The sequence below is a fragment of the Thermoprotei archaeon genome (genome assembly GCA_038881895.1).
Classification (GTDB): domain Archaea; phylum Thermoproteota; class Thermoprotei; order Gearchaeales; family WAQG01; genus JAVZOV01.
The window spans coordinates 115,344-230,686 of record JAVZOV010000003.1; the positions used below are offsets into that span (position 1 = coordinate 115,344).

At 35.7% G+C, this 115,343-nt stretch carries 127 protein-coding genes and 5 tRNA genes (2 of these 132 cut by a window edge); 66 read left to right on the forward strand and 66 right to left on the reverse strand.

The annotated features are described in order from the left end of the window. Window positions 1–726, reverse strand: partial view of a hypothetical protein gene (locus tag QW128_05960; GenBank protein ID MEM3833121.1) — the 5' end (the start) only. 2,361 nt of this gene lie to the left of the window's left edge; the window shows 726 of its 3,087 coding nt (coding positions 1–726); it begins with the start codon at window positions 724–726; its stop codon lies beyond the left edge, outside the window. An 83-nt stretch (window positions 727–809) separates the two neighbouring features. Then, window positions 810–886: transfer RNA gene (locus tag QW128_05965), tRNA-Thr, on the reverse strand. 529 nt (window positions 887–1,415) lie between these two features. On the opposite strand from QW128_05965, the gene speD reads away from it, so the two are divergent. Further along, window positions 1,416–1,814 carry an adenosylmethionine decarboxylase gene (gene speD, locus QW128_05970; protein ID MEM3833122.1) on the forward strand — a complete coding sequence of 133 codons (399 nt, stop codon included), beginning with the start codon at window positions 1,416–1,418 and terminating at the stop codon, window positions 1,812–1,814. A 59-nt stretch (window positions 1,815–1,873) separates the two neighbouring features. Here the strand turns inward: speD and QW128_05975 are convergent, their stop codons facing one another. Next, window positions 1,874–3,136 carry a transglutaminase-like domain-containing protein gene (locus QW128_05975; GenBank protein MEM3833123.1) on the reverse strand — a complete coding sequence of 421 codons (1,263 nt, stop codon included), beginning with the start codon at window positions 3,134–3,136 and terminating at the stop codon, window positions 1,874–1,876. A gap of 72 nt (window positions 3,137–3,208) precedes the next feature. On the opposite strand from QW128_05975, the gene hxlA reads away from it, so the two are divergent. The 4 genes from hxlA to rgy are packed head-to-tail and all read left to right on the forward strand — an operon-like array spanning window position 3,209 to window position 8,752. Continuing rightward, window positions 3,209–3,877, forward strand: coding sequence for a 3-hexulose-6-phosphate synthase (gene hxlA / locus QW128_05980; GenBank protein ID MEM3833124.1), 669 nt, complete (start codon window positions 3,209–3,211; stop codon window positions 3,875–3,877). Between the two features lie 39 nt (window positions 3,878–3,916). Continuing rightward, window positions 3,917–4,681: a DUF72 domain-containing protein gene (locus tag QW128_05985; protein MEM3833125.1), complete on the forward strand. Its 765-nt coding sequence runs from the start codon at window positions 3,917–3,919 to the stop codon at window positions 4,679–4,681. 30 nt (window positions 4,682–4,711) lie between these two features. Then, window positions 4,712–5,317, forward strand: a complete 606-nt coding sequence (locus QW128_05990) for a DedA family protein (GenBank protein ID MEM3833126.1) — start codon at window positions 4,712–4,714, stop codon at window positions 5,315–5,317. A gap of 51 nt (window positions 5,318–5,368) precedes the next feature. Continuing rightward, a complete protein-coding gene (gene rgy, locus QW128_05995; GenBank protein ID MEM3833127.1) occupies window positions 5,369–8,752 on the forward strand; it encodes a reverse gyrase in 3,384 nt (1,127 codons plus the stop codon). A 624-nt stretch (window positions 8,753–9,376) separates the two neighbouring features. Here rgy and QW128_06000 read toward each other — a convergent pair. Beyond that, window positions 9,377–10,606, reverse strand: a complete 1,230-nt coding sequence (locus tag QW128_06000) for an aminotransferase class I/II-fold pyridoxal phosphate-dependent enzyme (GenBank protein ID MEM3833128.1) — start codon at window positions 10,604–10,606, stop codon at window positions 9,377–9,379. A gap of 402 nt (window positions 10,607–11,008) precedes the next feature. Beyond that, on the reverse strand, window positions 11,009–11,848 hold the full coding sequence (locus QW128_06005) for a helix-turn-helix domain-containing protein (GenBank protein ID MEM3833129.1): 840 nt from the start codon (window positions 11,846–11,848) through the stop codon (window positions 11,009–11,011). 417 nt (window positions 11,849–12,265) lie between these two features. Between QW128_06005 and QW128_06010 the strand changes: the two genes are divergently transcribed. Beyond that, window positions 12,266–12,949: an NAD(P)-dependent oxidoreductase gene (locus QW128_06010; GenBank protein ID MEM3833130.1), complete on the forward strand. Its 684-nt coding sequence runs from the start codon at window positions 12,266–12,268 to the stop codon at window positions 12,947–12,949. After that, complete coding sequence (hemA, locus tag QW128_06015) at window positions 12,919–14,157, forward strand: glutamyl-tRNA reductase (GenBank protein MEM3833131.1); 1,239 nt, start codon at window positions 12,919–12,921, stop codon at window positions 14,155–14,157. The genes QW128_06010 and hemA overlap by 31 nt, the downstream gene beginning before the upstream one ends. Here hemA and QW128_06020 read toward each other — a convergent pair. From QW128_06020 to QW128_06035, 4 genes are all read right to left on the reverse strand, one after another. Further along, the gene (locus QW128_06020; protein MEM3833132.1) at window positions 14,147–14,941 is read right to left on the reverse strand and encodes a geranylgeranylglyceryl/heptaprenylglyceryl phosphate synthase; all 795 of its coding nucleotides are present in this window, start codon (window positions 14,939–14,941) and stop codon (window positions 14,147–14,149) included. The two genes, hemA and QW128_06020, sit on opposite strands and share 11 nt — an antisense overlap. After that, window positions 14,916–15,182 (reverse strand): hypothetical protein, encoded by a 267-nt coding sequence (locus QW128_06025; protein MEM3833133.1) that lies wholly within the window; start codon window positions 15,180–15,182, stop codon window positions 14,916–14,918. The genes QW128_06020 and QW128_06025 overlap by 26 nt, the downstream gene beginning before the upstream one ends. Beyond that, on the reverse strand, window positions 15,106–16,695 hold the full coding sequence (locus tag QW128_06030; GenBank protein MEM3833134.1) for a DUF2240 family protein: 1,590 nt from the start codon (window positions 16,693–16,695) through the stop codon (window positions 15,106–15,108). The genes QW128_06025 and QW128_06030 overlap by 77 nt, the downstream gene beginning before the upstream one ends. Window positions 16,696–16,992: 297 nt before the next feature. Further along, window positions 16,993–17,124, reverse strand: coding sequence for a hypothetical protein (locus tag QW128_06035; protein MEM3833135.1), 132 nt, complete (start codon window positions 17,122–17,124; stop codon window positions 16,993–16,995). A 139-nt stretch (window positions 17,125–17,263) separates the two neighbouring features. Here QW128_06035 and QW128_06040 point away from each other — a divergent pair, with 139 nt between their 5' ends. Genes QW128_06040 through QW128_06050 form a run of 3 tightly spaced genes read left to right on the forward strand, consistent with a single transcriptional unit; the run spans window position 17,264 to window position 19,736 of the window. Then, window positions 17,264–17,896: a hypothetical protein gene (locus QW128_06040; protein MEM3833136.1), complete on the forward strand. Its 633-nt coding sequence runs from the start codon at window positions 17,264–17,266 to the stop codon at window positions 17,894–17,896. 39 nt (window positions 17,897–17,935) lie between these two features. After that, window positions 17,936–19,012 carry an inositol-3-phosphate synthase gene (locus QW128_06045; GenBank protein MEM3833137.1) on the forward strand — a complete coding sequence of 359 codons (1,077 nt, stop codon included), beginning with the start codon at window positions 17,936–17,938 and terminating at the stop codon, window positions 19,010–19,012. 31 nt (window positions 19,013–19,043) lie between these two features. Then, on the forward strand, window positions 19,044–19,736 hold the full coding sequence (locus tag QW128_06050) for a phenylalanine--tRNA ligase beta subunit-related protein (protein MEM3833138.1): 693 nt from the start codon (window positions 19,044–19,046) through the stop codon (window positions 19,734–19,736). A gap of 436 nt (window positions 19,737–20,172) precedes the next feature. Here the strand turns inward: QW128_06050 and QW128_06055 are convergent, their stop codons facing one another. Then, window positions 20,173–20,346, reverse strand: a complete 174-nt coding sequence (locus tag QW128_06055) for a ribbon-helix-helix domain-containing protein (protein ID MEM3833139.1) — start codon at window positions 20,344–20,346, stop codon at window positions 20,173–20,175. 108 nt (window positions 20,347–20,454) lie between these two features. On the opposite strand from QW128_06055, the gene QW128_06060 reads away from it, so the two are divergent. Continuing rightward, window positions 20,455–21,249: an RAD55 family ATPase gene (locus QW128_06060; GenBank protein ID MEM3833140.1), complete on the forward strand. Its 795-nt coding sequence runs from the start codon at window positions 20,455–20,457 to the stop codon at window positions 21,247–21,249. Between the two features lie 424 nt (window positions 21,250–21,673). Further along, window positions 21,674–22,084: a hypothetical protein gene (locus QW128_06065; protein ID MEM3833141.1), complete on the forward strand. Its 411-nt coding sequence runs from the start codon at window positions 21,674–21,676 to the stop codon at window positions 22,082–22,084. On the opposite strand, the gene QW128_06070 is transcribed toward QW128_06065, so the two are convergent. Continuing rightward, complete coding sequence (locus QW128_06070; GenBank protein MEM3833142.1) at window positions 22,081–22,428, reverse strand: cren protein; 348 nt, start codon at window positions 22,426–22,428, stop codon at window positions 22,081–22,083. The two genes, QW128_06065 and QW128_06070, sit on opposite strands and share 4 nt — an antisense overlap. Window positions 22,429–22,432: 4 nt before the next feature. Next, window positions 22,433–23,536 (reverse strand): DegT/DnrJ/EryC1/StrS family aminotransferase, encoded by a 1,104-nt coding sequence (locus tag QW128_06075; protein ID MEM3833143.1) that lies wholly within the window; start codon window positions 23,534–23,536, stop codon window positions 22,433–22,435. Between the two features lie 258 nt (window positions 23,537–23,794). Between QW128_06075 and gatD the strand changes: the two genes are divergently transcribed. Genes gatD through QW128_06095 form a run of 4 tightly spaced genes read left to right on the forward strand, consistent with a single transcriptional unit; the run spans window position 23,795 to window position 28,431 of the window. Next, window positions 23,795–25,123 carry a Glu-tRNA(Gln) amidotransferase subunit GatD gene (gene gatD, locus QW128_06080; protein ID MEM3833144.1) on the forward strand — a complete coding sequence of 443 codons (1,329 nt, stop codon included), beginning with the start codon at window positions 23,795–23,797 and terminating at the stop codon, window positions 25,121–25,123. Continuing rightward, window positions 25,120–27,012: a Glu-tRNA(Gln) amidotransferase subunit GatE gene (gene gatE / locus QW128_06085; protein ID MEM3833145.1), complete on the forward strand. Its 1,893-nt coding sequence runs from the start codon at window positions 25,120–25,122 to the stop codon at window positions 27,010–27,012. Before gatD ends, gatE begins: the two co-directional genes overlap by 4 nt. A gap of 54 nt (window positions 27,013–27,066) precedes the next feature. Then, window positions 27,067–27,345 carry an acylphosphatase gene (locus QW128_06090; GenBank protein ID MEM3833146.1) on the forward strand — a complete coding sequence of 93 codons (279 nt, stop codon included), beginning with the start codon at window positions 27,067–27,069 and terminating at the stop codon, window positions 27,343–27,345. 9 nt (window positions 27,346–27,354) lie between these two features. After that, the gene (locus QW128_06095) at window positions 27,355–28,431 is read left to right on the forward strand and encodes a restriction endonuclease (protein ID MEM3833147.1); all 1,077 of its coding nucleotides are present in this window, start codon (window positions 27,355–27,357) and stop codon (window positions 28,429–28,431) included. Between the two features lie 67 nt (window positions 28,432–28,498). Here the strand turns inward: QW128_06095 and QW128_06100 are convergent, their stop codons facing one another. Genes QW128_06100 through psmA form a run of 11 tightly spaced genes read right to left on the reverse strand, consistent with a single transcriptional unit; the run spans window position 28,499 to window position 34,985 of the window. Then, entirely contained in the window at window positions 28,499–29,497 is a 999-nt protein-coding gene (locus QW128_06100; GenBank protein MEM3833148.1) for a DHH family phosphoesterase, read from the reverse strand. Beyond that, a complete protein-coding gene (locus tag QW128_06105) occupies window positions 29,491–29,754 on the reverse strand; it encodes a hypothetical protein (GenBank protein MEM3833149.1) in 264 nt (87 codons plus the stop codon). The genes QW128_06100 and QW128_06105 overlap by 7 nt, the downstream gene beginning before the upstream one ends. A 9-nt stretch (window positions 29,755–29,763) precedes the next feature. Continuing rightward, window positions 29,764–30,153, reverse strand: a complete 390-nt coding sequence (locus QW128_06110; GenBank protein ID MEM3833150.1) for a prefoldin subunit beta — start codon at window positions 30,151–30,153, stop codon at window positions 29,764–29,766. A 2-nt stretch (window positions 30,154–30,155) separates the two neighbouring features. After that, window positions 30,156–30,467: a KEOPS complex subunit Pcc1 gene (locus QW128_06115; GenBank protein MEM3833151.1), complete on the reverse strand. Its 312-nt coding sequence runs from the start codon at window positions 30,465–30,467 to the stop codon at window positions 30,156–30,158. Beyond that, window positions 30,457–31,122: a hypothetical protein gene (locus tag QW128_06120; protein ID MEM3833152.1), complete on the reverse strand. Its 666-nt coding sequence runs from the start codon at window positions 31,120–31,122 to the stop codon at window positions 30,457–30,459. Before QW128_06120 ends, QW128_06115 begins: the two co-directional genes overlap by 11 nt. After that, window positions 31,011–31,298, reverse strand: coding sequence for a 50S ribosomal protein L37ae (locus QW128_06125; protein MEM3833153.1), 288 nt, complete (start codon window positions 31,296–31,298; stop codon window positions 31,011–31,013). The genes QW128_06120 and QW128_06125 overlap by 112 nt, the downstream gene beginning before the upstream one ends. A 7-nt stretch (window positions 31,299–31,305) precedes the next feature. Continuing rightward, window positions 31,306–32,121 (reverse strand): exosome complex protein Rrp42, encoded by an 816-nt coding sequence (gene rrp42 / locus QW128_06130; protein ID MEM3833154.1) that lies wholly within the window; start codon window positions 32,119–32,121, stop codon window positions 31,306–31,308. A gap of 1 nt (window position 32,122) precedes the next feature. Beyond that, window positions 32,123–32,854 (reverse strand): exosome complex exonuclease Rrp41, encoded by a 732-nt coding sequence (gene rrp41, locus QW128_06135; GenBank protein MEM3833155.1) that lies wholly within the window; start codon window positions 32,852–32,854, stop codon window positions 32,123–32,125. After that, window positions 32,847–33,536 (reverse strand): exosome complex RNA-binding protein Rrp4, encoded by a 690-nt coding sequence (rrp4, locus tag QW128_06140; protein ID MEM3833156.1) that lies wholly within the window; start codon window positions 33,534–33,536, stop codon window positions 32,847–32,849. The genes rrp41 and rrp4 overlap by 8 nt, the downstream gene beginning before the upstream one ends. 2 nt (window positions 33,537–33,538) lie before the next feature. Next, window positions 33,539–34,237 carry a ribosome assembly factor SBDS gene (locus QW128_06145; GenBank protein ID MEM3833157.1) on the reverse strand — a complete coding sequence of 233 codons (699 nt, stop codon included), beginning with the start codon at window positions 34,235–34,237 and terminating at the stop codon, window positions 33,539–33,541. Between the two features lie 16 nt (window positions 34,238–34,253). Further along, entirely contained in the window at window positions 34,254–34,985 is a 732-nt protein-coding gene (psmA, locus tag QW128_06150) for an archaeal proteasome endopeptidase complex subunit alpha (protein ID MEM3833158.1), read from the reverse strand. Window positions 34,986–35,264: 279 nt separating this feature from the next. Between psmA and QW128_06155 the strand changes: the two genes are divergently transcribed. The 4 genes from QW128_06155 (at window position 35,265) to QW128_06170 (ending at window position 38,331) form a co-directional block, all read left to right on the forward strand. Continuing rightward, the gene (locus tag QW128_06155) at window positions 35,265–35,726 is read left to right on the forward strand and encodes an RNA-binding domain-containing protein (protein MEM3833159.1); all 462 of its coding nucleotides are present in this window, start codon (window positions 35,265–35,267) and stop codon (window positions 35,724–35,726) included. Window positions 35,727–35,731: 5 nt separating this feature from the next. Next, complete coding sequence (locus QW128_06160; protein ID MEM3833160.1) at window positions 35,732–36,370, forward strand: RNase P subunit p30 family protein; 639 nt, start codon at window positions 35,732–35,734, stop codon at window positions 36,368–36,370. Continuing rightward, on the forward strand, window positions 36,367–36,681 hold the full coding sequence (locus QW128_06165) for an Rpp14/Pop5 family protein (GenBank protein ID MEM3833161.1): 315 nt from the start codon (window positions 36,367–36,369) through the stop codon (window positions 36,679–36,681). Before QW128_06160 ends, QW128_06165 begins: the two co-directional genes overlap by 4 nt. Before the next feature lie 279 nt (window positions 36,682–36,960). Further along, window positions 36,961–38,331, forward strand: coding sequence for a glycosyltransferase (locus QW128_06170; protein MEM3833162.1), 1,371 nt, complete (start codon window positions 36,961–36,963; stop codon window positions 38,329–38,331). Between the two features lie 37 nt (window positions 38,332–38,368). Here the strand turns inward: QW128_06170 and trxB are convergent, their stop codons facing one another. The 3 genes from trxB to prs are packed head-to-tail and all read right to left on the reverse strand — an operon-like array spanning window position 38,369 to window position 41,208. After that, on the reverse strand, window positions 38,369–39,355 hold the full coding sequence (gene trxB / locus QW128_06175; protein ID MEM3833163.1) for a thioredoxin-disulfide reductase: 987 nt from the start codon (window positions 39,353–39,355) through the stop codon (window positions 38,369–38,371). Between the two features lie 5 nt (window positions 39,356–39,360). Further along, window positions 39,361–40,299, reverse strand: a complete 939-nt coding sequence (locus QW128_06180) for a hypothetical protein (protein MEM3833164.1) — start codon at window positions 40,297–40,299, stop codon at window positions 39,361–39,363. 12 nt (window positions 40,300–40,311) lie between these two features. Beyond that, the gene (prs, locus tag QW128_06185; protein ID MEM3833165.1) at window positions 40,312–41,208 is read right to left on the reverse strand and encodes a ribose-phosphate diphosphokinase; all 897 of its coding nucleotides are present in this window, start codon (window positions 41,206–41,208) and stop codon (window positions 40,312–40,314) included. Between the two features lie 98 nt (window positions 41,209–41,306). On the opposite strand from prs, the gene QW128_06190 reads away from it, so the two are divergent. Beyond that, window positions 41,307–41,669: a hypothetical protein gene (locus QW128_06190; protein ID MEM3833166.1), complete on the forward strand. Its 363-nt coding sequence runs from the start codon at window positions 41,307–41,309 to the stop codon at window positions 41,667–41,669. 4 nt (window positions 41,670–41,673) lie between these two features. On the opposite strand, the gene QW128_06195 is transcribed toward QW128_06190, so the two are convergent. From QW128_06195 to QW128_06215, 5 genes are all read right to left on the reverse strand, one after another. Continuing rightward, window positions 41,674–42,075, reverse strand: coding sequence for a hypothetical protein (locus tag QW128_06195; protein ID MEM3833167.1), 402 nt, complete (start codon window positions 42,073–42,075; stop codon window positions 41,674–41,676). Window positions 42,076–42,273: 198 nt separating this feature from the next. Continuing rightward, window positions 42,274–43,257 (reverse strand): DNA repair and recombination protein RadA, encoded by a 984-nt coding sequence (gene radA / locus QW128_06200; protein MEM3833168.1) that lies wholly within the window; start codon window positions 43,255–43,257, stop codon window positions 42,274–42,276. Continuing rightward, window positions 43,250–43,588 (reverse strand): hypothetical protein, encoded by a 339-nt coding sequence (locus QW128_06205; protein MEM3833169.1) that lies wholly within the window; start codon window positions 43,586–43,588, stop codon window positions 43,250–43,252. The genes radA and QW128_06205 overlap by 8 nt, the downstream gene beginning before the upstream one ends. Next, window positions 43,585–44,934: a hypothetical protein gene (locus QW128_06210; GenBank protein MEM3833170.1), complete on the reverse strand. Its 1,350-nt coding sequence runs from the start codon at window positions 44,932–44,934 to the stop codon at window positions 43,585–43,587. The genes QW128_06205 and QW128_06210 overlap by 4 nt, the downstream gene beginning before the upstream one ends. Continuing rightward, window positions 44,924–45,526 carry a hypothetical protein gene (locus tag QW128_06215; GenBank protein MEM3833171.1) on the reverse strand — a complete coding sequence of 201 codons (603 nt, stop codon included), beginning with the start codon at window positions 45,524–45,526 and terminating at the stop codon, window positions 44,924–44,926. Before QW128_06215 ends, QW128_06210 begins: the two co-directional genes overlap by 11 nt. A gap of 191 nt (window positions 45,527–45,717) precedes the next feature. Between QW128_06215 and QW128_06220 the strand changes: the two genes are divergently transcribed. The 3 genes from QW128_06220 (at window position 45,718) to QW128_06230 (ending at window position 47,518) form a co-directional block, all read left to right on the forward strand. Further along, window positions 45,718–46,245, forward strand: a complete 528-nt coding sequence (locus QW128_06220; protein ID MEM3833172.1) for a winged helix-turn-helix domain-containing protein — start codon at window positions 45,718–45,720, stop codon at window positions 46,243–46,245. Further along, a complete protein-coding gene (locus tag QW128_06225; protein ID MEM3833173.1) occupies window positions 46,233–46,766 on the forward strand; it encodes a signal peptidase I in 534 nt (177 codons plus the stop codon). Before QW128_06220 ends, QW128_06225 begins: the two co-directional genes overlap by 13 nt. Before the next feature lie 167 nt (window positions 46,767–46,933). Then, entirely contained in the window at window positions 46,934–47,518 is a 585-nt protein-coding gene (locus QW128_06230; protein MEM3833174.1) for a TATA-box-binding protein, read from the forward strand. 30 nt (window positions 47,519–47,548) lie between these two features. On the opposite strand, the gene QW128_06235 is transcribed toward QW128_06230, so the two are convergent. After that, the gene (locus QW128_06235; protein MEM3833175.1) at window positions 47,549–48,559 is read right to left on the reverse strand and encodes a site-2 protease family protein; all 1,011 of its coding nucleotides are present in this window, start codon (window positions 48,557–48,559) and stop codon (window positions 47,549–47,551) included. A 72-nt stretch (window positions 48,560–48,631) separates the two neighbouring features. Between QW128_06235 and rimI the strand changes: the two genes are divergently transcribed. The 3 genes from rimI (at window position 48,632) to QW128_06250 (ending at window position 50,551) form a co-directional block, all read left to right on the forward strand. Beyond that, window positions 48,632–49,135 carry a ribosomal protein S18-alanine N-acetyltransferase gene (gene rimI / locus QW128_06240; protein ID MEM3833176.1) on the forward strand — a complete coding sequence of 168 codons (504 nt, stop codon included), beginning with the start codon at window positions 48,632–48,634 and terminating at the stop codon, window positions 49,133–49,135. A 100-nt stretch (window positions 49,136–49,235) separates the two neighbouring features. After that, the gene (locus QW128_06245) at window positions 49,236–49,430 is read left to right on the forward strand and encodes a helix-turn-helix domain-containing protein (GenBank protein MEM3833177.1); all 195 of its coding nucleotides are present in this window, start codon (window positions 49,236–49,238) and stop codon (window positions 49,428–49,430) included. Continuing rightward, window positions 49,397–50,551 (forward strand): transposase, encoded by a 1,155-nt coding sequence (locus QW128_06250; protein ID MEM3833178.1) that lies wholly within the window; start codon window positions 49,397–49,399, stop codon window positions 50,549–50,551. Before QW128_06245 ends, QW128_06250 begins: the two co-directional genes overlap by 34 nt. Window positions 50,552–50,787: 236 nt before the next feature. Here QW128_06250 and QW128_06255 read toward each other — a convergent pair whose 3' ends face one another. Further along, on the reverse strand, window positions 50,788–51,000 hold the full coding sequence (locus QW128_06255; GenBank protein MEM3833179.1) for a hypothetical protein: 213 nt from the start codon (window positions 50,998–51,000) through the stop codon (window positions 50,788–50,790). A 72-nt stretch (window positions 51,001–51,072) separates the two neighbouring features. Here QW128_06255 and thsA point away from each other — a divergent pair, with 72 nt between their 5' ends. The 4 genes from thsA (at window position 51,073) to QW128_06275 (ending at window position 56,267) form a co-directional block, all read left to right on the forward strand. Further along, a complete protein-coding gene (gene thsA, locus QW128_06260) occupies window positions 51,073–52,740 on the forward strand; it encodes a thermosome subunit alpha (protein ID MEM3833180.1) in 1,668 nt (555 codons plus the stop codon). Between the two features lie 13 nt (window positions 52,741–52,753). After that, window positions 52,754–53,128 carry a DNA-directed RNA polymerase subunit K gene (locus QW128_06265; protein ID MEM3833181.1) on the forward strand — a complete coding sequence of 125 codons (375 nt, stop codon included), beginning with the start codon at window positions 52,754–52,756 and terminating at the stop codon, window positions 53,126–53,128. A gap of 368 nt (window positions 53,129–53,496) precedes the next feature. After that, window positions 53,497–54,936: a TldD/PmbA family protein gene (locus tag QW128_06270; GenBank protein ID MEM3833182.1), complete on the forward strand. Its 1,440-nt coding sequence runs from the start codon at window positions 53,497–53,499 to the stop codon at window positions 54,934–54,936. Further along, window positions 54,933–56,267: a TldD/PmbA family protein gene (locus QW128_06275; protein ID MEM3833183.1), complete on the forward strand. Its 1,335-nt coding sequence runs from the start codon at window positions 54,933–54,935 to the stop codon at window positions 56,265–56,267. Before QW128_06270 ends, QW128_06275 begins: the two co-directional genes overlap by 4 nt. A 305-nt stretch (window positions 56,268–56,572) precedes the next feature. On the opposite strand, the gene QW128_06280 is transcribed toward QW128_06275, so the two are convergent. Together QW128_06280 and QW128_06285 are read right to left on the reverse strand one after the other, a co-directional pair. Continuing rightward, complete coding sequence (locus QW128_06280; GenBank protein MEM3833184.1) at window positions 56,573–57,727, reverse strand: transposase; 1,155 nt, start codon at window positions 57,725–57,727, stop codon at window positions 56,573–56,575. A gap of 28 nt (window positions 57,728–57,755) precedes the next feature. After that, the gene (locus QW128_06285; protein ID MEM3833185.1) at window positions 57,756–57,887 is read right to left on the reverse strand and encodes a hypothetical protein; all 132 of its coding nucleotides are present in this window, start codon (window positions 57,885–57,887) and stop codon (window positions 57,756–57,758) included. A gap of 180 nt (window positions 57,888–58,067) precedes the next feature. Between QW128_06285 and QW128_06290 the strand changes: the two genes are divergently transcribed. Then, entirely contained in the window at window positions 58,068–58,586 is a 519-nt protein-coding gene (locus tag QW128_06290; GenBank protein MEM3833186.1) for a hypothetical protein, read from the forward strand. Between the two features lie 119 nt (window positions 58,587–58,705). Here QW128_06290 and QW128_06295 read toward each other — a convergent pair whose 3' ends face one another. Beyond that, a complete protein-coding gene (locus tag QW128_06295) occupies window positions 58,706–59,704 on the reverse strand; it encodes an Lrp/AsnC family transcriptional regulator (protein MEM3833187.1) in 999 nt (332 codons plus the stop codon). Window positions 59,705–59,915: 211 nt separating this feature from the next. Here QW128_06295 and QW128_06300 point away from each other — a divergent pair, with 211 nt between their 5' ends. Further along, the gene (locus QW128_06300; GenBank protein MEM3833188.1) at window positions 59,916–60,929 is read left to right on the forward strand and encodes an alcohol dehydrogenase catalytic domain-containing protein; all 1,014 of its coding nucleotides are present in this window, start codon (window positions 59,916–59,918) and stop codon (window positions 60,927–60,929) included. Between the two features lie 141 nt (window positions 60,930–61,070). On the opposite strand, the gene QW128_06305 is transcribed toward QW128_06300, so the two are convergent. Both QW128_06305 and QW128_06310 read right to left on the reverse strand, forming a co-directional pair. Then, window positions 61,071–61,823: a flavin reductase family protein gene (locus tag QW128_06305; protein MEM3833189.1), complete on the reverse strand. Its 753-nt coding sequence runs from the start codon at window positions 61,821–61,823 to the stop codon at window positions 61,071–61,073. Window positions 61,824–61,839: 16 nt separating this feature from the next. Then, window positions 61,840–62,304, reverse strand: a complete 465-nt coding sequence (locus QW128_06310) for a hypothetical protein (GenBank protein MEM3833190.1) — start codon at window positions 62,302–62,304, stop codon at window positions 61,840–61,842. A 95-nt stretch (window positions 62,305–62,399) separates the two neighbouring features. On the opposite strand from QW128_06310, the gene QW128_06315 reads away from it, so the two are divergent. The 3 genes from QW128_06315 to QW128_06325 all read left to right on the forward strand — a co-directional run bounded on the left by QW128_06315 (window position 62,400) and on the right by QW128_06325 (window position 63,558). After that, window positions 62,400–62,487 (forward strand) — tRNA-Leu (locus tag QW128_06315). Between the two features lie 41 nt (window positions 62,488–62,528). After that, window positions 62,529–62,696 (forward strand): hypothetical protein, encoded by a 168-nt coding sequence (locus QW128_06320; protein ID MEM3833191.1) that lies wholly within the window; start codon window positions 62,529–62,531, stop codon window positions 62,694–62,696. A gap of 25 nt (window positions 62,697–62,721) precedes the next feature. Further along, on the forward strand, window positions 62,722–63,558 hold the full coding sequence (locus QW128_06325) for an HAD-IIB family hydrolase (GenBank protein ID MEM3833192.1): 837 nt from the start codon (window positions 62,722–62,724) through the stop codon (window positions 63,556–63,558). Between the two features lie 182 nt (window positions 63,559–63,740). Here QW128_06325 and QW128_06330 read toward each other — a convergent pair whose 3' ends face one another. Continuing rightward, window positions 63,741–63,926: a hypothetical protein gene (locus tag QW128_06330; GenBank protein MEM3833193.1), complete on the reverse strand. Its 186-nt coding sequence runs from the start codon at window positions 63,924–63,926 to the stop codon at window positions 63,741–63,743. Between the two features lie 279 nt (window positions 63,927–64,205). Continuing rightward, window positions 64,206–64,763, reverse strand: coding sequence for a mechanosensitive ion channel family protein (locus QW128_06335; GenBank protein MEM3833194.1), 558 nt, complete (start codon window positions 64,761–64,763; stop codon window positions 64,206–64,208). 39 nt (window positions 64,764–64,802) lie between these two features. Here QW128_06335 and QW128_06340 point away from each other — a divergent pair, with 39 nt between their 5' ends. The 7 genes from QW128_06340 (at window position 64,803) to QW128_06370 (ending at window position 70,289) form a co-directional block, all read left to right on the forward strand. Next, the gene (locus tag QW128_06340) at window positions 64,803–65,327 is read left to right on the forward strand and encodes a hypothetical protein (protein ID MEM3833195.1); all 525 of its coding nucleotides are present in this window, start codon (window positions 64,803–64,805) and stop codon (window positions 65,325–65,327) included. Continuing rightward, window positions 65,254–65,943 (forward strand): transposase, encoded by a 690-nt coding sequence (locus QW128_06345; protein MEM3833196.1) that lies wholly within the window; start codon window positions 65,254–65,256, stop codon window positions 65,941–65,943. Before QW128_06340 ends, QW128_06345 begins: the two co-directional genes overlap by 74 nt. Before the next feature lie 127 nt (window positions 65,944–66,070). Then, window positions 66,071–67,858: a glycosyltransferase gene (locus QW128_06350; protein ID MEM3833197.1), complete on the forward strand. Its 1,788-nt coding sequence runs from the start codon at window positions 66,071–66,073 to the stop codon at window positions 67,856–67,858. 548 nt (window positions 67,859–68,406) lie between these two features. Next, entirely contained in the window at window positions 68,407–68,589 is a 183-nt protein-coding gene (locus QW128_06355; protein ID MEM3833198.1) for a hypothetical protein, read from the forward strand. Continuing rightward, a complete protein-coding gene (locus QW128_06360; GenBank protein MEM3833199.1) occupies window positions 68,589–68,795 on the forward strand; it encodes a DUF1922 domain-containing protein in 207 nt (68 codons plus the stop codon). Before QW128_06355 ends, QW128_06360 begins: the two co-directional genes overlap by 1 nt. Window positions 68,796–69,046: 251 nt before the next feature. Beyond that, window positions 69,047–69,844: a tRNA (adenine-N1)-methyltransferase gene (locus QW128_06365; protein ID MEM3833200.1), complete on the forward strand. Its 798-nt coding sequence runs from the start codon at window positions 69,047–69,049 to the stop codon at window positions 69,842–69,844. A gap of 13 nt (window positions 69,845–69,857) precedes the next feature. Then, window positions 69,858–70,289 (forward strand): NUDIX domain-containing protein, encoded by a 432-nt coding sequence (locus QW128_06370; GenBank protein MEM3833201.1) that lies wholly within the window; start codon window positions 69,858–69,860, stop codon window positions 70,287–70,289. A 40-nt stretch (window positions 70,290–70,329) separates the two neighbouring features. Here QW128_06370 and QW128_06375 read toward each other — a convergent pair whose 3' ends face one another. Then, entirely contained in the window at window positions 70,330–70,704 is a 375-nt protein-coding gene (locus QW128_06375; GenBank protein ID MEM3833202.1) for an iron-sulfur cluster assembly protein, read from the reverse strand. A 232-nt stretch (window positions 70,705–70,936) separates the two neighbouring features. Between QW128_06375 and QW128_06380 the strand changes: the two genes are divergently transcribed. Next, a complete protein-coding gene (locus QW128_06380; GenBank protein MEM3833203.1) occupies window positions 70,937–71,287 on the forward strand; it encodes a DUF5752 family protein in 351 nt (116 codons plus the stop codon). Here QW128_06380 and QW128_06385 read toward each other — a convergent pair. Further along, complete coding sequence (locus tag QW128_06385) at window positions 71,282–72,085, reverse strand: inositol monophosphatase (protein ID MEM3833204.1); 804 nt, start codon at window positions 72,083–72,085, stop codon at window positions 71,282–71,284. The genes QW128_06380 and QW128_06385 overlap by 6 nt on opposite strands. 176 nt (window positions 72,086–72,261) lie before the next feature. Between QW128_06385 and QW128_06390 the strand changes: the two genes are divergently transcribed. The 3 genes from QW128_06390 to QW128_06400 all read left to right on the forward strand — a co-directional run bounded on the left by QW128_06390 (window position 72,262) and on the right by QW128_06400 (window position 75,214). Then, a complete protein-coding gene (locus tag QW128_06390) occupies window positions 72,262–72,660 on the forward strand; it encodes a hypothetical protein (GenBank protein MEM3833205.1) in 399 nt (132 codons plus the stop codon). Window positions 72,661–72,739: 79 nt separating this feature from the next. After that, window positions 72,740–73,921, forward strand: coding sequence for a transposase (locus tag QW128_06395; protein MEM3833206.1), 1,182 nt, complete (start codon window positions 72,740–72,742; stop codon window positions 73,919–73,921). 177 nt (window positions 73,922–74,098) lie between these two features. Then, window positions 74,099–75,214, forward strand: coding sequence for a radical SAM protein (locus tag QW128_06400; protein MEM3833207.1), 1,116 nt, complete (start codon window positions 74,099–74,101; stop codon window positions 75,212–75,214). Here the strand turns inward: QW128_06400 and QW128_06405 are convergent. Continuing rightward, complete coding sequence (locus tag QW128_06405; protein MEM3833208.1) at window positions 75,209–76,231, reverse strand: SPFH domain-containing protein; 1,023 nt, start codon at window positions 76,229–76,231, stop codon at window positions 75,209–75,211. The two genes, QW128_06400 and QW128_06405, sit on opposite strands and share 6 nt — an antisense overlap. Before the next feature lie 11 nt (window positions 76,232–76,242). Then, on the reverse strand, window positions 76,243–76,752 hold the full coding sequence (locus QW128_06410) for a hypothetical protein (protein ID MEM3833209.1): 510 nt from the start codon (window positions 76,750–76,752) through the stop codon (window positions 76,243–76,245). Window positions 76,753–77,714: 962 nt separating this feature from the next. Between QW128_06410 and QW128_06415 the strand changes: the two genes are divergently transcribed. Continuing rightward, window positions 77,715–78,761, forward strand: a complete 1,047-nt coding sequence (locus tag QW128_06415; GenBank protein MEM3833210.1) for a phosphate uptake regulator PhoU — start codon at window positions 77,715–77,717, stop codon at window positions 78,759–78,761. 6 nt (window positions 78,762–78,767) lie between these two features. Here QW128_06415 and metG read toward each other — a convergent pair whose 3' ends face one another. Continuing rightward, entirely contained in the window at window positions 78,768–79,091 is a 324-nt protein-coding gene (gene metG / locus QW128_06420; protein MEM3833211.1) for a methionine--tRNA ligase subunit beta, read from the reverse strand. Between the two features lie 342 nt (window positions 79,092–79,433). Between metG and QW128_06425 the strand changes: the two genes are divergently transcribed. Both QW128_06425 and QW128_06430 read left to right on the forward strand, forming a co-directional pair. Next, a complete protein-coding gene (locus QW128_06425) occupies window positions 79,434–80,774 on the forward strand; it encodes an NADP-dependent malic enzyme (protein MEM3833212.1) in 1,341 nt (446 codons plus the stop codon). Between the two features lie 35 nt (window positions 80,775–80,809). Next, the gene (locus QW128_06430; GenBank protein ID MEM3833213.1) at window positions 80,810–81,289 is read left to right on the forward strand and encodes a GNAT family N-acetyltransferase; all 480 of its coding nucleotides are present in this window, start codon (window positions 80,810–80,812) and stop codon (window positions 81,287–81,289) included. 53 nt (window positions 81,290–81,342) lie between these two features. Here the strand turns inward: QW128_06430 and QW128_06435 are convergent, their stop codons facing one another. Continuing rightward, a complete protein-coding gene (locus tag QW128_06435) occupies window positions 81,343–81,912 on the reverse strand; it encodes a hypothetical protein (protein ID MEM3833214.1) in 570 nt (189 codons plus the stop codon). A gap of 420 nt (window positions 81,913–82,332) precedes the next feature. Here QW128_06435 and QW128_06440 point away from each other — a divergent pair, with 420 nt between their 5' ends. Then, on the forward strand, window positions 82,333–82,689 hold the full coding sequence (locus tag QW128_06440) for a hypothetical protein (GenBank protein ID MEM3833215.1): 357 nt from the start codon (window positions 82,333–82,335) through the stop codon (window positions 82,687–82,689). Window positions 82,690–82,705: 16 nt separating this feature from the next. On the opposite strand, the gene QW128_06445 is transcribed toward QW128_06440, so the two are convergent. The 7 genes from QW128_06445 to QW128_06475 form a co-directional block, all read right to left on the reverse strand. Further along, window positions 82,706–82,972, reverse strand: coding sequence for a hypothetical protein (locus QW128_06445; GenBank protein ID MEM3833216.1), 267 nt, complete (start codon window positions 82,970–82,972; stop codon window positions 82,706–82,708). A 107-nt stretch (window positions 82,973–83,079) separates the two neighbouring features. Then, a complete protein-coding gene (locus QW128_06450) occupies window positions 83,080–84,264 on the reverse strand; it encodes a transposase (GenBank protein MEM3833217.1) in 1,185 nt (394 codons plus the stop codon). A 396-nt stretch (window positions 84,265–84,660) separates the two neighbouring features. Then, window positions 84,661–87,276, reverse strand: coding sequence for a glycosyltransferase family 39 protein (locus QW128_06455; protein MEM3833218.1), 2,616 nt, complete (start codon window positions 87,274–87,276; stop codon window positions 84,661–84,663). Window positions 87,277–87,538: 262 nt separating this feature from the next. Then, window positions 87,539–88,435 (reverse strand): ABC transporter permease, encoded by an 897-nt coding sequence (locus QW128_06460; GenBank protein MEM3833219.1) that lies wholly within the window; start codon window positions 88,433–88,435, stop codon window positions 87,539–87,541. 3 nt (window positions 88,436–88,438) lie between these two features. Next, window positions 88,439–89,539 (reverse strand): ABC transporter permease, encoded by a 1,101-nt coding sequence (locus QW128_06465; protein MEM3833220.1) that lies wholly within the window; start codon window positions 89,537–89,539, stop codon window positions 88,439–88,441. Further along, complete coding sequence (locus tag QW128_06470; protein MEM3833221.1) at window positions 89,536–91,056, reverse strand: ABC transporter ATP-binding protein; 1,521 nt, start codon at window positions 91,054–91,056, stop codon at window positions 89,536–89,538. Before QW128_06470 ends, QW128_06465 begins: the two co-directional genes overlap by 4 nt. Window positions 91,057–91,089: 33 nt before the next feature. After that, window positions 91,090–92,307, reverse strand: a complete 1,218-nt coding sequence (locus QW128_06475; GenBank protein MEM3833222.1) for a BMP family ABC transporter substrate-binding protein — start codon at window positions 92,305–92,307, stop codon at window positions 91,090–91,092. A gap of 135 nt (window positions 92,308–92,442) precedes the next feature. Between QW128_06475 and QW128_06480 the strand changes: the two genes are divergently transcribed. The 6 genes from QW128_06480 (at window position 92,443) to meaB (ending at window position 98,146) form a co-directional block, all read left to right on the forward strand. Then, window positions 92,443–92,573: transfer RNA gene (locus tag QW128_06480), tRNA-Met, on the forward strand. Window positions 92,574–92,697: 124 nt separating this feature from the next. Continuing rightward, window positions 92,698–93,936, forward strand: a complete 1,239-nt coding sequence (locus QW128_06485; protein MEM3833223.1) for an MFS transporter — start codon at window positions 92,698–92,700, stop codon at window positions 93,934–93,936. 267 nt (window positions 93,937–94,203) lie between these two features. Then, the gene (locus QW128_06490; GenBank protein ID MEM3833224.1) at window positions 94,204–94,887 is read left to right on the forward strand and encodes a 7-cyano-7-deazaguanine synthase; all 684 of its coding nucleotides are present in this window, start codon (window positions 94,204–94,206) and stop codon (window positions 94,885–94,887) included. A gap of 126 nt (window positions 94,888–95,013) precedes the next feature. Then, window positions 95,014–96,702 carry a methylmalonyl-CoA mutase family protein gene (locus tag QW128_06495; protein ID MEM3833225.1) on the forward strand — a complete coding sequence of 563 codons (1,689 nt, stop codon included), beginning with the start codon at window positions 95,014–95,016 and terminating at the stop codon, window positions 96,700–96,702. Next, window positions 96,678–97,124 carry a cobalamin B12-binding domain-containing protein gene (locus QW128_06500; protein MEM3833226.1) on the forward strand — a complete coding sequence of 149 codons (447 nt, stop codon included), beginning with the start codon at window positions 96,678–96,680 and terminating at the stop codon, window positions 97,122–97,124. Before QW128_06495 ends, QW128_06500 begins: the two co-directional genes overlap by 25 nt. A gap of 92 nt (window positions 97,125–97,216) precedes the next feature. Next, window positions 97,217–98,146: a methylmalonyl Co-A mutase-associated GTPase MeaB gene (gene meaB, locus QW128_06505; GenBank protein MEM3833227.1), complete on the forward strand. Its 930-nt coding sequence runs from the start codon at window positions 97,217–97,219 to the stop codon at window positions 98,144–98,146. Window positions 98,147–98,555: 409 nt separating this feature from the next. Here the strand turns inward: meaB and QW128_06510 are convergent, their stop codons facing one another. Genes QW128_06510 through QW128_06520 form a run of 3 tightly spaced genes read right to left on the reverse strand, consistent with a single transcriptional unit; the run spans window position 98,556 to window position 99,912 of the window. Continuing rightward, window positions 98,556–99,341, reverse strand: coding sequence for a transposase (locus QW128_06510; GenBank protein MEM3833228.1), 786 nt, complete (start codon window positions 99,339–99,341; stop codon window positions 98,556–98,558). After that, window positions 99,299–99,748: a hypothetical protein gene (locus QW128_06515; GenBank protein ID MEM3833229.1), complete on the reverse strand. Its 450-nt coding sequence runs from the start codon at window positions 99,746–99,748 to the stop codon at window positions 99,299–99,301. Before QW128_06515 ends, QW128_06510 begins: the two co-directional genes overlap by 43 nt. Then, window positions 99,715–99,912 (reverse strand): helix-turn-helix domain-containing protein, encoded by a 198-nt coding sequence (locus QW128_06520; GenBank protein ID MEM3833230.1) that lies wholly within the window; start codon window positions 99,910–99,912, stop codon window positions 99,715–99,717. Before QW128_06520 ends, QW128_06515 begins: the two co-directional genes overlap by 34 nt. A 157-nt stretch (window positions 99,913–100,069) precedes the next feature. Here QW128_06520 and QW128_06525 point away from each other — a divergent pair, with 157 nt between their 5' ends. Then, window positions 100,070–101,350 carry an alkaline phosphatase family protein gene (locus tag QW128_06525; protein MEM3833231.1) on the forward strand — a complete coding sequence of 427 codons (1,281 nt, stop codon included), beginning with the start codon at window positions 100,070–100,072 and terminating at the stop codon, window positions 101,348–101,350. 31 nt (window positions 101,351–101,381) lie between these two features. On the opposite strand, the gene QW128_06530 is transcribed toward QW128_06525, so the two are convergent. The 8 genes from QW128_06530 to QW128_06565 form a co-directional block, all read right to left on the reverse strand. Continuing rightward, window positions 101,382–101,561: a 30S ribosomal protein S30e gene (locus tag QW128_06530; GenBank protein ID MEM3833232.1), complete on the reverse strand. Its 180-nt coding sequence runs from the start codon at window positions 101,559–101,561 to the stop codon at window positions 101,382–101,384. A 267-nt stretch (window positions 101,562–101,828) separates the two neighbouring features. Continuing rightward, window positions 101,829–102,569, reverse strand: a complete 741-nt coding sequence (locus QW128_06535; protein MEM3833233.1) for an amino acid ABC transporter ATP-binding protein — start codon at window positions 102,567–102,569, stop codon at window positions 101,829–101,831. Continuing rightward, entirely contained in the window at window positions 102,569–103,240 is a 672-nt protein-coding gene (locus QW128_06540) for an amino acid ABC transporter permease (GenBank protein MEM3833234.1), read from the reverse strand. The genes QW128_06535 and QW128_06540 overlap by 1 nt, the downstream gene beginning before the upstream one ends. Window positions 103,241–103,271: 31 nt before the next feature. Then, window positions 103,272–104,099, reverse strand: coding sequence for an ABC transporter substrate-binding protein (locus tag QW128_06545; GenBank protein ID MEM3833235.1), 828 nt, complete (start codon window positions 104,097–104,099; stop codon window positions 103,272–103,274). Between the two features lie 92 nt (window positions 104,100–104,191). Further along, on the reverse strand, window positions 104,192–105,073 hold the full coding sequence (locus QW128_06550) for a succinate dehydrogenase iron-sulfur subunit (GenBank protein MEM3833236.1): 882 nt from the start codon (window positions 105,071–105,073) through the stop codon (window positions 104,192–104,194). Between the two features lie 3 nt (window positions 105,074–105,076). Then, window positions 105,077–105,433, reverse strand: a complete 357-nt coding sequence (locus tag QW128_06555; GenBank protein MEM3833237.1) for a hypothetical protein — start codon at window positions 105,431–105,433, stop codon at window positions 105,077–105,079. Between the two features lie 5 nt (window positions 105,434–105,438). Beyond that, on the reverse strand, window positions 105,439–105,921 hold the full coding sequence (locus QW128_06560; GenBank protein ID MEM3833238.1) for a succinate dehydrogenase: 483 nt from the start codon (window positions 105,919–105,921) through the stop codon (window positions 105,439–105,441). Between the two features lie 12 nt (window positions 105,922–105,933). Continuing rightward, a complete protein-coding gene (locus QW128_06565; protein MEM3833239.1) occupies window positions 105,934–107,682 on the reverse strand; it encodes a succinate dehydrogenase/fumarate reductase flavoprotein subunit in 1,749 nt (582 codons plus the stop codon). Between the two features lie 558 nt (window positions 107,683–108,240). On the opposite strand from QW128_06565, the gene QW128_06570 reads away from it, so the two are divergent. The 7 genes from QW128_06570 (at window position 108,241) to QW128_06600 (ending at window position 112,327) form a co-directional block, all read left to right on the forward strand. Continuing rightward, window positions 108,241–108,933 carry a 16S rRNA methyltransferase gene (locus QW128_06570; GenBank protein MEM3833240.1) on the forward strand — a complete coding sequence of 231 codons (693 nt, stop codon included), beginning with the start codon at window positions 108,241–108,243 and terminating at the stop codon, window positions 108,931–108,933. 12 nt (window positions 108,934–108,945) lie between these two features. Continuing rightward, window positions 108,946–109,021 (forward strand) — tRNA-His (locus tag QW128_06575). Window positions 109,022–109,073: 52 nt separating this feature from the next. Then, a complete protein-coding gene (locus QW128_06580) occupies window positions 109,074–109,259 on the forward strand; it encodes a hypothetical protein (GenBank protein ID MEM3833241.1) in 186 nt (61 codons plus the stop codon). 59 nt (window positions 109,260–109,318) lie between these two features. Then, on the forward strand, window positions 109,319–110,359 hold the full coding sequence (locus tag QW128_06585; GenBank protein ID MEM3833242.1) for a transposase: 1,041 nt from the start codon (window positions 109,319–109,321) through the stop codon (window positions 110,357–110,359). A gap of 184 nt (window positions 110,360–110,543) precedes the next feature. After that, window positions 110,544–111,608 carry a M42 family metallopeptidase gene (locus QW128_06590; protein ID MEM3833243.1) on the forward strand — a complete coding sequence of 355 codons (1,065 nt, stop codon included), beginning with the start codon at window positions 110,544–110,546 and terminating at the stop codon, window positions 111,606–111,608. A gap of 434 nt (window positions 111,609–112,042) precedes the next feature. Continuing rightward, window positions 112,043–112,165: a hypothetical protein gene (locus QW128_06595; GenBank protein MEM3833244.1), complete on the forward strand. Its 123-nt coding sequence runs from the start codon at window positions 112,043–112,045 to the stop codon at window positions 112,163–112,165. Window positions 112,166–112,191: 26 nt separating this feature from the next. Continuing rightward, window positions 112,192–112,327 (forward strand) — tRNA-Tyr (locus tag QW128_06600). Between the two features lie 145 nt (window positions 112,328–112,472). Here the strand turns inward: QW128_06600 and QW128_06605 are convergent. Both QW128_06605 and QW128_06610 read right to left on the reverse strand, forming a co-directional pair. Then, window positions 112,473–113,015 carry a helix-turn-helix domain-containing protein gene (locus QW128_06605; GenBank protein MEM3833245.1) on the reverse strand — a complete coding sequence of 181 codons (543 nt, stop codon included), beginning with the start codon at window positions 113,013–113,015 and terminating at the stop codon, window positions 112,473–112,475. Window positions 113,016–113,440: 425 nt separating this feature from the next. Beyond that, window positions 113,441–114,802, reverse strand: a complete 1,362-nt coding sequence (locus QW128_06610) for an acetyl ornithine aminotransferase family protein (GenBank protein MEM3833246.1) — start codon at window positions 114,800–114,802, stop codon at window positions 113,441–113,443. Between the two features lie 250 nt (window positions 114,803–115,052). On the opposite strand from QW128_06610, the gene QW128_06615 reads away from it, so the two are divergent. After that, window positions 115,053–115,343, forward strand: the 5' portion of a protein-coding gene (locus QW128_06615) for an adenosine-specific kinase (protein ID MEM3833247.1). It continues 201 nt past the right edge of the window; the window shows 291 of its 492 coding nt (coding positions 1–291); the start codon lies at window positions 115,053–115,055; the stop codon falls past the right edge of the window.

The window sequence follows — 115,343 nt, forward strand, 5'->3', positions numbered from 1 at the left end:
AGGCCTTTTAAAGCTTAAATTTTCAAGCCATGACCATCCTTCAAGATTCAGCATTCTTGATAATCGAATTAGACTATTTTTATGCGCAGCAATACTTAACAAAACTCGAGAAACAACACCAAATCCTTCATCACTAGAAACACCTACTTGAAGATGAGAAATTATCTCCCTTATCACATGAAACGAACTTCTATCCTTCTCCCTCTCATTATAAAAGCTGTTAAATTCCTCAACATTAAATCTGTATTCATTTAAATGCGCACTACGACGGACATAGTCTGCTATCATCACCGAAAAAGCCAAATTAGAGGATTTAACTCTAAAAACAGCAGAATTATAATTAAGTAGTAAAGATTTTTGAGGTTGAAAAACAATTTTTACATCGGAAATAGAGTAAATACCTCCATCATCATGACCCTGGTTTATAGTAACAAGACCTGCACGGATAGCCAAGAGTATTGATTTATCATCAGGAAAACTACCAAACTTACCTAACATTGTTTCTTCAGCAACTTTAAAAGCTGCAACCTCTGGACCTAAAGATGAAATAAGTTCATCAGCTTGCAATCCAAAATTCTTAAGTTCTGGCATCATCTCCTGCATTAATTCAGCACGATTATGAACCGTAATCACTTCTGGCTTTGTTTCAGGATCAACTCCCTTCATCCTAGCATGTCTTCCCATCTCTAATACATTCATGAGGCTCTCTTCAATAATTTTATGCAATAGACTCACCTTTTACTGAAATACAAAAGTATTAATTATCTAATTAAAGTTTCGAATTATTATCTTAAATTTCGCTGTAAAAATGGAGCCTCGGCCGGGCTTTGAACCCGGGTCCTCCGCATTACCAGTGCGGCGCTCCACCAGGCTGAGCTACCGAGGCTCCTAATGATAAAAGAAATTTAGATAAATTTTAAGTTTTCGTTTAAAAAGAACATGATAAAGAAGATGTACCATAGGATGTATCCTACCCAGAGTGAGAGTATTAGTGTGTAGATTGTAAGTCCTAGTAAGACACTTGTGCTTCTTAATTTATAAATTATGTAGCGACTGAAGATAGTGCAGCAATATGCAAACTGACTGTGAGACTGTCTTCATACCAGGAGTGCATTGACATAGCTCAAATCTCGGTAGGATGAAATTCTAAGAGGGGCTGAAAACTGAGAAACTTCTGGTTTTAGCTGTAGAGAATATTAATGGTATTCTTATGATATTTTATAAACAAAAATTCAACAAAATCACTATATTATAAAATAAAAATGGGTACTGAAGATGCGTGGATAGTTTTCCTAAAAATTTTGAACCTGTATATTTTAAAAATAGTTTTATCAATTTGAAATATTTTTGTTGGTACTTATTTTTTTGTAGAGTTATACTTATATTTTGCTTTAAGATATTTGCTTTTCGTAGAAATGGTGGGGCTAGAGATACTTGACGTCAGAGAACAAGAAAACATAAAAAGTACGGTCGGGAGGCACCTCATAGCCGAGCTATTTAACTGTGATGAACAAATTCTTACGGACGTCGATAGAATTAGAGAAATATTCGTAAAAGCAGCGAAGGAAGCAAAAATGCATGTTGTAAAAGCATACTTTCACAGATTTAACCCACATGGTGTTAGTGGTATGGTAATTGTGGCTGAATCGCATTTATCAATCCATACATGGCCAGAGCACGGTTATGCAGCAGTTGACATATATGTTTGCGGTAATGATGCAGATCCATGGAACGCATACAGGATCATAGTAACGGAACTGAAGGCTAAACAAGTGACCGCCTTAGAACTTAAACGTGGAATAATAATAAAATAGATTTTACGGCTCGGCTAATGGGGTGTCCTCCGTTATTCATCTATTTGTAACTATTAAGATCATTTTCTCATATGCATATAAAATCTTTTTCTGATATAAATGAAAATAGAAACGAATACAACAAGGAATGTTAATGACAAGACTGTAATCATATTTAAATTTCGTGCAGAAATCATCTGTGAATTGAGAGTTTCATTGTTTTCCGTGATAGATGATTGTGATTCATATTTACTTAATACTTGATATGTCTCATCTTTTTCTCTCCATTCGATATTGTTGTTCAGGATTGTCTTAAACCATTCGTAGCTAGGTTTTACATAATCTGAAATAATTATTGAACTGGTCACGAATACTGTATTAGTTAATAATGCTGAACCTATGATGTGATTTAATGGGTTTTTTGTTGTAATTTTTAAGTATGTAGAATTATTAATCTTCACATAATTCACTGAAGCATCTTTAAAATATGTTAAATCTACTGGTAAAAATCCCCATGGTGGTATATATACCATGGCCCAACCATGCCAACCAGTGTTAATCAGTTCATAATACAGGCTATTAAAATTCTCAGTACTGTTATTGCCATTCATGTATATAGAACCTATCTGCAAATAAGCTGGAATGCCTACAGATCTTAACATGCTAATGAGAAGGATTGATCTATCATCACAATCTCCTTCTTTATATTTTAAAACTGATGCAGAATTCCATGGTTCCAAGTGCGGTGGACTAACAGGATAAAGTATGTTTTCATCAATCCATGATGAGTACTTAAGGACTGTATCTAATACATTACTTTTGTTTAGCATAGAAAGAGCTAACATTTTCACATTACTATCATTCAACCAAGCATCGTTAGATCCCAAGTAAACACTGTTTATTAATTGTTTAGGAATATCCTCTAAACCTCCAGCTTCAGACATGCTTAGATCAGGAACCTTCTTATGTGTAATAAAGATAAGATAAGAAACATTGAATACCATGTACACTGTTGAATTTATTTTTTCTGGTATCTGATTCACACTAATTAGTGTATTGTTATCTTTATCACTGGTTAAAATATAATCGTTAAACGTCTTTCCATTAATGTTGAGAACAAACCAATCAATATAAACAGATTGAGAAAAATATTCATTAGAGATATTCTGAAAAGATATTATAGGGTTTATTAACCAAGATTGGAAAGAATTACTTGGAAAGATAGCATAAACATTAATGTTGACTCTATAATATTTTAATGGTGATGTATTGAGTAATGATGTATAAGATAGTACTATTAACATGATAAGAATTATTCCACATATTCTCTCCAGGACCTGCATACATGGTGTATTTATTTTTTCTTTTAGATAACGTTATCTAAAAGAACATAAATAATTATAGTGGTGAGAGATATGGCGTTCTTAATTTTAAAACCAAAGCTTCAAGTTGCTTTAGATTTCACTAATCTAGATGATGCGATTAGAATTAGTGAGATGGTTGTTGAGGGTGGTTGTGATATACTTGAAGTTGGTACTCCACTTATTAAAAGTGTTGGTATTGAGAGCATTAGACGATTACGTCATGCATTCCCACGGACACAGATAGCAGCGGATATGAAAATCATTGATGCTGGACGCGTAGAAGCTAGACTAGCAGCAGAATCTGGAGCTGACATTGTTACAGTTCTAGGTGTTGCAGACGACTCAACCATAAGAGATGTAATTTCTGAAGCAAAAATGCGTGGTATAAGTGTAAGTGCAGATCTGATTGCTATAAAAGATCCAGTAAAACGTGCTATAGAGCTTGAATCACTAGGTGTGGATATGGTATGTGTTCATACAGGTGTAGATGTTCAAAAAGCTAGAGGAATTACTGTTAAAGAATTAATAAACGAAATAAGATTAATATCACGCAGCGTTTCAATACCTTTATGCGTAGCAGGTGGTATAAAACCTGACATGGTTAAAGATCTTATAGAGGCTGGAGCAAAAATTATAATAGTAGGTTCAGCAATAACTAATGCTCCTGATCCTAAAAAAGTTACACAAGAAATAAAAAATATAATAACAAGCTTTACATAACTTTCTTAATATAGAAGTAGTCAATAAATTGTGTTTCTTATGACATCTATAATAAAAATTGGATGCTGTGGATATGGAAAAGGAGGTTTAAAGAAGTATGCATTAACGTTTAATGTCGTAGAAGTACAATCTACATTCTATAACCTACCGAAAATTGAAACCGTAAAAAAGTGGTCAAATGAGGCATTATCTATTAATGCTAATTTTGAATTCACGATAAAGGCATGGCAAGGTATTTCACACTCACCTAATAGCCCTACATGGAGACGTTCAAGAGTTAAACCAGATTCAACTATGGGATCATTAAAACCTACAGAAAAGAACTTTAGTTCATGGAAAGAAATTACGAATATAGCTAAAGCTTTAAAATCTAAGTTTATAATAATACAAACACCACCATCATTTAGTCCAAGTGAGATCAACATAAAAAACATGAAAGATTTCTTTTCTTCAATAAATAGAGATGACATAATTATAGGATGGGAGCCTAGAGGTGAGTGGAGAACTCAACCAACCACTATAATGAAACTTTGTGAAGAACTAAATTTAGTTCATGTTGTTGACCCATTTAGAATGATGCCACTTTCGAATTTACCTTACGTTTACTTTAGATTACATGGAATAGGTGGAACAGAATATAATTATAGATACAAGTATTCAGATGATGATTTAGTAAGACTAATCATGATCATAAATGAACAAATTAGCAGGAACAAATCTGAGATATATGTAATGTTTAATAATTTTGAAATGGTAAATGATGCTCAGAGACTTTTATTAATGATAGAGAAGCAAAAACTTTAATATATAAAATAACAAAATTAGAAGAGAGAAATGTCGCTAGTGTTATGGCTTGCAAGTATAATAATATCATTCATTGAAACTTACGGTTTACTAGGAATAATGATAACCATGACTTTAGAGAGCGCTCTTGTACCATTACCCAGTGAAGTAATAATGCCCTTTGCTGGATTTGTATCTTGGAGCAAAGGTTCATGGTTATTTTTTTGGCAATCTGTAATTGTGGCAACATTTGGTAATTTATTAGGATCAACAATTCTTTATTATATAGGAGCACTTGGTGGTAGACCTTTAATAATAAAATATAGTAAATATTTATTAATAAGTGAAAGAGAATTACGTAATGCCGAAGAATGGTTTCAGAAGAAAGGAGAAATAACAATTTTGATTGGAAGAATGCTGCCTGCTGTACGAACAGTAATCTCATTACCTGCTGGGATTTTTAGAATGGATATTATTAAGTTTGTAGCATTTACAGTAATTGGTTCTATACCCTGGAATATTATTTTAACATATTTTGGATACATTCTAGGTGTACATTGGATGACGATACTCAATTATTCAGTTTATATTGACATCATGGGAATATTAGCTTTAATTGTACTGATAACTATTATGTTCATTAGAAACAAACATTGATAATTATTATAAACTACGTTTAATTTATATTTTAGTCAGATAATAAAAATTATGGCTAGGATTATGCAAAGCCTCGTCGGCCTGCAAGTGATCTACAAGAATTCCTGTCCAGAAATTGGATGCAACAATGATGTTAGTATGTATAATCTACTGATGGGAAGAGGTTGCATGTTACATCAAAGCATAAAAGGTAGAATTGATGTAAATGAAGTATTCTCTCCATGGAACGTGACGCCATGGGGCGCGCAACGAATGTGGATCAGAAGATTCCTTAGAGGTGAGAGTTTTGCTATGATATCACCAACAGGTAGCGGTAAAACAACAACAGCCATGCTATTAGCATTATACAGTAATAAAAAATATAATAAAAAATCACTAATATTGGTGCCAACAGCTACTTTGGCATACCAAATAGAAACAAAGTTAAAATCTATGAACATTTATAATAGCAGTATCGTAGGTTTTCATACACTTTCAAACAAACCGACACTAGATGATTTACAAAGTGCTGACATAATTGTCACAACATCAGCATCATTAGTTAGAAATCGCAATTTATTTAATAATGTTAAAGTTGACATAATATTCGTTGATGATGTGGATGGTTTTCTAAGAAAATCAAAAGCTATTGATGTAGCGTTTAATATGCTTGATGTCGATTCTTATAAGATCAAAACAGCCGAAGAAATTATTAGACTAAGATCAAAAGCTAAAAGAAATCACTATGAAGAAATACTTCAACTGCAAAAAAGTGTCAGACTTGAAGGAAAACAAATCATAGTATCAGGAGCAACACAGTCAGTAAGAAGAACTAAAAGAGTCAAACTATTAAGCGAACTAGTAGGATTCGACATCGGCATGAAAGTAATAGGTACGAGAAATGTAGAAGATGTGTACGTGATACCAGAGAAATCCATGTATGATACACTACTCGCCTTAGTTAAAAAACTTGGAAAAGGGGCATTAATTTTTGCACAAGGTTCAGAGAACGTAATAAAAATATCAGAATTTTTAAGTAATAATGGTATAAGATCGGCTGCCTACGTGAAGGCATCAAAAAAGCTCTTTAGAATGTTTGAGGGGGGTGAACTAGACACTTTAGTAGGTACCGCGACACTAAGATCTTCACTAGTTAGGGGTATTGACTTGCCAGAAGCAGTAAGATATGTTATATTTTTTGGTGTACCAAAATATACTATCAAAGTAAGTTTGGAAGAATTCACACCAGCCAGAATGCTAGTAGTACTTGGTACAATAGCAAAATACTTGGAAAATAGTGATAAGATAAAATGTGGACAAATCATGGATAAATTAAGAAAAATAATTAATATCTCCCGCACAGAACTTGATAAAATAAAAAAAGAGGAAGAAAAAGAGAAAAGTAGCTTTTTAAATTATGCCAAAAACGTAATGACAGAAGCACTAAGATTTTATAATGAAGTAACAGCTAATCCTGAGGTCCGACAAAAAGCCGGCATAGTAAATAACCAATTAGTTTTTCCTGATTCCTTAACTTATGTTCAAGCATCAGGTAGAAGTAGCAGATTAACCATAAAAGGAATGACAAAAGGCTTATCAATATTAATCATTGATGAGAAAAGAAGCTTTGAATTACTACGAGAACAGTTAGACATCCTAGATATACACTTCAAATCAATAGATGAGACTGACCTTCAACAAATAATCAAAGAAATAGATGAAACAAGAGTGCTTAAAGCCGGTGCAAGAATAGAAATGGAGTCAATATTATTAGTTGTCGAATCGCCCACAAAATCGAAAACAATCTCACACTTCTTTGGAAAACCTATGAAAAGAACGGTAAATTCACTAATAACTTATGAAGTAATGACACCAGATAAACTTATCATAGTAACTGCAACAAGAGGGCACTTCTTTGATCTTAACATTGAAGAAAAAAGCTTTGGAGCGATTTATGACAACGGAAATCTTACAGTATATTTCAAACAAACGAAAGAAGGTGTTTCTGAAGCATTACGAAAATTAGCTCAAGATGTTGATAAAGTACTGGTAGCAACTGATCCTGATGCCGAAGGAGAAAAAATCGCATGGGATATCAGATCCATGATAACACCATATAATAGCAATGTAAAACGAATAAAGTATCATGAAATAACACGTAGGGCAATCGAAGAAGCATTAAATAACCCCGAAGATTTTGATATAAACCTCTTACAAGCACAGATACTAAGACGCATAGAGGATGCATGGATTGGACTACCACTTTCACTGATAGTGCAAAGAGAATTTAAGAAACGATGGCTCAGCGCAGGCAGAGTACAAACACCCGTACTTGGTTGGATAGTGGAACGTACAGAAGATAATAAAAAACATAAAGTAGAACTCCTCACACTTAAACTCGAAAACAATCTTACATTACCATCTATAAGAATGTCTAGAGGATCAGCCAAAAAATTGAAGGATAAAGGAAAAATTAAAGTCATATCAATAAAAGTTGAGGATAAAGAAATTAACCCACCACCACCATATACTACAGATTCAATGTTAACAGATGCCACACGAGAACTAAAAACCACCTCAGAAGAAATTATGAGACTAGCTCAAGACTTATTTGAAGTCGGTTTCATAACATACCATAGAACAGAAGCGACAACAGTAAGCGCTGTAGGAATGAACATAGCAAAACAATACCTTACGAAAATTAACAAAGCAGAACTTTACGTCGGCAGACCTTGGAGTTCCGAAGGAGCTCACGAATGCATCAGACCAACCAGACCATTAAGCGCTGATGAACTTGAGCTCATGGTTAAAAGCAAATTAATACCTGTACAAATACCTATAAGCAAACGACACATAGACCTTTATAATTTAATCTTCCGCAGATTCATAGCAAGCCAAGCATTATCAGCATTAGTAAGATACATCACATTAGTCATAGAAATCCTTGACACAATGCATGAATTCAAATTCGCTATAAACGTAGTAAAACATGGTTTTGACTTAATAAACCCAATACGTCTGAGCGATATGAACTTTATACAACTTAGAGAAAACACAGAATACTTAATAGTAGATATTAAAAAGAGAATAGTCGGTGAAAAAAGCTTATACAACGAAGCAGATTTAATTCGATTAATGAAAGAAAAAAGAATAGGACGTCCAAGCACTTACGCCATTACAATAGAAAAGTTAAAAGAAAGAGGATATATATACAAAGTAAAAACAGGACAACTGATAAGCCTAAAACTCGGAGAGCGAGTCTTCAAATTCCTCATTGAGAAATTCCGCACATTAGTTGATGAAGACAGAACACGAAAAGTACTAGAAGCAATGGACATGGTAGAAAATGGCACGCTACCATTCCTAGATGTCGTCAGCACATTCTACCAAGAAATTCAAACCATAGTAGAAAAAGAGGACATACTAAGACATGAAAAAATAGAATTCGCACAATAAACAATTCCGGTATAGAATGAGAATAAATCATGAACATTAACTGTTCCACTCTTAACTTTTGTGATTCCACTTTACAGATCAAAAACTAAAATTGTACAAAGAATTTTCACTTATAATGCTTATTATTTTATTTTATCACAACTTGCAAGAAGACCCCATCCGCAAGGGTGGGGATGAATTGCGTTAAACCTAAATAACTCAGAGTAGCACTTAAGTTTAGGAATGTTTCCTAACCGAGATTTGAACAGGGCTATAAGCATAGCCCATGCCTTAATGAGAGGCATGGGATGGCGGAGCTGTGAGCCCCGCAAACCAGCAGATGCGACTGGAAGCGTAAAGCTCCAGGCAAACGCTGGAAGCCCCTTGCAATAGCGAGGGGTAGTTCACATTTAGGATATGCTTCATGCTAATTCTCTCATTTGTTGGTTTGCGTAGCTCACAGCTCTACCATCCCATAGAGCTCATTAACCTATGGGCTATGTTTTTCGCTCTGTTAGTTCACTAAATTTTGGATGTTCCCGGTGCGGATGGAATTACATCTGAATTGTCATGTTTAAACTTTGCTCACTCATCCCAGCAAAGACTCTAGGTCTTCTGGACACCCATCTATATAAATATCAATCGTTACTTGGTAGATACTACTAGCGACCTTTCTAGTCTGTTGATTACGTTACTTATTATTTCAACGCCTTTGTTAATACGTTCAACACTTTCAGTAACGAAAGTCATTCTAAGATGCCCTGAACCGTATTTCCCGAATCCACTGCCGGGTATCAATGCGACTTTACCTAAGTTTAATAGATTTTCTGCAAATTGCTCATCGCTCATGTTAAGTCTCTTAAGATATACTCTAATATCAACAAAGAGGTACATAGCGCCTGGAGATTTTATTGTCTTAGCCTCTGGCAAGAACTTTCTTACTGCATCATACATGGTATCCCTACGTTCTTTATACAGTGGTATAGTTTTTCTTAATACACGTTCTTTTACTTCCGGTTGAAGATACTTCATAGCAGCTATCTGTGCTATTGTACTTGAACAAAGTGTTGTATATTGCTTAAACTTTATTATAGCAGAAATCGCCTCCTTAGGACCGTAAGCATAACCTAATCTCCAACCAGTCATGGCGGGATCTTTTGAAAACGTATTAAGAACTATGGTCCTCTCCCACGCGTTAGGTAATCGAGCAACCCATACATGTTGACCTTCATATATTAAGTGTTTGTAAGCATCATCAACTATTAACCATAAGTCATGATCAACGGCCAAATCAACGATTGCTCTCATTCTTTTCTCATCGATAATCCGTCCAGTTGGATTATCAGGAGAGGTTATCATGATAGCCTTAGTTTTAGGATTAATTAATTCATTAAGCTTATCAACATCAGGTTGATAATCATCTTCCACGTATAACGGTAAGTAGACAGGTTTAGCACCAACCATTATAGCAGCATTAGGATAACTTACATAGGTGGGATCAAACAATATTATCTCATCACCTTGTTGAAGAGTGGCCATATACGCCAACAAAATACCTTCAGACCCGCCATCAGTTACTGTTATTTCTGTTTCAGGATCAACATCCAAATTGCCATATCTTTTTAAATCATCAGAAATCATTCTTCTTAACTCATAAATACCAGAAGTTGGTGTATATTCACTAGCCCTCTGTGGATTCTTCAACATAAATTCTGCCACATATTCTAGAATTTCACGATCAGGCGGTAAACTTGGTTGCCCAGCAGAAAATTGTATGAGATCAATTCCAGCAGCTCTCGCATCAGCAATAATCTTAAGAACCTTACGTATTGGTGAAGGCTGTATCCTATCAGTAAGTGTTGATAAAATAGGCATAACATAACACCATACAAGATAAAAAATAACATAGTATTAAATCTGTTCTTCATTCCTTATCTAAGGAGATGAATAAGAATTGACACTTTCCACATCTAGATACAGGGGATCCCCTGTTCTCCAGTTCTTGGTTCATTGTAATGAGTTCTGGGCTGTGTCAAGACCAGAGCATATAACTCTACTAGCTCTCCCTACTATAGAGACAAACTTATAGCTCGCTACATATTCATTGCATTATCTTCAGTCTAGAAGTCTTCTAGATCACCAGCGATTCGCTTAAAATTAAATTTTAGTATTTAGACTTTTTAGCGATTCATACCAGAACTAAAGTTCTAGACTTCTTTGTTGAGTTTTCTTGTAATGTTTTTGTGTTTGGAGTAGAATTTTTATTATTGGTCTATCTTAATGTACTTCCCATAAAAGTTCATAATATGTTTTCATGTACTTGCCGAAACGTTCATCGTTAAATCTTAGGGAAAATAGTATTTCATTTTTTTGTGGTTCAGTAAAGAAGATATAGCCAATTTTTTCATCAATGATTGCAAATGCCTGATGAACGCGTGATGAACGTCTCAGTTGTACTCTACCTTCTTTCAACCAATTTTCTACTTTATCTTTTAAACTACTTGGCAGCATTCCCATTATAAGTTCAACATTTTTTGAAAAGAATTCTGAATAAGGCATAATGTATTTAAAGTGCGCACCTTTTGATATAGCTTTAATAGTATCTTCAAATATTAACGTCCAGTTAAAGCTTATTGGGGTATTACTTATTGCTATTAGTATTTCATTAGATGCTAATGCTATATCGGCTTTTAAGTTTTTAATTATATTATCGTTCCCTTCTATAATGGTTAATATAGGTTTCATTCTTAATGTGCCTATTTCACTTTCTGATGTAATTCTTGTAAGTACCTCACCTAATGTTTTAAGGTTATTAATTTTTTGAGAAATTTCATTTTCAGTAACATGGATCATCATGTTTATCACGCTTTTAGGATCTAAGGGTTGACATTTCATCGGTTTGCTTGGCACGATATTGCATATACCTTTAGATGCGAGACTGCGTATAACACTATAACATTTTGGTCTTGGTATATTACTTCGTTTGCTTAGCTCTCCAATTGTGAGCGCCCCATGCTGCAATAGTGTTAAGTATGCTTTAGCTTCATACTCTGTAAGATTTAATAAGCTCATTAACTGATTTTTTGTTTCATCTAATCTGATTTTTGTAACATTCATCGTATTTAAATAATATACTGGTATATTAAAGGTTTTTGCTATAATAAAATTACTTTATAACAAAATTTAAACAATCTTTTGTGAAGCTTCCTATTTAACATTTGATCCCTTCTTGCATGAACGGTAATATCTTTGATTCTGATACACTTCTTGATTAGGATTAGGAGAATTTTCAGTTCCTCTACCTTAGGTTTCATTGTACCGAGTTTGGGCACTGTCAAAACAGTTCCTATTATGGCCATACAGTCCGCTTGATAGTGACTGCTAATAAATTATGTCTAAACCTATTAATACCATTCATTTTTCAGCCAGAGCTCAGACTTCTGACGGTATTTATTATGTAACTAGTGTTGGTAACAATGTGTTTCAAAACAAATAAATTATCAACTTCTTAAATTACAGTTAGGCGTAAGAATTATGAGAATACCACTCTTTGTGGAGATGGAGAATTTAAGAGTTCTCATTGTTGGTGGTGGTGAGGAAGGTACAAAAAAGGCGCATAGGCTTCTTTCAGCTGGAGCTACAGTTACCGTTCTTGCTCTTGAACATTCTGAGTCTCTTAAAAAAATGGCAAGTGAGGGGGCCCGCTTAAGATTAATACATGGTGATGCTCGTGATATAGAGTTATTGGAAAAATTAATATCGGAAAATGATTTTATAATATCTGCCCTTAATGATCAACGGAGCATTGATGATATAATAATCGAATTATGCCATGAGTATAGAAAACTCTATGACCTTGCTAGTGATGCTGAAAGAACTCAAGTGGCTATGGGAATAGAAACTAATGTTGATTCTTTTAGAATAGCTATGATTTCTGGTGGATTAAGTTCTTTAGCAGTAATGGAAGCTTTAGAAAGAATAAAAGACTTTCTATCACAGCAAAAAGATCTCATAGCATTAATGCATTTAATGGGAGACTTAAAAATATTCATGAGAAGAAAAAACATACCATGGAGAGTAAGAAGAGAAATTTATCATACAATTTATAATCATCCTGAGATCAGAAAACTTGTCTCTGATGGTAATATTGAAAAAGCAAAGAAATTTGCAGAGGAGATGATATTAGAATGGACCCAGAAAAATATCAAAGTCCATTAATTAATATCATACTTAATAGGATTTACTGCTATAGTATTAATCATAAGACCGCCCCATTATCATTAATAGGGAAACTTCAACTAACTAATATTAAGGAAGAAATTCGTTTTCTCAAAAAGGAATTGAATGCTAAGGAGTTAATAATATTACAAACATGTAATAGATTCGAAATCTATTGTTATACAAATGAAAAATGCGATTCCGAATATATAACAAATTATCTGTCACGCCTAGCAGAATATGATGTGAGAAAATATGTAAATATTATGGTCGGTTATGAAGCGATAGAACATATATTCAGAGTTGCATCTGGTTTAGAATCGTTGATGATTGGTGAATGGGAAATTGTGGACCAGGTAAAGGAATCCTTGAAGGTTGCTGGACAATCAGGTTCTTTAGGTAAAGTATTAAATACTATCTTTAAAAAAGCAGTGGAACTTGGTATTGATGTTAGAAAAGGTGAGAAAAACATAATAGGTATACCAGATTTAGCAGTAGATTTCGCAAATAAATATCTTAAAGGATTGAATAATAGAAAAGTTTTGGTTATTGGTACAGGTAAGGCTGCTAGAGGAATCTTAAAAGCTATTAGTAATTTTAAAACAGAAACTCTGATCATTGCTGGCAGGTCAATCGAGAAGGTTAACGCACTAGCATCTGAATTTAATGGACGTGGGATATTATTACCTAATGTATCACATTTATTAGAGACTGTTGATGTTGTTTTCATTGCAATCTCAGGTAAGAATTTTTCTATACAATTAAATGAGAGTAGTTCTATTCCTTTAATCATTGACATCTCTGTACCAAGCGTTGTACAACAAATAAATAATGAAAAGGTAATAACATTAAAAATGCTAGAAACCCAAATACAACAAAATATTGAGAAAAATTGGATACATGAGACTGAGTCTTCTATTAAGAAAAGTATTATGCTATTAGATAAATTTCTAATAAGAGTTATAGTTAATGAATATTTATCTAAACTGATGAATTATATTGAAAGTACAAGAAGAGATGCGATTTCTTATGCTCTTAGAAAGTTAAAAAATGGAAATGAAACAGAGACTGTAATAGATTTAATGAGTAAATCGTTAATAAAACACTCAATACAACCTATTATAGAAAGTATTTTATTGCTAGCGTATAAGGGGGATGATAATGCATTACGTTTACTAGAGTATATCAATAATAATATTAAAAGTTAGCGTGAGATTTCATATTTCTTAATTTTACGCCTTCCTTTACACCGTTAATTATCTCTTTTAATCTATTTTCAAGTTCTGTATTATCGATGCCCTCAGTTATGGTTCCAGTGACTATTATATCAGCTCCAGCGGCAACAATATCCTTAGCAGTTTCTTTATTTCTAATGCCACCACCTACTATAATTTTAATATTAGCAAACTTTTTTACATAAGAAATCACCGATCGCGGAACTGGTGTTGTCGTTCCTGAGCCCCCTTCCAAATATGCATATCTCATACCCATCATTTGAGCTGCTAGCACATAGGCAGCAGCAATTTGAGGACGTGTATAGGGAATCGGTTTTGCATCACCTATAAAACCAGCAGCCCCTCCTTCGCCCATTATTAAATATGCAGTAGGTATTGTTTCAAGTTTATATTTCCATATTATTGGTGCTGCAGAAATTTGAGCTCCCACTATGAAATATGTATTATGTGAGTTTAGTAATGAAATATAAAGCACAGCATCAGCATAAGGTGTTAAATTGCTAATACTTCCTGGGAATATTATTATAGGTAGCTTGATAACTTTCTTTAATGATCTTACGGTTTTATCGGCTTCATGAGAAGTAACGCCGATGGATCCCCCTACAAGTATTGCGGAACTACCAATTTTTTCGGCTATTTTTGCAGCATTTACTGCATCTTCAACTAGCATTTTATCAGGATCTATTAGTGTTAAATGTATAGCACCCTGTTCCTTTATAAGTCTATTAATCTTAAGTTCTACCGACCCTAGCTTCACTAATTTTACCTCCATAATAATCATCGACAAACATACTGTACGCATCAACAGCCTCATGAATTTTTTTCACTTGAACGTGGCCACTTAAATTACAATATGCACACTTGACGTATGCTTCAGTGTGATTATTATTAAATTCAACACTCACTGACTGTCTACCGCATCTAGGGCACGTGAATATTTTGGGAATCTTCTTTATTACTCTTTTCACTAGCTTCTTTCTTCTCTTCCTCCCTCCCACGCTTACTCTCCCCTGCTATCTTATCATGTTCATTACTTTTAAGCTTATATACTTCTCTCGCGATAATGAGTGGTTTGACGTCTTTTACTGAACCACCTATTATTAGTTCAGAACCTTTAATAGAGTCTTCAATTAGTTCTTTTAAGTAATTGATAATGCCTAACTCTACAGCATCAATGATAGCTTGTTCATCATAACCTATTAAAATGCATGAATCCTTACCATGAAATACTACTTCTATAGATCCTAGATTATTCGTGAGTACAAATGAGAGTTCTGGTATAGAGTTAAATGGACCTTTATAACCGCATTTACTACAAAAATTCTCCCAAGAATTAAGCTTGAATCCACATACAGGACATGTTCTAATTAACTCAATATATTTAATGTTACTTAGTTTTCCATGTATATAATAATATCTATTAATCTCAAATTGAATATTTCTGCTAGCATCTTTTTTTACCTCGCTCTGTTCTTGTATTATTTTAGAAAACTTATCAACGATTAAAATTGGTTTATTTAAATTTCCAAACAGTATGCCTTTAAGGGTAAACACTCCATCATTCAGATATTGAGTACTTTTTACAGGTATACAAAAATTTGCTCCTAGCATGAAAATTTTATCATTAACATTTCTAATTAGCCCAGTTATATTTATGTATGATGATGTTTTTAGATTATAAACAGAATCAACGTCTAAAATTTCAACGATTTGTGGTGCCTCTTTTTCATAAGTATCTATAATACCGTCCACGCTCATCATCGAATCTACAACATTCTCACTTAAAGACCTTATAAAACATCCTTTTAATATCACATAGGCTTTGCTATACAATTTCTTTGCTTGTTCATTAGTAAACAATACTCTGTGTTGTAAGTTATCTGATCTAATTAATACAGCCACTGGATAGCCATCATCACCCGTATCATAAAGATCAACAACGTGACCGCTAATAACAGTAGCTGATGCATGTTCCGCGATAATATCTCTAAATTCTGGTTCTCCCTGGTTTAGAATTTTTATTGAACCTCTACTTACATTAATCTTAGCCTCAGGTGTAAGCTCCTTCACCGTACCTCCATAAATTTCCACAGTATAACCCATGCGAAGCTTTAAAGCACTCTGTACCATAGAGCCCCAGAATGTTACTTCAATGTTATTTCCACTATCATCATTCAGAATCACAGTTACAAAAGACTTCTTTTCATCATTAACATTAATTGTCCTCAAAGGACTTACATACATTACTTTGCCTATTATTGTTATACCTCTAAGTCCAGATGCTAATATGTGTGATTTGTATTCCTTTCTGTAAGGACCAACCAAATTTGTCACATCAAGACCTAAACTTTGGGCAACAAGGAGAGCTGCTACATCTCTATTGATCATACCACCTAGACTATTAATCTTTTCATTAATCATCCTTACGAGCTCATCCTTACTTATTTTAGGATACTTACTAACTATACTTTCCAGTATTTTTTCGAACTGCTCCTTCTCCTCCTCTTTCACTCTCAGCTCACACTAGCAATTTAATTAAGTATAAACAAACATTTAACTCTAAACGTATTCAAATTAATAATTTTATAAAGATGAGTACTCAGAAAGCCTAGAGATTTAACTTTGGAATGTGCAAAAGTTTAAGCATAATGTTAATTCATTAAATTTGTTCCAGTAAACATAGGTCCATAGGGTAATGAGCTCTATGAGATAGTGGAGCTGCGAGCACCTCAAACCAACAAATGAGGGAACGAGCATAAAACCTTATCCTAAACGCTGGAAACTCCCAACTTTAAGCCGTGGAGAGGTTCACTTCTTCTCAGATGCATGCGAATGTGTAGTAGCATAATAGTAGTATGCTATCAGCAAGAAGATTGCAATAACAACCAATACTCGATATAAATAATTAAAGTATCCAATTATGTCAGCTATGCCTGCCATCTCTCCTCAAAAATGATTACAACTACGTATTAATTAATTTAACGATACTCTAATTCCCTTAGTTAATTTAGTTTTACATTTCGAAAGGTATTAGTTTTCATTAAATCTTAAATTCTTTATCTTAGAAATAAGAGATGAGATGCAACAAAACTCAAAAATATTAGAACGTGCTAAAGAAGATTTTGGATTGATGATTTATCTTGAACCATTTTTTACAAAAAATGCATTCGAGAAGAGTAAAAAGTTAGTGAAGTATGTTAGTCGATCGATAAACGGTGTTATCATTGAAACACAAAATATAGTTACGTTTGGATTAGAGTACATTTCTAAAAACTTGCTACCTTATATTTATGGTAATGATCTACTCTCTGCGGCCGATTATTCTACTGTGCCGTACATCAATATTGATCCAAGTATTTTTAAAGAATATGGGTTTGATATATTAATTACTGATCCGTTATACGTCAATTCTCATTTTGAGAAATTTGCAGCTGTACGTGATGATACATTTGCGATCATAATAAATTCATACAGAAATCACAAAAAACAATTAATTAAGCAAGCTAGTAAAGTAGGTATATTTGATGGATTTTACGTGGAAGGATCGTCTAAAAAAGTTGCTCATATAAGAAAAATGCTTAATGGGTTCATAATAGCAAAAGAAGGGCCTGGTGGAGATGTTAATGTTATTACTGTATCGTTAAATGACGACATTCACACGATAATTAGGAAAATCGAAAATCGATTGTGTAAGCAAAAGGTTAAGCAATAATTATATATACATCTACATTTGTAGATATACTGGGTGTGAATGTTGGGTAAAGTGAAAGTTGCTATTGCAGGTGTAGGAAATTGCGCATCGGCGCTTGTTCAGGGAGTGTACTATTATAGGAAAGCTGATGAAAATAGTTTTGTGCCTGGATTACTTCATGTAAAATTTGGACCCTATCATGTAAGTGATATAGAATTTGTTGCAGCATTCGATGTAGATGAGAGAAAAATAGGAAAGGATCTTTCAGAAGCTATATTTACTCCTCCTAACAATACACGACACTTTAGTGAGGTGCCAAAGCTCGGAGTAGAGGTGATGAGAGCACCAGTACTAGATGGTATTGGTAAATATCTTAAAGATGTGATAAAAATAAATCCTCATTCAAAGTATGTAGATGTAGCAGATGTATTAAAAAGTGTAGGAGCTGATGTGCTGATTAATTATGTTCCTGTTGGATCAGAAAATGCAGCTAGGTGGTATGCTCAACAGAGTCTTGATGCAAGTGTTGCGTTTGCTAATGCTATGCCAGTCTTTATTGCATCAGATCCAAAATGGCAAAGAAAATTCAGAAAAAAAGGTTTACCAGTTGCTGGTGATGACGTACAAAGTCAAATAGGATCTACTGTGCTTCATAAAACTCTAGTTAGGTTATTAGTAAACAGAGGTGTTAAGATATTACGAACATATCAATTAAACTTTGGTGGTGACACGGATTTCCTTAACATGCTTGAGAGGGAACGTCTTAAATCGAAAGAGATCAGCAAAACCTCGGCAGTAACATCAATGGTCCCCTACAGTTTTGATGTAAAGATTGGACCATCCGATTACGTCCCATTTCTAAAAAATAAAAAAATTGCACATATAATGATCGAAGGAGTATACTTTGGAGATACGCCTGTCACCATTGATGTAAAGCTTGACGTCTGGGATGCACCAAACTCTGCAGGAGTTATGATAGATGTGGTACGAGCAATAAAAATAGCTAGAGATCGGGGAATCGGTGGACCGTTAATCTCAATCTCCTCATACGCATTTAAACATCCACCAGTTCATGCACCTGCTGATCAAGCAGTAAAATGGGTAGAGGATTTCATTAAGGGAAAAAGAAAAAGATAACTTAAATAAACTTTTAAAACATAGTAAAAACATGGTTTGGAACGGTAAACTACTAATAGATGATCAAACATGTAGTTTCTTAAAAAATTCATGGATTGGATTAGGATTTATAATAAATGCCACAGTACAAAAATCTAATTATGAACAAATTAATGAACTTAAAAACGTTGAGAACAATATTAAATCCAAACTCACTATAGAGAATATAATTAAACATCCAATAATTAGAACTTACCGCGATTTTTATTGGAGAATCAGAATAGACCCAACAAAACAAAGGCCGAGCAGCGAAGCATTAATTAGGAGAGTACTTCAAAATAAGAGCATACCAACAATAAATAATGTAGTTGATGCAGGAAACATCGCATCATTGCTAACATTCATACCAATAGGACTTTACGATGCTGACAATATTGAAGGAACAATAACACTTCGTCTATCAAAAAGCAATGAATACTTTGTGCCAATTGGTGGTGAAAAGGAGGTTGTGAAAGAAGGACAACCTATATTAGCCGATAACAAGCGAATAATACATTTATATCCACATAGAGATTCGAGCGAAACAATGATAACACATAAAACAAAAAACATACTAGTGTTGTCACTAGGAGTACCAAGCATCAGCAAAGATTTAATAAATGAAGCACTTGAAGAAACATTAAAATTAATAACTAAGTACTCAGGAGGACAAACAGCCGAAACCCGAATAATCAAAATTTGTTAAACATGATACAAAAAATTCATTATTCATCTCAAATAATATATGTTGTGGAAAGTGTTAAAAAAAGCGTTTAAAGAGTAGCGAGTATCCTTTTTGTGTGGGAATTTTAATTATTTTATTCATTTTTGGTTTTGCACCTAAGAAAAACTAGAAATTTAGTGCCTCTTATTCTAAGGTGCGTGTGATTTTATATGTGAGCTGCTCCTCGACTAAAGTCGGGAGTTTCCAGCGTTTAGGATAAGGTTTTATGCTCGTTCCCTCATTTGTTGGTTTGAGGTGCTCGCAGTTCCACTATCTCATAGAGCTCATTACCCTATGGACCCATGTTTACTGGAAAAAATTTAATGAATTAACATTATGCTTAAACTTTTGCACATTCCAAAGTTAAATCTCTAGGCTTTCTGAGTACTCATCTTTATAAAAAGTTAAGAGATGCAACTTATAGTCCAGTAATTTTATAGATGCGTTTTTTGTTTATGATTTTTTCTTTTCTGATTAATTCTCTTAGTGCGAATCTCACTGCTTCGCTTCTGGATGTGAAGATGCCCTGTTTTACTAGTTCATCTAGTTCTTTTATGTATCGTTCTGGTATTTTTAGTGTAAGCGTCATCATGTATTATCACCGTATTACTTTATACACACTATAGTATTAAAATGATTTTGGCTAGCAGAAGGATAATTGATTGTTTTGTTAATTTATTAAATGTAGCGGTGAGGATACATGGAACGTTTTAAGATACCTTTTGTAAAAACTGGTATTTCATTATTGGATACTGTACTTTATAAAGGTTTTCCTCTAAATAGTTTTATTACAATTTCTGGTGAGGGAGGTATAGGTAAAACTTTTATGCTTCAACAGCTGGCGATAAATTTTTTGAGACGAGGATTTTCAGTAATATATTTAGTAAGTGATGACACGCCACGTTCAGTTATTCAGAATATGAGTATTACGGGATGGAATATTAATAAGTACATTAAAGCTAAGAGAGTCATTTTTATTGATTGTATAACTTTAAAGATAAGGAAGCCCATAGAGGAAGAAACGTCACACATAGTTTATGTTGAGAATCCTAAAAATCTACCATTGGTTACAAGCACGCTTTTCAGTGTTGTTGAGAATCTTTCGTCACCAAAAGCTATAGTTCTCATAGATTCTTTAACAGAATTAATGTCGTCAGCGGAACCATTAATGATACTCGATGCTGTAAAATCGATTAGAGAAAATATTGCTAAAGCAAAGAAAATACCTCTTTTTGCCTCAGTACACTTTGGGATAAAAGGTTTTGATGAGATAGAGCAGATAATAGATTATCTAGTGGATGGGATCATAGATTTGCGTTACGATCCATATCTAATGCAACAAGGAATTTTAGTGAGACAGATAAGAGTGAGAAAAATAAAAGGCGCACCACATAAAAATCAATGGATACACTATAAAATAGAAAGATCTGGAATTAGTGCATTATCTAAAGATGAGTTAACGAAGTTAATGAAGGATTTAAATATGATTGTATAATAAAGTTATATAATCACAAAATAATAATTTTTCGGACGTGTGTGTAATATCTTTTTATACTCTTTTTATGCTAACTGAGATGTGAGAGAGATGCCCGAATATGTGCACTTAAACATGGACTGTTTTCAAACGCAAGATATTAAAAAACTTCAAAATATAGTAGTCGAGCTTATAAACCAAACTATGAACAAATTAAGTGTTACAAGAATAGGAAAAGATTTTCTAATGTGCTATTATGGCTTGTCATCTAAAGAAGCATATATGATTGTTAAATTATTAGAAGGATATAAAGTTCCAGAGTTAAAAGTTGTGAGAATTCTCATGAAGATTCTATACGAGGATATGTTGAATTCCATGTTGCAGCATTATTCTGAGACTACGTTAATTATATATTCTAATGAGTATAAAATAGACATGAATTACCATGTCACTGGAAACTGTACCAATTATAGTAAATACAAGAATAGGAACGTTCGAGATAACATTAGAGAGATCAAAACATCCCGTTCTTGTAGAAAGAATTGAGAGACTTGTAGCATTAAAAACACTTAAAGTAGAGGTCATTTTTTCAAATTTAGGAACTTATGCAGTACTTCAAGTAAGTATTTCCTCGCCTCCAGCACGTGAGGAAAAGACCTTTAAACCAGGCGATGTGGTTTATGATCCAATTCACAGAGCATTAATGATATTTTTAGAGAACAGCAAAGGCAAATTCATAGAATTAGGAAAAGTGACAGCTAACATGGAAATAATAGAAAAAATTCCATCACCATCTTTTGTAACACTAGAAATAAAGGGTGGTCCTCCTAAAACCACTGAGGTGCCATCACATTAAATTTGTATGAAACTAGGCTTTTCAGTAAGTGTCATTATAGGTATAGGAGTCCAACCGGTCATTATCTTATCTGAAAATCTCACATACTCTCCAGAATCATCAACCTTCACAAGCAAATATTTTCCCATGTCACTCTCGGAAATAAAGTAGTAGAAAATAGGTATTCCATTAAACCCATAATAATCGTGAAATATTGCTAACATTCCGTAAACGTGCTTTTCATCATGCTTAAAATGTATTAAATACATAGGTTGTCCCATAACTATGATTGCTGCTGCAACTCTAGCTATATCAGCCGGACCTTCAGTTCTCAATGATATAACCTTCTCAATCTCACCCTTCATTTTCTTACACCACTAACATTTTCTTTATACTCTCATATATAAATACCATATCATTCTCGCCTAATCCTGGATGAATAGGAAGTGATAAGACATGCTGAGAAGCGTATTCAGCCACAGGATACATTCCCTTTCTAAAACCCATTTTATAAAACAGCGGTGTTAAATGAACTGGTGTTTCATAATATACTGCAGCATTAATGCCTAACTTATTTAAGCCATTCCGAAGAGCATCCCTATCATTATTAACACCAATAGTATAAAGATACCATGAGTGCCTAATTCCTGTAGGTTCATAAGGTAATTTCAAACTCTTGAACTCACTAAGTAAATCGTTAAGTATCATGGCATTTCTTCTTCTAGCCTCAAGAAAACGTGGAAGCTTAGAAAGCTGAACGAGACCTATTGCAGCCTCAATTTCAGGCATTCTATAATTGTATCCAAGCACGTGCGGATCATAACCTTTAACCTGACCATGCGTTCTTAACATTTTTAAACGCTCCCAATACTCTTTATTATCAGTAGTTATCATGCCACCTTCACCAGTGGTCATGTTCTTTGTTGCATAAAAACTAAAGCACCCCATATCCCCAATAGAGCCAGCTATGCGACCTTTATAAGATGCACCGTGTGCTTGCGCCGCATCCTCTATCACAACAATATTATGCTCTCTAGCAATCTCTATTAAGGCGTCCATTTCAGCAGGCAATCCATAAAGATGAACAGGTATTATAGCCTTAGTCTTCGGAGATATCAACCTCCTAACTTTCTCAGGATCAATATTATATGTTTCAGGATCAATGTCAACAAAAACAGGCCTAGCACCAACCAAAAGCACCACAGTAGCAGTAGCAACAAAAGTGAACGGTGGTACTATAACTTCATCACCAGGACCAACTCCAGCGGCCAACAAGGCTAGATGTAAAGCTGCAGTACCACTATTCACGGCAACACCATATCTAGAACCAACAAAACTAGCAAACTTTGATTCAAACTCACGAACTTTAGGACCACCATCAACAGAGGCGCTCGTGAGTACACCAGAATTAATCACATCATAAATTGCCTCTATTTCCTCCTTCCCAATCAACGGTTTATTAATTGGTATCATAACAATATTAATAGGTAACCAAGATAAATACTTTCTAATAATTTACATAAAAGATTTGGTGAGAAAGTCTTAAAAGATCTATTCTGGAATTGATTGTCTTGAAGTAGGTATTAGAACTTTCTTGAGGTTAGTTGATTATGCTAGGGGCACTTTATTATTGAGTTTTATAAATATAATTGGTTTGAATGAAGTTTCATGTATAGTATGTGAGAGAGTATTTATTTGAATGCGATTTATTATGATACTTGGTGTTAAGTGTTGGATCCTCTTTATGGATATAGAGGTCACGTAAGAAGGATTTTAGAGAGTGTAAATGCTAGTATAGGTGATGTGATTATAATTAAATCAAGAGGCCTGACTTATACTGGAATATTAATGCCACGTTATGAAACTGCAGATTCTGATCACATAACGATAAAGTTGGAGAATGGATATAATATAGGAGTGTTTGTTGATGAGAGTACTATAGTTGAAGTAAAGAAACGTGGTAAGCAAAGTCAGATGCCTATTCAAGCCCCTCAGTTTAAGGGTCTTCCCTTCATGACTTTAATAGGTGCTGGAGGAACTATAATGAGCCGAATAGATTATGAGACCGGTGGTGTGAAGCCATCTTTTACTGTAGCTGATCTTGTAGAGATTGTTCCGGGAATTAATGAGAGGTATGATGTAAGGCTGATAGAGCTTTTAAAAATTTTTAGTGAGGATATGAAGCCAGAATATTGGTCGAGAATGGCTGAAGTAGTAGCTAATGAGATAATAAGTGGGAGTGAGGGTGTAATAATAGCGCATGGTACAGACACTATGGGCTATTCTGCGGCGGCGTTAAGTTTTGCTCTGAGAAATCTTCCTGTACCGGTTGTTTTTGTTGGTGCTCAGAGGAGTTCGGATAGACCTTCTAGTGACGCTGCTGTTAATTTAAGGTCTGCTGTGACTTATGCTACGAGAGGTCCTTATTCTGGTGTGGTTGTTGTGATGCATGGTGGTCTTAATGACGATGTTTGTCATGTACATAGAGGTACTAAGGTTAGGAAGTTACATACAAGTAGGAGAGATGCGTTTCGGACTGTGAATTCCAACATTGTTGCTGAGATTCATGGTGAAGTCATTAAAATTGTTGATAGTAGATATTTATTACCCCGTGATAAATCTCGACGTGTTGAGCTATATTCTAAGTTTGAATCTAGAGTGGCTTTGATAAAAACGTATCCTGGGATTAGTGCTGAGTTAGTTGATTATCTGTTAGATAGGAATTATAGAGGTATTGTTATTGAAGGAACAGGGTTAGGGCATGTTCCTATGGAGTTTGTGAAATCGATTCAGCGTGCTAGTGAGTTGGGCGTTGTTGTGGTTATAGCATCTCAGTGCATTTGGGGAAGGGTGAACATGAATGTTTATTCTAGAGGAAGAGAACTGCTTGCGGCTGGCGCGATAGGAGCCGAAGATATGTTACCTGAGACAGCTTTGATTAAATTGATGTGGGTTTTGGGTCAGGGTTATGATTATAAAGATGCTAAAAAGGTTATGTTACAGAATATAGCAGGTGAGATAGAGGAAAGATCACTTGAGAACTGGAGGTGCGTACAGTGATTGATTATAATTCGATTGGCTTGAAAGTTGGGCTTGAGGTCCATCAACAGCTTGATACAAGACATAAACTTTTTTGTTCTTGTCCTACTGAACTAAGTGAAAGAGAGAGTACTAGATTTCATAGATATCTTAGGGCTGTTAGAAGTGAATTGGGTGAAGTAGATCCCGCAGCGTTATTTGAGATGAAAAGAGGGCGAAGTTATATATATTTATGTGATAACAATAATACGTGTCTTGTAGAGATGGATGAGGAACCCCCTCATTCGATTAACGAGGAAGCATTACAGATTGCGTTAACTTTTGCTTTAATGGTTAACAGTATACCAGTTGATGAGGTTCATGTGATGAGGAAGGAAGTTATTGATGGTTCTAATACTTCTGGTTTTCAGAGAACCGCTGTAATAGCATTAGGAGGTTTTGTAAGGGATGGAAATGAGATTATTTCAATACAAACAATCTCTTTAGAGGAGGATGCTGCACGAAAAACTGATGAGAAGAGCTCATTGGTGTATTACAGGTTAGACAGGATGGGTATTCCACTTATAGAGGTTTCTACAGGTCCTGATATCCATTCACCTGAACAAGCTGAACGTGTGGCCCTTAAAATTGGGAGACTATTAAGGTCTACAGGTAAAGTGAAGAGAGGCTTAGGGACGATACGTCAAGATCTCAACATTTCGATTAGAAATGGTGCAAAGACTGAGATAAAGGGTATTCAGGAGTTAGAGCTTATAGGTAAGGTAGTTGAGTATGAGGTCTTAAGGCAGTTAAATCTTCTTAAGCTAAAGGATGAGCTTAATAAAAGGGTTAGAAAAGATTCACTGGCTTTTGAGCCCGTTGATGTGACTAAAGTTTTTGAAAGTACAAACAGTAAAGTTTTGCGAAAATATATTGATAACAATGAAAAAATCTATGCACTGAAGCTTAAGAATTTCTCTGGTTTTCTTGGATTTGAATTGCAGACTAATAGGAGGTTTGGTACAGAGCTTTCTGATTATGCAAAGTTTTGGGGAGGTGTTACTGGTATTATACACACTGATGAACTACCTAGTTATGGTATAACTCTAGATGAAGTGAAGAGGCTTAGGGAATTTATGAAAGCTGAAGAGGGTGACGCAATAATTATAACTGGAGGACCAGAGGAGAATTGTATTGAAGGCTTGAAAGCTGTGTATCAGCGTATATTGCAAGCTTTTGTAATGATACCAGAGGAAACTAGGGTTGCTAGACCTGATGGAACAACTAGTTATGCAAGACCAAGACCAGGATCTGCTAGAATGTATCCTGAAACCGATGTTCCACCAATTGTTATTACAAAAGAATTATTAGATGTTTTGCAAATTTCACTACCTAAAACTTTAGAAGAGAAGGTGAAAGAATTAATGGAGTTGCATAAACTTAACAAAGAGTTAGCGATAAGTATTGCTGATTCAGATTATTATGAGCTTTATATGGAGGCAGTCAAACTGGGAGTACCTTCAACAATAGCTGCGTCCATGCTGACCCAAACATTAAAAAGTCTGAAACGCGAGGGTGTGCCTATTGAAAATCTTACAGAGAGGGTTTTAAGAGAAGTGTTCAAAAAGTTATCAAAAGGAGAATTAGTAAAAGAGGCTTTGCCTGATATATTAGCATGGCTTGCCAGAAATCCGTCCTCTTCGATTGAAGATTCACTTAAAGTTCTTAATTTAACACCGTTGACTGAGGTGGATGTAGGGCGTCTCATAGATTCTCTTATTGAAAAGTATAGGGGTACAGTAAAAATTGAGTTTTTGAGTAATGTGGTGATGAAAGAGTTGATGAAGCAGATAAGAGGACGTTTTGATGGGGGTATAGCTAAAAAAATTATTGATGAAAAAATTAGGAGAATGAGAGAGAACAATTTTTAATATGATTTTTTGAGTGTTAGTTTTATATTTCTTATCTGTGTATTTTGTAATGCAATGGGTATTAAGCGTGCGCATGTAAGAGTGTATGGCATTGTTCAAGGAGTGTTTTTTAGATCCACTACAAGAAGTGTTGCAAGGAGGCTTGGATTAAAAGGTTATGTTAAGAACTTACCTGATGGCAGTGTTGAAGCGATTTTTGAAGGCGATGAAGAGGCGGTTGAAGAAGCTATTGAATGGTGTAGACGTGGACCTCCCGCTGCTGTTGTTGAGAGAGTTGATGTAAAGTATGAAGAGCCTAAGGATGATTATGATGACTTCTACATTGAATATTAGTGAGCTACTTTGAGCTGGTCTCAATTAGAAGAAAGAATAGCTCAATATTTTTCGTCATTAGGATACAGCGTAACAAGAAATTTGAGAATTAAAGGTAAGAGCGGAGCTTTACATGAAATAGATGTGTATGCTGAGAAAGAGGGTCCCGAAGGTAAAATACGTGTAATCGTTGAGGCAAAGGACTATTCTGAACCTGTGACTAAAGAATGGGTTATGAAGTTAGCAGAAGTTAAAGAGGATGTTGGTGCAGATAAGGCCATTCTTGTAGCTTCATCACGTTTCACACCTTCAGCAATAGCCATAGCACAAAGTAAAGGAGTAGATCTTTGGGATAATGAGATACTAGTTGAAAAATTGAAAAGAATGAAAATCGATGAAAAGGAAGTAAATGTTAAGGCCTTGTCCGTATCCTTAACAAAAAATGAAGCATTAAGGATAGTATTCAAAAACCTGAGACGGATACTATTTTTCAAATCAGAACGTATCAAAAATTTCTCATTAGTTTTTCATCCAACATATTTATTTGAAGTTCGTGTAGTAGAATTCATCAGTCATTTTATAAGTAAACCCACGAAAAGATACATAAAGCGTTATTTAATGGTAGACTCGGTAAACGGAAACGTTTTAGGTTTTTATAAAGTGAGTGGAGAATCTTACGTTAACGTTAATGATCCACTGATGAGAATATTAGCTGTTTTATCTTTAAAAGGTGAAATTTTGCTGAATGAGGCAGAGAAAATGATCAGCAAAGAATTGATAAGGGATATGATTAATCAGCATGTTTTCTCTCATGATACAAAAAAGAATACTTTACGTTTAAATCAAAGAAAATCTCACATTCTAGTAGATCCTAATATCATTGAGAGAAAGTTAGTTACTTTGCGCGAAAAAGAACTGCTTATTGAAAAATCAGTAATGAGCATTAACGATTTATTTGATAAACTTTCTGGAAATTTCACATTTGATGTTTTATCGACAACAACAATATTTTATCCATTTTATAAGGCGATTGTAGTTGATAAGGATGGAGGAGAACGTTATATATATATTGATGGAGTTACTAAGCGCGCATGGTCGGAACCTTAAATATATTTGTATTCTTGACACCAGCATATCGAAATAGCACAATAAGCTTGTAATGAGACTAAAAACACTATATTAGTCTTTTGAGTTTTCCCATTTTTGTTTCTAATTCTTTTAGTATTTCTCTTGTGATTAGTTCGCTTTCTCCTTTTAGATGCGCTCCTGCTGCGTTCTTGTGTCCTCCACCTATGCCGCTGAATTTCCTAGCGATTTTTATCATTATTTCGCTTAGATCGATCTCTATGTTTGACTTTGATCTGGCAGATATTCTGGAAACTACATTATCATCTGTGTTAAGAACAAATACTACGTCAGCTCCCAGATCAATCAATGATTTAGCGACTGAAGCTTCAAAGGCTCCAATCCACGTTATTGCTATAATTTTTTTATCTACAGAATATACTCTAATTCTGCTAGCTGCTTTTAGCCTGGCTATTTTTTCGGAATAATCCATTTCAAGCTTAATTAGATCTTGAGCTAGGTTATAGTCTGCGCCTGCTTGTATTAAATCTATAACAGTTTTGAACGTTAATGTGCGGGCGAACGTGAAGCGTCTGGTTTCATATATTATTGCAGTAAGTAAAAGTTGGGCAATTTTTTGTGAGGGTATAAGGAGAAATTCTCTGAAAAGGTCATAAACTAGTTCAGTGCTTGATGGGGAGTTTTCATCAGCATACACGATAGTTATTTTATCTGATGGTAATATTTTATGATGGTCTATTATGATTATAGGTTTTTTACTTTCCAATATTTTTTTACCTAGTTCGCCTAGTTGTTCAGGTGTTGATGTATCAACTAATATGTAGCAGTCATGGTTAGGTTCTACAGATGTTATCGCATCGAGAAAGTTCAATGATTCTAGTACACGTGATGAGGATTCGCTTATGCCTTCAGGAAATGTTATATCTATTATTATTGTACTACTTTTTATTTTAGTTATCAATTCTTTTAAGCCCAATGCGCTGGCTACAGCATCAGGATCAGCGTTAGCATGGCCTGTAATGAGTATTCTATGCGCATCAGTGTTAATGATCCAGTTGATTAATGCAGTCTTATTATTTATTAGCAATCTTCATTCACCATTCTATCGATATCTATGAAGACTTTTTCTACTACATCGTCAACGATCTTCTGAACATTTATATTAAAAACTTTAGGCGTGATGACCTCTATATCTACTTCAAAGGATTCAAGTTCTGGATTATAGGAGATAATTATGAAAAAATCTGGAGTATGTCCTTTTCCGAGTTTTGCTACTAAGAGTTCTCTAGCATGTGCCTCAGCTTTTATGCAGATTTTTTCGGCTTTTTCAGGGTTTATCCTCATTTCTATTTCCTAACTTCCGCTACTAGTTGCTGTTCCTCCACTTTTTATTAGTCCATATTTAATGAGTAATGCATTGAGATCGGCGACAGCTTGTTCCCATTGTTTTCTCATGCTGGTTTCTTGTTTTCCTAGTGTCATTTCTTGTAATTCTAATGTTTCTTTATGTTCTTTTAACTCGCTGATTAATTCGTCGCGTGATGATTTTACTAAAATATTTCCTATCGATTTGTAAACAACAGCATCGGAGCTCATTTTTTCTAGCTCGGCTAGTGCACTTTCGACGTCAATTAGTTCAGCTTTTACTTGTTGTCTTCGTGCTACAACTAGCTTTAATTGATCTTCTAGCTGTTTCACGCGGTTTGTTTGGTTCTGGATCTCGGGGGGTAATGTTGCTGACACTATTATTCAACCTCCTTAACCACACTAATTATTTTATGAATCACACTTATTAACCTTCCATATGAATTTATAACAGCCCTCATCTTTGGTAATTGAGAACTTTGCACAGATATAAAGACTTGCCTTCCCTCTAACTTAATAGATGAGCTCACGTCTTTAGAAATTTTTGTTCTAACTTCAGGGTTTAATACTGAATAAACTATCTTGGCATCGTTTTCATCTTTAAAATTTAACTCTAATGTTAATGTTATCATCTTTATTTTTTTACTATTTTTTACAACGTTAGTGGGTTGTTCTCTGTATCTATTGTTCATTTTTTTCATCTCTAATGATAAATGGTGGACTAAACACTCGTTCCTCTCCTTTTATAATACCTCTTATTCTTATTATTGGACCGAAATCTTTTAATGTTTTTACATGAATAAATCTTAATGTGATTAAATCTTTACCTATTATTAAACTCAATGCACCAAAACCTTGTGGGACTTCTCTGACTTGTCTTACCATTGTCATGTTTAACATATCTGATATTATGGATTCTAGTGGGTCTCCCTCTGAGATCATGACTACCCCTTTGGGTCTGAAACGTATCCTGTTTTGTAATTCTCTCCAAAGAGTGATACTTTTTATTAATATGAAACCTAATAATTTTGTATTGGTTGCATCGTATATACGTAATCTGCTTGGATTTCCATGTAACCCATCTACAAATATTACCCTTTTTATATTACTTTCTCTGGATAATATGAGGAATTCTTCTATTGAGGCTTTTCCTCTGTTTATCCTAGTTGCGTTAAGTGAGAAAGCTAATTCCTTTGCAAATGTTTTTATACGTGCGGAGGCTCGTCTTGACGTAGTTATTGCTGTGTTTGTTGAGTTTCTTTTGTACTCATTGTCATTTTTGTTACTGACATTTTTCCTATTGGTGTGATTGTTACGTAAGCTCCGCCAGCGAATAGATTTCCGCATTTATGACACACCCATAACCCAGATTTTATACGTTTTATCTGTCCTAAGGTACCGCATTTCGGGCAAATTTTTGGTTTTCTGTATTCTGTTATTACTTCTATCCAACGTTTTCTTAAAGAAGTACCATATCTCGATCCAAAACTCCCTGCAGGACCTGTAACTTTTAATTTTCCCATCTTTCATTCACCCTAATGCCAATTTCAGCATACGTTCTCTAATTATAGGGGACAACTTTATAGAGTTATCTATTATAGTCTTTATATCCTCCAATGTAAAAGTTCCTTTACCGCCTTTTTGCATGGCGCAGATCATGTTATCACTGGTTATTGTCAATGTTAAACGTGCGTCAGATATTAGTTCTTCATCTAGCGATGGGTCGAGTAATATCTTATTGTTAAGTTTTGCGTACGTCATGAAGACTGGAGGACTCCTGAGTGGTAAAGGATATTTTTCATTTAAAAACTTTATGCCACCTGCTTCGACAGTAGTTTTTGGAATCTTTGTGTTCATTAGGGCTAGAACAGTTGCAATACCTGAGGCATCTATTAAGTTTCCATCATGGTTTAAAACATATATATCAACCCAAACAACCCATACTTTTTGTCCTGGTATGATGACAAGTTCTTCAAGTTTAATAAATTTTGATTCCCTGATTCCTCTGTCTACAATGCGCGCTAGTTCTATTGCATTCTCATCAGGTGGTCCTGGTTCAAAATCCGGTGATGCTACAGGTGGAAATTCGGAGTTCACCATTAGTACTCCTTTGTCGGGTTCGTCAGGAAATGGATTTCCTGGTTCCACTTTTACACCAACAGTTGCAATAGTATTTCCTAGGTGAACTTGTGCTGATCCGTTAGCGTTATTGATAATGCCAAGTTTTACTTCCATTTCTCTGAAATCTAGTAAACTACGCCCATCATCTCTTTTATTGGTTTCAAGTAGTTTAATTATGCTTTCTTTCTTTATGCTTGGAATAAATCTTTGACGAAGTGTTTCCATTTTACTCACCTTCAGCACCTTCATATTTTTTAAGAATTTCTTCTAATTCTTTCTTTAAGGCGTTCTTCTGTAATTCATATATTTGTATAATACCTTTTTCAGCTAAAAAGAGAGCTTCCATAAATTCTTCTTGTGTCATTAATCCGTCCATTTGTAATAGTGTGATCTTCTTTAATCTTGGCATCATAGCTATTGGTATATCAGCTTCACCGTTTTTATCTTCAGTGTCATCAATGTCTAATACTATTTTACCGTTTACTTTTCCTACTGAGACTGCTGTAACTAGGTCTCTCATGGGAATACCGGCGTCTGCTAAAGCTAATGCGGCTGCATTAATACTAGCTACTCTAGTGCTACCATAAGCATTCAATACTTCTATGTATACATCAATCGTAGTTCTTGGGAATTTTTCAAGGATCACTGCGGCACTTAACGCATCTCTAATAACTTTTGAAATTTCAATTTCTCTTCTGGATGGTGAGGGACTTTTTCTCTCTTCAGTAACAGAGAAGGGTGCCATATGATATCTGGCACGTAATATTGCTTCATTAGGGGATGCTGTGACCTTAGGGTATGTTTCTCTTGGACCATATACTGCAACGACGATTTTTGTTAGACCTTGTTCTATATAGGCTGAACCGTTTGCGTTCTTTAGTATTCCTACTTCAAACTTTATTGGTCTTAGTTCATCAAATCTTCTTCCATCGTGTCTTATAAATTCCTTATCAAGCATGTTTTTTCCACTCCTCAATCATTTTAGTAATGCGATCCGTGAGACCAGGAACATGAGCTTCGTTCTCAACTCTGTGCACAATTTCTGTGGCCATTTTTTCACGTTTAAAATCATCACCAATAATTAAAATCCTTCCATTTTGACCTACAACAATTTTCACATCTAACTCTTTTTTAATAAGATTAATAAGAGAACCTTTCTTACCTATAAGACGAGGAACTTTAGAGGGTGTGAGTTCAACTATGGTACCTCTCACAACTTTTCCACATTCAGGTTCTTTTAATGTAAGTTGTGGGCTTGATAAACGATCAAATTTCTGAACAACAGCTACTATGGCGTCTCCTATATTAAGAAATTTTCCTAGATCAGGACCTGGTTTTTCAAGGGGTTTTGCAAGAGCCCCAGCCGCCATTAATATTGCTTCGTAGGGGGAGTTGATGTCTACACTCCATGAAAGTAGATGATAGTTTGTAATTATACCAATTACTTTATCACCGACTTTGGGAATGTATATGCTTTTTAAAGGTATTACATCAATGTTTTTTTCTGTTATTTCAAGAAGGCCAATGATCGTTGAGTGGAACTTATTATCCTCATTTATTACATACTCTCCTGGATTATATTTTCCTTCGGCTATCATCATGCCAGGCACAACTATGGGTCTTTTGACTTGAACTGTCATTTCTATTCAACTCTTAAAATCTTAATTTCTCCTGAACCTTTTGTTAACTCATTGAATTTAGCGATAAAAGAGTCCTGCATTCCCGCAGGAATTTCTATCTCTCCAATCCATGAACCATCGTTTTGCCATGATGACTTTATTACTGTTCCAAGTTTGGAAAGTTGATTGTATGCTTTACTAGCATGTATTGCTGGTATTTTAATACCTAATAATGCTTTAGCTATTTTTATAGGAATGATGCTCTTTAAAGCCTTTAATACATCCATAGCTTGTTGTTCTGGGTCTTTAAAAGGATCTATGTGAAACCTAACTTCGTTTAATGCTATTTCGACTCTAGTTGGTGGAATGGGCGCGTTTGTGCGGGGGTCTATGCAATTTCTTGAAATAAAGCTAATAATTTGTTTCCGTTTCTCTTCTATTAGTTTATTTTTCTGTTCTGCTGTAAGAGGTACTTCTCCTCTTTTTAATATGATATCAGCAATAACCCTAGAATCTGTGGTGCCGAAAATTTTTTGTAGTGTAGAGGACGATGCTCTCTCACCTTTTTTTGCGTCTTTATAGATTGTCTCGGTTATGAGAACATTATCGAGACTGATAGGTTTACCTGATCTATAATCTATTGCTAAGTCTGGATTTACTAAAATTTCAAACCTTTCACCTTTTATATATAGTCTGGCAATCGATGGCTCATGCTTGGACATCAATGATCACTTGATTTTAGGATTTTATGCCTTTAAATTCTTCGATTATTTTAGATACTTCATCGTATGTAAATTTATGGAATAAACCTGTTTCAACGTCTATAGCAGCTATCTCTAGTTTTTGAGGAGTAAGTTCACCTTCTATAACTTTAGACATTGCCTTAAGTCCCAGTTTTAATCCTTCTTGTAAAGTTATTTGTGAATACCATTCTTTCTCTAATACTTCTAGAACTGTTTGGCTACCTGCGCCGAGTGCATGCGCGTAGTAACCTGCATAAGCACCTCCAGGATCAGTTGACATTAATACAGGTCTTTTTTCATCCACACTGCCTATTAAAAATGCAACACCGAATGGTCTAGCACCTGCGTGAAGTGTGTAGAACTGTTTGATGTTACTAATTCTCATGGTTAATTCTTCTATTGGTATTGGTTCATCATAAAGTATTCTATGAATTTGAGCTGCAGTTCTTGCCTCCTCCATTAAAACTCTTGCATCGGGCGCTAATCCTGCATAAGCAATTCCAATATTATCATCAATTTTCCAAATTTTTTCTATCGTACTCTCATCTATTAGTAAAGCAATTTTTCTTCTCTCAGCCATTAATAAGATACCATCTACGCATCTGATTCCTAATGTTGTGTAACCTCTTCTTACAGCTTCTATTGCATACTCAACCTGATATAATCTACCATCGGGCGAAAATATTGTGATCGCCCTATCATATCCCATACTCGGAGGCGAAAACACTTCTCCACCACCTACCTAACACAAAATATATGCGACACCTAATTATATTTTGCTTTTTTGCAAAAAATATAGCATGAAACTTGCTAATATCTATGATGATTTTTCAAAGAGAACTTATGCTAACTAAAAGAATTTCTCTAACATGATATGAACATCAAATTTCACTTTTTAATGAGGAGTAAAATTTTTAAACTAGTGTCCTGTACTCATAATAGCAGTGTCTAAAGAGACGCATGAGTTCGGAAAGTTCCATAAAGGGACGGAGAAGAGGTTATAAGGATGCGATCTACCAATATAAGATTACTTTATGCAGAAATTAGTACGTTCGCACATGCAACTGAAGATGAGAATAAGGTTAAGAGAGCGTTAATGAGTTTGATTCCTGAAAAATATTGGCAGATTGTTGAGGTTCAACGTGAGAAACTAAGTGGCCATTGGGGTAATGATATTATACATCTTTGGATTGAGTTAAAAGGTCAAAGCCAAGTGGCGGATTTAATTAAATGGTTAGTGTCTAAAATAAGTGACCTTGATAAAGCTCTCATAAGTTCTCAACTACAATTATTTTTAGATCAAGAATACCATATTCATATGCGTTTTAATAAACAAAAAGCTTACAAGTCAATTTTAGTGTTAGATGATGAAGGAGATGATATAATTCGAGTAAAAATTGGTGTTGCTGGGTTAAAAAAATTATCAGATGCTAGAAATGTTTATAAAGAATTGGAGCTAATTAGGTGAAATTCATGAGAATTTTCGTAGACTTTAATATAAGACCAACTGATTATTCTAAAGATTCTCTGCTAGCATTCATTGACATGGCATTGCATTTGAAATATAGAGTACTTGTAGTTGAGGCGCTTTCAAGTACAGAAGCTGAATTAATCAAAAGCCTTAATAATAAAAGAGTAAAATTATACGTGCGACATACGGTAACTGCGCACACATCTAATGAATTTAAAAGTATTTCACGTAAAATAAAATGGGCTGATTTAATAGTAGCTGAGTGTTCTTCTCAGGAGACTGCTAGGATAGCTACTAAAATAAGAAATGTTGATGCGATTTTAATACCGCTTGATAAAATATCAATAGTAAATGAAAGGCAAATCAACGCTATGAAAATGAAGGAAAGATCCTTGGAAATACGATTTGCCGATATCATTCATGCGCAAAAATTGCATAATATGATCGGATTAATGACAAAAAATTTAATAAATGTAGTGCCAAAAATTCCAGTTATTGTGAGTTCAGGAGCTAGAAATCCGTCTGAGATGCGTAGTCCAAAAGATATGGCCGCTATACTATCAGTAATTGGTATAGATCAAGATAGATCACTGGACACAGTTTCTAAAAATCCGTATTTACTTTTGAGGAGATTTTTATGAAAAAAAGATTTAGAGTAAGGTACATTGCAATCCATATCCATGAGAACATAAACAAGGATGCTTTCGAAACAATACTCATAGACACATTAAAACATCTGTATGGTGAAATAGGATTGGGAACTATTTGGTTAAAAATAATAGAATATTATGAAAAATTGAACATTGCAATAATAAGAGTAGACCATAAGCATGTAAATCATGTTAGATTGGCTATCTCATTATTCTCTTATCCAGAAAATAAAATTCAAGCACATGTGATAAAAGTTTCAGGAACAATTAAAACATTTCATAAATCGTTAAAACTGAAGTAAACGCATTTATTTTATCTGGAATTTGTCCTTTATGATGAAAATTATCTTAAATTTGTTATTATTTCTGTTAATTTAAATAATGAACTAAAAGCTTAAATTAGGGGATGAGTTAATAACTCAGGGATGATGTGGCCGTCCCAGGCTAAAGAATAAAGATGATTGCCTCGCGACGAACTGACCCTATATAATATAATTTTATAGTATAACTTATGGTATTGGCCTTACATGCGATTAGTGTTAAGGTTTATATTCTTCTAATCTGAATTATTATTAACTACGATGTCTCTATTGGTTGATGCGTATATAGCATATAAGGGATTCACATTTTTAACTTGGCTATGGATAATTATATTTACATTATTTACATTACTTTCTGTTAGAGTATTCATAAATATTATTGCTTCTTTACGATCTTCATCAAAAAATAGATCAGCGCATAATGATGATAGATATCTGCCGTATGTTTCTATTATTCTTCCTATATACAATGAATCTAACGTTATCGATAGATTGTTGAATGCTTGCACGTCCATAGATTATCCTAATTATGAGGTAGTGATAGCTGATGACTCTACAGATGAAGAGATTATAAAGAAAATAAAGCAATGGAAAAAACATACCAAAGTAAAGATTGTTCACCGTAATTCACGCAAAGGTTTTAAAGCAGGGGCGATTAATAATGCCCTTAAATATATTCATCCTTTGTCACAATATGTCTTGATATTTGATGCTGATTATGTGCCTCCATCCGATATAATTAAAAGAATGCTAGAACATTTTAACGATGAAAGTGTAGCAGCTGTCCAAGGTTATACAAAGCATATTCTTAATGAGGATAAGAATTTCATCACAAGAAGTGTTAGAATGATGTTCACGTACTATTGCATGATAGAAATACCTGGAAGAAAGAGAATTGGAGGTTTCGCGCCTTTAATGGGTAGTGTTCTTATGATCCGTCGTGAAATATTAGAAAGAGTTGGAGGTTTTAACGATAAATCATTAACAGAAGATTGGGACATTGCAAGTGTTATCAGAATGACGGGCCATAAAATAGTTTTTGATGAGAGTATACAAGTTCCTGCAGAGTGCCCTAACAGTTTCAAGAGTTTAATTCGTCAACAAATTAGGTGGGCTGAGGGCATAACACGTGATACAAAAAAACGATTAATATCAGTACTTAAAAATAAAAACATTAACATAATATCAAAAATCGACTTTATAATAAGCGGATTTTACGGTCTACAAGGTGTATTAGGTATTCTCTCGTATTTAATTAGTTTTGGGAAAACTTTCATGAATATAAGTATTCTTCTTAATCTTGGGCCTCTAGGGTATTATTTTCTTTATGTAGCTCCAAACATCTATCCATTATCATTAATAATAGGAACTATCGTAGGATTATATAAAGAGCATGAATTATCGAAAATTCCATGGATTTTAGATTTAATCGTTGTAATGGCAGCATTAACACCTTTTATGGCATATGGAACATTGCGAGGCTTACTATTAAACAGCGGATTATGGTTACGAACACCGAAAACAGGTGAGATCACTGAAGGAGATCTTGCAGGAGAAGAAGAGCCAAAAGAAAGAGAGCCAAAAGCGCCAATCTATGTAAGACCAATACTTCAATGGGTATTATCATATTAAATTTTTTAGACTATTTAGCTTAAAATGTTAAGGTGGCTTATATTAGACCACTCTTGAGTAAGTCATTGTATGCAGTTAAAGCAGCTTTGGCACCCTCTCCAGCTGCAACAACAATTTGTTGAAAACCTCCTGTTATATCTCCTGCTGCATAGACAAAAGGAACTGTGGTGCGTTGAAATCTATCTACCACTATGAAACCTTCTGGTGTTACTTCGCAACCTAGCTGCCGTGCAAGGTAGTTATCCGGTTCTTGACCGATTGATACAAATACACCATTTACTGGCATAACGGTGATTGTCCCATCTTTAACGTTCTCTAGAACAACACTCTCTACAACTCTAGAACCCTTGATCTCCTTCACTACAGTATTCCAAATAACTTTTATTCCTGATTTGAATAGTTTGTCCTGATATATTTTACTAGCTCTGAGCTGGTCACGTCTGTGTACTAATGTTACATTCACACCTACTTTATGAAGATATAATGCATCATCGACAGCTCCATCACCACCGCCTACGACTATAACGTTTTTGCCTATGAAGAATTGTGCATCGCAAACTGCACAATAAGATACACCCTTTCCTATGAATTTATTTTCACCAGGTACGTTTAGTTTTCTTCTTTTAGAACCTGTAGTAAGTATGACAGCTTTTGACAGATATTCGCCCTTATTAGTGATTATCCTGAAAAATTTATCATCCTTTTTTATCTCCTTTACTAATTCTGGAACACGTACTTTTACATATTCTTCTGCGTGTTCCCAAAAGAGTTTAGCAAGCTCTGGTCCTTCAATATATTTGAACCCTGGATAATCTTCTATTGGTGGTGAGATTGCAACAATACCTCCGACTGCACTGCCTTCAAATATTGTTGTTTTTAAACCAGCCCTAGCCGCATAAATGCCAGCTGTTAAACCGGCTGGTCCACCACCAACTATAATAACATCAAATGGTTCTGTAGGTTTTTCTTCGATCTTCTCTCCAAATGCTATAACTTCAAAACTAACTTTCTCTTTCTCACTCACAAAAATCACCTCTTTAACCATGGTTTTGCAGCTAATAAGCACATCGACGTGAAAATTGGATCAGGAAAACCTGTTAGTGGGTTTGATAGAACGCCATCTTCAATATACGCTACGATCTTCTTCCATCTAAGGAATGTTATTACTTGGTATTGAAGTGAACAATTATCAGTATTAATTATGATGATCTTGTGCTTTTGAGATTTTAAAGGTTGTGAGGAAAAAATTGTGGTGCTTCTTAGCCCTTCTAATGCCATTTCTACTAAGTCTTTTCCAGTGATTACGCTATCTTTAATTACTGCCCATAATTTGTTTCCGTCTCTGCTGAATAATAATCCTATGTCAGCTTCCCATGATTTTGTGACAGTCAAAATATCATTAGTCGCATCTTCTAATGTTCTATCGTCGCTAACATTGTTAGGTATGGCGTTAAGCGTGGTCAGTCGTGATCCGGTTAAACGTAAAATTTCAGGAGCAGTTTTAGAGAGACCACCACCATAAAGATCTATCACAATATTTGCTGTGAGATTTGATGATGTTAATAATTGTGAACTATTCACAAGCATATCTTCAACATAATAGAAATCGGCATCAAAGGATGACTGTTTACCGATCATGTTCCAGCTTACTAGTTCAGGTGTGCTCTCAGAGAGATCCTTCTCACATAATGGTATTCCAAAGCGATCAATAATTGTTATATTATTAGAGACCATGATTCCCCCATCCAAATTAAGTTTTTTAATAACATAAGAGATTAATGAAAGTGAACCTAATCCTAAATTAATTGTGGATATGCCGAAAGAATTTAATGCTGCTACTATTAAATTCGTTTTTAATAAGGCATGATTGCTTCCATCATATGCAATAACAATTTTTGAGTTTTTACCTACAAGTGAACTAAAGGACTCTATAATTAGATCCATGGTTTGCTCATTGGTGATGTTCATCGTGTTACCTCCTCAGATTATTTTCTTAAGTTCTTCGACTATTACTGAGGTTGCATCAACTTTAGTAATAGGGCTTGGAACAGTGTTTGATGATACGAGGTCTTTTAGTTGAAGGCTTTTGAGTTTATCTAATGCACCTTCTACCAATAATGCGTGCGTTGCCGCAACGTAAATATTTTTAACGTTAAGTTCTCTTAATAATTTTACTGCGGTGATTATTGTTCCACCGGTACTGATTATGTCATCTACAATCAGTACATCTTTGTTGCTGAACTCAATTGTTTTATCAGCTATAATACTTACTTCACGATCACCTAACCGTGTTTTTGAAAAACTAGTATATTTACCATTATATTTAATCGCAGCTGCTTTAGCAAATTCGATGGCTTCATCATCAGGGCCGATCACAATACCATTCTTAACCACATCTTTAAATAAATCCCCAAAGAGAGGCATTACAGTAACATTACTTACTGGTATTTTAAATATACTCTCTAACTCAGAGCCTCTGACCCTGTGTAAATGCATGTCAACAACGATCAACCGATCAGTACCGGAATTATGTATCATGTTTGCAACAATTTTAAGGCTTATCGCCTCACCTGGTTTGAAACGACGATCTTGCCGCGCATAAGAAAGATATGGAATTATGCCAATAACTCTGCGGGCTCCAAGGTCTTTGGCTGTACTTGCAGCAAAGATGTATTCTATAAGTTTGTTGTTCGGTTGATTGTATAGTGATTGAACAATTAGGACGTCTTCTTCAGTGAGATTATTTACAGGTAATCTAAGGTATAATTCTCCGTCAGGAAAGAACTTTGTTTCTGCCTTAATGCCATTGATATTGAGTAGGTCAGCAATTTTTTGGTAAAGATGTTCTCCACCACTTAATCCTATGACGATTGTCATAATATAGCCTCCATAACCAAATTATATGAAATAAAAAATAATATAAAACTGTGTCTACTAAAATTATTTGATAGACAATGGGTATTTATAGTAATGTTATGTTCGATAGGTGCATACCCATATGTCCTCATTTTAAATGCGCAAAGAAAGCTTTAATAATAAAGAGACCTGAACAACTTTTTAATGGTATTAAGTATGTTGAGACTCAAAGGAAAATGTATGGACAGCCTATAGGTAACATTGTTTACTTCTGTACATGGGTTAATGATGTATGCATCGGATATAAATGTAATTATGCAATATGTGAGAAAAGGGCTTTCACACCGAATGGATTGTGCGGATTAGGGCAACGACCTGTAACAAGATTTCAGGATATAGAACAGATTGCCAGACAGCAGGATAAGGAGATTTCCAGAGCTGCATCACTACTTAAGAAAAAAGGCTTAAAATACGAAGAATGAACGATTAACGCAGTGATCTCAGGAATCTGATCTTTCCTATTGAATCTAATATACCATAGATGAGAGATAACGGATGATCTTTACTTGATGAAAATCCCACCACACTAATGGTACCATCATCATAAATATGAACGTAATGATCGAGATCAAACCTAACTTCTACATCTTTCTTAATAAGAATTACTTTAAAAGGAATTTTATTATTTATAAGCGTATTACAAATATCCTTGATAGCTGGTATTATTTTAGGATTTATCCTACTTTTACTTTTTTTAAATCCTTTCAACTCTTCTTTATTTACAGAAGTTTTTGATATACCTTTATAACTTTGTATGATCGGGTTACCGTTAAAATACGATACTTCGAAACTTTTTCCTTCTGAAATTAATTCATCAATGCTATTCATAATATGGCAACCTCCTTTGCTCTCAAAAGGCTAAACTTTTCATAGTATCTCAAGGTTAACGCCTCTTTAATGGACACTACTATCACGGAATATAAGGTACTAGCTTAAAAACTTTACACTGTTTTATTAAAGGCTGAAACCTAAGTGGTGTTTGTTATCCATGTTATTAATATGAGGTTAAAAAAATGATAGTTAATTTTATCTTTTTTGATTGTCTTCGTTCTTGTTGGGTTGAACATTTATTGTGTCTTCTACTCCTTGTTCAGTTATTATAAAGCTGGCTGATGAGAGCGGGTGTTTTGGTGAATCTATTATGTGTGCGATTCTTACGTTATTACGTTGTTTTTCTAGCATAATCCTTATTGATGATATGTGAGCTATCACGTTACCACCTGCTGGATGTTTACTTTGTATGAACGTGTCTGGTGAAGATACTATTTGATTAGTAATTATGACTGGTATCATAAAGATTTCTGCTAACCGCATTAGATCATGCATATGTGAGTTTAGTTTTTGTTGTCTCAATGCCAGTGTTTCTCTTCCTGTATATTCACTTCTAAAATGATTTATTATTGAATCTACAATAATAAGTTTTATGTTATATTCTTTAACTTTTGATCGTGCCTCTTGAACAATGTAGATTTGATGTTCGGTGTTAAATGCTTTAGCAACAATTATTTTTTCTAACACTTTATCAGGGTCGAGGTTGAACCTTCTAGCAATATTTTCGACCCTTAAATAACTAAACGTATTTTCGGTATCTATATAAAGGGCTGATCCGTCTAAGCCTCCTTTTCCAATAGGAAATTGGACTGTGACTGCTAATTGATGACATAGTTGAGTTTTTCCAGAACCATATTCGCCAGCGAGTTCGATTATTGTTCCTCCCTCAATGCCGCCAAGGAGTATATTATCAAGGCTCGTGACACCAGTTGTCAGTAATGGTTTTTTCTTTTCTATAGCTTTTATTTCGTTAGCTGTTATAAAGAATCTCTCTATTAATTTTCTTGCATTTAAAGAGATTTGTAATGCTCTGCTTTCGGGTATCTCAGCTATTTCAGCTATTAATCTTGGAGGCATGAAAGCAAGTTCTTTCACAGTAGTTATACCTGCTGCTGATAATTTTTTCAATGTGATAGGCCCAATGCCTTCAACTTCATCTAATGCAGGTTCCTTATCCACTTTTACTCACCTCGTTTTCTAAGGCCTCTAGTAGTCCTCTTATTGAAGATATTAGGGAAATCATCCTCACTTTACTAGATTGATACTCCTTTTCGTAAATAGAAAATATCGTATTAATACTGGCTATTAATTCAGAAAATTCTTCTAATGTATATGTTGTTCGCAACAGTTCTATTTTTGAGTTATGCTTGTTGTGAGCATATATTATTTTTGTAAAGATAGGTTTATTGTTTTTCATGATGATGTATATTTCTTCAAAGAGCATACCATAGGAATTTATTCCCAAGTAGTAACGTATCCTATTTGATCCTAACCATTCGATATGGTTCAATTAACTTCATCCCTTTTGAGTTTATATTCGTTTAGAATAACAGAACCCTGGTTAGTAATATGCAATAGTTTTCTGCCGGAAATTAATAATTCTTTAAGAAGATTGTGCATTATTGCATTATCGATCAGTTCTTCACATTCTTCGGCACTCATGTTGTATTTTTTCAATATGTTGATTGCTTCGGATCTTGTGAGTAGCATAAGTGATGCATGATCTAATAAGTCTGATATCATAGCGCTTTTGTCTTTAAATAACGTTTCTAGGATTGTGGGGAGAAAAATCTTATTAACATTTGTTTGTGCTATAAATTCATAACCGAGCATCTTCATTAGTTCTGAAAGTTCCTCATCATCTATCTCAGTTAATATCCATGGATCTAAATCTATGGTTATAATTATTGGCTCAGATAAATCATCGGATATTAGGACCCAATCATTTTTCTTTGCAGGAAAGTGTTCTTTATAAATGTTATTACGTGTTTGTAGTAATGTTTGCTTAGCTATAAGTAATGTTGATAAACGTGTGATTAGAGATGGATTAATATCTGTCATTGATGGTGATGATAGACCTATTATTATGTTCTTTCTTGAGAGCTTGTCCAGTATATCAAAAATAGGTTGAAAATTGTTTGTGCGAAGTTTCTGTGAGTTTTCATGAACGAATAATTGGTTTGCTGAATCCATAAAAAATATGTGATCATTTATGTCGAGAATATCTAATTTGAGTATTATAATGAAAGATGCTAAATTTTTAGCTTCTGTACTACTTAATTGTGAAAGATCAAAGATCACTGGTTTTGAAGAGTATTCTATGTTGTTAAATGAGTATTTACATTCATTATTAAAAGCTAATAAACCATTACCAAGGTATAACGGATATAGAAGTCTAATAAGAGACGCTATCTTAGATAATTCATAAGATCCTGCCAATGATTGCCTTGTTTTTAGCTCATTTATTAAGAGAGATAGTGATTGATTGTGTTTATTAGAAGAGAGTTTAAGCAAAATTTCTATTAGAATTCCAGTCTGTTCATTATCAAGACCTAACGCGCGTTGAATTATTTCTGCAAGCATAACGACGTATTCTTCATAATCTATTCTCTCACAATGTAAGATATTCAGTGAAAAATTACTACTGACTCTAAGAAATACTGCACCATCAGATTTTACTAGGTTTTTATAGTTACCATATCGATCAATCACAATGTACAATAAATCATCTCGCTCATGCATATCATGTAATATTTTCATGGCTACTCTGTAACTATGAAGACCAAAGATTCCGAATGCACCTTTTATGTCGTAATCAGCAAAATTATGAAATTTGACATTAATTTTATAGTTCATCATGATCACCCAGACTTATAAGCGGCGAGTCAAGGATTTTTACAGTATTTGTTTCACTGATTGGTAAGATTAGTTCTAATGTATTTTTAAGAATGCTCGAAGTCTCAATTATCAAATCATTTACTGTCTCTTGAGTAATTCTTAATACATTCTTGCTAGACTCTGCAACAATCTTTATTTCCATATTGCGAGTTATCATCACACTAATAGGATAACCATTAAATGATTTCTCGATTATCCAATTTAATACATCATTTACTTTTTTCTCGCCAAGTAATTTACTATTAATTTTAACACCCATTATACATTTTACTGATATTCCCTTATGAAGAATAAACAGTGATGCGTCACTGATTTTAAACACTTCTATACCATCTACATCACCTAGGAAAACAAGTTTTCTAGGTTTTCGTCCAAAAGTATGCTTGATAATATCTTTAATTTCAACCTTTCTCTTCTTTTGGTTTTTATTGTATTTCTTTAGAAGCAAGTAAATCATTGCGAACGTTGATAGTATTAAAAATATTTGAGGAAATATTATTAACAGAGCGATCGATCCCACTCCTAACATTAGTAATTTTGTAAGTCTCATGATTTCTCGCAATCTACTAAATAAAAAAACTACTTGAAAAATATCCGCCAACCAGTAAGGAGTCTCATGAATAGCTCTTTAAATCTCATTCAGATGAGAATCTCATAAAGATCATCTCCCAGCAAGTGGATTAATCTTCCTGACATTTCGTATGCTAAATAATAAATAATTGTTAATCTATAGTGTTTATTGTGTCTGATGCTCAAAAATTATTAGAAGTATTAGGTGAAGAGAGTAGATACAAAATTATAAAACTATTATTAACATCAGTCGAAGGACTAACAGTGGCCGATATTGCTAATAGACTTAATAAGGATAAGAGAACAATTGATAAACATCTTAAGCTACTTTTAGATACAGGTCTTGTAGAAAGAACCTTAAAAATTAGCGACACATACGTGTATAGGGCTACTCAAAAAGCCGCAATGCTAATTGAGCTAGCTGAAGAATTAGCCAGAACACAACCCACAGCATCGAGTATGAATAAGAGCTTTAAGGAACAATCTTTACCAATAATTAAAAAACAATCGCGTATGATCAGTATCGTTATGCCAATAATACCAAGCTTAATATTTCTTTTAATAGGAATACTCATAGGATACGGTAGTATTTTTGGTCTTGTACCACAAGGATATGAGGGGGTTAAACTTTTAGGTATGTTATTTTTTATCCTGTTGTCAGTGATAACGTATATAATAATGAGGAGATGGACTGCGTGAGGAGCGAAAATCGATCATATCTACAAATAAACAAAAATACCATAATAAAAAATCTCATCATTCTTGTGATTGTATTAATAATAGCTTTCAGTTTTAAAGAAATACTAGGATTTATACTGCATACAAGCGTGCCTATAGCAGTTGTTGAAAGCGGAAGTATGAGCCCAACATTAGAAAAGGGTGATCTCATAATATCAGTTGGTGTTAACACATCTAATTTAAAAGTAGGAGATATAATACTTTTTAAAAGTCCATTAAATCCTAATATTATAATTGTCCATAGAATTATAGAAATAGACAACACCGGTAACACAATATTAATCAAAACAAAAGGTGATAATAATCCTATAGCAGACCCATGGATAGTTAATGGAAATCAAGTATTAGGTAAGGTGATACTTAGAATACCTTATTTAGGATGGCCTTCCATAATTTCAAATAAAATCTCATGGTTTTTACCACTCATATTATTAGCTATCGTATTAGCGATAATATTTTGGCCAGAAAATCGCAAAGACTAATAACCAAATATAGTTTTATAATATAACTTTCTAAGATAAGATTTGGAGTATTAAGTTTTTCATTTCAATAGGGATTAAGATACTTAAGATTTTAGATTAAAGTATTATTGTTTTTAAGTAAAGGTTTATATGTAAAGGTATATAAATATTTTATTTAGGTGCAAAGGATGTTTAGATTAAATTTGCCGGAAAGAAAAAAAGGTTATCATTATAAAATAGAAAATGTGGTAGCGTCTGTGTCATTAAATCAAATAATAGATTTAAATGCTGTTGCAAAATCAATGAGTGATGAAGTTGATTATAAACCTGAACAATTTCCAGGATTAGTGTTTAGATTAAAAAGGCCGAGGACTGCTACATTGATTTTTAGTTCTGGAAAAATGGTATGTACTGGTGCAAAATCTGAAAAAGAGGTATATAGGGCAGTTGAGATTATAATAAAAAAACTTAAATCAAAAGGTGTTCAATTGCTTTCTGAACCACGAATACAAATACAAAATGTTGTGGCTTCTGCGAGTCTTAATGCCGAAGTAAATTTAGAAAAGGCAGCATTCTTACTGGAGAATTCTATGTATGAACCTGAACAATTTCCAGGACTCATTTATAGAATGGATTCACCAAGAGTTGTTCTCCTAATCTTTAGCTCCGGGAATATGGTATGTACAGGCGCAAAACATGAAGAAGATGTAAAAATAGCTGTAGAAAGAGTCTATAATCAACTTAAAGAGCTAGGAGTATTGTTAGAGACATAAAAATGCTTCTATTTTTAGATGATTTCTTTTTTAGATCATTATAGCAATAGATAAAACCCATATTATTACTGCAAACACTAGTATTAATAATTCTATACCATGTGGCTTACTCACATCATTTAGTGCACCAGGATTTTCCATTATAAAAAGTGCAATGATTGCCATTCCCCAATATCCAATTATTAGTAATAAGAAAATGAAAACTAACGAAACAATTCTGAACGAGCGCCTAGTGAGGAATGCTCTGAAAACATGCCCACCATCAAGTTGTCCTATGGGAGTAAGGTTTAGAGCTGTTATTAAAAGGCCGATATAACCTGCAAAAGCGACTGGATGCAATACTATGATGTAGTTCTGTGGTACTGAGCCGAATATTAGATAACCTAGAGCGTATAGAAGGAGTGATGAAGGAAGAAAGACTCCTTGAACTTGTTGTGAAGGTGCAAGCTGTGACCACGAAAGACCTATATATGCTATTATTGTTGAGAGGATGAAACTGACTAATGGTCCACTAAAACCAACTATTAAAAGTGATTTCGAATCAATAATCGGCTCACGTAATCTTATAACAGCTCCAAAAGTTCCTCCAATTTGAGGCAAACCAGGTATGAATATCGGTGTCGAAACTTTAACACCCATAGCTCTTCCAGCTATAAAATGTCCCATCTCATGAAGCCCAATTATGAGTATCATAGCAAAGGTATAAAGAAGCGCTGTTGATCTTTCATACTTACTTAACAATAATCCCGCATAAAATATTGTTGATAGTGTAGCTCCTAGTGAGATTAATGTTATAATTAAATCACGTTTCCATAAACTACTGCTTGGCCATACATATGGAGCGATATCTATTCTTAAACTTTTAGCATCACTTTTAAGAATAGCTATATAATTAATTTTTCTTAATGCCTCAACTAATTCTTTAAATTGTTTGTCAAGATTAGGTGTTGGTGATATGCTAAAACGTAATACATTATTCTCTACATATACAGACTCCACGTTGAAGCGATTTTTCACCTCATTGACTATATTTTCACTCACACCTTCCACGAAGCTGGCCCCAAATAAATTTATAACTATCTTATTAATAACGTTGTTTAAAAGTGACCTAATTTGATTAGGATCGGGGATTACATTGTAAGGAATGCAACGCCCGATGATATAATGTCAGTAATAAACATCAACTTAAGGACATTACCAGAAAATTACACAACAGAATTTTTCTATATCCATTTAAGGGATTATCCGGATCTCTTTTATGTCGCTGAACTTAATGGCTCCATAGTAGGTTATATAATGTGCAGATTAGAATACGGCATATCAGATTTTTCTAAGCGTATACCTAAACCAGCTAGAAAAGGTCATGTAATATCTATAGCAGTACTGCCAGAACACAGACGTAAAGGATTAGGACGGATGTTGATGAAAATGTCAATAGAAAGTATGAAAAAAAGAGGAACAGATGAGGTTTATTTAGAGGTAAGAGTCACAAATGAACCAGCGATAACACTCTATAAATCGTTAGGATTCGTAATAGTTCGCCGAATACATGGTTATTATTCTGATGGTGAAGACGCTTATGTTATGTCACTCAACCTAAAAAATTTATTATCATAAAGACACTTTTATTTTTTATTTTTAACACAATTTTAATGCCGTTGTCAGCAGTTTCGGAATAGATAGGTTTAAATAGAGGTTGATTACTTTATTCTTAACGATGTCTGGAGATTACGAAGAACTGCTTAGACCAAAGGATGCTGCAAAGATATTCAACATCTCAGTTAAAACGCTCTGGAAGTGGCAAAGGAAAGGCATTATTAGAGCAGTTAAACTCCCAACTGGCAAGCTCCGCTACCCGAGGAGCGAAGTTGAAAGATTATGGAAGCAATTAAGAGCTACAGGGTCCCAGTAGAAGCTCCGAAGGATTTAATCGAAGAATACTTCAAAGTTAAGCAGAAGGCTTTAGATGCGATATTCTCACACGTTAAAATTTCTAAGAAGGCTCACCTTAACTTGAAAGCTGAGGATAGGAGAGAGCTTAGAGATGAGTTGCTGAAAGACTGGAGGTTTTCAAAGCATTATGTTGATTCAGCAATGAACTCCGTCATAGGGCTTGTTAAGGGCTGGATAACGCTCTACAATAGGGGGAAAGCTGAAGGTAAGCCTGAGATAACTAAAAAAACCGTTTACATTAAGAGCACGCTCTTCAGCTTCAGAAACGGCATACTGAGGATAAGCATTGAACCGAACAAGCGGTATCTTGAGGTCGACTTAAGAAAGTGTTCGTGGATCCCAAAAGACTTTGATAAAGTCGGTGGGCTACTTATGACTGAAAGTGAACTGGTAATCGTGATTAAAAAGGAAGTGGAGCTAAAAGCGGAAGGTTGGGCTTCCTTCGATGTGAACTTAACGAACATAACAGCATTCATAGACGGGAAGATAGAGCGCTATGACTTAAGAGAGCTCTACCACATTCACAGAGTTTATGAGGTTAAAAGACAGAGGATACAAAAACTCATGAAGTTTAAGCCGAAGACCTCTAAAAAACTCCTCAAAAAGTACTCTAAACGTGAGAAGAATAGAGCTAAAGACTTCATGCACAAGTTAACCACACAGGTTGCGGGGGAGCTCAAGGAGAAGAACTGCGGAGCAATACTTGAAAACCTGAAAGGTATAAAGGGGCGAATCCTCAACGGCTCAAGAAAAAATAACAGAAAGCTCTCAAAGTGGAATGCGAGGATGTTCCAGTTCATGCTCGAATACAAGCTGAAGTGGCTTGATTTACCAACAAAATACGTTAACCCAGCTAACTCATCTAAAACCTGCCCAGTCTGCTCAGGAAGCATGGCTTCCTATCTGGGCAGGATAATGAGGTGCAAAGAATGCGGGCTAACAATGGATAGAGATATCATAGCGGTGTTGAACCTTCAGATGCGGGGAATTGGGTTCACCCAAAGAGCCCTCAACGAATTAATCGAGAGGGAAGGGTTAAGTAAGAATGAAAATAACAATTCACTATGCATTCCTACTTAACTCAGAACCCTAAGACGTTTTATATAGATGGGAGCCTAGAAAGCCTAGAGATTTAACTTTGGAATGTGCAAAAGTTTAAGCATAATGTTAATTCATTAAATTTGTTCCAGTAAACATAGGTCCATAGGGTAATGAGCTCTATGAGATAGTGGAGCTGCGAGCACCTCAAACCAAGTGACCGGAAGCGTAAAACCTTATCCTAAACGCTGGAAACCCCTCTTCAGCCGTGGAGCAGCTCATCCCTTTATCTGAGCGCTATTGATAGCATTAATTTTTCGGATTAATATTACTGATATAAGTATAATCAATAAAGGTATTATGAATACAAAAAATACAAATGCTTTATCCAGAGAGTTATAAAATGCTTGGGTGAGAAGAACGATTCCTGCAGCTAATGCTGAAATGATTAATACATAAAGTACTGCTTTTGTGTCAATGTCTTGTTGCATATTTTTAAAAAGGGATAAACGTTATATATTCCTTTGTGTTTTACAAATTTAGGTTCTAGAGGTGATGAAAACATGGCAGAATCTGCGTCTGTATCTGGTATTCCTGTGTTAATTTTGAAAGAGGGAACGAAACGAACGATTGGTAGAGAAGCGCATGATGTAAATATAGCAGCAGCAAAAGCGTTAGCAGAGGCACTAAAAACATCATTAGGACCAAGAGGTATGGATAAAATGCTCGTAGATAGTCTTGGTGATATAACAATAACTGGAGATGGAGCAACAATACTAAAGGAGATGGAAGTACAGCATCCAGCAGCAAAAATGTTAGTAGAGGTTGCTAAAGCACAAGACAGTGAAGTTGGAGATGGAACAACAACGGTTGTAATATTAGCAGGTGAGTTATTGAAAAAAGCTGAAGAACTATTGGCACAAAATATTCATCCAACGCTTATAATTGATGGTTATAGGAAAACAATGGAATATATTCTCTCAGAATTAGATAGAATAGCCATAAAAGTAAATCCAGAAGATGTTGAGATGTTGAAAAAAACCGCCATCACATCAATCTACAGTAAGTCTTTAGGTGAATACAGAGAAAAAGTAGCTGAAATTGCTGCCAAGGCTATATTAAAGGTAGCTGAAAAGGAAGTCAATGAAAAAGGAAGTGTAAAATACAAAGTCGATCTAGATAATATAAAAATCGAGAAAAGAAAAGGTAAATCTATAGAAGAGACGGAGTTAATAGATGGCATAGTATTAGATAAAGAAGTAGTTCATCCAGGAATGCCAAAACTCATCAGAAATGCAAAAATTGCAGTGATTAACGCTCCATTAGAGATAGAGAAGCCAGAGATGAGCGCTAAAATCAATATCACCAGCCCAGAACAGATGAAAGCGTTCCTAGATGAGGAAACAAAAGTACTACAAAAAATGGTTGAAAAAATAGCCGCCAGCGGCGCTAATGTATTAATTTGTCAAAAAGGAATAGATGATGTGGCACAATACTTGCTAAAGAAGAAGGGCATAATGGCTGTGCGGAGGGTTAAAGAATCAGACATGGAGAAAGTTGCAAAGGCGACTGGTGCTAGAATAGTTACCAATATAGATGACCTTTCACCAAAAGACCTAGGAGAAGCCGGATTAATAGAAGAAAGAATAGTTGCGGAAGAGAAAATGCTCTTCATTGAACAATGCAAGAACCCCAAAGCTGTAACAATATTAGTGAGGGGTGCATCGGAACTAATACTCGATGAGGCGGAAAGATCAATACATGACGCTTTATCAGTATGCAGAAATGTACTACAAACAGGAAAACTTGTTGCTGGTGGTGGTGCAGCAGAAATAGAGCTTGCGATACGTGCACGTGATTTCGCCAATAAATTAAGTGGAAAAGAACAACTTGCTGCTCAGAAATTTGCAGAAGCATTAGAGATCATACCAATAATATTAGCTGAAACATCAGGACTTGAACCAATAGATGCATTAGTAGAGTTAAGAGCACTACACGCAAAGGGCGAGACAGTATATGGTGTCGATGCACTGAAAGGTAAGATAGATGATATGGTGAAATTAAACATTTTGGACCCAATGAACGTTAAAGCGCAAGCAATCAAAGCAGCGACAGAGGTGGCAATAATGATACTAAGAATTGATGACATAATCGCTGCATCACCAAAGAAAGAAGAGAAGAAGGAAGGAGAAGCAGGTAAAGGCATGGGCGAATACGGCGGACTCTATTGAGGGTCATGAAATAATGAGCACTGCACAAACATCAGAGACCGCGCTTAAGGAAAAGAAAACAGGCTCACGTAAGAAAGAGAAAGAAGTGAAAGAGAGAATAATTGGGCCTCCTCGCCTTACACGTTTTGAAAAAGCACGAATATTAGGAGCTCGTGCAACACAATTAGCAATGGGCGCACCTCCATTAGTGGAGGTGCCTCCTAATGTAAAAAATCCCTTGGATATCGCAAAATTAGAGCTCGAAAAGGGTGTTCTTCCTCTAGTGATAAAACGTAAATTGCCAAATGGAAAATCAATGTACATCCAAGCAAGTGAACTATTAAAATTAAAAGAGATTTGGAGACCACTGGCCTATAAAATAATAAAAAGTGAAAAATCCAAAAGTTAAATAATCATACTTTATCATTTTTTATATAAAGTTAGCCAGAAAACTCACGCGTTTTAACCGTGGGATGAATGGCGTAAAATTTAATAAGTCCCTCAAAGTAATCGATTTTGAACGTTCCGTGCAGAAGGACGTTCGGTTGACGGTTGTAGGGAAGGTTTTCAACATAGCCCATAGGGTAATGGGCTCTATGGGATAGCGGAGCTGTGAGCCCCGCAAACCAGCAGATGTGACTGGAAGCGTAAAGCTCCAGGCAAACGCTGGAAGCTCCCGGCTTTAGCCGTGGAGAAGCTCACTTACTTAAAATTTTATTTATTTATCAAGTCATTAGATAGAAAGATTTTTACTTTACTATAGACAGTATAATTAAGGTGATCTCCTTGGAGGATATTACGAAATATGTTGTTGAATACGCATTACGACAGAATATAACATTCGTTGAAGTACGTTTTGAGAATAATGTAGAGAATAGCATACTTTTAAAGAATGGGACTGTTGATGGTATAGCATTAACTTCTACTAAAGGAATTGGTGTGAGAGTGTTAGTTGATGGTGCATTAGGTTTCTCGTCAACAAACATGCTTGATAAAGAAAATATTAGGAGAACTATTAGAAATGCTATAAAGCTTGCCAAAGCATCAGCTATGATAAGAAAGCAATCCATAAAATTTTCTGAAGAAAAGACTGTCAAAACGGCTTGGAGTGCCCCATGGGGTATCAATTTTACGAATATAGGTATTGAAGAAAAGATTAATCTTTTGCAAGAAATTGATAAAACAATAATCTCCAAAGAGGGTGATGTGAAATTCCCAACACGATTCATCTCGTACTCTGATAGGATAACTACAAAATATTATGTTAATTCAGAAGGGACAGAAATTCGATCAGAAGTACCAAGAATTGGAATGTTTTATGTGGTATCTGCATTCGAACCTTCAAAGGGAATTGTTCAACGGGCGAATCAATTAGGTGGTTCAGGAGGATGGGAACTAGTAAAAAATTGGAATTTAATAAAGAAAATCGAAGAAGAATCATTAATATTAAAACGTGTTCTTTTAGAGAGCAAACCGCTGAGAATGCAACGTATGGATGTGATATTAGGCAGCGAAGTGGTAGGATTAATATGCCATGAATCTTCTGGTCATCCAAGTGAAGCAGATAGAATACTTGGAAGAGAGGGAGCTCAAGCTGGTGAATCTTACATATCGTTAGATAAGATTGGGACTCGAATAGGTAGCGAACATGTTACGATCATTGAAGACCCTACATTACCCGGATCCTATGGATTTTATTTATATGATGATGAAGGAGTGCAAGCAAGGAGACGTTATTTAGTTAAGGAGGGAATAATAAATGAACTACTCACAAATAGAGAGACTGCCGCAATACTTGGAACCAAAAGTAATGGTTCTGCTAGGGCAATGGATTACAATTATGAACCAATAATAAGAATGAGCAATACATTCTTTCAACCAGGCGACTATAGTTTTGAAGAACTAGTAGAAGATGTGAAATTTGGTGTTTATGTGAAAAACTTTATGGAATGGAATATAGATGATAGAAGATGGAATCAAAGATACGTAGGTCTTGAGTCATATATCATAGAAAACGGTGAGATCAATGGATTAGCAAAAAATCCTGTAATTGAAGTAACAACACAAGGTATGTTCAGCAGTGTAGATGCTGTAGGAAAAGAATTAAATTTTGATGCAGCAACCTGTGGAAAAGGTGATCCAATGCAAGGTGTTCCAGTCTGGACAGGAGGACCAGATATAAGAGTAAGAGATTTGCTAGTTGGGGTGAGAGAATGAGCTTAAGAGAAATACCCAAGAAATTTACACAAATTCTTAGAAAGAATGGTGCTGAAGATGTAGTGTCGTTGTTACTTGTTGAAGATGTGAGAACCATTAGATATGCAAACAATCAACCAACAACAATCTACAATATTAACAGGTCAGAGTTAGATGTATATGTAGGATTTTCTAAAAGAGTATTCGTTGGTGGACTAGAGGATCTTTCAGATCAGGCATTAGAGAATTTTGCTGAAAGAATTATGACTTCCATAAAGTATTCAAAGCAGTCAGAAGAATATGCACCATTACCAAGTGGAACATTTAAATACAGACCAAAGCCAAGACCTGATAAAAGGTTACTTAATCTAGACGATAAAGAGTTGGTAGGATTTGTGGAGAGAGTAATAAATACCAGTTTAGAGTATGGGGCGAAAAGGAATGCAGGGATTTTAAACTTAAAACGTTTTAAGATTTTCCTAAACACGAGTACTGGTATAGAGACCTTTGATGATATATGGAGGATAGAATTAAGTAATAGAGCATTTGCAGATTCTGATGTTACTGGACACTGGGTGTCATGTGCATCATCGATAGATAACTTTAATCCTGAAGAGGTAGGTAAAATTTCTGCAGAGTTGGCTAAGATGTCGATGAATGCGAGAAGCATAGAACCAGGTAAATACGATACTCTCTTTGGTCCTATGATATTTGCAAACTTAGTATCAGATTATGGATCGGCTGCTTCAGCTTTTGCTGTGGATTCTGGTTTTTCATTCTTTGCAAACAAAATAGGTCAAAAAGTTGCATCAGATATATTCACACTCATTGATGATGGAACTCTAGAATCTCCTGTCATCACACGAAGATTTGACGATGAAGGGTTACCTACGAGAAAAAATGTGATAGTGGAGGATGGTGTCTTAAAAACTTATTTGCACAACACTAAAACCGGAATGAAATATAAAACTAATTCTACAAGCAACGCAGGATGGATTTCACCACACGCGTGGAGTTTTATAGTTAAACCTGGGGACCTTAGAGAGGAGGAGGCCATCAAAGAAATGAAGAAAGGGGTCTATGTAACCAATAGTTGGTACCATAGATACCAAAACTATATTCAAGGGGATTTCTCAGCCATACTAAGGGATGCCGCATTCTATGTAGAAAATGGTGAAATCAAATATCCCATAAGAGGATTAAGATTAAGTGATAATATGCTCAGAATTTTTAGTAATATACAGGCATTAGGTAACAAACAACACACAATATTATGGTGGGAAGTGCAAACACCAACTTTAGTACCAGTAGCGATAGTAAAAGATGTAAATTACACTAAATCAGTTAAGTGAATCTCATAAACAATTTTTTTAGTTTATGCTCATTCTTAGTAGTTAACATGTAGAGAGTGATATTGATGAGAAAAAAAATGTATGACCTTTCAAAATTAGAAAGTATTGGTGCCCTAATTGCAATGTTCCAACGGAAACTTCACTGTGCAGCAAATATCGCAGAATATCAATTAATTCGGAGGACGCGCCCAGAATTATGGAATAAATGGTCACAAATTCTAAAGATATAGCGACAAAAATTAGAAATGCCAGAAGAATGGAATAAATACCATTTATGGAGATGGTTAAATCCAGAGGGTTCTGGGTTAAGTAGGAATGCATAGTGAATTGCTATTTTCATTCCTACTTAACCCTTCCCCCTCGATTATTTCATTGAGGGCTCTCGGGGAGAACCCTTCTCCCCGCATCTGAAGGTTCAACACCGCTACAACATCCCTATCCATCGTTAACCCGCACTTTTCGCATCTCATTATCCTGCCCAGATAGGAAGCCATGCTTCCTGAGCAGACTGGGCAGGTTTTAGATGAGTTGGCTGGGCTAACGTATTTCACTGGTAAATTAAGCCATTTAAGCTTGTATTCGAGCATGAACTGAAATGCTCTTGCGCTCCACTTCGAGAGCTTTCTATTATTTTTCCTCGAGCCGTTGAGGATTCGCCCCTTTATACCTTTCAGGTTTTCAAGTATCGCTCCGCAGTTCTTCTCCTTGAGCTCCCCCGCAATGTGCGTGGTTAGTTTGTGCATGAAGTCTTTAGCTCTATTCCCCTCACGTCTAGAGTATTTCTCTAATAGTCTCTTTGATGTTAGAGGCTTAATCTTAGATAACTTTTGTATCCTCTGTCGCTTTACCTCATAAACTCTATGAATGTGGTAAAGCCACCTCAAGTCATAGCGCTCTATCTTCCCGTCTATGAATGCTGTTATGTTCGTTAAGTTCACATCGAAGGAAGCCCAACCTTCCGCTTTTAGCTCCACTTCCTTTTTAATCACGATTATTAACTCCTTCTCAGTCATAAGTAGCCCACCGACTTTATCAAAGTCTTTTGGGATCCACGAACACTTTCTTAAGTCGACCTCAAGATACCGCTTGTTCGGTTCAATGCTTATCCTCAGTATGCCGTTTCTGAAGCTGAAGAGCGTGCTCTTAATGTAGACTGTCCTCTTAGTTATCTTAGGAGGCTCCTTCGCCCTCCCCCTATTGTAGAGCGTTATCCAGCCCTTAACCAATCCGATGACGGAGTTCATTGCTGAATCAACGTAATGCTTTGAGTATTTCCACTCCCGTAGCAATTCATCCCTAAGCCTTTTCCTATCCTCAGCTTTCAAGTTGAGGTGAGCCTTCTTAGAAATTTTAACGTGCGAGAAGATTGCGTCTAAAGCCTTCTGCTTAACTTTGAAGTATTCTTCGATTAAATCTTTTGGAACATCTACTGGGATCCTGTAGCTCTTAACTGCTTCCATAGCCTCTCAACTTCGCTCTTGGGATATCTCAGCTTACCAGTTGGAAGTTAACTGCCCTAATAATACTTTTCCTTTGCCACTTCCAAAGAGTCTTAACTGAGATGTTGAATATCTTTGCAACATCCTTTGGTCTAAGCAGTTCTTCGTAATCTCCAGACATCGTTAAGAATAAAGTAATCAACCTCTATTTAAACCTATCCGTCTCGAAACTGCTGACAACGGCGCTAGGCGGAAGAAGATTGGAACAATACCTTAACATTAAAAAATCTGATTGGAGAAAAGAGCGCACTAAACGATCAAATATTTCTATTGGTTATGATGAAAAAGTAACAAAATTACATTGAAAGTTTATGGCCCACTAATACTTGAAAACATTACTCATCAATCTAAAATACTTAATGCTACAATAACTACTAAAGAAGTCATTGAAATGTCATCGAACTCATTTAAAGGTGAAATAAATAATAATACCATTACACTCACAAAAATAAATAACGATGTAAATTTAAAGGAGATAACAATCAAAAGTTTAAAAATTGCAATAAGATGGCCATATTGTGTGAACTGTTATAATTGTGCTACATGGTGTCCAACAAGTGCAATCGTGTTCACATCAAATAAACCCAACATAATATCAAATCGTTGTAAAAGTTGTAACATATGTCTTGAGGTATGTCCAATCTCAGAGGTTTACGTGGAAAAGCTCTTACTTCCACAAATCTTAAATAAATCACGAGGAAGAAAAAGACCAGAATCAACTGCAACATTGTTATCTAGAAAATTGATTCAAAAAACTACACCAAAAGAAAAAGAATTACCAAATGCGCAATGGTTCTTCTCAAATATAAATAGCGAATAATCACTATGAGCGTATAAGTCCTCTTGATAGTGAATCATTCAAAATCATCATCCAAATACTCACACATAAGCCTATTGACAATCATTCATGTGATTACTTTTTTTGAATTAAACAATGGTTTATTCAATAACATGATAGGATGGTTTTAAATTTTCAAGGCTATAGAGTACCATGTAACCGCTAGCGCCAGTAATATTATTAGCATCTCTTGCAATACGTTCGATTTGCTCTTTTGTTCTGGCATGTGTCATAAAATATGCTGGATATTCCCATTCTCCGTTAAGTGGCACTCTATATACTACATGAGTGGCCTCAGGAATATTCAAGGCTATTTTCTCACATACTTTCTCATCACCTTTCAGCACGACCATGCCATCATAAAGTATGCCAGCACGCGACCCTTCTAAAGTTGCTCCGACGTTTCTGATAACACGTTTTAAGTAGAGTTCGTGAAGGATTGAGACTATTTCATTCTCCTTAAGACCATATTTTATAGCAAAGCTCTTATAAGGTCTTTCTTCAAGAGGTATGCCTCTGGCTAGCTCTTTAATCATTTCTTTACTTATGTTGAACTCTTCAATGCTTGGTATTTTTTCAGGTAATAAATCTGGCTGGCTCCATGAAACCCCGTTTTTTACATCAAACTTAACAGATAATTTATATGTTCTCTTACCAAGCAAAATGAGATAATCATCATTAGTTAGTCTCAGATTCTTCATGATATTAACAGTGTCGTTTAACAATTCCTTAACACTCTTTCTTTTAGTAACAAACCAAACATTGTAATAGGGGTGATTTCGCACATAATTGTGAGTGACTTCTTTATCAGATTTTAGAATGGACTTTAATTTATCTAGAGTTTCTCCATGGGCTCTCACAGCAACCAACGCCGCAACCTTGTTAAAAGCTTTGTAATTTACGTTAAATCCTATCCTCTTTATAATACCAGCATTGATTAATTTCCTAGAAATATCGATCATAGTAGTAAATGGAATATTAAGCTTTGAAGCTATATCAATGTAAGGTGTTTCAGTAAACGGAAAATCGTATTCAAGTGCCATTATCACATCTTTCTCAAGATCACTGATCTCCTCTTTCTGAAAACTGCTATTAGACATTCGATTCACATAAGAGTAACTGTAGACTTACTATTAAAATATGATGTAACCAATGTATAAAACAATAAGTTAACAACGAAAAGTTGATTTAATCATTGTTTAAAGATTTTAATAAAGCAAAAAATATTAACATTTATCGTTAAGAATTGATAAAATGATGTTAATGGATAATTTTAAATCTAACTGTGAGTGATATAAAGAGGTGATTTTTATGAAAGCTATGCTTTTATATAAACCTGCACCAATTGAAACACGTCCATTGCGGTATGAAGAAACGAAACTGCCTATCATTAATGATAATGAAATTTTAATGAGGGTAAAGGCGTGTGGGGTTTGTAGGTCTAATTTGCATATGATTGAAGGTGATTGGATTGATGTAGGGGTTCCTGCAAAATTGCCCATTATTCCAGGTCATGAGGTTGTTGGAATTGTTGAAGAAGTTGGTAAAAACGTTAAAAATGTTCATGTTGGTGAACGTGTTGGTGTGCAACCACTTTATGATACATGTGATGAATGTGAATATTGTTTAAGTGGCAGAGAAAATTTGTGCATAAAAGCGCAAATTACTGGTGAGACTGTTGATGGCGGTTATGCAGAATATATGAAAGCTGTCGCCCGGCATGTGTACAAAATACCGGATAATTTGCGTGATGATGAAGCTGCACCACTTTTCTGTCCTGGAGTTACAGCTTACAGAGCTGTGAAATTAAGTGACGCCTCACCAGGCAAAGTGGTCGGTATATTTGGTGTGGGAGGAGTAGGACATATTGCAATACAGTTTGCTAAACTTTCTGGTGCGAAAGTTGTAGCTGTTAGTAGAAGCAGAGATCACCTTAAAATAGCTGAAGAGGTTGGCGCTCATTATGTTGTTTCACCATTAGAAGAGGATCCTATAAAAGTATTCAAGAGTGTTGGGTTTGCTGATACATCTATTGTATTCGCACCTTCTGATGATGTAATACAACAAGCTATGCAAGTTACTAAAAAAGGAGGTATCATAGTGATAGGTGTACGTGGAAACATTCATAACTTCAAATTCTATGCCGAACACATCATTAAAGGAAGCGTGATAGGTAGCAGAGCAGAAATGCGAGCAGTTCTAAAGATAGCTTCTCAAGGTGATATAAAGATAAAGGTTGAAAATCATAACCTCATAGAAGCAAACGATGTACTTTATAAACTTAAGAGAAATGAAGTTAGAGGACGAGCTGTATTACTTCCATAATCTTTAAAATACTTTCTTAAAATTTCAAATTAACTTATGTATAATGCTATAAAATACTATATTTTGTTTTACATTTTTCTTAACGTGATAAAACTTTATAGATTGCTGTAATGTTTTATTGTACTTTGATCTTATATTGATCTAAATTTTTATTTTTCCGTTTCTTCGTAGCTGTTCAACTAATAATTTTACATCTTCTGGGTCTATTTCGAGTTCTTTAGATGCTTGTTCAATTAGTTTATCTAATTGATTTTTGTCCTTGAGTTCTTTAGCGATTTCAAGTATTCTATTTAGATCTTTGCTTCTTTTCTCCGGACCTTGTTCATAAGGTAATTGTATTGCATGAGGATCAATCGTGACGTAAATCCTCTTAGTTCCATTTGTAAGTAATGTGCCGTGGTAAAGGAGAGGTTTGAATAGTTCTAGCTTCCAGTAATTGTCAAAACGTTCATCAGCGTATGCAATAATGACTTCACCAACGAAAAGATCATGATCACCAAGTTCTATTTGCCTTTTAACTGCGCATTCTGCCACTCCAGATGCTTCTGCAATTACTGGTACTTTTAGTTTTTTACCAGGCATGATAGTTAATTTTGCCCTAGAGATCTTATCTCTCACGTATCTTCCTGAAAAACTGCCTAAATAGTTTACGTTTTCAGAATATTCAAACGGTAACAAGTTTACAGCAAATGCTCCAGAGTTTGTAATTAATCTATAACTAAATCGTTCAGGAGCTATAGCGATGCCTACAAGAGGAGGATTATATGATAATGGTATACTCCAAACTGCGACCATTGCATCTATAAAATTACCCCACGCCGATGTTATTACTACAGATTGTAAAGGATATAAAAAATGTATACTCTTACTCCTATCAACTTCACTCCATACCATGTGTTTTCACCAGATTTCATGAAAATTCTTCAGACTTTTCTTTTTCTAAAGCTCTTCTCATCACAACCCTCGTTTCCACTTTTCTATATTTATCACCAACTTCATCAAATTTAACAAAAGCGTCCGCAACCTTAGAAAATGAAAACGGCGCAAAGTTAACGTGACTAACCTCCTTTCCTTTTACCTCCACCAAATACCCCTCGACAGTACCCCCATTGCTTAAATAGTTCTCCATACCATCAGTTACATTAGCTCTTATTAGAAACACATAGAATCTTTTTGAACCATCAGAGAACTCGATCCATACTGATGCCATACACATGCCAACTGATTCGTAAACCCGCTTTAGAACCTCTCGATATTTTTCTTCAACTTTAGGTTCTGGCATTCTAGCTAATCCTATAATGTCTTCGCGATCCAATTCTTTTACCAGTAAATCTATAAGCTCAGACGCTAACCTACTATCCTGCACAACCCTCATATCCCACACCAACAAGAAAAAATCTTCCAATCTATAAAAACATGATCAAAATAACCAAAGAAAATATTAAAGAGTTAAAGAATAATTAAAAAGAGGCGGGGGTGACCGAGTCAGGTCAAAGGTGCAGGCCTGAGGCGCCTGTGCGTTAGCGCTGCGTGGGTTCAAATCCCACCCCCCGCACCAATTTACTGATAATTTTTAAATATATGAGACCATATTTTATTATGGTGTGTTTGGTGAATCCGGATAGAGGAAAGGCAAAGACTATTAAGAATTGGGCTGTTTATGTTTATTTGCCTTCTTTAGAGATTGTTGAGTGGAAATGGTGGACTGAAAAAGCTGGAGTCTCAATTTCGAAGTTTGTTGTAGGGTGTAAGGAGATTCAATATTAATCTAAAGAAAACCATAGTCAAGCAGGTGGATGTTACCTTGAAAAAAAGGTATCAAACTGAAGTCCAAGTACAAGCGTTATTCCTAGACTATGATGGTACAATAAGTCCTTTAAAGGTTCTTAGATCCGAATCTAAGGTGTCTTCAGAAAACATGGCGGTTCTTCAAAAAATCAGCCAACAAATACCAGTAGCCATAATAACTACTAAGGACCTATCGTTTGTGACCAAAAGAACTCCCTTTGCTCATGCATGGTCTGGGTTGGGAGGGTTGGAAATTAAGATTGGTAATGTGGTGACTAGGGTATCTTGCCTAACAAAAATGACAAAGTATTTGATAACTGCGTTAGAATATGCAAAGAGTCTTTCTGGTGATGACTTGGTAATTGAAGAGAAGCGAGATTCTAAGGGAGTTACCGTAGCTTTTTCTGTTGACTGGCGACATGCCAAAAACAGATGTAAAGCAGAAGAAATAGCTTTGAAGATGATTTCTTACTTTCAAACATTACCCATAGTCACGATTAAATATGAAGGACAACCTTTTTTTGACGTTTTTCCATGCCCTGTTAACAAGGGTAAAGCCTTATTAAAATTGAAGCAGAAACTTGGTTTGCGCAATGGTATTTTATACATGGGTGATTCGATAGTTGATAATGCCGCTTTTCAAGTGGCAGATATTGCTGTAGGGGTAATACATGAAGAAACGCCGGAGAGTCTTATTTGTGAGTACTTCGTGAAATTCGAAGATGTGGCCGCCTTTCTCAGTGACCTCTTGAAGAATAGTTTTCGCTTTAGCCCAAAATTGCCTATGATTCTGCATAGAACCGAAGCAATTCAATACATTCGACGAAGAAGATTCAAGTGAAGTAGTCTAAGAGCTTTGGATAAAACCTATTCATGCTCCAGCTATGTTTTTCCCATTCTATATTTTCTGCATCTTAGCTACAAGTTTTTGGTTCGTGACTAGTTCTAACATAGCGTGAGCTAAGTCTTCAGCCCAATACATTGTACATTTTGAAAAGTACCTGATTCGCAAAGTTAAACCCTTTACTTAAAGGCACGAGGACCCGCTTTGCCCAATAGTTGAATGGTAGAGCATCCATGGCTAATCACCGGCTTCCAAATCGGAACACCAGCTACAGGAATTCCTATCTCTTCAAGCATTTGTTTAACAAAGTTGCTAACCGTTACAATTTTAATCTTCTTTGCAATCCTGAGGCTTGGCTCATCCATAATGCTATGTCCTTCCGTTGTCCCATAGAAAACCATGCAACTTCACTCAAGAAAATCGCTTAAGATTGAGGGTTTAATGGAGAACTGCACCTATAAACAGAAGCCTTCTTCCGGTTTTGCTTTAGTTTGGCCGTAAATTGTACAATTATAGCGGTTGCTCAGAGCTTTCCTTATCTGCATGACCACATTCCTGAACGATGCCTAATCCTTTTTTGTAACGATCTTTATTCTCAAGACCAAAATATTCAATCCTCTATTATGCGTTTTCTGTTTTTACCTTTACGATTGTTTCACATTGTTCTCGTAAGTGCTTGTAAGGGCCAATCGAATTGCTCTGAGTAAGAACGTTTTCATGTCTCTTTCAGAATCTTTGTTAACTTTGTAGGTAACCTCCACAATGTATGCGGATGGAGATATATCTAGGAGTTCGAAACTCTCTTCCTCTCCTTTGAAGTCTGGCATTCTAGATAGTTGGGAATTTAGGCTTTTGTGTAGCTCGTCGGGATCTACGTGTATAGGGACCTCGAATTGAGTTCCGACGTGACTATGCTCATCGTGGCTAAGATTTAAAATAAGAGATTGTGACGCAATCCCATTAGGAACCGTGACTAGAACATTCGAATCGGTCAGAATCTTGGTGTACACCAACGTGATCTCTTTCACGTATCCGGTGTAGCTGGGCTCCAACCATCCGTGAGAGAGTGAGGGTGGGAACTTGCCGTATTGCCACGTGATTAGCGCTATCCTATCACCGATGTGGAATGGTCGGGATGCGATTAACATCAGTCCCGAGAAGATGTTACAGAGACGTAGCAGAAAGCCCATGATTAAAATCATGGGATGAATGCGTTTAAATGCTTGTCAGTTAATTTTTCTATGGGCGAGTCGCTCATGAAGGCTAAGAAAACCATTAAGGCAAAGATTCTTGAGCTTCGGAAAGGTAAAGAAGAGCTTCTTAGAAGGGAATACGAGAATTGGCAACGCTATTTGCATGGAGACAAGTTTGTTCCACTTTATTCTGCTACTCGACAGCAAGCCGATAGACTTCTGAGGCGAATTGGCAAGCCAAAGGAAGGAAAAGAATATCCGCTAATCCTGAGGAGAGATGTCTATAGGGCTGACACCAAGCTGACGCCTTATTGGCTCAAGATTCCAATTTATGGGGTTAGAGGCGGAATAAACGTCCCTATAAAGACCCATGAACCAATAACTGATGACATGGTTTGCAGAGAGGCAAAAATCGTTAGGCGAAAAGGTGAATGGTTCGTCTACATAACCGTTGAGAGGGAAGTCAAGGAGAGAAACCCTAAGTCGGCTTTAGCTATAGATGGGGATACGATGGATAGCCACAACAGTCAACTCAAGCAATCCAAAACCGAAGTTCTATGGAAGGGAGCTTAGGAGGGTTAAGGGGCATTTCTTCTACCTTAGATTCTTCTACCTTAGAAGGTCTTTAGCTTTAAAGAGGGCCTACAGAACCATAAAGAAGATTGGGCGTAAAGAGAGAAGAGTGGTTAGCGATATCCTGCATAAGGTTAGCAGATCCATAGTCAACGAAGCTTTGGCGAACGACTCCATGATAGTTCTTGGAAAACTCAAGGGCATAAGACGAAACGGCAGAGGTAGGACCTTCAAAAGAAAGCTCAACAACGGATTCCCATATTATAGGCTGAGCCAATTCATAGAGTATAAGGCGAGATGGCGCAGAATCAAAGTCGTTAAGATAAGCGAGAGGAACACTTCAAAGCTATGCCATAAATGCGGACATAGGGGGCTTCGAGTCGGAAGCCTCTTCAAATGCCAAAATTGTGGCTATGAATGTCATGCAGACTATAATGGAGCAATGAACATCCTTAAGCGGGGCATGAGCTATATGCTCATGCCAGGGGGTGAGTTGACACACCCCGAACTTGGTAGGATGAAGGTATATGAAAGCCCAACGAACCGAGAATCTCCCGGCTTCAGCCGTGGAGAGTGTCAACATATAAGAATTAATTGTTCTTGCAATACAGTCTAAATCTTCTAGCTTATTCGCTGTTGAATTCCTCTCTACATTGATTTGTTTCCTTAATCTCCTATAAAATAGGTTTTTAACCTTCAAAACAGTAAATTATTTTGCGAGAAACTTTGAGGTGAGCTAAAGGATGCTAAGGAAGCGAATAGGAGTTATAATGTATCAGACAAGTAATAGCAAGGGACAAGAGTTAGTTGCTCAGAGAATGGTACGTGAATTCATTAAGCTTGGACATAAAGCGTATCTTATCACCAGCATCTATCATGATGGAATGGAAGTGGTTTCGCAAGAGAACTTGAGAAAAATTGGAGGGTATATGTATACAGAAGACAAAGAACTTGGCATACCTATAATCCGCGTGGACAGTTATGTTGTAGGATGGCCCCCTCGACGCATATTCTTCAGGGATTTTATTTCGACGTTGGAAAGAATTGTTAACAGGTTCAAGCTTGATGTCCTTATTACTCACAGCACTTTGTGGAATGGCCCGGAAGAAGTTGCCAAGTTTATAGAATGGCGGCGTGAGATGAAGAATATAGGTGGATATCAAGACCCTCTTGTGTTCTGTCATATGTCTCATTTCCAAGAGCCCTCACCCAAAAGATACTCTTTAATCGAACGATCCTTCAGAATCTCCTGGAACAGGCTCACACTTCCACAGATCTTTTCAACTGCTAATCTTATTCTTGTTGTAACACCTCTGGAGAGGGAAGCCAAAGTTAAGATGGGTGCTAAAGCCGAGAAATGTTTCCTGTTTCCAGGTGGCGTTGATGATGAAATGTTTCTACGTTATGCAAATGTCGATGTCAAAAGCTTCTTTAAACGACTTAAAATCAAAGAGAACACAAAAATAGTATCCTACCTTGGAAGCCTTGAGGAGCGTAAGAACCCCCTGGCGGTCTTAAAGGTAGCTGAAAAGCTTCAAGAAAGGAAAGACGTACACTTTGTCATAGCCGGAAGAGGTGATTCGCCTTATGCCAAAAAAGTCATTAAAACAGCTAACAGTTTACCGAATGTAACTTACCTTGGCGAAATAAGTGAGCAAGAGAAAGTGCTACTTATCAAAGCTTCTTACCTTAATATCATCTTGAGTCGGCTAGAAGCGTTAGGGTTAACTCAACTTGAATTCATGTACTTGGGCGTTCCAGTAATCACCTCAGCAGTTGGGGGGCAAGCATGGCTTATTCGAAACGGAGTAGAAGGTATTCACGTAAATGGACCGGATGATATAGAAGGCGCAGCAGCTGCTATTATTAGACTAGTTGATAATCCGACCCTTTGGAATACACTCTCATCTAACGCCAAAAAAAAGGCAATGAGTCTAACTATATCAAAGCTGGTAGCGGAGCTTGATGAAGCTATAACCAAAGAGTTAATCAAAGAAAGAGGCTTAACTAAGATCCCGAGCGAGGCTCGCGTTACTCTAGGCGAGCCGGAGCACGTTTTGAGGAGCTGGTCATCGGGAAGTTGGGGAGTGGTAGCTACAGGACAAAGGCTCTTCATCAGAAGAGGTATCGTTTCTAGAAAGGTCACCGAAGTCCCTTATGTAAATATCTCGTCAATAGAGTACATGCGAAGATATCCATGGAAAACTCTTGTAGTAGGCTTAGTGATTTCTCTCCTCTTTTTTATTAAGCCCTTTTTAAGATCAATTTTTTCGAGGGCTTTCATATCGAGTCTTGAACAGTTAATACGCTTTCTCCTTGGAGATGCATTCCTGCAATCTCCATTCTTGGACATCATCCCTATAATCCCCCTTCTAATAGCGATTATTGCATTTACAGTCCAATCAAGAACTGGATTCGTTCTTCGAGGGCCTGGAATAGGTTCGTTGTATCTGCCGCGCAAATTTCAGGAAGCCATAACCTTTATAAGGAGCATTCAAAACGGACAACTTCTGAAAGAAAAAAGAGAATAATTCACAAACGAAGTACGCAGTCATATTTGAAAACATAGACTTCGCTAATTTTACTACAGCGAGCAACAGAAGTCGCTACCATTCTAAAAAGCTGAGTGTGCGTGCCTAAAGAGAATTCTACGACGAATGTCGCGAACCTAGTCAATCACCACAAGATCATCGCCGTTCTGAACTAGGTATTAACTTTCGTAGCTAGTTCTTCCCTTCTCGTGTCATGAGGGCTTTCACCCTAAAACGGATGAAGAGGGCACGTTTCTTTGCTTCTGGAGGAGGTTTCTCACAGTAATTGTGTCTTTATTCTCCTTCAACCTACAGCTCGGGACATCTCATCAGCCTATATTCATCTGGGCTTAGTTTACCTTCAATACCAATTTACATGAATTCTTTGTGAAAAATTAATAAATGGGTATAGTATTCTTTAATTGGCAATGAAGAGAGTTGGTAATACAGAATAGATGATGTGTGACACCAGAGCTGAGCCTTATTATGTGATTTTATAGGTTTGAACATTTTTATATGTCTCTAAAACTAATAATTAGTGAATGTCTATGTCAGAAAGTTTGCGTCGTGATGAAGAATTATTAAAGAAGTTGATGACAGCGCAATCATTACATTTCGGTGTTACAGGCTATGATTTGGAAATCATACAATTACTTATTAAGATCGATAAAAAGCTTGATGAACTAATAAAAAGAGTGGAAGCTATAGAAAAAAAGCTTGAGGTGAAATAATGTATAGGTTTGTTATAGTTATCTGTCCTAACTGTGGTGAAATACAAGCGGTCGAATCTAGATTTAGAACTAAAACATGCAGCAAATGTGGTCATAAGTTTGAGCTTTCTAGAGCTAAAATACTAGCTGGTGCAGATGATGCTTATGAAATCACCCGTTATACAATAAAATTAAAAGAATTAAAATATAAGGAATATAACAAATAGTTTTTCTATTTGATCATCTTTTGGAGAATGATGAACAAATTAGATTCGCTCATTAAAACATGTAGATTGCTCTCTCTATTGACTTTAGATAATAAGACCGTCATCCTCTCACCTTTAAAGGGCGAGGCTTTCAGATGTAACAAAGTTTTTAATGATGAGAGTTGTGCGCATCTATTAAAGATCATGAGCTAGAGGCTTAAGTGAACCAGAAAATATATAAACCTTGTTGCAATTCCTCCCATAGTAAAACTATGAATCCTCTTGTAAATAGTAGTGTGGGTGACAAAATTTCTGTGAATGATACAGTTTTACTTATACTAGATGTTCGAAGGAAGTATCTTATTAAGGTGCGTGAGAGTGGTGAGCTTCATACTCATAAAGGTATAATTAAACATTCGGATCTGATAGGGGTATCGTATGGATCAGCTGTTGTTAGTAGTATGGGTTATAAATTTTATGTTGCGAGACCGATGATTAAGGATTATATTGAAAAATTCGCTCGAAGAACGCAGATTATTTATCCTAAAGATGCAGCCTATATACTTGTAGTAGGAAATATAGGTCCTGGAGGTCGTGTTGTGGAGGCTGGCACTGGTAGTGGAGCATTGACGTGTATGTTGGCAAATGTTGTCAGACCAGATGGTCATGTATACAGTTATGAAATAAGGGAAGAATTTCTTAGGGAGGCAGAGAAGAATGTTGAAAAAGCTGGCTTAAGAGATTGGGTTACTTTTAAATTGAAGGATATCACAAAAGGTATTGATGAAAAAGATCTGGATGCAGTAATCTTGGATATGCCAGATCCGTGGTTAGTTGTCAGTAATGCAAAAAAGTCATTAAAAGGTTCAGCTCCTTTGATTTCATTTTTACCTACAACTAACCAAATTATGAAGCTTTTACCTTATCTCAAGGCAGAGGGATTCTTTGATATACATGTCACAGAACTTATTGAGAGAGAATATCAATCAGAACCAGATAAGTTAAGGCCCAGAAATATTATTATCGGGCATACAGGTTACATTGTTTACGCTCGAACTCCTCATGCATAAAGTGTGATAGTATATGTGTGACAAAAATTATCCAGAGGCAACCGTAGGAAGTCTTGTAGTGAGATCTGATGGAAAAATACTACTAGTGAAATCACACAAGTGGAACAATTACTTTTCAGTCCCTGGTGGACATATAGAATTTGGAGAGAAAGCTGAAGATGCGATAAAGAGGGAGGTGCTAGAGGAGACAGGTCTAGATGTAGAGGTCATAGGGTTACTTATGGTCCAGCAGGCTATAAACCCTGAAGGTTATTATAAGAAGAATGTTCATTACATATTCCTCGATTACCTATGCAAAGCAAAAACTGCAGATGTAAAACTTGATAACAAGGAACTTCAAGATTATCTGTGGATAGATCCAAAAGATGCATTAAAGTTAAACTTAGAACCATACACAAGAAAACTACTAGAAAAATACATTAAAGAATACTTAACTTCTCCCTAACCTTAAAGAGATGTCAGTTTTCTCTAAAAGGCTGGATTGTTCACTCATTTGCGTCTCGAATACCATACATTTGTTCATATTGCTCAACTATATCATAACCATAGAGAGTTTTGAAAAGATTTCTCCCTTCCTTAGTCATCTTGTATGGTGTCCATGGCGGATCGAAGGCAATCTCAACCTCAACTTCATTTACTTCCGGAACATTACTTTTGACTGTTGCTGTTGCAGTTTCAACTAAGAATCCTGTAACAGGACATCCTGGAGCAGTAACACCGAGTTTGATTTTTACATTTTTATTGTCATCGATATGTATATCATATACAAGACCAAGATCTACAACATTTATCGGGATCTCAGGATCATAAACACTCTTTAAAGCATCTAAAATTTTTTCCTTAAGTTCCTCACTATCCAACTAGCTCACCAATTACATATGTTATAAACGTAGTATATTTGTTTAACTTATAATTAAACCTAGCTATGATAAAATTTAGTGTATTATTTTATGTACTATTATTTTATTTCAACTGTAGAGAGAGTCATTTTCACTAAATAGTTCTAGAATTTTGATTATTTTAGGATTTTTGTAGTGATGTATTCTAGTAAAGGATATATTTAGGTAGTGAGCAATTATATGATGAGAAGAAATGATAAAGAAGGTTATAAGTTATGAAAACATATTAAGGAGAGTTGATGATGAGAAAGCATTTTATTTTTATAAGGATGTTAATGTGTATACGGGAATTAAAGCTAATAGCCTTGAAGAGCTTGCGACTGTTTTGTCTACGTTGCCTGCTGATGTGATAGATTTTCATTTAAAAAGGGGAGATTTTGAAAGGTGGATTAAGGATGTATTTGGTGATGAGACATTAAGTAAGAATATTTTAAAAATTAGGGAAGGGGGTTTTGCTGGTGATGATGCTAAAAAACAGCTTGTTAGAGTTATTAGTAGAAGACTGAAAGATTTGCAGAGGAGGATAACGAAGGTTTCTTCATAGTGCTAGTTTGATTATCTCGGAAGCTAGTTTTTCGTTTGATGCTATTATGCAACTTATTCTTCCTTCGTATGTTAGATCAAGTTCTTCTTTTATGTTGATTAATTTTGCATAGGCGCCTGATACTCTGGCCATGTGTAATGATGCGGCTAGGTCAACGACTCGTAATCGCGGTATTATGTCAACGAATGCGTCGAGAAGCCCAATTGAAACATATGCTGATTCTAGAGCTGCGCTTCCCATAAATCTTGGGTAACCTATATTTTTAAGTAATCGGATAATCTTTTCACTGTATTTTTCTGGATTTTCTAGTTCTGATAATTTAATTACTATACTTATGTATGCTGATTTGAGGTCTATTACATTAGAGGGTTTTCTGATTTCCTTGTTGAAGAAAACTCCATCTTGATCTGCATGTATTATATCACCATGAGTTACATCAATGATGCCTGATGCGATTATGTTAGAGATTTTCCTACCGTCAGCAATAGCTATTGAAATACTATAGGTTGGTATACCTTTTATGGCGTTACGGCTTCCATCTAGTGGGTCGACTACTACTATTTTTCCACCATTGTTTATGTTTACTATGCCTGATTCTTCAGTTATTATTGTGAAGCCTTCACCAGTCATTTTAAATTCATTTATTATGGCGTTTTCTGCATTTACATCAATGTTGAACGTTATATCACCAAATCTATTAACTCCAATAGTTTTTGTATTATTTATTGTCTTAAGAATCATTTGTCTTGCGTTTAAAAGTGCACGCTCTATTAACTTGTGCAAGCTTTCCTCGTTCATTATAACTCTAATAATGTCTACAAAACACCTTAATATAAATTAATTGATAATCATGTTTAAAATATTTGCGGTAACTGTTTGACACAGGACTCTTAGGAATAAAAGTCTTTTTCATTAAGTCTTAAAGTGTGAAGTTTTAGTTATGATTTATATATTTGAATGAATATTTAAAGAACATGATACGTGACATAGTCAGTGGTATAATAATTGCTTTCGGTTATGCTCTTGTTGTTGAGCTTATAAGCCATTTTGTATTATTTATTTTTTCATTTCTTTTTACACCAAGTTTTCCGATGTATATAGGATCGTATCCGTATTTGAGTCCGTTTTTGTCAATTGAACGTGGTTTATGGATTAATTTCGCTTTCCAGATCTTAGTTTATGTGTTTTGGCTCTGGTTTGGTTATGAACTAAGTGAGGGGCCAACACGTATTAAAGGGTTGAAAGATGATGTGTATTATATAAGTATATTTGTTCCTGTGTTGGTGGCTATATTTTCGTTTATTATTGATGAAGAGATGCTTAAGATTTCTGGTCCTTTATATAAAGTTAGCCGGAAAACTCACGCGTTTTAACCGTGGGATGAATGGTGCAAAATTTAATAAGTCCCTCAAAGTAATCGATCTTGGATGTTCCGTGCGGAAGGATGTTCGGTTGACGGTTGTAGGGAGGGTTTTTAGACCTAACGAGCGGAAGGTTTTAGCCTTAAACAGATGTCTTAGCGAATACTTTGGGCTTGTGAAATGGTATCTATCCTTGAATAATACCTCTAAGACATACTTGCATAGAAACGGTTATAGCTACGCCAGAGAGAGCTTCGAACTTAGCTCAGCACTGATACAAACGGCAAGAGACAAAGCTGTAGAGATTCTTAAAAGTTTCAAGGAGAACAGAAAGAAAAACAGTGTTTTAAAGTTGAAAAGAATCTCCATAAGGTTTGATAGGCGATGCTATCGATTTTCAAAGACAACCAATGTCTTAACTCCATACTGGCTAACTCTGACCTTAAATCGCAATAGAGTAAGCCTTCCAATAGTCTTCGGAAGGCATCAAAGAGATAGGATTGAATCGGCACTAAGCGGAGAATGGTCCTTCACTACCGTTGAGATGGTTAAGCGAGATGGAGAATGGTTTGCCCATTTTGTTCTAAAGAAGACTGTTACTCTTGAAGACAAACCTCAAACAGTAATTGGCATAGATATTGGAGAAGTTAACCTCGCAACAGCTGTAGCTTTAACAGACAAGCCACATAAAGGACAATTTTGGAGAGGCTCAGAGATAAAGCGATTAAGAGGACTATACAATCACCTTAGAAGAAGGCTTGGAGAGAAGAAATTACTAAAGAAGATTAAGACGATTGGTGGGAAAGAGAGACGTAAAGTGAATCAACAGTTACACATCATAGCAAACCAAGTGGTTGAATATGCTAAACAGTTTCCTAAACCTGTAATAGCAATGGAAGGCTTGAAGGGTCTGAGAGGAAATATGGATTTCTCAAAGAGAATGAATAGGAGAGTGCACTCAATGCCCTATCGTAGACTGCAAACTTACATAGAATATAAGGCTAGCATTGAAGGAATAGGAGTTCGTTACGTAAAAGCTAAGGACACCTCAAGGACTTGTCATAGATGTGGGTATGTTACCCAAAAGATAAATGGAAGAGAATTTAGATGCCCAAGATGCGGGCTAATCTACAATAGAGATTTGAATGGAGCCATAAGCATAGCCCAAGCCGTAAAGAGCGACTTGGGATGGCGGAGCTGTGAGCCCCGCAAACCAGCAGATGCGACTGGAAGCGTAAAGCTCCGGGCAAACGCTGGAATCTCCCGGCTTTAGCCGTGGAGAAGCTCACTATACAATATAGTTGATGTTATTAGAGTCTATTTTTCTGTTGCTGTTTTGGTGGGTCTATTATCTAGTTTTATGATGTTCCTTATTAACTTATTAAGAAGGCGCTTCTTTTAGTTTAGGAGAAAAGAATTTGTATTTGTTTGCTTATAATGTTTTATAGAGATGTTCCATTGGAGTTTGGTAAGACCTGATGCTATTGATGTTTGGAAAAATAATGAGATTAAACGTAGACTTAAGTGGTATTATGAAGTTATGATTGATAAAAAACCTGCAAAATTTCTTATTGCTAAACGTATTCCTCTTGATGCAAATCCTAAAGAATTTGGTGAGGATGAACTTTGGAATTTACATGATAAGTTAAGCAAGGATTTTAAAAAAATTTTTAATGAAATTAATAATGAGACGTTGAAGTTAAACGAGTTGTCTGAACCTAAATATAGTTATTTAGATGTAAAGATTGAGTTAGCAAAAAGGCTTCTTACTCCTTGTAGACTTTGTGAGCGAAGATGTAAGGTTAACAGGATGAAGGAATCTAAAGGCTTTTGTAAGTTAGGTTATGATTCTTATGTTGCGTCGTATTTTCTTCATATGGGAGAAGAAGCGCCGTTAGTCCCTAGTGGTACTATCTTCTTTTCTGGATGCAGTTTCAGGTGTGTTTTCTGTCAGAATTGGGATATTAGTCAATATTCTCACGCTGGGTCTAAGGTTACGCCTGAAATGCTTGCTAGTATAGCAGCAGAGCTTAGGTTAAAAGGTGCACGAAATATTAATTACGTAGGTGGCAATCCTGATCAGCATTTGCACACAATTATTGAATCGTTTGAATATTTAGAAATAAATGTGCCACTTCTTTGGAATAATAATGCTTATACAAGTCTTGAAGGAATGAAACTTTTGTTGGATATAATAGATATTCATTTACCTGACCTTAAGTATGGAAATGATTTGTGTGCTGCAAGATTGTCTGCAGTTCCAAAATATTTTGAGATAGCTACACGAAATATAAAAATGGTATGCGAAAATAATGACCCAGTAATTATACGTCACTTAGTACTTCCTAATCATATTGAGTGTTGCACCAGGCCCGTTCTCAAATGGATTTCTGAGAATTGTCCTAATGCATTAGTGAATGTGATGGATCAATATAGACCAGAATTTATTGTGGCTAATAATCCAGAGAGGTATCCAGAAATATCAAGAAGATTAAATAAGCAAGAAATAAATAGGGCTTATTTTATGGCTAGAGAATTTAATTTGCTATATGAGCCAATTTCATGAGAATTGTATTCCACATTCAGGACAGAATTTTGCTGTAAATGGTGCTACATGTCCATTCTTGCACCATTTTAATTGTGCCCCACAATTGGGACAGAATTTTGCGTTTTGAGGAACTGAAGATCCACATGATGGACATTTAGGCTGATATTTCTCTGTTGTCTGTTGCTGAACTGTAGCAGCTGGAGCTGGTGATGGCGGGGGAGGAGGTGTTGGTGCAGCCGGAGCTGCTGGTGTGGGTTGTTGTGCTTGTTGTGGAGTTTGAAAGAGTGGAGGGATGAGCACTATTCCTGAGCCTACAGCTGCTCCAGGACTCTTACCTAAACTTTCTGCCGCTTTATCTATGGTTTCCATCTGTATAACTGTCTGACCTGCCACACCGCTTCTGAGCCAGAATAATCGATCTCTCCACACTGGATCTGTAACATCTATGCCTTCAAATTTTATTGCCGGTATATCTATACCAATTTCCATGAAATCTTCTCTCAATTTATAAGTCATATCTTTTGTCACACTATCTAGGTTTTGGTATAAGTCATAAATGCTGTAGTTTGATATGTTTTTCATAGCTCGTTCATTAAAGTATCCTCTTAGATAATTGTTGAGTTCGTCCGTGGTGTAAAGGCTTTGAGCACCAACAACTTTATTTACAAACACGCTCGCATCTCTTATTTCAAACCAGAATGACCCATTGAATGCTATTGGAGCTAATTCTCGTGTTTGACCTCTTCCTCCAAACTTACCTTGAAATCTTTTTAATGAGACAAAAATAATCGTGACCACGAACGGTGTACGACCACCATGAACTAATTTAACCAATCCTTCGAGCATAGGAAAATTGAGTGTGGTTAATACATGACGACCAGCAGTAAATACCGCATAAACTTTACCATCTCTGTAAAACACTGCAGCCTCGTTTTCTCTAACGATTAATTCAGATCCAGTATCGACTTCTTCACTAGGATATTTATAAACAATCTCATTCAGTTGAGGGTTGTCCCAAACTATTACTTTTGGCATTCTTCAATCACCTATTGATCCTGCCCTATTATAAGCATTTCCCTCTGTTGAATTAATTTAGCTATCTCGTCGCAAAGATTATTTATACTTGTAACTGTATTATTGATCACTTGAGGATCAGGGTTCGAGGAAACATTCTTAAGAACCTGAACTTTATCAACAATACTATTTACAGTTGGCGCAAGTTTACTATCAACGTCAAGAAGTTTATTAAGTGCTTCCTCCCATACTTTAGCTCTATCAAAGAGGCCTGCATATCCCGTAGGAGCATACTTAATTTTATCTACCATCATCCTTAATTTTCTTGCACTCATTTCCAACTCATCAGCAGCTTTAAGTCCGGCTGTAGTAAGAACTTGTGCTTGAGTTTCTTCTATAATTCTTAAAGATTCCAACATTTTAGAAATCAAATATTGTCTTACTAATCTGTCATCTTCTCTGATCAATTCTTTAACTTTATAACCTCTAAAACCAGGAATGAGAAGCTCGAGCTTTTCCAATGTTCCAAGCGATTTACTCACAAATACCACCGCTTAAAAATAAATTTTATTAATAATAAAGGTTTCTAAATAGAAAAGATCTTTCACACAACGTTTTATATCTTTTTAATTATACCTGATTATGTTCTTACTGCACTATATTTTGAGTTTTATACTTTAAACACATAAATTACAACTGAAAATATTATCATTCAGGACAGAGAAGGATCTGTAATCCCCAATTGACACTCTCCACGGCTAAAGCCGGGAGATTCTCGGTTCCTCAGGCTTAAGCCTTCATCATGCCGAGTTCGGGCTGTGCCAAGGCAGCCCCTGCCATGGACATGTAGTCCATGGCCCGCTTGCTGGAATCATCCCCACCCGTCTTGGATGGGAGCCTTATTCCAGCTTTCGGACGTCCGAACCACATGCGAGCGACCCGCTCAAGGAGATGGTGGAATTGGATGAATATAAACTTAACGGCGATTCATCTCCACGACCGAAGTCGGAAGCCTTCTCGCCGAAAGAGTGGGTAAAGTCAGATATTTTCAGCGTCCGCCTGAGATTTCACACATTCAGCTCATTTACTGGTTTTGGAAAGCTTACAACTCCTTCATTTCACCCTGCGTACGCAATGCATTCAAGTCTTTATTATAGATCGTCCTTGGAAAATCCCTCATTTTTCTAAGGTTTTGCATGTTTAGATTTTGCTCGCTTCATCTCAGGACTAAATAGGTTTTCTAAGCATTTATCTTCATAAGATAAAGATATTACATAAAGTTTATAAAGATTCGGTTATTAATAGTAACGAAATGATGTTACCTGTGCACTTAATGTACATATTCATATTTATATTACTTATGTTACATAATTATCTAATCATTTTTTGTTTTGAAAATATCTAGCAGTAAAAAGATAATACAAACATAATTATTTACTAATAGATATAAGCTAATATAGGAAACATTTATTTAGCAGTTCTTTGCAATATATATTTGGTGGATATGGTAGAGGCACGTAAAGTCCAAAAATTGGGGCAAACATCTCTGGTAGTCACACTGCCTAAAAAATGGGTGAATAACGTTAAATTAAAACAGGGTGATCTAGTGTTCTTAACACCTGAATCTGATGGATCCATAAAATTAATGCCCAAGAAATTAGCTAAAAGTGAAGTAGAAGAGATTACTTACATAATTAATGCTGACATGTGCACAGAACCTCGTATGCTTGAGAGAGTAATCACTGCGTGCTATCTTTTAGGTTACGATAAGATTGTTGTGAAGACTAATAAGCCGAAGTTAGAACTACAGCATTTGCAGGAGATTAGGAATTCAGTGAATAGGCATAGTGAGTTGAGTATTTTTGATCAAAAGCCAGATATGGTAGTTATCCAGTGTTTTGTGGATCCAACTAGATTTCCGTTGCAGAGTCTAATGAAACGCATGTTTAACTTAGTGAATTCAATGCTAAATTTCGTTTTTCATGCATTTAGTAGCGGAGATTTAAGTCTACTAGAGGAGATTGAATATATTGAGAGGGAGATCGATAGGCTTTATTGGCTTTCTCTCCGACAACTTTTCCTTGCGCAAAGCAATAGAGAAGCTGCTAAAACAATAGGTATTGAAGAACCACTTCAGATACTTGGTAATAGGGCTATAGTAAAAGCGTTAGAAGAAATCGGTGACAGTATAGAAGATGCTTCACTAATAGTTTTAAAAATAAAGGAGAAAGAAAAAATCAGTGAGAGAATTAAAGATATGGCAGATTTTATTCAGAAGATTCAAAAAATTTCTGAGGATACACAGAGAGCTCTGTTTGAGCTAGATTTCAAGATAGCAAATTCAATTATTGAACGCATATCTAGTTTAAAACTTCCTGACGGTTTCGAAATATCCAATATTTCAAGCACTGTAGAATCAATGCTGTTTGCTAAAATTTATGAAATTTTAGATCGTTATAATTTGATTTCTGAAATTGTTATTAACAGGTCTTTAGAGCGCCCATCAGAAATTCTTAAAATTGAAAAAGTAGAATCACAACAAACAACTTAAATTTTTTTAATGAACCTTTGTTCCTGGTGGCGGGTCTCTTTCTACAGTTACTAAATAAACTTTTCCTTTTTCATCCTCCGCAGCAAGTATCATGCCTTGGCTTATAAGACCATGTATAGTTTTAGGTTGTAGATTATAAACGAAGACGAATTTACGGCCTATGAGCTCTTGTGGTGAATATTGATCTGCGATACCTGATATTATTTGTCTTATTTCAGAACCAAAATCAACTGATAATTTCAACAATTTTCGTGTTCCTACTATTGGCTCAGCTGCTTTGATTAATCCTACACGCAAATCAATTTTACTGAAATCATCTATTGTTATCATTCTATCATACCTCCTGTTCACAAATAATATAATACATATATAAGTATTTACTCGTGATAAAAGGATTGCAGGCTTTTACCTTTTAAAGAAGAGAAGCCAGTTTGAACGAATTCATAATCTGAAGAGTAAAAAAGAGATTATATTAATCTTTTATGTTCTCATTGTTTATCGTATTTTTTGTATTATTTTAATGAAAATGCATGATTATTTCATGTTATTTTTCTCATATAAATAATATAATATATAAATATTTTAAATATTTTACTTAACTATTTAGATAATTCTATTTATCTAAATAGATAAGTTTATTTTCTTCTTAGATTATTACTATATTTGATGTCCATGTCACAACAAAAGGAGAGAACTGAAGAACTGTACAAGCTAGCTGTTGAATATTCTAAGTTTTATGGTGGAAAAATAACAGTTGTTCCCCATGTTCCTGTACGTAGTCTTGATGATTTCTCGATTTGGTATACGCCTGGTGTTGCTGCTGTTTCACGGGCAATAGCTAAGGATCCTAATCTATCTTTCGAATTGACCAGTCGTTGGAATACTATTGCTATCGTGACTGATGGAACTAGGGTATTGGGGTTAGGGAATGTGGGACCTGAAGCTGCTATGCCTGTTATGGAGGGTAAAGCGCTCATATTTAAATATCTTGGTGGTGTGAATGCTGTGCCTATCACTCTTGGCACTAGAGATCAACAAGAGTTCTTCAATACTGTTAAAATTTTGGAGCCAGCTTTTGGTGGGTTTAATTTAGAGGACATAGAGTCACCGAAATGTTTCTTTTTACTTGATAATTTAAGGAAAACTCTTAAGGTTCCTGTATGGCATGATGATCAACAAGGCACGGCTGGAGCTACTCTTGCTGGTCTTCTTAATGCATTAAAACTTACTGGGCGTAAGATTAAGGATACGAGGGTTGTATTTTTTGGTGCTGGAGCATCTAATATAGCTACAGCAAGAGTCCTCATAACTGCAGGTTTTGATCCTGGCAATTTAATACTTATTGACACTAAAGGTATTTTGCATCCAGAGCGCGAGGATATTGATGAACTTATGTTACACAATCCATGGAAATATGAGTTTGCCATAAAAACTAATAAAGATAGAGTTAAAGGAGGACTTAGAGAGGCTCTTAAGAGTGCTGATGTATTAGTAGCTGCTTCTAAACCTGGTCCTGGAACATTTCCGAAGGAATACATAAAGGAAATGAATAAGGATCCAGTGGTGTTTGTTTTAGCGAACCCTGTTCCAGAGATTTGGCCTTGGGAAGCTAAAGAAATGGGTGCTAAAATTGTTGCTACTGGCAGATCGGATTTTCCAAATCAAGTTAACAATAGTTTAGTTTTTCCAGCTGTTTTCAGAGGTTCTCTTGATGCACGTGCTATAACTATCACTGATGAAATGATGGTCGCAGCCTCAACCGAGCTGGCTAAATTTGCTGAAGAGAAGAACATTTCAGAAGATTACATAATACCAACCATGGAGGAATGGGAAGTATATCCCAGGGTAGCAGCAACTGTTGCTCAGAAGGCTGTGGAACAGGGATTAGCCAGACGTAAAATGTCATGGCAGGAATTCCATGATAGGGCTAGAGAAATAATAGAGGAGAGTCGTCTAGTACTTTTAACATTGGTTAAGAATGGATTAATACAAATGCCGCCTGAGGTAAAATAAATAGTAGTGTTGAATAGATAAATGTGGTGGGAATTATGCGAGTAGAAAAGAAGGTAACGTTTAGAGAGGGACGAGAAGACGATATTGAAGCAATTGTTGATCTAGTTGTCAGACTTAAAAGGTTGAATGAAGAATTTGACGCATTACTTAAGGTTCGCGATGATGTACGTGAACGAACAAAAGCTTACGTTACCAATGCTATAAAAGATAAGAATAGTTTGGTATTGGTTGCTGAATATGGCAATAAAATCATAGGTTTACTAAAAGCTGATATAAAGGAACGCTTATTTAATGATCCCAGCGTAGAAGGCTATATAATAGAATTTTATATAATGCCGGAATACAGAAAACAAGGTCTTGGAACAGAATTATTACAATTGGCAATAGAAAAGTTGAGACAACGCGGAGCTCAAATAATTGCTGCAGAGTTTCCATCACAAAATAAAATTGCCGTAGAATTCTATACAAAGCAAGGTTTTAGGCCAATAATTAATGTGTATGCAAAGCAAGTTTAATTATCCTTATATTTTTTATACACTATTTATGAGAAGTTTGATGGGAATCTTAATTAAAAATTATTAAATGTCAGTTTCTTTTTTGTTTTCGGTTTATTTACCTTAAACACGATTCTTTCAAAACCATCAACTCTTTCGCCTTTATGCCCACTTATTATCAGTATGTTATTACTTAGAATATCAGTGTTATATTCTGGTTCAACTTTAACGATTTTCATGTTAGGGGGAAACATCCAGTAAACAGAGTAATCATACTCTAATGTTTCAGGCTCATAATGATTCTCGAAAGTGTTTATACCATATTTTAACGTCCCCTTAAAATTTATTATAAAAGTTATTACTGGTTTTTCAGGATCACCCCTGTGTTCAAGGTTTATAGCAACAACCACTGGTTGGGCTTGAATACCGTTGATTAAAACCTCTTCCTCGTTTAAAAAATCTTGCATGTTATTAACCAACATTTGCATCTCATCTTCATACTTGTCCTCGTTCTCTAAAATACTAAGATAATAATGCTCTGGATCATAATAATCAAATACTATAATTTGTATAAACAAACCATCATTATTTACAATGAAGAAACCTTGACCATATATGGGTGTTATATTTTTGAGATTCTTCATTAAATTGCCACCAATTACCTCAATACACAGAAACTTAAAAATTTAGTACTACCTGAAAAAGATATAGTAAGTATTACACTTCAGGTTCTATTTCAGTGTTCTTAAGTAAAGGTGAGCTTTCCTAGAAAATTTAACATATGAGAAAATCGCATCCTAGAGTTCTCTGTTTGATTTTGGAGTATTCTATGGTTAGGTCTTTTTATTCCATAAGTAGATGCACCGTATGCTATTAATGATGGAATTAGTAATATCGAACTAAAATAAAAATTGGTTAGCAGTTAAATAGAATATATTAATTAGATCCGATAATATCATAAACTAACATAATTATGTTTAACGATATAATATCGCTTCCTTTAATTTAATGCTTTTGCTTTTGTCATAGCTTAACTATATTTATTTTGAGTTGTGTATAAATTTATGACTCAGAACTACGTCTTCTATTCGGATGTTTCTAAGGATTTTTTAGCGTACAATGAAACAACAAAAGATAAGATCAAAGAAATTACAACCATTAGTAATATTCTAAGAGTGTTACCGAAGGTGGATGTTGCCGTTAAAATAGCTGCAGTTTCTGGTGCAGCAGTTGTAGATGCTATTGGTGTAAAAGTGTTTTTTGATGATTCAAATGTGGGAGATATATTTTGCATGCTGCTAAACAATAAAGGTGCTAATGATACTATGATGCCTAGGAACACTCCTATTACTATGGATATGATGAGTCTAGTCATCATCACTTGTATAATATTTCTGAATTCTTATATTTCTATGTTTTAGAACATGTTTTTAAGTATTATAGTGGTTTATTACGAAGTAATTTGATAGTCTCAAACCAAAATATTATAACACTACTTATTCCAAATATTATGGCCATAATGTTATGCGCGTCTCCTGTTTGTGGATATAGCATTAAATACATTATGATCATTGTTGAAAACCATATTGAATAGAAAAGGAAACGTGGGACTAAAAATCTACCTATCCTAGTGAAAAACCTAAGTGTTCCAATTTTTACTTCTTGGACTAATTCGTATTCTCCGTGTTCAGTTTTTCTGACCAATCTCAATTCTTCGAGTTTGCTTAGGTGATATGCTGCTATGCTGGGGCTTGAAAATTTTAATGCTCGCTGTAGCTCCCTAACACGTATGGTTTTTGAGTTTGAAAAAACTAGATACCAATAAACGAGTAACGTTTTACCGTTGTGGGATTCATAGACTTTCGTCCCTTCCCTCTCACCTCGATTATTTGAGGCTCATAGAGGGCTTTCTGGGGCAGCGGGGCTCCCCTCATCCTGAGCATGTTTAAGCACGCGGTCACGTCTCTATCGCTTTCGTAACCGCACTCACATTTCACGAGCCTATGCCCATTCGGCGCTAGTCTACCGCCACACATCGGGCATAGGCTTGAAGTGTTTTTAGGGTTGACGTATACGACTGGCAGCCGTTCAAGCTTAGCTTTGTACTCGATGTAGGATTGCAGCCTCCTGAAGTTCCATGAGTGCAATCTGCGGTTGAGGTTCCTAGAGCAGTTAATTCTTTTTCTAATTCCTTTGAGGTCCTCCATTATTACACCAACTTTATGTCGCTTGGCAAAGTCCACAATCTTTCTAGATATTTTGTGACATTCATCTTTAGCCTTGCGCTTCCTCCTACCGGAATACTTCTTAAGCAGTTCCTCAGCAGTCTTGGGCTTAAACTTCTTCAACCTTTGGATTCTTCTGATGATATTGAAGTAGGTCGTGTGGATCGTCCTCAAGTTGCTTTCAACCCTCATGACGTGTGGGTTCGTGCTTACTCCAGTGACGTTTGACTCGTTAACATCTATTGCTATCCAGTCGCTTGGATTGGACAGGTCTACGTCCTTCTTGAACGGTACGATTATCTTCGTCTCGTTTATGGTGATTTCGCCGGTCCTTAACTTCCCCTCTTTCCAAGCGTCTATGAACTTCTCTTGGTATTCACCGTACTTCAAATCTATGAAGAGAAATCTTCTGGGCTTAACGGATATTCTGATCCTATCGCCGTAGAACTTGTACAGTTGCGGGTCGAGTTGCATGAAGAGCTTTCTAGCCTCAGGTCTATCACCTTTAGCTAATCCCTTGCGCTTAAGCCTCATGAAGCTTTTGAGCATGGCTAAGGCTATTTTACATGCTGAATGGCAAAAATGTGTAGAGTAATCCCACCTCCCCTTCCACTCTTCGTAAACGCTCTTCCTAAGTTTAGCGTAAGAAGTTATCCTCCTCTCAACGGCAAAGCCTATGCAGAAGTTCACCATATCTCTGAAGTCCTCTAGGAGCCTTCTAACTTCATCGTTCGCCTCATAGGCAAATGGAACGCTGAGGACTATTTCCACAAACAGAGTATACACTAAACGTCTATAAAAATCTATCTATTTAGAAACAGTTGCCTTGCCCTTTAACCTGGATTCTATCAACGATAAATCATCAGACATTGCTAATATTAGGCTGCAGTTTTCAAATATAAAGGTTAAGGGGATAAAGCCATTCTGGTTCAGCATAAACTTTCGTTATGCAAGCCTACCTTCCTCATTTCATGGGAAGGTTTTCGAGGTGAACGGTAACACCTAAAGAAAAGAATTCTATCGCGAAATAGCTGTCTCAGGGATTAACAGTTGAATGCATAAAAAGAGATTCGTTTGGGCCTAATTGTGTTACTAATCTATAAATTTGATTTTCAGTTTTATTATTTTGTTTAATAATCATAAACTGTCATATTTTGGTTAGATATATTAGTTAATAGTGTTGTTATGTTTTGATTTATGCTTAGGTGTTAATGTTATGATTAGTGCTACTAGGATTACTATGTCTCTTAGTGCTGATAGTATTGTTGGTATGGCTGTCCTGTCTAATGGGCTTTCTGGTGTTATTTTGAAAAATGCTTGACTCCATTCTTTGTAATTGAACCATGTTATCATTACTAATGCGTTAAGTAGATCTGTCAAAATTATGAAGAGTGGGGTTATGTTTTGCGTTAAAATCATGTAAGGTAGTAGTTGTAGTGTTGTTTGTGGTGTGTATATGTAGCTTAATGAAAGAACTAATGCCATGCTTTTCCATGATAGGTCAAAAATTTTATGGTTCAATGTTGTGTATGTTTTTGATCTATAATTAAGGAAGAGCAGTGTTAATGATGTTATGATTAATGTGATTGAGATGTATTTTATGATGTCTGAATTATTAAAAAGTTCTATAAAAAATGTACCTGTTACAGTGTTCCATGCTATATTTAATGTGTTTGTAATCCATAGGTTCGTGTTAATAAGTATAAATGGTAGATTTAGAATAATAATTGTAAGTAGTATCGTAAATGCGTATTTTATCATTGATTTTTTGTCTGAAGTTGTTATTATTGCTAGTGCTGGTATTATTGAGAATGAGCTTATGTTAAATGCTAACCCAAAAAGTATTGCGCTGTTTAATAATCTATTATTCATGAAGTATCGTAAAGCCCTTATTGATAGTGCTACGGCAATGATTTCCCAGTTATAAATTGAGTATATAATCATAGTTAATGATCCTGCTAATAACAAAGTTCTCCACCAAGGTATGCTCAACTTTTCTGTGATCCAGTACAGATCTTTAAAGAGATAGTATACTGCTATGTAGATTAACAATGTATTAATGATGTAAAAGCTAAGAACTGGGTTTGGGTCAAAGCTTGATAGCGCGTATGTTATGTATATTATAATACTTGTAAGAAGTGGTTGGGATATGGAATAATTAATATACGGTATCTTATTATTTAACATGCTTTGCGCTATTGAGACTATGTCACTATAGAGGTTAAATGGTGTGAGATTTAAATTACTTGGTAAGTGTATTATAAAACTAAACGTTGTTATCATTATAGCAAAAAGTATTACGTATTCTTCCTCTACTTTTTCTGCTAATGCTTTATGTATCTTAAGTTCTAGCGGTAGTTGTATTTCTCCTTTTAAAAGTTTTATTATGATGTTTTGGTGCCATTTTAGAATTTCTGATATTCTAAATGTGTATGTTAGTTCTATGAGCGTGACTAGTAATGAACCTAAAATCACATACGCTATTGGAGAAATCATAACGGCGTAAAAACTGTAAAGTGTATGATTTCCTAGTATGTATACCGTAATGTACCCTAATAATGGAAAGATAAACCAAAATGCTGGTATTATCAAATTTTTATTATTAACTTTAGATTCTATGAATGGTGCTAAAAGTATTAGAATTAAAGCTGTGATGTATACTCCACTATTTAGTGTAGCGCCCATTGTTGGTTCAAAATGAAGATAAAACGGGTTTTCGTTAATCAACCATCCCCATGGTGTTGATGTAGGTGGTCCATTAGGTGGTCTCGATGATAAATGCCATGAAATTGCACCATAAACGCTCGAATTTAGCCATTGTTGTAACCCTAAATACCATATTATTGGTAAATTCATAATAAACCAGAGGAATAACGGTATGTATAATGAAACAAAAAGAGAATCTCGTATCATCTTTCCCTTTAATCTCATGGCAATGTATAAGGCTGGTATTAGAAATATGCCGCTCATCTTTATTGCTATAGCAAGTCCTACCATGATCGATGAAAGAATATAACGATTATTTATTGCAAAATATAATGATAGTATTGAGAAGAATGCTAACCCAATGTCAAGCAGTGCGACTGCTGTCATATTAATCATTATTGCGTCAAAGAGCGGTGCTATAAGCGTTAGTATTATTGCTAATATTTTAGCTATAGGATTCACTAACATTTTCGTGAGTTGTAAGACTATAAGAAATGCAATCACTATTGAACTAACACCCATTATAAGACTTGGGATCCTCCAACTTAATGGATTATCTCCTAAAGTTATCATCGATGCTCCTAATAAATATTTAAAAAGTGGTGGATGCTCATAATTCATATAATTTTCAATATTCGAAACATCTGGATATGGATAACCTCCCTGAATAAAAACTACACCAGATAATGATGAAAACTCGTTTATGCTTACATTTCCAGGTATTTTTATACCTATTCCCGGAAATTGTGTATAAATTTTAGTTATATTGCCATGTAGTGTACTGGCTATGTTTTGAACAGGTATCTCATTTTTTTGCTCTTCTGACATATTAGAGAAGATAATAGTGTAATAGGCATATCCTTGCGCATCTACATATTTGGGTTGTAATCCAAAGATTGTACGAAGAATATTTCTCGCAGAATTCACATACCAGACTTCATCGCTTACATACTCTCTCATATTATTATTAGAGACAAGTTCGTATGTTCGATAAGCATAAATTGTTATTAATAACAAAAAAATTATTACAATTATATATCGATTATATCTGGATAATAATTGCATTCCAGTTCTCATGAATACATGTTATACGCGCCTAAATATTAATCTAAAGATTGGAACACTTATACTTTAAACTTAGAAACTTTAAAGAGAACTCTTGAGAGAATATGTTATCATATTTCATATAGTGATGAACCGTTGTCGGATAGTTAACATTTTATTACTATCCGTTCCACCTCAGCTTTAAAGACTTCATAGGTGGCTTTCGCCGCCAACGGTAAAGAAAGAAAATGTGTGAGACATCATCTTTGAATGCTGGAACTGCTTTTTTGGAGGTTTATTCTCGTGTGTATGGTTTACCGAGTGCTGCTGGTGGTTTAGCTTTTCCAGCATATCCAGCCGCTACCAATAATGTTGCAATGTAAGGAAGCATACCAAGAAATTGATCCGGTATTATTCCACTAGGTATTGAGAGTGAAAAAGCATAAAGAAAGCCGAATATGACACCACCAACTATAAGTCTTAGTGGGTTCCAATTAGAGAATACTACTAATGCAAGCGCTATGAATCCTCTACCACCAGATATATCCCGTGTGTATTGGTTTAGCCAATCTATTCCCATAAATATTCCTCCCATGGTTGCTAATGTTGCACCTATGATTGTTGCGATCGTTCTTACTTTGTATATGTTTATACCTGCTGATTCTGCAACTTCAGGGTTTTCTCCTACCGCTTTAACTCTTAAACCAATTGATGTATACTTGAAAATATACCATGTTATTATGCTAAGTAATATTGTCAGGGGAATTAATGGACTTACACCCCATAATTTTGGCATCATCGATGATGATGGTAGGTATGGGCTATTAGCAAATGTGCCCCATGTGAAGTAAAGCACTATTACACCAAACCCGTAAGCAAAGAGATTTAGCCCGATACCTGTTACAATTTGATCACCTTTTAAGTAGATAACTATTATTGCATATACTATACCTGATAGTATACCAGTTAATATTCCTGCTAACAGTGCAATTACAACACTACTTGAGAGTATTCCAAAAAACACTGAAGAGAGTGCACCTAATATTATTAATCCTTCAAGACCTATATTAACGATTCCTGAGCGTTCTGCTATTATTTCACCTAATGCTGCTATTGTTATTGGTACCATGAATTTAAGCATGTTTAAGTAAAAAACTGATGAGAAGAATATTGACGTAATGTCTACTGGCATTATTTATCTCCTCCATTTTTTGATTAAACTTATCATGGATGGTATTGCAGAGAACATTATTATAGCACCTTGCACTGCTATGCCTAATTCTAATGGAACTCCAGTTTTCCCTCCTACAGATGTGATAGCTTGCACATTTACAATTCCTGATTTTAGCATAGCAAAAAACAATGATGATAATATTATTCCTATTGGGTGATTCCTGCCTATTAATGATACAGCAATTCCGTCAAACCCTAAATTTTTAACTACATTAAGACCAGTGTCAATGTTACCAAATCGTCCTAGTACTTCTAATGAACCAGCTAAACCGGCAGTGCCGCCGCTTAAAAACATAGCAATTATTATTGTTCTCTTCACATTTATACCACCATATTCGCTTGCTGAGGGGTTTATTCCTACTGTTCTTATATTATATCCAATAATAGTTCTCCAAAGTATTATGTAGAATAATATTGCAACTAATAAAGAAATAAAAAATGTGTATGATAATGTTGTACCAGCAAATAATGGTAGTATTTTGGCAGAGTCGCTAATCGTTGGGGTTTCGTATGGCCTTGATGGGTTATAGAAATAATAAGTTGTAAGATAATTTACTAAATAGAATGCAACCCAATTTAGCATGATTGTAGAGATGACTTCGTTGACACCTCGCGAAATTCGCAACCATCCTGAAATTACTCCATAAAAACCACCTGATAACACTGAAGCAGAAATTATTATAATAGGATGAAGTATTATAGGAAATCTTAAATAATAACCTGCAAGAACTGTTATAAACGCTCCTAAATACATTTGACCTTCAGCACCTATATTGAAAAGCGATGCTCGTGCAGCAATTGCAAACGATAATCCTGTGAGAATAAGTGGCGTCATATAACTAAGAGTGTTTAGCGTTGAGCCAGTAGTTCCAAATGCACCTACGAACATGCCTTCATAAAATAATAACGGGCTGAAACCTGCGAAGTAAATTATTATACCACCGACAAGAAATCCAGCCAATAATGATATTAGAGATTCAAATAATAATTGTAAATAAGAACGACTTTCAGGAAATCGTTTAGTTATAACGTTTAAGACTGATATGATGCTCGTTTGTTTCATCTCTTAATCCCACCCATTAGAAGTCCTAACTTTTCTTCAGTTATTTCATTCGGATTAACTATATCTAAAAATTGCCCATTATACATTATAGCCATTCGATCGCTTAAAGATAAGACTTCATCTAAATCGGCGGACACTAATAAAATAGCTTTTCCTTGATTTCTCATTTCAATAAGGAGATTTCTTATATATTCTGTAGCAGCTATGTCAAGTCCTCGTGTAGGTTGAGAGGCAATGATCACAGAAGGATTCTTCATAAGTTCACGACCAACTATTAATTTTTGTTGCATACCACCACTCAAATGTTTTGCTAAAATTTTTAGATTTGATACATCAATGTTAAATTCTTCAGCTATTTTCTTAGCCCACTTATTAATTTGCTGAGCTTGCAGTAAACCAAATTTATTTGAAAATTTAGCCTGCAATCCTAGAATAGAATTCTCATTAAACGGTAAATCAAGAATGAGCCCTCTCTTATGTCTATCCTCAGGTATATGTGCTAATCCCATCTCATAAAGTTTTGTGGGATGATATCCTGTTATTTTTTCTCCCTTTAAATATATATCACCCTTTAAAGAACTTCTAAGTCCTGTTATTGCCTCTACTAGCTCACTTTGACCATTACCTTCTATTCCTGCTATACCAAAAATTTCACCACTGTTAATTGTGAAAGAAACACCTTTTACCATTATTTCGCCCTGATCATTACTAACGTAAAGATCTTCAACCTTGAGTACAGGTTCCATGTTATTACTAACTCTTTTATTGCTGGGCCTTAAAATTTCATGACCAACCATCATAATTGCTAACTTCTCAGCAGTAATATTATTTGTCTCTACAACACCGACAACGCGTCCCTTACGCAGTACTGTTATCCTATCAGTAATTTCTAATGCCTCTTTTAATTTATGGGAAATAAATATTATTGTTTTCCCTTGAGCTTTTAATTGTCTAAGAAATTTAAATAACTCACGAGTTTCTAGAGGAGTTAGAACTGAAGTGGGTTCATCTAAAATTATTATGTCAACGCCTCTATACAATAATTTTAATATTTCAATTCGTTGTCTGACACCTATTGGCAAAGATTCTACTATAGCATCAAGATCAACTTTAAGTCCTGTATTAATCATTAAATCCTCAAGTTTAGTATATACATCTTTACGATCAAGAACAATACCACTTTTAATTGGTTCATAACCTAATATTATATTATCAAGAGCTGTAAAGGTTGGTATAAGCATGAAATGTTGATGAACCATACCAATACCTTCTCTCATAGCATCCCTAGGAGAATTAAAGCGTATCAACTTATTCCTAATGTAAATAGTTCCTTGTGTAGGTGCTATTTTTCCAAATAGTATGTTCATTAATGTAGTTTTTCCAGCACCATTTTCACCTAGAAGACCGTGAATCTCACCATGACGAACACTAAAATCAACACCTCTGAGAGCAATAACTCCACCAGAATAAATCTTTACAATATTTTTCATTTCAATAATATTATCATATTTTGACATTTTTATCACAAAAAATAAAAAGGATATTTTAAATTAACCTGTCGCTCCATAACGAATCCTAATTGCTTGTATTTCATCATGTGTTGTTGGAAGAGGTATGTTTATCTGACCAGATTTAATTTTAGCCTCTAACTCACTAATTGTTTGCCACACTGTAGAATTTATTGATTTTCTCATCATGTCATATTTTGCAATGATATTTTCTGGTGTATCAGGTAAGCTTGCACCTAGCTCTTTAGCAATATCTATGAACTGTACTAGATCATTTCTATCGCTCATTTTTACACCTCCTTCTTTAAGACCTAAAAATTGTATTCCCCCAGTAAAGTTACCATAAACTGAATCTCTTATTGCATAATAAACACCATTATCAACTCTCTTCATCATACTAGCAATTACGAAACCTGGATGTATCCAATCCTGATCAGCATCAACACCAATGCCAAAAGGTGGGCCAATTTGCTTTCCATAACGAACACCATAATCATACACAGCATCCAGCATACCTTTACCAGTAAGACCCGCGACATTATATACAACATCAACACCTTGTGCTAAAAATCCTTCTGTTACAGTTTTTCCAACATCCGCACTTGTGAACGTATTAGTATACTTGTAAAGAATTGTAATTTTTTTATGAGTAAGATTAGCAGCATAATTTATACCCCAATAATAGCCAGCTTCAAACCTCCAAAGCACGGGTATTTCAATACCTAACACAACACCCACTTTATTAGTTTGCGTTATTAATCCTGCTAATGCCCCAACTAAAGCTGAACCCTCATTTTCTTTAAACAAAATGGACCTTACATTAGGCTTATTCACAACTGAATCTATTATAGCAAACTTTTGATTTGGAAACTCCGAAGCTGTTTGGTTAAGAGCATCAGTCATTAAAAACCCTATACATATTATTAATGCATAATCACCAGAGCTTGCAAGCAGTCTCAAATTGGGCACATAATCTGCTTGAGACCTAGATTGTAAATAAGTGATACTTACATTAAAATCGCGTTTAGCTCTTTCAGCACCAAGCCATGCCATATCATTAAAACTTAAATCGCCTCTACCACCTATATCAAAAATAACACCAATTTTTATCTGTTTTTTCGTAGTAGTTGTGGTTGTAGTTGGTGTAGTAGTTGTAGGGGGTGAAAGCAATTGTGCTCCATAAATCGCAGCAACAACAGCTATTATTACTATTACAACAATAATTGTGCCTGTCATTTTAGAAATTGCAACATTTCTCATCGCTGCTCAACTACTCTATAAAATTAAACGGTAATAAAGCTTTCTTTTATAATGATTATCAAGGTTAAATATCCCTTATTATCATAGCTCTCTAAAAAAAGATTTATACAGTACGCTTTTTTATTAGTTTATAGTGCCGGGGTCGCCTAGAGGAAAATTACCGGGAAGCCTGGCCAGGGCGCCGGACTCATAATGTTATGAGAGGGGTACGGCGTCCACCATGAGAGATCCGGTCTCCCCGAGTTCAAATCTCGGCCCCGGCACCACTAAAATGAATAATAGCGTTAACTTCAACATGCCATATGTTTTTAGAAATTCTATTCTTGTGAACAGGATGAATTTGCGTATAAAAATATATGATGGAATGTTTTTATAGTGAGGTGAACTGATGTGGGATTTCGTGATTTAGGTAAAGGGATGCTCATGGTGTTTATCTTTTTATCGCTAACTTCACTTTTTGCTGATATGACTTATGAGGGTGCTAGGTCGATTTTTGGTTCGTATATGGAGGTTCTTGGCGCTACAGCGCTGTTTGCTAGTCTGGCTAGTGTTGGTGAGTTTTTGGGATATATTATGAGGTTTGTTAGCGGTGTTCTTGCTGGTTATCTTAAATCAAGTAAAAGCTATTGGGGATTAACCTTTGCAGGTTATATATTGAACTTGGTTGCTGTTCCATTGTTGGCTTTTTCTGGTCAGTGGCAAATAGCAGTGATTCTTATTTTTCTCGAAAGAATGGGTAAAGGGTTGAGGACGCCAAGTAGGGACGTTATATTAGCTGAGGTGACTGAGAAAATTGGTAAAGGCAAAGCTTTTGGCCTTCATGAAGCTTTGGATCAAGCTGGAGCGGTATTAGGTCCTCTTATTGTTTCTGCATCACTTTTTGTGACTGGTTCAAGTTATCTTGTTGCGTTCTTATTGTTAGCCTTTCCTGCTGGTGCTTCTATTATTTTTCTTTTCAATGCTTATATGAAATATCCGAGTATAAAGGCTGCAGAGAAGGCAGTTCCAGTTTTTGAAAGTAGATCTGCTCTTAATGATGTTTTTTGGTTATATACAATATCTATGTCGTTTGTTGCTCTTGGATTTATGCACTGGATTAATGTCTCGTATTATTTTAAAGCGGAGGGTGTTATTCCAGATTATATGATTGCTGTAATGTATCTTATTGCAATGCTTGTTGATGGTCTTTTGGCTTTTCCGATAGGGTTGATTTATGATAAGTTTGGGATTGTTTCTCTTCTTTTAACACCATTGTTTTCAGTTTTAGTTGTTCCATTAATTCTCATGAATACTTTTGTTTCGGCCTTGTTTTCTAGTATCTTCTGGGGTACTGTTATGGGTATTTATGAGAGTACTGCGAGAGCTGCTATTGCTGATATTGTACCACAAGAAGGAAGAGCTTATGGTTATGGCATATTCGGTGCATTTTACGGTGTGGCATGGATGCTCGGGTCGATAATCTACGGGTATCTTTATGAGAGTTTTATTCAGTACATGACCTTGTTTGCAATAATTATTGAATTGCTGGCATTTATTATTTTAATAATTACAGTAAAAAGATTTAAGGAATCAAAGAGTAAACAGAATTATGCCTTAAAAAACAGTTTCAAAATAGATGGAGTTAAATAGACATAAGTCGTAATATTTTCTTGATGGAGAAGCTTTACACTCTCAAAGAGGCAGCGTTTAGCTGTCTTTGTCAGTATTTTCAGAGCAGATAGGTTTAAATATGGTTTGCTCATACGTTTTAGTGTCCCCTCTGCTCTGGAAGCATGGCTTCCTATGGGGATGGGTGGGCTGGGGGTTGACCTTCGAATGTGGGGATGTCGGGTTTACCCCGAAAGCCCTCGATGAGCTAATCGAGAGGGAAGGGTTGAGTAGAGGTGATAAAACACTATGAATCTCTACTTAACTCAGAACCCAAGTGAAAGGGTCGCTATTGTTTTATTTTCTGGAGGGTTAGATTCTACTGTTGCCCTTTGGTGGGCTTTAAAGAAGAATTTTTACGTTATTCCTTTAATGATCGATACAGGTAGTCGGGTTAAAAGTGAGAAAGAGCACGCTATGATGATATTGAGCACAGCTGGTATTAAAAATTTTATAAATGTTAATTTAGATTTCGTGAAAGATTTGTTTGATCTCAGTTTGAATGGTATCATTCCTTATAATTTGAATGCTATAAAGTCGCCTGCTTACATACCTGCTAAAAACTTGATTTTTTACTCTATTGCAGTTTATTATGCGGAGATATACAATGCAAAGTATATTATCGGTGGTCATAATGCTGATGATAGCGATTTTTTTCCTGACGCCACCCCTGAGTTCTTTCGTTTTTTAAACAAGATTATCGATATAGGAACGTTTGCCAAGGGTAAGATAAAGATTGTTCAACCGCTGATTAGGTTATCAAAAGCTGATATCGTAAAGCTGGGTGCAAAATTAGGTGCTCCATTAGACATGACATGGAGTTGTCAAAAGAATGATGATGTTCAATGTGGAGTATGCGGATCGTGTGAGCTCAGAAGGAAAGCATTCAAAGATGCAAACATACCAGATTTAACTGAATATAAAATTTATTAATATTTTATTTCTATATAATAAAAATCATTACGATAAAGAAATATGTCAGGAATTTTTAAGTAATATTCAGTATTTTTTAGAAACATTTATATCTAAAAAGATTATAATAAAAAAGTGGATCTGATCATGTCTTTGTTCAATGAAGACGCTTTGAATGAAATTAAGAAGAGACTAAAAGCGTGGGAGGAGGAAACTATAAAAAATGATCTCATTAAATATCCTGAGCGTCTTCCTGAATTTAAGAATATATCAGGTATATTATTAAAGCGGTTTTATACACCAGCTGATATTGAAAATTATGATTATTTTGAGAAATTAGGTTTTCCAGGAGAGTATCCTTTCACGCGGGGAATACATGCAACCATGTATCGCGGAAGAATTTGGACTATGAGAATGTTTTCGGGTTATGGTAGTCCAGAATATACTAACGAAAGATTGAAATTCTTATTAAAGCATGGTGAAACTGGATTAAGCTTAGCTTTTGATTTCCCTACACTTTTAGGTCTTGATGCTGATGATCCGTTATCCCATGGAGAGGTAGGTGTTGTGGGCGTGTCTGTGAGTTCTTTAAAGGATATGGAGGTTATTTTTGATGGCATTCCCATGGATCAGGTCACCACTAACATGACTATTAACCCACCCGCTCCCATTTTACTTTCATTCTATATAGTGACTGCTGAAAAGCAAGGTGTAAAGCCTGATCAAATTGGTGGGACAACTCAAAACGATAACCTTAAAGAGTTCTTTGCGCAAAAAAGCTATGTGTTTCCTCCAGAGGCAGGTTTAAAAATTAGCCTTGATGTGATCGAATATAGTGCTAAGTATTTGCCAAAATGGAATCCAATAAGCATAAGCGGCTATCATATAAGAGAAGCTGGAGGAACAGCTCTTCAAGAATTAGCATTCACAATTGCTGATGGTATTGAATATGTGCGTGTAGGTATAGAAAGGGGTATGGATGTTGATGTGTTTGCTCCTAGGTTGAGTTTCTTTTTCGCTGCAGGTACTGACTTGTTTGAGGAGGTTGCTAAGTTCAGGGCGGCGAGAAGAATGTGGGCAAAAATAATGAAAGAACGATTCAACGCTAAAAAGCCGAGAAGTATGTGGATGAGATTTCATACTCAAACGTCTGGAGTTACACTTACTGCTCAACAACCAGAGAACAATATTATCAGAGTTGCAATACAAGCCTTAGCCGCTGTTCTTGGGGGAACACAAAGTTTGCACACGAATTCATTTGATGAAGCGTGGGCTTTACCTTCTGAGAAGGCAGTTAAGATTGCTCTGAGAACGCAACAAGTATTAGCTTATGAATCTGGCTCTGCTGATGTTGTGGATCCTTTAGCAGGTAGTTATTATGTTGAATGGTTAACGGATAAAATGGAGGAGGAGGCATGGAAAATTATAGATCGTATAGAGAAGATTGGCGGTATGGTAGAGGCTATTAAAAGAGGTATTCCGCAACGTGAAATAAACGATAGTGCTTATAAATTCCAAAAGGATGTTGAGGAAAAACGAAGAATTATTGTTGGTGTTAATGCTTTTGTTGAGGAGGAAAAGCTGGAAATACCGTTGCTTAGGTTTAACCAAGAGGAAGTGGAAAAGCATCAGATAGAGAGATTAAGAAAAGTAAAGGAGACAAGGAATAAGGCTTCAGTCGAGTGGAGTTTACGGGAGTTAAAATCTGCTGCTCAGAGAAATGAGAATGTGATACCGTATATTATTAAAGCTGTTAGAGTTTATGCTACTTTAGGTGAAATTATGGGTACATTGAAGGAGGTTTATGGAGAATGGGTAGAAACGCCTCTCTTTTAAGCACTCAAACTGAGTTAGCTCCTAAACGTCGTATTAAAGTATTAGTTGCTAAGCTGGGTTTAGATGGTCATGATAGGGGCGCTAAGGTAGTTGCTAGAGCATTAAAAGATGCTGGTATGGAGGTTGTATATACTGGAATCAGACAAACACCTGAGCAGGTTGTAAATGCAGCAATCCAAGAAGATGTCGATGCTATAGGTATAAGCATATTGAGCGGTGCTCATATGGCATTAATACCAAGGGTTATGCAAATGTTAAAAGAGAAGGGAATTGATGATATTTTAGTTACTGTGGGTGGCACGATACCAACTGATGACATAGTAAAGCTAAAAAGTATAGGTGTTGCTGAAGTTTTTATTCCTGGCACGCCTCTTTCAGAAATTATAGAATTCATTAAGAATAACGTTAAAAGGAAACAATAAAAATTTTCTTGACTCTGTTTGTTAATTTCTAAAAACTTATAAGATCCTAGTTTCTATATGAATATGATGTAATCATGGTAAATAGTCTGATAATGTCCGCTCTTAAGGGCGATCAGAGGTCTATAGCTAGAATAATATCTGAAGTTGAATATTTTAATCCCTCTAGTTCTGAAATTTTGCTCGAACTCATGAAAATGAGTGGATATTCTCATGTAATAGGCATCACTGGTGCTCCTGGGAGTGGCAAGAGCACTTTAATTGCTAGATTGATAGATGAGTTCAGGAGTAAGGATTTAAAAGTTGCAGTAATTGCTGTTGACCCCTCCAGTCCTTTTAGTCATGGTGCATTGATGGGTAATAGGATAAGAATGCAGAAGCACGCAACAGATCCAAAGGTGTTCATAAGGAGCTTAGCTACGCGAGGGTATAGAGGAGGCATCTCCGCTGCTACTTTAGCTTTAGTGGAAGTTTTCGATGGATTGGGTTATGACAAAATTCTTATAGAAACCATTGGTGTTGGGCAAACCGATATTGACATAATGCATGCTGCTCATACAATAGTGGTGCTTGTGAATCCAGGCACAGGAGATGAAATACAGGCATTAAAAGCTGGAATAATGGAAATTGGTGATATATATGTCATAAGTAAGGCTGATAAGCCAGAAGCCGAGGATGCGTTCAAACAAGTTTTGTTCGGAATAGAGGGTGGTATTCTTGGACAGGAATCAGATTGGAAGCCAACAGTGCTTAAAGTATCAGCAATGATGGGCCAAGGCATCAAAGAACTGGCTGATAAGATTGATGAACATTTAGAGTACGCGAAAAAGAGCAATAGATTCTATCAACAAATAAAGAGTAGAAGATTACAAACTTTAAAATCATCTTTAAGTTGGTTTATTGAAAATAAGTTAGAAGATTCATTAAAAAGTAATGCTGACCTTAATAATATAATAGAGCAAGTAAAGAGCGGCCAAGAATCTCCTTATAATGCCGTATTAAAAATTGTTAAAAAACTTTTCTAATTAATATTACTGTAGAATGATTTAACATTTTATTACAGAAATGCGACAGGAAAGCCTAGAGCTTCAGTTCTGGGATGAATCGTCGATAGGCTTAAATAAATGCTTAAACAACGTTTTCTTGAGCGGGTCGCTCGCATGCGGCTCGGATGTCCGAAGGCTGGAATAAGGCTCCGAACCGAGAAGGGTGGGGATGGTTCCAGCAAGCAGGCTATGGACTACATGTCCATGGCAGTGGCTGCCTTGACACAGCCCGGAACTCGGTAGAATGAGTGGAAGCCCCACGACAAACCGAGAATCTCCTGGCTTCAGCCGTGGAGAGTGTCAATATTCATTCCATCCCAGTTAGAGCTTCATGGATAACCTCCAGAGCGTTAGAGAACACTACATCCGAGGTTCCATAGATGTCCATTCAGCGCTTATTTAACTCGTCACATAATGGGGTTCTGAGTTGAGTAGGAATGCATAGTGAATTGTTGCTTTTATTCCTACTTAACCCTTCCCTCTCGATTAATTCGTTGGGGGCTCTCGGGGAGAACCCAATTCCCCGCATCTGAAGGTTCAACACCGCTACAACATCCCTATCCATTGTTAACCCGCATTCTTCGCACTTCATTATCCTGCCCAGATAGGAAGCCATGCTTCCGGAGCAGGCTGGGCAGGTTTTAGACGAGTTGGCTGGGTTAACGTATTTTGTTGGTAAATTAAGCCATTTAAGCTTGTATTCGAGCATGAGTTGGAATGTTCTTGCGTTCCACTTTGAGAGCTTTCTGTTATTTTTCCTTGAGCCGTTGAGGATTCGTCTCTTTACACCTTTCAGGTTTTCAAGTATTGCTCCGCAGTTCTTCTCCTTGAGCTCCCTCGCAATCTGCGTGGTTAGTTTATGCATGAAGTCTTTAGCCCTATTCTTCTCACGCTTAGAGTACTTCTCTAATAGTCTCTTTGAGGTTAGAGGCTTAATCTTAGATAACTTTTGCATCCTCTGCCGCTTTACCTCATAAACTCTATGAATGTGGTAGAGCTCTCTTAAGTCATAGCGCTTGACCTCGCCACCTATGAACGCCGTCACGTTCGTTAAGTTCACATCGAAGGAAGCCCACTTTTCTGCCTTCGGCTCAACCCTCTTCTTAACTGTAATTATCAACTCCCTCTCAGTCATAAGTAGCCCACCGACTTTATCAAAGTCTTTGGAATCCACGAACACTCACTCAAGTCGACCTCAAGATAACGCTTATTCGGTTCAATGCTTACCCTCAGCATGCCATTTCTGAAGCTGAAGAGCGTGCTCTTGATGTAAACGGTTTTTTTAGTTATCTCAGGAGACTCCTTTGCTTTCCCCCTATTGTAGAGCGTTATCCAGCCCTTAACTAATCCGATGACAGAGTTCATTGCTGAGTCAACGTAATGCTTTGAGTATCTCCACTCCCGTAGCAATCCATCCCTAAGCTCTCTCCTATCCTCAGCTTTCAAGTTAAGGTGAGCCTTCTTGGAAATTTTAACGTGTGAGAAGATTGCGTCTAAAGCCTTCCGCTTAACTTTGAAGTATTCCTCGATTAAATCCTTCGGAGCCTCTACTGGGATCCCGTAGCTTTTAACTGCTTCCATAGCCTTTCAACTTCGCTCTTTGGATATCTCAGCTTGCCAGTTGGGAGCCTAACAGCTCTAATAATGCCTTTCCTTTGCCACTCCCAGAGCGTTTTAACTGAGATGTTGAATATCTTTGCAACATCCTTTGGTCTAAGCAGTTCCTCGTAATCTCCAGACGTCATTAAGGATAAAGTAATCAACCTCTATTTAAACCTGTCCGTCTCGAAACTGCTGACAACGGCATCGTTCATGAGTGAAAAGAAGCGTAAATTAGAGTTAACTGCATAGAAAGTGTTGCTTAACTCTATATTTAAATGCTTCTAACGGTTATAATTTCATATGAAATTACCCAGCTGGATTAAGAAACCAAAATATGAGGACAGTATTGCTACTTTACCAGCGACCATTTGTGATATACTTAATGTTAAAGCATTACTAGGTAGGCCCCGTCTGCAACGTAAGTTAGCTAACGTTGATATTGATGATATTAATAAGGTTGTGCTATATGTTGTAGATTCATTCGGCTATAATTTGTTTAATAGTATGAAGCTAGAACTTAGGAAATTTGGTTTCCCATCATATCTTTTTAGTCCGCTTTTGTCAGTTTTTCCATCGACCACAACAACTGCTGTTACAACACTCATGACAGGTTATACGCCTCAAGAGCATGGATTAATCGGCTATATGTTATTTCTCAAAGAATATGGTGTTATAGTTGATATGATCAGATTGTCACCTGTTTATAGTAAAGGTAGCAATGTGTTGATAGATTTTGGATTGGATCCTCAAAAATTTCTTGGCGTGAATACTCTGCATAAAATTCTTACTAACCAAGGCATTGAGAATTATATATTCATTAAGAAGATTTATAAGGATTCTGGGCTCTCTAAAATACTACATACCAATGGTCAGGTCATTCCACACCTTTCACTATCTGATCTGTATGTGCAGCTTAGGAAGATGCTTGAAAACAAAAAAGGTGAAGCAGCGTACTTTTACATGTACTGGGATAGTGTAGATTCTCTTTCACACCAATATACTGCAATGTCAGAGGAAAATAAGGCAGAAGTGCTCAATGTCTTTTTAATGTTAAAGGAAGAAGTGATCAATAAGCTTGATCCTGAAGTAGCTAAAGAAACGTTAATTATCATCGTAGGTGATCATGGTCAAAGTTATGTAAACAAGTCTAACCTTGTTATAACTAACACTCATCAGAGATTGCTAGATATGCTCGATCTACCACCGACGGGTGAAACAAGAGTGTCTTATTTATACGTTAAGGATAGTATGGAAGATGATGTAATAGATTACTTTGAACGAAAATTTCCCGATCGTTTTTACATAATGCGATCTAAAGATGCTCTGAAAAGAGGATTCTTCGGCATTGGTACTCCTAAAGAAGGTTTAATGGACCGCATTGGTGATTTAATAGTTCTACCTAAACCTGGCAGTGGTATAATTCATCTTTATGAACAAAGAGAGCTTGAGTGGGAACGTAGAGGATCTCATGGAGGCTTAACATCAGATGAAATGAATGTAACATTAATGATATCAAAATTTTCAGAACTACAGAAAAATTCAAGAAGAAAAACTAATTCCAGTTCTGAGATGAATTACTAACTTGAACATAAAATTGTTGTGATGATAAGAATTATGTTTCAGTTTCAGGTACTGTGCTCTCAGCGGTAGCTAATGTAGGATATATAAATCTCTTAAAATAACGTACTCTGTTTCTTGTGCGGGGGATTGTTTTACCCTTTGGTTTAGGAGGTATTTTAGGTGTAGCAGATCGAACTTTACCAGCCTTAGTTAGACTTCCGTGTGAAGGCAATTATCTCACCTAAGCTCTTAATATCCCACTGATTTATAAAACTGTCTTTCACTAATGCTTGCCAACTTCATCCTACACCACGAGAGTTTAGGATCTTGGTTTTGAGTAAATTAAGCTTAAGTATGATGTTTTTGAGCAGGCGCTCTCAGACATACTTATACACTCATAGTGGGTTCTGCTTTAACATAGTTTAGAACCCAAGGTCCTAAAGATTGATGAAAAAGGAATTTTCTAGCTTTAGATGTGGAGAGTATAATGTAGAAGGTTCTATTTTTTATGTATTCTCTTCAAGAATGACTTTGTTCTTTCGTTTTTTGGGTTATTAATTAATTCTTCTGGTTTTCCTTCTTCTATTATAATACCGTTATCTATGAAAAGTATTCTATCTGCTACGTCCATTGCAAAATCTAGTTCGTGGGTAACTACTATCATGCTTATGCCTTCTTTTGCTATGCGCTCTAATACTTCAAGTACTTCATCAACAAATTCTGGATCTAATGCCGATGTGGGTTCATCTAATAATAACAATTCTGGATCCATTGCTAGTGCTCTTGCTATTGCAACTCTTTGTTGTTGTCCTCCACTGAGCTCGGCAGGATATGAGTGGGCTTTCATCCTGAGATTAACTAGATCGAGCACTCCTAATGCTTTTTCTTCGGCTCGTTCTTTAGGAATTTTCTTAACGATCTCGAGAGGGAGGGTAATATTGCGTAGGACTGTTAGGTGTGGGAAAAGATTGTAATTTTGGAAGACAAAACCAATTTTTTGTCGTATCTTGTTTATATCAATAGATTTATCGGTTATTTCTATATTGTTAAAATATATTCTGCCTCGTTTTGGTTTGATTAGCAGTATGAGGGATTTAAGGAGGGTGGATTTCCCAGAACCGCTCGGTCCAAGTATTATTAATCTCTCACCTTTATTTACGTGCATATTTATGCCCTTTATAACATCTATTTTGCCATAATTTACCCACAGGTCAATAGTTTTGAGGATTGTATCTGTCATCATAATCTCCTCGGCATATAGCCTGGAATTTTTATTTTTATCTCGATGATTTTCGATATTTTGACTAATGCATAACATACTATGAAGTATACTAATGCGACCAGTAAATATACCTCAAATGCTCGGAATGTTGTTGCAACTATATATTCTCCTTTTCGCGTAAGTTCAGCAACTCCTATTACAGAGACCAGTGAACTTTCTTTTATCAATGTGACTAATTCATTCATAAGAGCTGGTATTGCATACCTTACTGCCTGAGGTAAGATAACGTACCTATACATGTGAAATGGTTTCATACCTAATGATTGTGAAGAATAATATTGTTCAACTGGTATGGCATTTATTGATCCACGCAAGATCTCAGCTTGGTACGCAGCACTATTAAGACCCAATGTAAGTATGCCAGCTGTTATAGGATCGAATTTTATTCCTATGTATGGTAATCCAAAATAAACAAAAAATATTTGTACTAATAATGGTGTTCCTCTAAGTGCTTCTATGTATGATGTAACAATATTTCCTAAAAATCTTCCACCAAACATTCTTATAGGTGTCATAAATGCGCTTAAAAGAAAACCTATTGCGAAACCTATTAAACTTATCTCCAATGTTATAGTTAATCCCGTAAGTAAATATGCAAGAGTACTTTCAATAAATGGGAGATCTACCATATTTTCACTTCCGCTAAAAAATATTTATTATTTAACTGCTAAAAAGCCATGCGCTAACTTCATTGCTTATTATCTGATCTAATTTACCAGAATCTCTTAACTGTTCTAAAGCTGTATCAACTGCTAATTTAAAATCTGAAGCTCCTTTAGGCAATGCGATTGCAGTATATTCCATAGTTCCAGGGACTGTTCCCACTACAATCAGGCTTGGATCTTTTCTTGAGATTGCGTCAGCAGGTAGGTTATTAATTATTATTGCGTCCACGTCTCCTCTTTTTAATGCTAATATCATATCAGGATAAACTAGGTTGTATGAGATAACAGTCGCTTTTCCAGGCTTTTCAAGGTTATCTTTGGCCCATTCTTCTTGTATACTACCTAATTGCACCCCAACTTTTTTACCATACAGATCGTTTATTGTCTTTATAGGACTGACTTGCGGAACCATAATCACCGCTACTGCTGTGAGATAAGGAATAGAGAAATCTACAACTTTTTCTCGTGCAGCAGTTGCAGCCATTCCGGCTATAGCCATGTCAATTTGTCCTCCTTGTATTGCAGCTATTAATTCTGCAAATTTCATGTCTTTGATTTCCAAAGATACGTTTAAGTATTCTGCTATTCTTTTTGCTATAATAATATCAAAACCTGCATAACTGCCATTTTTAGCGATATATTCGTATGGAGGCCAATCGGCACTAGTACCGACAATCAGTTTTCCTCTCTGTTTAATTTGTTCAAGCTTTGAAACTTGTTTTGGCTGTTGTGATACTGTGCTCATTGCATATATGTATGTGCCTATTATGACTAATACTAGTAGAACTATTACAGTAAGGATGTTTATTTTTGGTACGTTCATGTTAATCGTTTCTATAATTTAAGCATGTCTTTTAAACCTTTAGTTCTTGATAGAAAATATAATTAGTATAATGTTCTAAATAAAACATTTATTTATTTTACTGTCCTTGGCGGTGGTTCTGGGATTTTTGGATTAGGTTTATGTTCTTTAGATATGGGCTTTATTTCTGTTTTGTTTTTAACCTTCTTTATTCCCAGACTTTCTGATATAACTATTCTTTTTAGTAATTGTATTGCTAATGCTGGATCTACACCCTTTGGACATACTGCACTGCAGCTGCCTGCAAAATGGCATCTCCATACTCCGTGAGGATTATCGAGTATTAGGATTCTCTCTCCTGCCCCTTGATCTCTATTATCAACAGTATACCGGTATGCTTGTGCTAATGCTTGTGGTCCTATAAAGAGATCATCAGTAGCCATGATTGGGCATGCAGCATTGCAAAGTCCACACTTTATACAATATGTGAATTGCATGTAAAGTAGATGTTGTTCGGGTGTCTGTAGGTATTCACCTGCTGGGTTTTCTTGTTCCTCGCGATCTTCTCTTATTATAAATGGTTTAACACTCTTATGTTTAGTGAAAAAGTTTGTGAAATCTGTTGCTAAATCTCTTATTATTGGATAATTGGGTAATGGCCTAATCTCGATTGTATCTGAATTTAATTCAAAAACTTGTGTTTGGCATGCTAATCTAGGAAGTCCATTGATTAACATTCCACAAGAACCGCAGATCCCCATCCTGCAAGAGTGTCTATATGCGAGTGAGTGATCTATGTTTTCTTTTATATAAAATAATGCATCTAAAACAGTCATTCCCTTATAGGCAGGTACTTTATATTCCTCAAGTCTTGGTTTTTCATCTTTTTCAGGAATAAATCTGAATATCTTAAATATGATTCCTTTTGTCGCTTGCTTTGTTTCAGTCGCGCTTTCTTCTGGTCTTGTTTTTATTGCCTCTGACACTGTTGTCATCTGTCATCCACCTCCTACGTTGATATAAAACATGATAGCTGCGTATAATCCGTATAAGTATGTTACTGTGGCTACTATTAGAACTCCGAATGTGATTAATGTTTTGTATCTTCCACCTGAAAGTTCTAGGAGCAATGTTCTTGCTCCATAGTTTGCATGATACATTACTATTGTTAAGAATAGTGAGTAGAACACAATGTAAAGAGGTTGTTTTGCTCTTTCAACAAGGCTACTGTATTCAAGACCTATTTTATAACCTGTTCCTATGATGGATGAAAATGTTGATATATGTATGAATGCTAATATGATTAGTAATGCGCCTGTTATTAATTGAAGGAACCAGAGTTGTGATTCTTTCATTTTTCTCACCTCAGATAGAATAAGTATTCCATTAATGTACCGAGTATTATTATTCCAGCTATTATCATTAATATTATTGCAATAATTCTTTGCGAACTTTTTAGTGATCGTGGTTTATATGGATATTCAGGTCTTATTGGTTTTCCTATAGTATATCCAAGCTCTGCAAGTATTAATCTAATTCCGTTTGCACCATGTAGTGCTAGCGATGCTATTACTATAATTTCCCCAGTATAGTTTATTGGATTTTCAAACGTTGTCATGAGGCCGGTCCATTCAGATCCTCCCCAAAGACGAATACTTGTTACATAAATATGCATGTAAAGATATACTACTAATATTACACCGGTCACTCTATGCAATGTATACATCCATCTTTCAAAATTAAATTTAAAAGGAGTGAACCAAGCTTTTAATCCTAATTTATATTTCGGAATAACTTTTGGTACTGCTACATTTTTATATGATTTTATATTTTCTTTATCCATTTCTCGCTCCTCCTAGTATTTACGTTCAACTGGTAACCATTTAGTTATCCTGACAGGTATATATGTTAATGCTGGTGGCCCGTCTGATGTTTTTGTTGCTAATGTGTGTTTCAACCAATTAACGTCATCTCTTTTTGGATAATCAAGTCTATAATGTGCGCCCCTGGATTCTGTTCTAGCAAACGCGCTATGAAGAACAACCTCTGCCACATCAAGCATGTTCTCGAGCTCCAGAGCTGAGATTAGATCTGTATTGTAAACCCTGCTTTTATCAGTTACTTCAGCTTTTTTGAAGCGTTCTTTTAACGCTCTGATTTTATTTATACCATCAGCCAACTCACTTCCAGTCCTAAATACGTATGCTTTCTGATCCATTATTTGTCGTAGTTCATTCTTTATTTCATAAAGATTCTCATCGCCTCTCTTTCCTAACATTTTATCGTAGATTCTCGATTCTTCATAAGAAACTAATTCTTGAGACGGTGATGGGTCAGCATTATTTGATGTAAGATAATTAAAAGCCTCCGCGCCTGCTATTCTCCCATAAGCTATACATGCTGCTGTGGAGTTTGTACCAAGTCTATTAGCTCCGTGTATACTAATACATGCACATTCTCCAGCTCCCCATAAGCCTTTAACTGGTGTTCCGTCAGCATACAGTATTCTGGCATCGGTATCACTGTGTATACCACCCATAGTATAGTGAGCTGCAGGTCTTACTGGTATTGGCTCATCTATAGGATCAATACCAGCAAATTTTATCGCCAGCTCTCTAATAAATGGTAACCTTTCCTTAATTTTTTCTTCACCTAAATGCCTCAAGTCCAAATGGAGATAATCGAGACCCCTTGGACCTTTAAAACCACGACCTTGCATTATTTCTGTTACCATTGATCTGCTGATTATATCTCTTGGTGCTAATTCCATTCTTTCAGGCGCGTAAGCTTTCATAAATCTTTCCCCTTTATTGTTAGTAAGGTAACCACCCTCACCTCTTGCAGCTTCTGAAATTAGTATTCCTGAAGGAACTAACCCAGTTGGATGAAATTGTATGAACTCCATATCTTTTAATGGAATGCCTGCTCGGTAGGCCATCGCTAAACCATCACCGGTTACTGTTCTTGAATATGTAGTAAAACCATACAATATACCAGCACCACCAGTTGCTATTATACCTGCACGACCTTTGAAAATATGAAAGTCTCCAGTTTTCATTTCAATAGCTGTCAACCCTTCAAATCTTTTATCTTCAATTAAAAAAGAAGTCACAAACCATTCATTGTAAAATGTTACATTACCATACTTAAGCAAATTATCATAAAGTACTTGCATTTCAAAGAAACCTGTTTTATCAGCTGCAAAAACAGCCCTTGGAAATGTATGACCACCAAAAGGCCTCTGATCAATTCTGCCATCCTTTCTCCTAGACCATGGTATTCCCATATGATCTAGCATTAGAATTTCTTCTGGCATTGTGTGAACAAATTTTTCCACGGCATCTTGATCAGATAGAAAATCACCACCTTTAATGGTATCCCATTCATGTAATTCATAACTGTCACCCTCTTCAGGTCTAAGAACAGCAGCAGTACCACCTTCCGCGGCTACTGAATGAGATCGCATTACATGAAGCTTTGAAATGACAGCAATATCAAGCTTTCCTTTACTTAACCTTGATGCCTCATATGCAGCCCTTAACCCAGCTAATCCAGAACCAACTATTAACAAATCATGTGAAATAACTTCTGGCGTTCTAACCACCTTAGTAAATATAAGCATCCTAAACTATATACTTTTCTATGACACTCGTTTTTCTATTATTTTTATCAATAGAGTACTTACCTATAAACCTCTTTTCCCTGTTAATATGTATTTATTTTATTTATAGATGTTCAATTTTTATTCACAAATACTGTCTCATTCAGTTAATCAGTGATATGCTTTCACAATGAGAAAGAATGAAAGTGTTATAAGTTTTACGTGGTAGCAATCGATACTCTTCATTGCTGAATTTAAGGAGTTTTCTGTTGTTTCTGTTTGATGTTTTGTTGTATTGGGTTCTGGGATTTGTTAAACCAGCACCTGCATGAACATATAGCTCGCTTGGAAGCTACTCGTTCAAATTCCACAATTTAGACCTATCAACAACTTATACAAGAAACAAAGCCCTAAACTTTCCTATCAAGCACTACATAAAAATATTAACTTGTGATTATGATAGTATTTTAGTATTAATATTTAATAAATATTTTTTATTCCTTAATTGCTATGAATTTAAGTTATTAAGCCTATATATCCTATTGTGAGAGAGTGATTGTTATGATACATTTGGTGCTTGTGGAAGCTCCTCTTGAGTTAATACCTTTAAGTATTGCTATGCATCCTATAATACAGACAATCTCTAAAAAGAGAGGTAAGAAACCAACTGAAATGTTGCTTGATGTTTCATTGCATTATAAAGCAATGAGAAACATTCCAAAGAAACACAAGAGAGGTAGACCGGATATTGTTCACAGGTTTCTCATAGAAGCTCTTGGATCTCCTTTTAACAAAATGGGACTATTAAAGACCTACGTTCATACTATAAATGATGATGTTATAGAAATGCGAAGTGACTTAAGAATACCTCGTAATTATAATAGGTTCATTGGTCTTATGGAACAGTTATTGGTTGATGGCGCTGTACCAAGGGATAAACCATTAATGTGGATTTTTAAAGGAGGCTTACGTAAACTTATGGAGAGAATAAATCCTGAGATAGTAATACTTATGCACGAAAAGGGTAATTACATGAGCGTTCTCGAATTGGCTAATAAAATTGTTAGGTTAAACAATCCAGTAATTTTAATAGGAGGTTTCCCACGTGGCGATTTTGAAAAGGAAATTATGGATTTAGCCAATTTTAAAGTTTCAATATATGATAAACCTCTTGAAACTAGTATAGTTGCCTCTAGAGTACTTTGTGGTTTAGAGTTAAAAATTGCGTCAGACTTAAAACTAAGAAAGGAATAGCTTACATTGGTGGCCCGGGTTGAGTAGCCTGGTAGCTCGGAGGCCTGTGGAGCCTCTAGCGTCGGTTCAAATCCGGCCCCGGGCCCCATCGATAAAAAATAAATATCAGCATCAGTTAACTTATCATCCTTATAGGTACTATGTTGGGTGAAGCTTATTACTTATCAATAGATTATTTTATGAACCGTCCTAATCACATAATAATAACAGCTGCCATAGTTGGTGTTTTTGCCGCAACAAATAAAAATCTACCAACTTCCATAATACTAGTGAGTGAAATTTTTAGTCTGGTTGCTTTATTACAGAAATGCGACAAGAAAGCCTAGAACTTCAGTTCTGGGATGAATCGTCGATAGGCTTAAATAAGTGCTTAAACAATGTTTTCTTGAGCGAGTCGCTCATGAAGGCTAAGAAAACCATTAAGGCAAAGATTCTTGAACTACGCAAAGGCAAGGAAGAGCTTTTGAGGCGTGAATACGAGAATTGGCAACGCTATTTGCATGGAGACAAGTCTGTTCCACTTTATTCCGCTACAAAGCAACAGGCTGACAGACTTCTAAAGAGGCTTGGAAATGTTAAGCCTAACAAGGAATACCCGCTAATCCTTAGAAGGGACGTGTACAGAGCAGACACCAAGCTGACGCCTTATTGGCTCAAGATTCCAATTTATGGGGTTAGAGGCGGAATAAACGTCCCCATAAAGACCCATGAACCAATAACTGATGACATGATTTGCAGAGAGGCAAAAATCGTAAAGAAAGGTAATGAGTGGTTCGTCCACATAACTGTTGAAAAAGAAGTCGAGGAGAGAAACCCTAAATCAGCTCTAGCAGTTGATATGGGGATACGCTGGATAGCCGCAACAGTCAACTCAACCAATCCAAAACCGAAGTTCTATGGGAGGGAGCTTAGGAGGGTTAAGGGACACTTCTTCTGGCTTAGGAGAACCCTAGCCCTGAAGAAGTCATATAAAGCGATAAAGAAGATTGGGCGTAAAGAGAGAAGGGTTGTTAACGATATCCTGCATAAGATTAGCAGAGCCATAGTCAACGAAGCTTTGGCGAACGACTCCATGATAGTTCTTGGAAAACTCAAGGGCATAAGACGAAACGGCAGAGGTAGAGCTTTCAAAAGAAAGCTCAACAACGGATTCCCATACCATAGGCTAAGCCAATTCATAGAGTATAAGGCGAGATGGCGCGGAATCAAAGTTGTTAAGATAAGCGAAAGAAACACTTCAAAACTGTGCCATAAATGTGGTCACAGGGGGCTTCGAGTCGGAGGCCTCTTCAAATGCCAAAACTGCGGAATCCAATGCAACGCAGACTATAATGGAGCAACGAACATCCTTAAGCGGGCTATGGGCTATACGTCCATGGCAGGGGCTGCTTTGACACAGCCCGAACTCGGTACGATGAAGGCTTGAGCCTGAGGAACCGAGAATCTCCCGGCTTCAGCCGTGGAGAATGTCAAAAACAAACTAATGTTATTAAAAACAATCATAGTCAAACTTTCTTATGTTATCAGGCCTCGACTAGGGATTGAGATGATTATCTGGTCACCATTTTAGTCTTAAACTATAAATATTCGATTGTGCTCGATTATATGTTATGACTGAGATAATAGATCTGCTAAGAATATTATCGGAAACGCACGGTCCACCTGGGAGAGAGGAGGAGATCAGAAGGGTAATAACAAATAACGTAAAAAATATTGTTGATAGTGTAAACATAGATCCGCTTGGGAATGTAATAGCATTAAAGAGAGGAGGAGAATTAAAGGTAATGATTGCTGCTCATATGGATGAAGTGGCATTAATAACTTCATTTATAGAGGATAATGGTTTCATAAGGTTTTCACCAATTGGAGGTATTGACCCACGCATTCTACTATCTAAACGAGTCTTAATTCACACTAAAAATAAGAAGCTAAATGGTGTAATAGGTGTAAAACCTAGACATTTATTAACTGAAGAAGAATTAAAAAAAGTGCCGCAGATAAATCAAATGTATATAGATATAGGTGTATCGAGCAAATCTGAGGTTGAAGAGTTAGGTGTCAGGGTTGGTGATCCAATAACTTTTAATGAAACGTTTATGCAGCTTACACAATTTAGAGTTATGGGTAAGGCGTTAGATGATAGGGCTGGTGTTGCAGTGATTATTAAAGTTCTTGAGATGTTTAAAGATGTGCAATTACCTTACACACTTTATGCTGTATTCACGACGCAAGAAGAAGTTGGTCTACGTGGTGCAACATCAGTAACATATACTGTAAATCCTGATATTGCACTAGTAGTAGAGACAACGACAGCTGCAGATACTCCTGAAAATTCTCCATCAGAATATGTTACAATGCTTGGCAAAGGGCCAGCAATAAGGGTTATGGATGCAACCATGATAACTCAGCAAAAGATTTTAGATTTCATGATAAACATCGCTAACAGAATAAATGTTCCATATCAGTTACAAGTAGCACCAAAAAGTGGCACTGATGCCGGAACTATCCACATATCACACGGCGGCATTCCAACCGGTGTAATATCAATACCTGCAAGATACCTCCACACGCCATCATCAATAATTGATCTCACAGATTTCGAACACACAGTAACATTAACAACAGAGATTCTTAAACAAATAAAAAACAAAGAAGAATTTTATTTTAGTATTTAACTAAATTTTTAAATTTTGAGTATGCCATTCCGTTTAACTAAAACTCAGACTGTGGAAAAATATGCAATGCGGATTTAGAAAATTCTCAAGAAAATGAGATAGAATCAAAGAAAATTAACCTCTACTCTTATCTTAGATGAATGAGATCATCTTTTAAAAGAGGGATTTTTAACAAGTTTAATATGACTTTAATGTTATAATAATTGATGCTATTAAAATAAGAGACCCACTGAATATTGTATAATGTAGTGAATTGTTCCTTTATATAGATTGTTGCTCAGAAAGTTTAAGAGCTTTGCTGAGATAAATGGGCAAAGTTTAAACATGATGTTAACTCACTAAATTTGGAATGTTCCCGATGTGGATGGAATAACATCTGAACTAGAGCGAAAACATAGCTCGTAAGATGGTGAGTCCTATGGGATGGTGAAGTTGTGAGCACCTCAAACCAGGTGACTGGGAGTGCAAAAGCTCCGGGCGAACGCTGGGAACTCCTAACTTTAGTTGAGTCGTGGAGTAGCTCACATGATGGTAATGAGGCGAAAAATTTATCATAGTCTTTTTACTAGTTAGGGATGCTGGGCCCGGGGTAGCTAAGCCTGGTATAGCTTCCGGCTGTAGGTATCAGCCACCTAGACAACTGGGGTCGCGAGCCTGAGAATGAGTCTAGGTCAGCAGGTACCGGAAGGCCGTGGGTTCAAATCCCACCCCCGGGACCAGTCTTCTTGTGATTGTGATTATTCAAAGGAAATGTGATTACGACGTTATCACAATAATCATGGATTGCTCTGATGTATTATAATGTTATTTTTTACCCCCTTATTTCCTCTGGAATGTGATTTTTAAAGTATGTGATTAGTCACATTACTGTTTTTCTAGCAGTTTTTTCTTTATCTCTTCTGGTACTCTATACGTGAAAGGCATTTTTGTTTCATCTCTTATTAAGAGACCTTTATCAACCATTCTCTTCATCGTTCTTGCTATATGCTCTCTTGCCATTCCTAACATTTTAGCTATCCCTGTTGCTCCTTCTACACCGTATGATGAATCTTGTAATAATAATCTTAGTATTTTCTCCTCCGTTATCGATAATCCTAACAGCTCTCTTTCTTTTTCAACTGCTTTTTCGGATAACATTTCATTTAATGATAGATACTTTGATGTATAGTTTTCATACTTTCTTCTTATCCTTTGGTCTTTTGCTGATTGTTGAGTCTTTTGATAAAGTTCTTCCATCATTTCTCTCATCCGTCTTATTTCAAACCTAATTTTAGTTATGTCATCTTCTATGTACGCTAAACGTTCTTCAAGTATTCTATCTCTTCCCTTCATAGATTCTACCAAATCTATTAAAGACTGCAAACGTGCCTCAAGTGAGCTTAATGGTATGTATGCTTTTCGTTCCATTTAACATCTACAATATTATTTGTGACATGTGATATATAAACTCATCTCACAATCACGGTGATTAACTATTTTTATAAAATCATGGATCATATTTTATGATATATCATAAAACAGTTTATGAAAAAAATAAAAAACATAGGATATATAGCCAGAAATATGCAAAAATATCTAATGATATGTGTGAGATTTAATATGATAAACAATTCTTTTTTAAAGATGAAAATATTACGTGATTAAGTCACTGAAAGTCATTTTATGATTCGTGATTTCAATGTAAAATACTTGCTTATTTTTCAGTGATTTTTCTTTATTATGATAATTGTGATAAAAGTCACGGGCGTGGTGTGATATCTTATTAAAATCATTAGCTGTGACTAAGTTATGCGAAAAAGATCATGTGGTTTTATGGCTTACCATTGTGATTTTTATAATGTTTTTTCTGTGACTCTTATGTTTTTCTCGATTATTTCAATTGCTTTCTCAGCTAGTTCTCGTGTCATAGTTAATGGTGGTGCTATTCTTAGTGTTGATTTTCCTGCCGTTATTAATGCAACACCTTGCTTCCAGCTTTGTATAATAATATTTTCAGCTTCCTTAATCCCTGGTTCTTTAGTTTTTTTATCCTTCACTATTTCTACACCTATCATAAAACCTTTTCCTCTTACATCTCCTACTATTTTACTACTTTCTTCGATTTCTTTAAAATGTTTGTAAATATAATCCCCTACTTTCTGCACATTTTCAAGGAGGTTATTTTTCTCTATATACTCAATAGTCGATAGTGATGCGACACATGATACAGGATTCCCGCCGAATGTTGATGCGTGAGATCCCTTCTCCCATGTCATGACATCTTTACTTGCTATCATTGCTCCTAAAGGTAATCCTGAGGCGATGGCTTTTGCTAATGTTATTATGTCAGGTTTAACATTCCAATGCTCTATTGCAAACCATTTACCGGTTCGTCCAAAACCTGCTTGTATTTCATCATCTATGAATAAGATCCCATATTTTTCAGCTAGTTTTTTTAATTTTTCAAAATATCCCTGAGGCGGCCAAACATAACCTCCCTCACCCTGCACCGGTTCTACTACTATGCCTGCTACTTCTTCAGGTGGTACATATTTCGAGAGAACCCATTCTTCAATATAGTCAACGCAATATAGATTACATTCTGGATATTGTAGATGAAATGGGCATCTATAACAATATGGATACGGAACCTGAACTGTTGCTGGAACGAGTGGCGAAAATCCTTTCCGTTGCACTGGCTTTGATGCCGTCAAACTCATAGCTCCATAAGTTCTTCCATGAAACGATCCTATGAACGAAAAAAGGTAAGGCCGACCAGTTTTATATCTTGCCAACTTCATTGCTGCTTCTATTGCTTCAGCTCCACTATTCGAAAAATGAACCATTTTCTCTTTACCGTTTACAGGAACGATTTTTGTTAATTTCTCTGCTAATGTTACGGCCTCTTCATAATAAAAGTCTGTGAGACTATAGTGTAAAAATTTATCAACTTGCCTTTTTATTGCTTCAGTAACTTCTTTTGGACGTCCAACATTAAGTACTACTAATCCAGAATTAAAATCTATATACTCATTACCATCAACATCGACCACTACATTTTCTTTAACTTCCTTTACAACCAAAGGATAGAAGCGAACATAAGAACGTGAAATAACTTTACTATCACGTTCAATTATTTTTTGAGCATTTGGGCCTGGTGGTGGAACGACAATTTTAGGTAAATCGTGAGGTTTATTGATAGACTCTTCACCCATAGAATACCACCGAAATATTAAGATCACGCACCTTTATATATATTTCTAACTTCGTACTATTTTAACAAATTTCTTCATAACTTCGAAATATAACTATCATCAATCAAAAATATAACCACTCGTTTATATAAGAAAATCGTACTCAAAATTTTCTTTCATAACGCTAACTAGATTTATTTAGAGAATTTAGATAATTTACGGATCATAAAGTTTAATAGTTTTTGCGATAAAAAATATTTTGGTGTACAGTATGAGCGTTCAATTAAAAATTGTGAAAATAGTGCCACCAGAGGGTACAAATATTATTATAGGACAAACACACTTTATTAAGACTACTGAAGACATTTATGAACTTTTCGTTACAATAACACCTCATATAAAGTTTGGATTGGCATTCTGCGAATCATCAGGCCCACGTTTAGTGAGGCGCGAAGGTAATGATCAGGAGCTTATAGAATTAGCAACGAAGTACGCTTTAGATGTTGGAGCCGGTCATGTATTTGTAATCGTAATTAAAGGTGGTTATCCCATAAATGTATTA

Excerpts from the sequence above, each read along its gene's own strand:
- speD (MEM3833122.1), top strand. The coding sequence starts at position 1,416 with ATGGTGGGGCTAGAGATACTTGACGTCAGAGAACAAGAAAACATAAAA.
- QW128_05975 (MEM3833123.1), bottom strand. The coding sequence starts at position 3,136 with ATGCAGGTCCTGGAGAGAATATGTGGAATAATTCTTATCATGTTAATA.
- hxlA (MEM3833124.1), top strand. The coding sequence starts at position 3,209 with ATGGCGTTCTTAATTTTAAAACCAAAGCTTCAAGTTGCTTTAGATTTC.
- QW128_05985 (MEM3833125.1), top strand. The coding sequence starts at position 3,917 with ATGACATCTATAATAAAAATTGGATGCTGTGGATATGGAAAAGGAGGT.
- QW128_05990 (MEM3833126.1), top strand. The coding sequence starts at position 4,712 with ATGTCGCTAGTGTTATGGCTTGCAAGTATAATAATATCATTCATTGAA.
- rgy (MEM3833127.1), top strand. The coding sequence starts at position 5,369 with ATGGCTAGGATTATGCAAAGCCTCGTCGGCCTGCAAGTGATCTACAAG.
- QW128_06000 (MEM3833128.1), bottom strand. The coding sequence starts at position 10,606 with ATGCCTATTTTATCAACACTTACTGATAGGATACAGCCTTCACCAATA.
- QW128_06005 (MEM3833129.1), bottom strand. The coding sequence starts at position 11,848 with ATGAATGTTACAAAAATCAGATTAGATGAAACAAAAAATCAGTTAATG.
- QW128_06010 (MEM3833130.1), top strand. The coding sequence starts at position 12,266 with ATGAGAATACCACTCTTTGTGGAGATGGAGAATTTAAGAGTTCTCATT.
- hemA (MEM3833131.1), top strand. The coding sequence starts at position 12,919 with ATGGACCCAGAAAAATATCAAAGTCCATTAATTAATATCATACTTAAT.
- QW128_06035 (MEM3833135.1), bottom strand. The coding sequence starts at position 17,124 with ATGGCAGGCATAGCTGACATAATTGGATACTTTAATTATTTATATCGA.
- QW128_06040 (MEM3833136.1), top strand. The coding sequence starts at position 17,264 with ATGCAACAAAACTCAAAAATATTAGAACGTGCTAAAGAAGATTTTGGA.
- QW128_06045 (MEM3833137.1), top strand. The coding sequence starts at position 17,936 with ATGTTGGGTAAAGTGAAAGTTGCTATTGCAGGTGTAGGAAATTGCGCA.
- QW128_06050 (MEM3833138.1), top strand. The coding sequence starts at position 19,044 with ATGGTTTGGAACGGTAAACTACTAATAGATGATCAAACATGTAGTTTC.
- QW128_06055 (MEM3833139.1), bottom strand. The coding sequence starts at position 20,346 with ATGATGACGCTTACACTAAAAATACCAGAACGATACATAAAAGAACTA.
- QW128_06060 (MEM3833140.1), top strand. The coding sequence starts at position 20,455 with ATGGAACGTTTTAAGATACCTTTTGTAAAAACTGGTATTTCATTATTG.
- QW128_06065 (MEM3833141.1), top strand. The coding sequence starts at position 21,674 with ATGTCACTGGAAACTGTACCAATTATAGTAAATACAAGAATAGGAACG.
- QW128_06070 (MEM3833142.1), bottom strand. The coding sequence starts at position 22,428 with ATGAAGGGTGAGATTGAGAAGGTTATATCATTGAGAACTGAAGGTCCG.
- QW128_06075 (MEM3833143.1), bottom strand. The coding sequence starts at position 23,536 with ATGATACCAATTAATAAACCGTTGATTGGGAAGGAGGAAATAGAGGCA.
- QW128_06090 (MEM3833146.1), top strand. The coding sequence starts at position 27,067 with ATGGGTATTAAGCGTGCGCATGTAAGAGTGTATGGCATTGTTCAAGGA.
- QW128_06105 (MEM3833149.1), bottom strand. The coding sequence starts at position 29,754 with ATGAGGATAAACCCTGAAAAAGCCGAAAAAATCTGCATAAAAGCTGAG.
- QW128_06115 (MEM3833151.1), bottom strand. The coding sequence starts at position 30,467 with ATGAACAATAGATACAGAGAACAACCCACTAACGTTGTAAAAAATAGT.
- QW128_06120 (MEM3833152.1), bottom strand. The coding sequence starts at position 31,122 with ATGCGGAAATCTATTCGCTGGCGGAGCTTACGTAACAATCACACCAAT.
- QW128_06125 (MEM3833153.1), bottom strand. The coding sequence starts at position 31,298 with ATGGGAAAATTAAAAGTTACAGGTCCTGCAGGGAGTTTTGGATCGAGA.
- rrp42 (MEM3833154.1), bottom strand. The coding sequence starts at position 32,121 with ATGGAAACACTTCGTCAAAGATTTATTCCAAGCATAAAGAAAGAAAGC.
- rrp41 (MEM3833155.1), bottom strand. The coding sequence starts at position 32,854 with ATGCTTGATAAGGAATTTATAAGACACGATGGAAGAAGATTTGATGAA.
- rrp4 (MEM3833156.1), bottom strand. The coding sequence starts at position 33,536 with ATGACAGTTCAAGTCAAAAGACCCATAGTTGTGCCTGGCATGATGATA.
- QW128_06145 (MEM3833157.1), bottom strand. The coding sequence starts at position 34,237 with ATGTCCAAGCATGAGCCATCGATTGCCAGACTATATATAAAAGGTGAA.
- QW128_06155 (MEM3833159.1), top strand. The coding sequence starts at position 35,265 with ATGCGATCTACCAATATAAGATTACTTTATGCAGAAATTAGTACGTTC.
- QW128_06160 (MEM3833160.1), top strand. The coding sequence starts at position 35,732 with ATGAGAATTTTCGTAGACTTTAATATAAGACCAACTGATTATTCTAAA.
- QW128_06165 (MEM3833161.1), top strand. The coding sequence starts at position 36,367 with ATGAAAAAAAGATTTAGAGTAAGGTACATTGCAATCCATATCCATGAG.
- QW128_06170 (MEM3833162.1), top strand. The coding sequence starts at position 36,961 with ATGTCTCTATTGGTTGATGCGTATATAGCATATAAGGGATTCACATTT.
- QW128_06180 (MEM3833164.1), bottom strand. The coding sequence starts at position 40,299 with ATGAACATCACCAATGAGCAAACCATGGATCTAATTATAGAGTCCTTT.
- prs (MEM3833165.1), bottom strand. The coding sequence starts at position 41,208 with ATGACAATCGTCATAGGATTAAGTGGTGGAGAACATCTTTACCAAAAA.
- QW128_06190 (MEM3833166.1), top strand. The coding sequence starts at position 41,307 with ATGTTCGATAGGTGCATACCCATATGTCCTCATTTTAAATGCGCAAAG.
- QW128_06195 (MEM3833167.1), bottom strand. The coding sequence starts at position 42,075 with ATGAATAGCATTGATGAATTAATTTCAGAAGGAAAAAGTTTCGAAGTA.
- QW128_06210 (MEM3833170.1), bottom strand. The coding sequence starts at position 44,934 with ATGAACTATAAAATTAATGTCAAATTTCATAATTTTGCTGATTACGAC.
- QW128_06215 (MEM3833171.1), bottom strand. The coding sequence starts at position 45,526 with ATGAGACTTACAAAATTACTAATGTTAGGAGTGGGATCGATCGCTCTG.
- QW128_06225 (MEM3833173.1), top strand. The coding sequence starts at position 46,233 with ATGGACTGCGTGAGGAGCGAAAATCGATCATATCTACAAATAAACAAA.
- QW128_06230 (MEM3833174.1), top strand. The coding sequence starts at position 46,934 with ATGTTTAGATTAAATTTGCCGGAAAGAAAAAAAGGTTATCATTATAAA.
- QW128_06245 (MEM3833177.1), top strand. The coding sequence starts at position 49,236 with ATGTCTGGAGATTACGAAGAACTGCTTAGACCAAAGGATGCTGCAAAG.
- QW128_06250 (MEM3833178.1), top strand. The coding sequence starts at position 49,397 with ATGGAAGCAATTAAGAGCTACAGGGTCCCAGTAGAAGCTCCGAAGGAT.
- QW128_06255 (MEM3833179.1), bottom strand. The coding sequence starts at position 51,000 with ATGCAACAAGACATTGACACAAAAGCAGTACTTTATGTATTAATCATT.
- thsA (MEM3833180.1), top strand. The coding sequence starts at position 51,073 with ATGGCAGAATCTGCGTCTGTATCTGGTATTCCTGTGTTAATTTTGAAA.
- QW128_06265 (MEM3833181.1), top strand. The coding sequence starts at position 52,754 with ATGAGCACTGCACAAACATCAGAGACCGCGCTTAAGGAAAAGAAAACA.
- QW128_06275 (MEM3833183.1), top strand. The coding sequence starts at position 54,933 with ATGAGCTTAAGAGAAATACCCAAGAAATTTACACAAATTCTTAGAAAG.
- QW128_06280 (MEM3833184.1), bottom strand. The coding sequence starts at position 57,727 with ATGGAAGCAGTTAAGAGCTACAGGATCCCAGTAGATGTTCCAAAAGAT.
- QW128_06285 (MEM3833185.1), bottom strand. The coding sequence starts at position 57,887 with ATGTCTGGAGATTACGAAGAACTGCTTAGACCAAAGGATGTTGCAAAG.
- QW128_06295 (MEM3833187.1), bottom strand. The coding sequence starts at position 59,704 with ATGTCTAATAGCAGTTTTCAGAAAGAGGAGATCAGTGATCTTGAGAAA.
- QW128_06300 (MEM3833188.1), top strand. The coding sequence starts at position 59,916 with ATGAAAGCTATGCTTTTATATAAACCTGCACCAATTGAAACACGTCCA.
- QW128_06305 (MEM3833189.1), bottom strand. The coding sequence starts at position 61,823 with ATGGTATGGAGTGAAGTTGATAGGAGTAAGAGTATACATTTTTTATAT.
- QW128_06310 (MEM3833190.1), bottom strand. The coding sequence starts at position 62,304 with ATGAGGGTTGTGCAGGATAGTAGGTTAGCGTCTGAGCTTATAGATTTA.
- QW128_06320 (MEM3833191.1), top strand. The coding sequence starts at position 62,529 with ATGGTGTGTTTGGTGAATCCGGATAGAGGAAAGGCAAAGACTATTAAG.
- QW128_06330 (MEM3833193.1), bottom strand. The coding sequence starts at position 63,926 with ATGGATGAGCCAAGCCTCAGGATTGCAAAGAAGATTAAAATTGTAACG.
- QW128_06335 (MEM3833194.1), bottom strand. The coding sequence starts at position 64,763 with ATGATTTTAATCATGGGCTTTCTGCTACGTCTCTGTAACATCTTCTCG.
- QW128_06340 (MEM3833195.1), top strand. The coding sequence starts at position 64,803 with ATGGGCGAGTCGCTCATGAAGGCTAAGAAAACCATTAAGGCAAAGATT.
- QW128_06345 (MEM3833196.1), top strand. The coding sequence starts at position 65,254 with ATGGGGATACGATGGATAGCCACAACAGTCAACTCAAGCAATCCAAAA.
- QW128_06350 (MEM3833197.1), top strand. The coding sequence starts at position 66,071 with ATGCTAAGGAAGCGAATAGGAGTTATAATGTATCAGACAAGTAATAGC.
- QW128_06355 (MEM3833198.1), top strand. The coding sequence starts at position 68,407 with ATGTCAGAAAGTTTGCGTCGTGATGAAGAATTATTAAAGAAGTTGATG.
- QW128_06360 (MEM3833199.1), top strand. The coding sequence starts at position 68,589 with ATGTATAGGTTTGTTATAGTTATCTGTCCTAACTGTGGTGAAATACAA.
- QW128_06365 (MEM3833200.1), top strand. The coding sequence starts at position 69,047 with ATGAATCCTCTTGTAAATAGTAGTGTGGGTGACAAAATTTCTGTGAAT.
- QW128_06370 (MEM3833201.1), top strand. The coding sequence starts at position 69,858 with ATGTGTGACAAAAATTATCCAGAGGCAACCGTAGGAAGTCTTGTAGTG.
- QW128_06380 (MEM3833203.1), top strand. The coding sequence starts at position 70,937 with ATGATAAAGAAGGTTATAAGTTATGAAAACATATTAAGGAGAGTTGAT.
- QW128_06385 (MEM3833204.1), bottom strand. The coding sequence starts at position 72,085 with ATGAACGAGGAAAGCTTGCACAAGTTAATAGAGCGTGCACTTTTAAAC.
- QW128_06390 (MEM3833205.1), top strand. The coding sequence starts at position 72,262 with ATGATACGTGACATAGTCAGTGGTATAATAATTGCTTTCGGTTATGCT.
- QW128_06400 (MEM3833207.1), top strand. The coding sequence starts at position 74,099 with ATGTTCCATTGGAGTTTGGTAAGACCTGATGCTATTGATGTTTGGAAA.
- QW128_06405 (MEM3833208.1), bottom strand. The coding sequence starts at position 76,231 with ATGCCAAAAGTAATAGTTTGGGACAACCCTCAACTGAATGAGATTGTT.
- QW128_06415 (MEM3833210.1), top strand. The coding sequence starts at position 77,715 with ATGGTAGAGGCACGTAAAGTCCAAAAATTGGGGCAAACATCTCTGGTA.
- metG (MEM3833211.1), bottom strand. The coding sequence starts at position 79,091 with ATGATAACAATAGATGATTTCAGTAAAATTGATTTGCGTGTAGGATTA.
- QW128_06425 (MEM3833212.1), top strand. The coding sequence starts at position 79,434 with ATGTCACAACAAAAGGAGAGAACTGAAGAACTGTACAAGCTAGCTGTT.
- QW128_06430 (MEM3833213.1), top strand. The coding sequence starts at position 80,810 with ATGCGAGTAGAAAAGAAGGTAACGTTTAGAGAGGGACGAGAAGACGAT.
- QW128_06435 (MEM3833214.1), bottom strand. The coding sequence starts at position 81,912 with ATGAAGAATCTCAAAAATATAACACCCATATATGGTCAAGGTTTCTTC.
- QW128_06440 (MEM3833215.1), top strand. The coding sequence starts at position 82,333 with ATGACTCAGAACTACGTCTTCTATTCGGATGTTTCTAAGGATTTTTTA.
- QW128_06455 (MEM3833218.1), bottom strand. The coding sequence starts at position 87,276 with ATGAGAACTGGAATGCAATTATTATCCAGATATAATCGATATATAATT.
- QW128_06460 (MEM3833219.1), bottom strand. The coding sequence starts at position 88,435 with ATGCCAGTAGACATTACGTCAATATTCTTCTCATCAGTTTTTTACTTA.
- QW128_06465 (MEM3833220.1), bottom strand. The coding sequence starts at position 89,539 with ATGAAACAAACGAGCATCATATCAGTCTTAAACGTTATAACTAAACGA.
- QW128_06470 (MEM3833221.1), bottom strand. The coding sequence starts at position 91,056 with ATGTCAAAATATGATAATATTATTGAAATGAAAAATATTGTAAAGATT.
- QW128_06475 (MEM3833222.1), bottom strand. The coding sequence starts at position 92,307 with ATGAGAAATGTTGCAATTTCTAAAATGACAGGCACAATTATTGTTGTA.
- QW128_06490 (MEM3833224.1), top strand. The coding sequence starts at position 94,204 with ATGAATCTCTACTTAACTCAGAACCCAAGTGAAAGGGTCGCTATTGTT.
- QW128_06495 (MEM3833225.1), top strand. The coding sequence starts at position 95,014 with ATGTCTTTGTTCAATGAAGACGCTTTGAATGAAATTAAGAAGAGACTA.
- QW128_06500 (MEM3833226.1), top strand. The coding sequence starts at position 96,678 with ATGGGTAGAAACGCCTCTCTTTTAAGCACTCAAACTGAGTTAGCTCCT.
- meaB (MEM3833227.1), top strand. The coding sequence starts at position 97,217 with ATGTCCGCTCTTAAGGGCGATCAGAGGTCTATAGCTAGAATAATATCT.
- QW128_06515 (MEM3833229.1), bottom strand. The coding sequence starts at position 99,748 with ATGGAAGCAGTTAAAAGCTACGGGATCCCAGTAGAGGCTCCGAAGGAT.
- QW128_06520 (MEM3833230.1), bottom strand. The coding sequence starts at position 99,912 with ATGACGTCTGGAGATTACGAGGAACTGCTTAGACCAAAGGATGTTGCA.
- QW128_06525 (MEM3833231.1), top strand. The coding sequence starts at position 100,070 with ATGAAATTACCCAGCTGGATTAAGAAACCAAAATATGAGGACAGTATT.
- QW128_06535 (MEM3833233.1), bottom strand. The coding sequence starts at position 102,569 with ATGACAGATACAATCCTCAAAACTATTGACCTGTGGGTAAATTATGGC.
- QW128_06540 (MEM3833234.1), bottom strand. The coding sequence starts at position 103,240 with ATGGTAGATCTCCCATTTATTGAAAGTACTCTTGCATATTTACTTACG.
- QW128_06545 (MEM3833235.1), bottom strand. The coding sequence starts at position 104,099 with ATGAACGTACCAAAAATAAACATCCTTACTGTAATAGTTCTACTAGTA.
- QW128_06550 (MEM3833236.1), bottom strand. The coding sequence starts at position 105,073 with ATGACAACAGTGTCAGAGGCAATAAAAACAAGACCAGAAGAAAGCGCG.
- QW128_06555 (MEM3833237.1), bottom strand. The coding sequence starts at position 105,433 with ATGAAAGAATCACAACTCTGGTTCCTTCAATTAATAACAGGCGCATTA.
- QW128_06560 (MEM3833238.1), bottom strand. The coding sequence starts at position 105,921 with ATGGATAAAGAAAATATAAAATCATATAAAAATGTAGCAGTACCAAAA.
- QW128_06570 (MEM3833240.1), top strand. The coding sequence starts at position 108,241 with ATGATACATTTGGTGCTTGTGGAAGCTCCTCTTGAGTTAATACCTTTA.
- QW128_06580 (MEM3833241.1), top strand. The coding sequence starts at position 109,074 with ATGTTGGGTGAAGCTTATTACTTATCAATAGATTATTTTATGAACCGT.
- QW128_06590 (MEM3833243.1), top strand. The coding sequence starts at position 110,544 with ATGACTGAGATAATAGATCTGCTAAGAATATTATCGGAAACGCACGGT.
- QW128_06605 (MEM3833245.1), bottom strand. The coding sequence starts at position 113,015 with ATGGAACGAAAAGCATACATACCATTAAGCTCACTTGAGGCACGTTTG.
- QW128_06610 (MEM3833246.1), bottom strand. The coding sequence starts at position 114,802 with ATGGGTGAAGAGTCTATCAATAAACCTCACGATTTACCTAAAATTGTC.